This is a genomic window from Streptomyces sp. HNM0575 (assembly GCF_012726265.1).
Taxonomy (GTDB): domain Bacteria; phylum Actinomycetota; class Actinomycetes; order Streptomycetales; family Streptomycetaceae; genus Streptomyces.
Genome location: NZ_JAASAG010000011.1, coordinates 57,368 through 172,710, shown reverse-complemented (window position 1 = coordinate 172,710; position 115,343 = coordinate 57,368). Strand labels below are relative to the sequence as shown.

Sequence of the window (115,343 nt, the reverse complement as noted above, 5' to 3'; positions counted from 1 at the left end):
AAGGTTCGAATCCTTGCGGGGGAGCTCGAGGTTCGAATCACGGGCCCCGCCCCCATCGAGGTCGGGGCCCGCTCTCGTGTCCGGAAATCAAGCCCTCCGTAACCCACCGGTATCCTGCGGGTGTTCCCCCTGACCCCGTAGCCGAAGGGCATCCCCCGTGAGCGTCAACCGCCCGGCAGCCGTCGTCGTACTCGCAGCGGGTGAGGGCACCCGTATGAAGTCGGCGACGCCCAAGGTTCTGCACGAGATCTGCGGCCGTTCCCTGCTCGGCCATGTCGTCGCGTCGTCCCGCAATCTCTCCCCCGAGCATCTCGTCGTGGTGGTCGGTCACGCCCGTGAGCAGGTGGCTGCGCATCTCGCCGAGGTGGACGCGGAGGTGCGCACGGCGGTGCAGCACGAGCAGAACGGCACCGGGCACGCGGTCCGCATGGCGCTGGAGGAGCTGTCGGGCAGCGGTGTGGCGCTCGACGGCACCGTGGTGGTGACCTGCGGGGACACCCCGCTGCTGACCGGTGAGACGCTCCGGTCGCTCGCGGGGACGCACGCCTCGGACGGCAACGCGGTCACCGTTCTGACCGCCGAGGTGCCGGATTCGGCGGGCTACGGCCGGATCGTGCGCGAGGAGGACAGCGGCGCGGTCACGGCGATCGTGGAGGACAAGGACGCGACGCCGGAGCAGCGGGCGATCACGGAGATCAATTCGGGGGTGTTCGCGTTCGACGCGCAGTTGCTGTCGGACGCTCTCGGCAAGGTGCGTACGGACAACAGTCAGGGCGAGGAGTATCTGACGGACGTGCTCGGCATTCTGCGCAGTGCGGGGCACCGGGTGGGCGCGTCGGTGGCGGGCGATCACCGGGAGATCCTCGGCATCAACAACCGTGTGCAGCTTGCGGAGGCGCGCCGGCTGCTGAACGGCCGGTTGCTGGAGCGGGCGATGCTGGCGGGTGTGACGGTGGTGGATCCGTCGTCGACGCTGCTGGATGTGTCGGTGTCGTACGAGCGGGACGTGACGGTGCTTCCGGGTACGCAGTTGACGGGTTCGACGCATCTGTCGGAGGGCTGCGAGGTGGGCCCCAATTCGCAGTTGGCCGATACGGCCGTGGGGGCGGGTGCGTCGGTGAGCAACACGGTGGCGTCGGGTGCGGAGATCGGTGACGGGGCGAAGGTGGGTCCGTTCACGTATTTGCGGCCGGGGACGAGGCTGGGTGTGAAGGCGAAGGCGGGCGGTTTCGTCGAGCTCAAGAACGCGGAGATCGGCGAGGGTTCGAAGGTGCCGCATCTTTCGTATGTGGGGGACGCGTCGGTGGGCGATCACACCAACATCGGTGCGGCGACGGTGTTCGTGAATTACGACGGTGAGAACAAGCACCGCACGGCGATCGGTTCGCACTGCAAGACGGGCGCGGACAACATGTTCGTGGCGCCGGTCACGGTCGGGGACGGTGCGTATACGGCGGCGGGTTCGGTGATCACGAAGGATGTGCCGTCGGGTTCGCTGGCCGTGGCGCGTGGCCAACAGCGCAATATCGCGGGGTGGGTGGCGCGTAAGCGGCCCGGGAGTGCGTCGGCGCGGGCGGCGGATAGCGCGTCCGCGTCGGGGGGTCCGGGTGCCCCGGAGACGCCGGGCGCGGAGGGCGCCGAGGGCGCGCAGGGTGGCTGACGAGCGAGGACGGTTGCTGCCGGGTGCGCGTGGCCGTGGGGCGGGGCGTACGGTTGAGAGGCACGCACGCCCCGCGGAACTCAAGGAGACTGTGCAGTGACCGGGATCAAAACGACCGGCGAGAAGAAGTTGATGCTCTTCTCCGGCCGCGCCCACCCCGAGCTTGCGGAGGAGGTCGCGGATGAGCTGGCTATCGAGGTGGTCCCGACCAAGACTTTCGACTTCGCGAACGGCGAGATCTACGTCCGCTTCCGGGAGTCCGCTCGTGGGGCCGACTGTTTTCTGATGCAGAGCCACACGGCTCCGATCAATAAGTCGATCATGGAGCAGCTGATCATGATCGATGCTTTGAAGCGTGCTTCGGCCCGCAGCATCACGGTGATCGTGCCGTTCTACGGCTATGCGCGTCAGGACAAGAAGCACCGTGGGCGGGAGCCGATTTCGGCGCGGTTGATGGCGGATCTGTTCAAGACGGCCGGTGCGGACCGGATTCTCACGGTGGATCTGCACACGGATCAGATTCAGGGTTTCTTCGACGGCCCGGTGGATCATCTTTTCGCGTTGCCGGTGCTGGCGGATTACGTGGGCGGTCAGGTCGCCCGGGACAAGCTGACGGTGGTGTCGCCGGACGCGGGGCGTGTCCGGGTGGCGGACCGGTGGGCGGACCGGCTGGGTGCGCCGCTGGCGATCGTGCACAAGCGGCGCGATCCGGAGGTGGCGAATCAGGTCACGGTGCACGAGGTGGTCGGTGATGTCGAGGGCCGGGTGTGTGTCCTGGTGGACGACATGATCGATACGGGTGGCACGATCTGCGCCGCGGCGGACGCGCTGTTCGCGAACGGCGCGGAGGATGTGATCGTCACGGCGACGCACGGCGTGCTGTCGGGTCCGGCGGCGGACCGTCTGAAGAACTCGAAGGTGAGCGAGTTCGTCTTCACGAATACGCTGCCGACGCCGGGAGAGCAGGATCTGGACAAGGTCACGGTGCTGTCGATGGCTCCGACGATCGCCCGCGCGGTGCGGGAGGTCTTCGAGGACGGCTCGGTGACCAGTCTCTTCGACGAGCAGGCTTGAGCGGGCGGGCGCTTGTGCGTCCCGTCCGCTGATCGATTTCCGCACGGCCTTCCCCGCCCCGTAGACTCCTGTTGTCGCTCGGCGAGGGAGGCCGTGTTCGTGCGCTGGTCGTACGGCCCGGCTCATCCGTTATCGACGCGCGCTCTTCGCCAGGGTCCCCACGGCGTTCCCGTCCGTGGCCGGCTCTGCGGCGTGGCCGGTCTGTCGTGGACGGACCGAGTGACACCACAGATGCGGATCCGTTTTCGACTGCGAGGAGCGCAGCATGGCTGACGTCAATCTTTCCGCGAGCATCCGTTCCGAGTTCGGCAAGGGCGCTGCTCGTCGTCTGCGCCGCGAGGAGAAGATCCCCGCAGTGATCTACGGTCACGGCGAGGACCCGGTCCACGTGGCGCTGCCCAGCTACGACATGATGATGGCGCTGAAGACGCCGAACGTCCTGATCCACCTGGACGTCGATGGCAAGAAGCAGCTGGTGATCCCGAAGGCCGTGCAGCGCGAGGCGATCCGCGGCTTCCTGGTCCACGCTGACCTGCTGGTGGTGCGCCGCGGCGAGAAGGTCAACGTGGACATCCCGATCCACGTCGAGGGCGATCTGGCTCCGGGGCAGAACCTGCTGGAGCACGTGCTGGTGGCGCTGCCGGTCGAGGCTGAGGCCACGCACATTCCGGAGTCGGTCACGGTGTCGGTCGAGGGTCTGGACGCGGGCGACTCGGTCACGGCCGGGCAGATCAAGCTGCCGCGGGGCACGTCGCTGGCCGTCGAGGAGGACGACGTGGTGATCCAGGTGCTGGCGGCTCAGGCCGAGGAGCCGGAGCCCGAGGAGGAGACCGAGGGCGAGGCGGAGGCCCCGAGCGAGGTCGCCCCCGAGTGACCCCCTGGTCCCGGTGACGCTTGGTCCCGGTGACGCTTGGTCCCGGTGACGCTTGGTCCCGGTGACGCTTGGTCCCGGGGATTCCCGGCCCCTGTGACTGGGCGGCCCCGGCGCCCCGTTGACCCGTCGGCCCGGGTGAGCCCGTCGAGCCGGTGACCGAACCGGCTCCGCGGGCCGCCCGTTCCGGGTGTTGCGGGGGCCCGGGTTTCCGGGTCTTCCGGGTGCCGTTCTCCGACTGCCGCCGCGTTCCCTGGCTGCACGGCCGGGCCGAGCGCGGCGGCGGTCGTTGCGCCGGTGCCGTTGTTGTCCGTACGTACGAGGCTGGACGCCTGATCCTGAAGGGCCGCTGTGATGACGACTGTTGCCGGTACGGGTGGGGCCGGTGCCGCTGGCGGCCCGGCGGGGCCTTCGGGGCCCTGGCTCGTCGTGGGGCTGGGCAACCCGGGTCCTGGCTATGCGGGGAACCGGCACAACGTCGGGTTCGTGGTCACGGACCTGCTCGCCTCCCGTATCGGGGGGAAGTTCAAGGCGCACAAGTCGCGTGCGCGTGTGCTGGAGGGCCGGTTCGGGGCGCCGGGTTCGGCGTCGGGCTGCCGGGTGGTGCTCGCGCAGCCGATGTCGTACATGAATCTCTCGGGCGGTCCGGTGACGGCGCTCCGGGACTTCTACAAGGTGCCGGTGGAGCGGATCGTGGTGGTCCACGACGAGCTGGACATCGACTTCGGTGTGCTGCGGCTGAAGAAGGGCGGCGGCGACAACGGCCACAACGGGCTGAAGTCCCTCACGAAGTCGCTGGGTCCGGGCTACTTCCGGGTGCGGTTCGGGGTCGGCCGGCCGCCCGGGCGCATGCCGGTCGCGGACTATGTGCTGAAGGACTTCTCCGCGGTGGAACGCAAGGAGCTGGACTACTTCACCGACCGTGCGGCCGACGCGGTGGAGTCGCTGGTGCTGGACGGCCTGGAGCGCGCGCAGACCACGTACAACTCCTAGCCGCCGTACGGCGCCAACTCGCAGGTACCGTACGGTGGTTGGCGCCGTCCGCCCGGCTTCCGGCGGGGTCACGGGCGCCGGTAGGCGCGTACGGACCGCACAGCACGGACGTGCACAGTACGGAAGGACCGGGACGCATCCGTCTTTAGGACGCAAGCAGGATGCGGAGGTTGACCCTCCGGACGGTTTGCCCAAGGATCCCGGCCATGTCCTCCTCGACGCCTTCCTCGACGGGCACCGTCAGATCCAAGCGGCGCAGCCGTACTCGCCGGGCCGGGGAGAGCATGTTCGGCGTGCTGCTGCTGACGCGGAACATCGTCCTGACACTCGTGGCGGTGCTGCTGCTCGTCGCCGGCGGCTGGACGTCGTGGCAGACGGCGGGGCCGGCGCTGACGGGCGATGTGCGCGGCACGGTACGCATCGCGAAGTGCACCGAAGAGGAGTGTGCCGGAACGTTCGTGCCCGCCACGGGCGGGGGAAGTCCGAGCAGTTCGGGCGGTTCGCAGCCGAAGAAGGTGAAGGTCGCGGAGTCCGCCTCGGGCACGGTGGGCGAGCGGCTGGAGGTCGCGGTCGAGCCCGGGACCGACCGGGCCGTGCGCACGGGCGCCTCAGGTGCTCTGTACGGCGCCGTGCCGCTCGGGGGTTCGCTGGTGCTGGCGGCGCTCGTCTTCGTGGGCGGGATGCGGATGAAGCGCACGGCGCTGGTGCTGGGCCTGCTGGGGGTGGCGTTGATGGGCGCCTCGTGGGCGGTGCTGACGTTCTGAGACCGCTGGGCCCGTTCTGAGACCGCTGGGCCCTCTGAGCGCTCCGGTCCCAGCCCTGCCCCCGCGCCGTACAACGCGCGCCCGTACCACCTGCCCGTACGACGACGAGGCGCCGCCGCCGCGGGTGAACTCCTGAACTCCCCGCCGCGACGGCGCCGTTCGCGCCCTGTCCGCTCTCTCAGCCCGTGTTGCGCAGCCCCGCCGCGACGCCGTTGACGGTCAGCAGCAGCGCGCGGCCGAGCATCGGGTCGGGCTCCTCCCCGCGTTCCGCGGCGTCGCGCTGGCGGTGCAGCAGCGTCACCTGGAGGTAGGACAGCGGGTCGAGGTAGGCGTCGCGGATCGCGAAGGTCTGCTTCAGCACGGGGCTGGCGTCGAGCAGTTCGCGTTCGCCGGTAATGGCCAGCACTTCCCGCACGGTCAGGTCGTGCTCGGCCGTGATGTCCTCGAAGACGTGCTTCAGCTCGTCGGGCACGAGGGTGTCGACGTAGTGCTGTGCGATGCGCAGGTCGGTCTTGGCGAGGGTCATCTCGACGTTGGCGAGGAAGTTGCGGAAGAAGTGCCAGTGCTCGTGGGCCTCTTGGAGCACTCCGTCGAGTCCGGCCTCGCGCGCGGCCTTCAGCCCGGTGCCGACGCCGTACCAGCCGGGCACGATCTGCCGCGACTGGGTCCAGCCGAACACCCAGGGGATGGCGCGCAGTCCGTCGAGTCCGGCGCCGCTGTCGGGCCGGCGGGAGGGCCGGGAGCCGAGGTGGAGTTCGGCGAGCTGGTCGACGGGCGTGGAGGCGAAGAAGTACGCGGGCAGGTCGGGATCGTCGACGAGCCTGCGGTACGCGCCGTGCGCCGCGTCGGAGACGGTGTCCATGGCGGCGTCCCAGCGGGCGAGCGCCTCGTCGGACTGGCGGGGCGCCGTGTGCAGCGCGGACGCCTGGAGGGTGGCGGCGACGGTGAGTTCGAGGTTCTCCCTGGCCAGCGACGGCACGAGGTACTTGTCGGAGATGACCTCGCCCTGCTCGGTGACCTTGATCTCGCCCTCCAGGGTGCCCCAGGGCTGGGCGAGGATCGCGTCGTGCGTGGGGCCGCCGCCGCGGCCGACGGTGCCGCCGCGGCCGTGGAAGAGCCGCAGCCGTACGCCGTGCCGGTGCGCGACGTCGCGCAGCCGCCGCTGCGCGCGGTGGATCTCCCACTGGGACGTGGTGATGCCGCCGAACTTGGAGGAGTCGGAGTAGCCGAGCATGACCTCCTGGAGGTCGCCGCGGAGCGAGACGAGCTTGCGGTAGGAGGGGTCGGAGAGCATCGCGTCGAGGAGCTCGTCGGCGATGCGCAGCTCGTCGGTGGTCTCCAGCAGCGGGACGATGCCGATCTTCGCCCAGCCGGCGTGCAGGTCGACCAGTCCGGCCTCGCGGGCGAGCACGGCGGCCGCGAACACGTCGTCCGCTCCCTGGCACATGGAGATGATGTACGACTCGACGACCTCGGGCCCGAAGGTCTCCAGCGCCTCGCGGACGGTGGTGAAGACGCCGAGGGTTTTCGCGCCGGCCGCGTCCAGCGGCGCCGGCGAGGGCGACAGGGGACGGCGGGAGCGCAGCTCCTTGGCGAGGAGGCGCTGCCGGTAGTCGCGGGGCATGTCGATGTAGCGCCAGGACTCCTCACCGAGGCGGTCGAAGAGCTGCCCGAGCGCGTGGTGATGGGCGTCGGCGTGCTCCCGTACGTCCATGGTGGCCAGCTGGAGGCCGAAGGCGGCGAGGGTGCGCAGCACGCGCTCCAGGCGGCCGTCGGCGACGAGTTCGCCGCGGTGTGCGCGCAGCGACGTCTGCAACAGCGTGAGGTCGTCGACGAGTTCGGCGGTGCCCAGGTAGTCGCGTCCGTCCACGTGCGGTGCGCCCGACGCGAGCCGGTCGCGGGTGTTGAGGAGCTTCTGCCGTACGCAGGTGGCCTTGAGCCGGTAGGGCTCCTCGGCGTTGAGCCGCTTGTAGCGGGGGCTGATCTCGGGCAGCCGCTCCAGGTCGCGGCTGAGGGAGTCGAGCAGCTCGGTGGTGGCGCCGCTGTTGCGGATGGAGTTGGACAGGGCGCCGCGCAGCTCGTCGATGTGCTCCAGGGCGTCGGTGATGCCGTGCTCGTGCTGGAGGAGCAGCACCTCCCAGGTCACTTCGGGAGTGACGTTGGGGTTGCCGTCGCGGTCGCCGCCGATCCACGTGCCGAAGGTGAGGGGGCGGGTGCCGGCGGGCAGGGGCGCGCCGGCCCGCTCCAGCTCGGCGGCGAGGTCCTCCAGCACGTCGCCGACGGCGCCGCGGTGCAGCTCGTCGAGGTAGTAGACGGCGTTACGGGCCTCGTCGGCGGGCTCGGGGCGCGCGACGCGCAGCTCGTCGGTCTGCCACACGAGGTCGACGTTCTCGGCGAGGCGCAGGTCGGTGCGGCCGCTGTCGAGGGGGTCGGTGTGCTCCAGCAGTTCGGCGATCTTGCGGAGCTTGGTGAGCACGGAGCGGCGCGCGGCCTCGGTGGGGTGCGCGGTGAAGACGGGCCGCACGCCGAGGTTCCGCACGGTCTCGGCGAGGTGCGCGGGGTCGGCGTCCTTGAGCATGCCGGCGGTGCGGGAGAGGTTGCCGCCTTCCGCGGCGCGGCGGGCGCGCAGCTCCCGGCCGCGGTGCACCTGCTCGGTGACGTTCGCCAGGTGGAAGTACGTGGAGAAGGCCCGCACCAGCTTGGTGGCTGTCTCCAGGTCGGTCCGGCCCAGCAGGGCCGCGGCGGCCTCGCCGTCGCTGCGGGTCAGCGCCCGCACGCGCTCGACGAGGTCGAGCAGCTCCTTGCCGTCCTGGCGCACGAGGGTCTCGCCCAGCAGGTCGCCGAGGCGGCGGATGTCGGCGCGCAGCGCGCTGGTCGACTCGGTTTCGGCGGGGGTGCCGGAGGCGGATTCCGCGGCGTCCGACGCGGCGTCGGCGGCGGTCTTCTGTGCGCCCTCCGCGGCGGTCCCGTCGGCGGCTTCGGAGTCGGTCGCGGCGTCGGTCCCGTGGCCCGCTCCGGGCCCGTCTCCGCCCTGCCGGCGGCGGGTCTCGGCACGGCTCACTTCGGCACTGCTCACAGGTTGGGCTCCTTGCGGCATTTGCTTCGGGCAGGTCACGGACCGCGCTGTCCGGCGCTTCCCAGGATATGCGCGGGCGGTCGCCGTACCGGTCCGCCGTCCGATGGGTGAGCACGCACTCGTCTGCCCCACGCCCCCCTTGCTACGCCTGTGAGGCCTGCCATACTTACGAAGCCGTAGGTTACGGTTCCGTAGGACTTGCGTGGGCACGAGACGCGAAAAGTGCACGACGTTGAAGCCCCTTACCGCTCTGACAAGGGACATCTATGACCACCAGCCCCCCGGACGTACTCGACAGCTCCCCCGACGCCCGTAAGAAATCCGCCTCCGAAGCCCAGAACTCCCCCGTCGCCGTCTCCGCGACGCTGGGCGGCGAGAAGCGCCGCTCGGTGGAGCAGATCGCGCTGCTGGCCTTCATCGTGGTCCCCTTCCTGGCGCTGCTCGCTGCGGTGCCCCTGATGTGGGGATGGGGAGTGAGCTGGCTGGATCTGGGCCTGCTCACGGCGATGTACTTCATCGGCTGCCACGGCATCACGATCGGCTTCCACCGCTACTTCACGCACGGCTCGTTCAAGGCGAAGCGCCCGCTGCGCATCGCGCTTGCCGTGCTCGGCTCGCTGGCCGTCGAGGGCCCGGTGGTGCGCTGGGTCGCCGACCACCGCAAGCACCACAAGTTCTCCGACGCCGAGGGCGACCCGCATTCGCCGTGGCGTTTCGGCGAGACCGTCCCCGCCCTGATGAAGGGCCTGTGGTGGGCGCACGTCGGCTGGATGTTCGACGAGGAGCAGACACCGCAGCACAAGTACGCACCGGATCTGATCAAGGACTCGACGGTGCGCGCCATTTCGCGGCAGTTCGTGCTGTGGACGACGGTGTCGCTGCTGCTGCCCGCCGCGGTCGGCGGTCTGGTGACGATGTCCTGGCAGGGCGCGCTGACGGCGTTCTTCTGGGGCTCGCTGGTACGCGTGGCGCTGCTGCACCACGTCACCTGGTCCATCAACTCCATCTGCCACGCGGTGGGCAAGCGGCCGTTCAAGTCCCGCGACAAGTCGGGCAACGTGTGGTGGCTGGCGATCCTTTCCTGCGGCGAGTCCTGGCACAACCTGCACCACGCGGACCCCACGAGCGCCCGCCACGGCGTGGAGAAGGGCCAACTCGACTCCAGCGCCCGCATCATCCGCTGGCTGGAGCTGGCGGGCTGGGCGTACGACGTGCGCTGGCCGGCCCGTTCGCGTATCGACTCCCGCCGTAAGGAGCCGTCCCGTCAAGCGGCATGATGGAGCCTGTGCCGACGGATGACAGCACCGCCAAGCCCGCAAGAGGAACGGCCAGAGCCGCCAAGAAGGAGAAACGCGCGGCCCGTCGCCGGATGACCGGCAAGGAGCGGCGCGAGCAGCTTCTCGACATCGGACGTGCCCTCTTCGCCGAACGCGGCTTCGAGGGCACGTCCGTCGAGGAGATCGCGGCGAAGGCCGGGGTCTCCAAGCCGGTCGTGTACGAGCACTTCGGCGGCAAGGAAGGTCTCTACGCGGTCGTCATCGACCGCGAGATGCGGCAGCTCCTGGACATGGTGACGGGTGCCCTCACCGGGGGGCACCCGCGGGAGCTGCTGGAGCAGGCCGCGTTCGCGTTGCTGGACTACATCGACGACTACACGGACGGCTTCCGCATCCTCGTCCGCGATTCGCCCGTCGCCCAGTCGACGGGCAATTTCGCGTCGTTGATCAGCGACATCGCCACGCAGGTCGAGGACATCCTGGGCCGGGAGTTCAAGTCGCGCGGCTTCGATCCGAAGCTGTCGCCGCTGTATGCGCAGGCGCTGGTCGGCATGGTGGCGCTCACGGGCCAGTGGTGGCTGAACGTACAGAAGCCGAAGAAGGCCGAAGTGGCCGCGCACCTGGTCAACTTGGCCTGGCACGGCCTGGACGGGCTGGAGGCCAGGCCGCGCCTCATAGGCCACCGGCGCAGCTGAGCGGCGGGTGCGGGGGCGGGGCGGGGGTTCCGCTCGCCGTCCGGCCCCGGCACGTACCGGCCTTCACGCTTCGGCCCTGACTGCCCTGACCGCCCCGGTGGCGTCAGCGCGCGGCGAACTCGTCGAGCGCCGTGCGTATTTCGGCGCTCGTGGTGTCGCCGCCCAGATGGCCGGCGTCCTCGACGACGACGAGGCGGGCGCCGGGCCAGGCCCGCGCGAGCTCCCAAGCCGTGCTGAGCGGGCCGCCCATGTCGAAGCGTCCGTGTATGAGGACCCCGGGGATGCCTTCGAGGCGTCCCGCGTCCCGTATGAGCGCCCCCTCCTCCAGCCACGCGCCGTTGGAGAAGTAGTGCGCGGCGATGCGGACGAGGGCGTGCCGCGCGGCGTCGGGCCGGTCCGAGTACGGCTTGGGCGCGTCGCCCGGCGTCTCCATGGACAGCACGGTGTCCTCCCAGCGGCACCATTCGTCGGCCGCCTCGGCCCGTACGTCCGGGTCCAGGTCCGCCATGCGGCTCGCGTAGGCCGCGAGTACGTCGGGGAGCGTCGCGTCGCGGCCCGCCTCGGGCACGGCGTGCCGGAAGCGGTGCCACTCCTCGGGGAAGAAGAGCCGGGCGCCGCGGTAGAGCCAGTCGATCTCGGAGCGCCGGGTGGTGGTGACGGCGGGGATCACGATCTCGGAGACGCGGTGGGGGTGCCGCTCGGCGTAGGCGAGTATCAGCGTCGATCCCCAGGACCCCCCGAAGAGCAACCACCGCTCTATGCCCAGGTGTTCGCGCAGCAGCTCCATGTCGGCGACGAGGTGGCCGGTGGTGTTGTGTGTCAGGTCCGTGGACGGGTCGGCGGCGTGCGGGGTGCTGCGTCCGCAGCCGCGCTGGTCGAAGAGGACGATCCGGTAGCGGTCGGGATCGAAGCGCCGCCGTGAGAGCGTGCCGCAGCCCGATCCGGGGCCTCCGTGCACGACGAGTGCGGGCTTGCCGTCGGGGTTGCCGCACACCTCCCAGTGGATGCTGTTGCCGTCGCCGACGTCCAGCGTTCCCTGGTCGTACGGCTCGATGTGCGGGTGGAGCGTGTTCATGGCGGTCGCTTTCTGCGTGATGGAGAGAGCCGCACCATGCCCACCCTGGGCGCCCGCCGCAACTCGTATACGGAACCTCGTCTTCGGGCCCGTGCGCGGCACCGGCGCACGGGTCCGGAACCGCTACTCGCCGGGCTCGCTCTCCAGGAACTCCAGGCGGTTGCCGACGGGGTCGCAGGAGTAGAACCGGCGGTGGCCCGGGAGTTCGCGATCCCAGGTGACGGCGGCGCCCGCGGCGGTGAGCCGGGCCGCGAACGCGTCGATGCCGCGGACACGGAGACCGGGGTGGGCCTTTCTCGCGGGCCGGAAGTCCTCCTCGGCACCGAGGTGCAGCACGGCGGAGCCCGCCGCGAACCAGCAGCCGCCGCGCGCGGCGAGCACGGGCGGCTTGGGGATCTCCGTCATGCCGAGGACGCCGGAGTAGTACGCGCGCAGCGCGTCCTCGGAGCTCGGCGGTGCGGCGAGCTGGACATGGTCGAGGGAGTCGATCACGCCGTGCGCCGGGCCCGGCGGGAGATGGCCGGGGGCGGGTGAGGCGGCGGGATCCGTCATCGCTTCACCGCCACGACGAAGATCCGGCGGAAGGGGAAGACCGTCCCCCGCGCGGGGTCGCCGCCCAGCGGCGGATAGGCCTCGCGCAGCAGCCGCCCGTACTCGTCGAGGAACTCCGCCCGCGCCGCCGGGTCGTCCGCGAGGAGCGTCAGCACGGGACGCAGCCCCGTGCCCATCACCCAGTCCAGTACGGCGCCCTCGCCGTGCAGCACGTGCGCGTACGTCGTCTCCCAGGCGTCGACCTCGCAGCCCTGCGAATCCAGTACGTCGAGGTACTCCGCGGGGTCGAGCACGACGGCGGCGCGGGAGGCCGTGCCCAGACGACCGCGCCAGCGCGGGGAGTTGCGCAGCTCCAGCAGCAGCGCGTGGCTGGGGGCGTCGAAGTTGCCCGGGACCTGGAAGGCGAGGACGCCGCCGGGCGGCAGCGCGCGCAGCCAGTGAGGGAAGAGTTCGGCGTGGGTGCCGGCGTCGGCCGTGCCTCCGGGATTGCCACCGTCGGGAGCGGCCCCGCCTTCGTCGGGGAGAACCCGTCCCTTGACTTCGTCAGGGATAACCCATTGCAGTGCCGCGTTGGAGAAGAGGAGGTCGAAGGGGGTGTCCGGGGTGGGGTGCCAGGTGGAGAGGTCGGTGTGGACGAAGTCGAGGCTGCCGCCGCCGGGGGTCCTCCCCGCGTGGGCGCGCGCCTCCTCCAGCATGGCCGGTGAGTTGTCGTATCCGGTGATACGCGCACGGGGCCATCGCTCGGCGAGCAGCAGCGAGGGGCCGCCCGGTCCGCAGCCCAGGTCGGCGATGCGCGGGGCGTCCTCGTCGGGCAGCGCGGGCACGTGGGCCAGCAGGTCCTCCGAGGGGCGGTTGCGGTGCGCGGAGTGGCGCTCGTACTGATGCGGATCCCACACGGGTGACGTCATGACAGCAGCCTCCGTCCGGACTATCTCGATGTCAAGAGACTTCATGTCGACACAACTACTACACTGATCACATGGAGGACGAGGTCGACCGACTGGTGGCAGCCTGGCGCCGCGAACGCCCGGATCTGGACGTGGAACCGCTGGAGGTCCTCAGCCGGGTCAGCAGACTCGCGCGGCACCTCGACCGCGCGCGCCGTATCGCATTCTCCGAACACAACCTGGAGCCATGGGAGTTCGACGTGCTCACCGCGCTGCGCCGCGCGGGCACGCCGTATCAGCTCTCGCCCGGACAGCTGCTCACCCAGACCCTGGTCACCTCGGGGACGATGACGAACCGTATCGACCGGCTCGCCAAGAAGGGCCTCGTCGAGCGGCTGCCCGACCCCAGCGACCGCCGGGGCGTGCTGGTGCGGCTCACGGTCGAGGGCCGCGACCGCGCTGACAGCGCCCTGGCGGGGCTACTCGCACAGGAGCGCGCGATCCTCGGGGAGCTTTCCACCGCGCAGCGGGCCGAACTCGCCTCGCTGCTACGGCAGTTGACGGCGCCGTTCGACAACGTGCCGGGCTGACGGGCCGGTACGGCGCCGGAGCAGGCCGCGAACGCATCGGCAGCGCTCGGAGGCCCGCAGTACATCGCGTGCACCAACTCACCGCCGGGCGGCGGTCGTTGCTCGCTGCGGCCATTGCCCGCGCGGGGGCGGCTGCTTTCGCGACGGGCTTCCGCCGCCGGGGTGCCCCGCTGCGGCGCACGGCTCGCAGCCCGTAGCATCCGTGCATGGGCGGACGTCATTCGGATCGATTCGCGGGACGTACCGTCCTGATCACAGGCGGCGGCGCGGGCATCGGAGCCGCCACGGCTCACAGGCTCGCCGACGAGGGCGCAGCGGTGATCGTCCTCGACAACGACGAGAGCGACGGCCACCGTACGGCCCGCGAGATCACGGCCGCCGGGGGCCGTGCCGCCTTCGTGCTGGGCGACGTCACCGACGAACCGGCCTGGTCCAGGGCCGTACGCACCGCACACGACGGCTTCGGGCCGCTCGACGGTCTCGTGAGCAACGCCGGGCTGATGCTGCCGGGCGCGGCCGGCGAGCTGTCCCTGTCCGACTGGCAGTGGCAGCTGGGCGTCAATCTGACCGGGGCGTTCCTCGGTCTGCGGGCCTGCCTGGACGATCTGCGTGCCCGCGGCGGCTCGGTCGTTCTGACGTCTTCGGTGCAGGCACTGGTCGGCCTGCGGGAGCGCCCGGCGTACGCGGCGGCGAAGGCCGGGCTGACGGGCCTGGGACGGCAGCTCGCCGTCGACTACGGGCCACGGATCCGCGTCAACAGCGTGCTGCCGGGGCCGATCGTCACCGGCGCGTGGGACGGCACGAACGAGGAGGACGCGCGGCTCACGGCCGGGCAGACCGTCGCGGGCCGCTACGGCCGTCCCGACGAGGTGGCGTCGGTCATCGCGTTCCTGCTCTCGGACGACGCTTCGTACGTGACGGGCACCAGCCTCGTCGTGGACGGCGGCTGGAGCGTGTACAAGACCTCGCTGTGACGAGGGACCGCTGTGACGAGGGACCGCTGTGACGCGGGACGGGCCCGGGGGAACCCGGGCGGGGCGCTCAACGGGCGGCGCTGGGCTCCAGATCGACCGGGCCGACGCCCGCGCGGCGCGCCAGAGCAACCGCCGCGAGCGTGGAGTGGACACCGAGCTTGCCCAGCACGTTCTGCATGTGCGTACGGACGGTGTGCGGGGAGAGATACAGCCGCTCGGCGACGGCCTTGCGGCCCAGCCCCGCGACCATGCAGCGCAGCACCTCCCGCTCCCGCGGCGTCAGCGACTCCACGAGGCGTTCGCTCTCGGTGCGGTGCTTGCGCGACGCGGTCAGCTCTCTCAGCACGCCCGTGAGCAGCGCGGGCGGCAGATGCGTCTCGTCCTTCAGCACCCCGCGGATGACCTGGAGCAGCCGGGAGAGGGAACAGTCCTTGGCGACCCAGCCGCCGGCTCCGGCCTGGAGGGCGGAGGCGGCCTGGCGCGGATCGTCGCGCTCGGCGAGAACGACCGTGCGCACCGCGGGGTGTTCGCTGCGTACGCGCCCTACGAGCGGGATGCCGCCGGGATCGCCGTCGGACGACGGGGACTTGGCGGACGATGCGGGCTTGGCGCCGCCGGACGCGGCCTGACCGCCCGAAGGGCCCTGGCCGCCCGGGGCGCGGGCCAGGCCGCCGGAGTTGCCCTGGGCCGCGGCCGGGCCCGAACCGGCCGCCGGCACGGGCCTGTTGGGGGCTCCGTCCCGTGAAACGACTGACGACAGCGTCCAGTTGCTGCCGTTCGCGGGGCCCTGTGCCGCACCGGCGACGCCGCCCGCGCCGGCACCGCCACCGCCCGTGCCCGTACCCCCCGGCGGTGGCGACAGATCCGCGTCGACCAGCAGCACGTCGAACCTGCGCCCGTCCGCGGCGCCCCGTTCGAGGCAGCGCAGCGCGGCCTGGGCGCTGCCCGCCGCGGCCACCTCGACGTCCTGCTCGGCCGCGAGCGCAGCGGCCAGGGACTCGGCGAAGATGCGGTGGTCGTCGACCACCAGCACACGGATACGTTGCATGGCGCCCCCTGGCAGTGCGGGTACGTCGCCCCCGGCGAAGGGAAAGTGATGCGCGTGCTGGGGGAATCCCCTCGTCGGCCGGGCCCCCCTCCCCACACCGAAGGTCGTGGGGAGGACAACGCCGCGCCCTTGCCGGCCCGCCCGGGCGTCCCTGCCCGGCGTGGCCTGCCCGGCCGCCCGCCCCCTGACTGGCACCGGCCCCCACCGGTGCGATGCGTACGACTCAGGGTAAGGCCGGGAGATGACAACGGAAACCGATTGACGAAACTGCTTGTGCGTCGCGTGAACTCGGGGACGCGGTCCGAATCGGGAAGCGCGCCGACGAGTGAAGACGGCACCGGGCTCGCAGGCGGCTACGGAAGACCGGCTCCCGCAGCTCATCCGTGATCCGCGAGCTGCGCGGAACACCTGCGGATTCCGAAGTTCCCGTCGAGGCCCGCCCGTCCGGCCGTCCGGCCGTCCGCACGGGCATCGCCGAGCCGTATCCCCCGCACGGCGTCGTCAGGCCTCTGTGACCCGGCGCGCGCCCGGTCCCGGCACCGTCTCGAAGACCCGCGGCTCCCGGTGCCCGGCGGACGCGAAGGCCTCCGTGACCGCCTTCGCCACGGATTCCGCGGTCTCCGCCCGTACGAGGACGATCGCCGAGCCGCCGAAGCCGCCGCCCGTCATCCGGGCCCCCAGGGCGCCGCTCGCGTTCGACGCCTCGACGACGAGGTCGAGTTCGGAGCAGGAGACGCGGAAGTCGTCGCGGAGCGAGGCGTGCCCCTCGGTCAGCACGGGGCCCACGGAGTGCGTCTCACCGGCGTCGAGCAGGCGGATGGTGCGCTCGACGCGTTCGTTCTCCGTGACGACGTGCCGCACCAGGGGGCGCAGCGCCTCGTCTTCGAGGCGCCGGAGCGCCGACGGCAGCTCCCCGTACGGGACTTCGCGCAGGCTGGGCACTCCCAGCCGCGCGGCGGCACGCTCGCAGCCCGAGCGGCGCTCCGCGTATGCGCCGTCGCCCAGCGCGTGCTTGACGCGGGTGTCGACGACGAGCAGCCGCAGGCCCTGCGCCGCCAGGTCGAGGGGCACCTGTCTGCGGGCGAGGTCGCGGGTGTCGAGATACAGGGCGTGACCGGCGGTGCAGCACGCCGACGCCATCTGGTCCATGACGCCGCACGGGACGCCCGCGAAGTCGTTCTCCGCGCGCGTGCACAGCCCGGCGATCCGGTGCCGCTCCAGGCCCAGCCCGTAGAGCCCGTTCAGGGCGACGGCCGTGGCGACCTCCAGCGCGGCGGATGAGGAGAGCCCCGCGCCGGTGGGCACGCTGCTCTCGAAGTGCAGGTCGGCGCCGCCCACTTGGAGACCGGCGGCGCGCAGCGCCCACACCACGCCCGCCGGGTAGGCGGCCCAGCCGCCGCGGTCGCCGCCCGTGCCCGGCGTCGCCGGGCTGAGGACGTCCACGTGCAGCTCGATGACTCCCCCGTGCGCGTCGGACGAGTGCAGCCGCAGCACTCCGTCGTCGCGGCGGGCGGCCTCCACGCGGCAGGTCTGCGGGAGGGCGAGCGGCATGACCAGACCGTCGTTGTAGTCGGTGTGCTCGCCGATCAGATTGACCCGGCCCGGCGCCTCCCACACTCCGTCGGGTGCCGTGCCGTACACCGCGCGGAAGCCGTCCGTCACGGGCGGCCCGCCTGCTCCTGCCGAGCGCGGGCGCGGGCGAAGTCCCAGGCGTCCTGCACGATTCCGGCCAGGTCCGTACGGGAGGGGCGCCAGCCGAGCTGCCGTACGGCCCGTTCCGCGGACGCCACGAGCTGCGCGGGGTCGCCGTCCCGGCGGGGAGCGGCGGCCTCGGGCACCGGATGGCCGGTGACCTTGCGGACGGTCTCGACGACTTCGCGTACGGAGAAGCCGTTGCCGTTGCCCAGGTTGCACACCAGGTGCGTGCCGGAGGGCACCCGACCCTCGTCCTCGGTCATGGCGGTCATGGCCAGCAGATGGGCCTCGGCGAGGTCCGCGACGTGGATGTAGTCGCGCACGCAGGTGCCGTCGGGCGTGGGGTAGTCGTCGCCGAAGACGGAGACCGATTCGCGACGGCCCTGCGCGACCTGGAGCACGATGGGGATCAGATGCGACTCGGGGTCGTGCCGCTCGCCGTAACTCCCGTACGCGCCCGCGACGTTGAAGTAGCGCAGGGAGACGGCGGCCAGCCCGTGCGCCCGGCACTCCCCGCTGATCATGTGGTCGACGGCCAGCTTGGAGGCGCCGTAGGGGTTGGTGGGGGCCTCGGCCGCGTCCTCGTGGATGGGTGTGTCCGCGGGCTCCCCGTATGTCGCCGCCGTGGAGGAGAAGACGAGCCGGCGCACGCCCGCCTCGCGCATGGCGCTCAGCAGCTCGATGCTGCCGCCGACGTTGTTGCGCCAGTACTTGCCGGGGTCCTGGACGGACTCGCCGACCTGCGAGTGGGCCGCGAAGTGCAGCACGCCGTCGTACGAGGCGTCCAGTACGCGTGCGGCGTCCTGCACACGCCCCTCGGTGAACACGGCGCCCGCGGGGACCGCGTCCCGGAAGCCCGTGGAGAGGTCGTCGAGCACGGTGACGGAGTGCCCGGCCTCCAGCAGGTGCGCGGCGACGACGCTTCCGACGTATCCCGCACCGCCTGTGACCAGGTACTTACCGGGGTGTGCTGCGGGGGTCGCCCCCCGTGGGCTCGCTGTCACTCGCTACCTCTCGCAGTCGCTCGGCCGCCTTCTCCGGCGGCACATCGTTGATGAACACGCTCATCCCGGATTCGGAACCCGCGAGGAACTTCAGTTTGCCGGAAGTCCGTCGGACGGTGAAAAGCTCAAGGTGCAGGGCGAAGTCCTCGCGGGCGGCGGACACCGCGCCACCGGCGCCATGACCCGCTCCATGACCCGCTCCCGGTCCCGCTTCCGGACCGCCCTCCGGCCGCCCGCGCGCGGGCAGCGAGAACGGCGCCTGGTGCCACGCTGATATGTACGGGGTGGGCGGCTCATCCGGGCCGAAGACGCGGTCGAAGCGGCGCAGCACCTCCAGATACACCGCTGGGAAGTCGGCCCTCGCCTCCTCGCTCAGCGCCGTCAGGTCCGGCACCCGGCTCCTGGGATACAGATGCACCTCGTACGGCCAGTGCGCCGCGTGCGGCACGAACGCGACCCAGTGCTCGCTCTCGCACACCACGCGCCGCGCGTCCGAAAGTTCCGCCGCGAGCACGTCGTCGAAGAGGTTCCGCCCGCCGGTGCGGGCGGCGTGCCGGGCGACGGAGTCGAGCATGCGCGCGGTGCGGGGCGTGATGAACGGATAGGCGTAGATCTGGCCGTGCGGATGCTGGAGGGTCACGCCGATCTCCGCGCCGCGGTTCTCGAAGCAGAAGACCTGCTCGACGCCGGGGAGCTGGGAGAGTTCCGCGGTGCGGTCGGTCCAGACGTCCAGCACCAGCCGGGCCTGTCCGTCCGTGAGGGACGCGAACGAGGCGTGGTGGTCGGGCGTGAAGCACACGACCTCGCAGCGGCCGGCGCCGGGGCGGTGGGTCAGCAGGCCGGGCGGACAGGCGGCCGCGGTCCCGTGGCCGGCGCCCGGCACCGGTCCGGGACCGACGCCCGGGCCGGGGCCCCCGGCGAAGGAGGGGAAGCGGTTCTCGAACACCACGACGTCGTAGTCGGGTTCGGGGATCTCGCTGAGGTGCCCCTGGTCGCCGGTCGGGCAGAGCGGGCAGGCGTCGGCGGGCGGATGGTAGGTGCGCTGCTGCCGGTGTGCGGTGACGGCGGTCCACTCCGCGAGCAACGGGTCGTAGCGGATCTCGGAGGCCGTCGTGGTGTGCCCGAGCGGACGGCGGTCGATGCGGTCGCGCACCTTGTCGTCGCTCAGGTCGTAGTAGATGATCTCGCGGCCGTCGGCCAGCCGGTTCGAGGTCTTCTTCAACGGTGTTCGCTCCTCGCCCATGCGGCCCGGCCCATAGTCAACATAATCGCACACGATGAATCAGAGCCCAACAGGCCGTCGCGGCAAGGCAGTCGGGCATCCGATGAGATTCAGGACTCACCGTATATACGCGGCATTCAGGACTCAGCGGTACGACACCGGACAGGACACCGCTTGCCATCTCCCCGCGAACTCCCGCCCGCACAGGGGCAGTTCAGGCTCGGGCAGCGCCCGGCGTCCCGCGCCCGGCGCCCCGGACATCCGGCGCCCCGGCGACCGCCCGGATCCGGCCCGGCCCTTCCCGGTCCGGTCCGCTCCGCCCTCGCCGCGTCACTCCTCCAGGGCGGAGCCCGGCTCGTACGCCCTGTCCAGCAGTCCCGTGCGGGCCGCCAGCGCCGCCGCCTCCAGCCGGGACCCCACGCCCAGCTTCATCAGCACCCGCTGCACGTGCGTACGCGCGGTACTCGGCGCGATGCGCATCCCCGTCGCGATCAGCCGGGTGTCCTCGCCCTCCGCGACCCGCGTGAGGACCTCCACCTCGCGGGGCGTGAGGAGCTGGAGGAGCCGTGCGCCCTCGTCGTCGGGCTCGGGCGCCGGGTTGAGCAGGTCGGCGAAGGACTCCTGTAGCAGTTGCGGCGACACCGCCGCGTCCCCAGCACGCGCTTTCATCATGGCGCGCTCGACGCCCTCTATGCGCTCGTCGTGCCGTACGTAGCCGGAGGCCCCGGCGGCGAAGGCCGAGGCGACACCGCGCGGACTGGGCACCGGCCCCAGCACCACGACCGCTATCTGCGGCTTCTCCCGTTTGATCCTGGTGACCGGGTCGAAGACCCCCGACTCCGCGGGAACCGCCGTACCCAGCAGACACACCTCGGGCGCCCTGCTCAGCACCAGATCCGCCGCGCCCGCGCTGGGCGCCGCGGCGGCCAGCACCCGGTGGCCGCGCAGCTTCAACGCCGAGGCGAGCGCCTCGGCGAGCAGTCTGTGATCGTCCACCACCATGAGCCGGACGCTCATGCGCAACAACCCCCACCCGCCGCTCCCTGTGGGCGCCCCCTCCTTGCCCCTGGGGCCCGGGCGGCCCGGGGGCCCGCGGGGAAGCGGCCCCTCCTGTGCCCACGGAAGCTACACGTTCGCCCGCCGTTCCGGGCCACTTCGGGGGGAGAAGTGGGAGGAACGGCGGACGAACGGTGATCAGGCGGGACCGCCCCGGCGTACCGGCGGGGCCGGTCCCGTCGGTACGCGGCGGCCGCCCCCGTCATCCGTTCACTTGGCCCCGAAGCCGATGCCCAGGTACTTGCCGTAACTGCCGGTGCTCCGCTTCGACAGCAGCGTCTGGTGGAGGAAGAGCCTCCCGTTCACATACAGGGGAGGCTCGCGCAGGGTGACGCCGGCGAAGTTGTTCTCGACCTGGGCGCTGTCGTCCGGGTTGCGCATGTAGAGCTCCTGCTTGCCCTGCGCGGCCGGGTCGACGGCGACGATCTGACCGCCCGCGTCGTACGTCGGCTTCTTGTACGCGATGAGCTTGTCGCCGTCCATCCGCACGGGGACGATGGTGCGCTGCTCGCCCGCGTCGGACTTCCACTTGGGGCGCCCGGTGTCGATGTCGAAGGCGATGATCTCGTTCGTGGACGAGGAGTCGCCCTGGTGCCGCGCCGAGGGCAGATAGACGTAGTCGTCGTCCACGACGGCGCTCGCGCACGACTCGACATCGGTGCCGCACCCCGGGTCGTACTTGCGGTCGCCCAGGGAGATCTTGGCCTTGAGCTTCTCGTCGTCGCCGACCGTCATCACGTCGGTGGTGGAGCTGGTGCCCGCACTGACGCCGATCACCACCGGGTCGGTGGAGATGATGCGGGCGCTCTGCACGCCCTTGGGCACGTCGAACTCCCAACTCGCCTCGCCCGTCTTCGGGTCCAGCTTCTGCACCTTCAGCTTCGGTTCGCTGTAGCTGCCGCACTGCACGACCGCCATCAGCTCCTCGCCGCCCGCGAAGCCCTCGTCCTCGCAGCCGCCCGTGCCGCCGCTGCCCTCGGACTTCCACAGCGGGCCGCCGCCGGTCAGCTTGTACGCGACGGAGCCGCCGATCCACTTGGCCGCGACGACGTTCTTGCTGATGCTCATGTTCATGCCCAGCGTGGTGGCGCGCTCGCTGTTGGGCATCTTCTCCTGCCAGAGCTTCTTGCCCTCGTTCAGGTCGATGACGACCATCTGGTTGCACTCCGCGCGGGAGGAACGGGTCTCGGCGACGACCACCGCGGTCTTCCCGTCGTCCGTCGAGTGCCGGGACGCGGCGCACACCTGGCCGTCGAGGGGGATCTTCCAGGCCTGCTTCCCGCGGGCGGCGTCGATGCCGACGATGCCGTCGAGCGTGCTCTTGGCGAAGATCCGGTCGGTGGCCCAGGCGCCGGTGACGCTCGCCGTCTCCTCGTCCGTGAGCTTCGGCGAGGCGATCTTGAACAGCTCCTTGCCCTCGGTGCTGGCCGGCTTGCCGCCTCCGCCGTCGGTGGTGCCGGTCTTCTTGTCGCCCTCGGCCTCGGTCTTGCCGTTCTCGTGCACGAGGAAGAAGCCGATGGTGACGACGGCCAGCACGGCGGCGACCGCCGCGGCGACGATCGCGATCACCTTGCCGTTGCCGCTGCCGCCGCCGGGGGCGCCGGGTCCGTACGGGCCTCCGGGGGGCGCCGTCGGGTACATGCCCGGGCCCTGCCCGAACGGCTGGCCCTGCCCGAACGGCTGGCCGGGCTGGCCCGGCTGCTGCGGGTATCCGTAGCCGTATCCGCCGCCCTGGGGCGGCTGTTGGGGATAGCCGTAGCCGCCGCCCGCGGGAGGCTGCGGCGGTGCGCCGAACCCGCCGCCGGGCGGGGGCTGTTGGGGATAGCCGTAGCCGCCGCCGGCCGGAGGCTGCGGCGGCGCGCCGAACCCGCCGCCCGGCGGAGCCTGCGGCGGCTGGGGTGGCTGCGGCGGCTGGGCGGGCTCCTGCTGACCGGGAGCGCCGGCGCCCCCTGCGGACTTGTCCGGTTCGGGCGAACTCCCTGCCGGGGGCTGGCTTGGCGGCGGAGGCGGCTGCGACATGAGCGATTCCCTCGTTGACGTTGAGACCGGACGTCCGCCCCTCAATCCCCCGCAGGACGGAGCGAATCGGACATCAGGCCCGCCTTCGGCTGGCTTGTACGCGGATGTCTTTCTATCACCGGACACACCGAACCGACGGTCCGGTTCCAGCCGGGTCATGACGTAAGAGACGCGGCCGAAACGGAGCCGTTGCCGGCCCGTTAGCGGGCTCCGCTTCCGCGCACGTGCGCGGCCGGGGCGCGCGCCGCCGGGCGCGCATGCCGCGCAGAGCGGCAGGGGCTCAGCCGTCCTCCGCCAGTTCGAGCCAGCGCGTCTCCAAGTCCTCGCGCTGGGAGTCCAGTTCGCGCAGCTCGGCGTCGAGCCCCGCGACGCGCTCGAAGTCGGTGGCGTGTTCCGCCAGGGCCTCGTGCAGCTGCGACTGCTTCTCCCCGATGCGGTCCAGCTGACGTTCGATGCGCTGCATCTCCTTCTGCCCGGCGCGCGCGACCGCCGCGGGCTTACGGGCCTGCTGCCCCTGCGGAGCCGCGGACGATGCCGCGGCGGAGGCCGGCGCGGCGGCGGAGGACGGCGAGCCCGCCGAGGACGAGCGCGGCGAACCGCCCCCGCCCGCGCGGGCGTTCGCGTTCGGCTGCGCCGACTCCCGCTGCCGCGCGCGCCGTTCCAGGTACTCGTCGATGCCGCGCGGCAGCATCCGCAGCGCGCCGTCGCCCAGCAGCGCGTACACCCGGTCCGTCGTACGCTCGACGAAGAACCGGTCGTGGGAGATGACGACGAGCGAGCCCGCCCAGCCGTCGAGCAGGTCCTCCAGCTGCGTCAGGGTCTCGATGTCGAGGTCGTTGGTCGGCTCGTCCAGGAACAGCACATTGGGCTCGCCCATCAGCAGCCGCAGGATCTGGAGCCTGCGCCGCTCCCCGCCGGAGAGATCGCCCACCGGCGTCCACTGCTTCTCCTTCACGAAGCCGAAGCGCTCGCACAGCTGCGAGGCCGTCATCTCCCGCCCCTTGCCGAGGTCCACGCGGGAGCGGATCTGCTCCACGGCCTCCAGCACCCGCAGCTTCGGATCCAACTCGGCGACCTCCTGCGAGAGATACGCCAGCTTCACCGTCTTGCCGACCTTGACACGGCCGCCGGTGACCAGCTCCGACTGGTGCTCGCCGCCGGTGCGCGCGGCGTCCGCGAGCGACTTCAGCAGCGACGTCTTGCCGGAGCCGTTGACGCCGACGAGACCGATGCGGTCGCCCGGCCCGAGCTGCCAGGTCTGGTGCTTCAGCAGCACCTTGGGCCCGGCCTGCACCGTGACGTCCTCCAGGTCGAAGACGGTCTTGCCGAGGCGGGAGTCGGCGAAGCGCATCAGCTCCGCCTCGTCGCGGGGCGGCGGCTCGCCGTCGATCAGCGCGTTGGCGGCCTCGATGCGGAAGCGTGGCTTGCTCGTACGGGCGGGAGCGCCGCGGCGCAGCCACGCCAGCTCCTTGCGCATCAGGTTCTTGCGCTTGGCCTCCTCCTGCGCGGCGATGCGCTCACGCTCGGCGCGTGCGAACACGTAGTCGGAGTAGCCGCCTTCGTACTCGTGCACCGCACCGCGCTGCACGTCCCACATCCGCGTGCACACCTGGTCGAGGAACCAGCGGTCGTGGGTCACGCAGACCAGCGCCGAGCGGCGTGCGCGCAGGTGCGCCGCGAGCCAGGCGATGCCCTCGACGTCCAGGTGGTTGGTGGGCTCGTCGAGGACGATCAAGTCCTGTTCGGCGATGAGGAGTTGCGCGAGCGCGATGCGGCGCCGCTCGCCGCCGGAGAGCGGCCCGATGACGGTGTCGAGTCCCTGCGGGAAGCCGGGCAGCCCGAGGCCGCCGAAGAGGCCCGTCAGCACGTCGCGGATGCGGGCGTCGCCGGCCCACTCGTGGTCGGCCATGTCGCCGACCACCTCGTGCCGTACGGTCGCCGCCGGGTCGAGCGAGTCGTGCTGCGTCAGCACGCCCAGACGCAGGCCGCCGGAGTGGGTGACGCGCCCGTCGTCGGCGGGTTCCAGCTTCGACAGCAGCCTGATCAGCGTGGTCTTGCCGTCCCCGTTCCTCCCGACGACGCCGATGCGGTCGCCCTCGCTCACGCCGAGCGAGACGCCGTCGAGCAGCGCCCGGGTGCCGTAGACCTTGCCCACGGCTTCCAGATTGACGAGGTTGACGGCCATCTCACTCCTGTCGCGCACTGTCCTGGGGCCCCGGCGGACTCCCCCGGCGAAGCGCGGGAGAGGCCAGGGAGGATCAGCCCTCCAGGGTACGCACGTCGCCGCGGCACCCATGAGGCCACCGGCCGGTGACCGCCGGGGCCGCCGCGAGCGTGCGCGCTCCGCGCACTCCCGTGCGCTCCCGTGCTCAACCGCCGTGCAGCATCAGGGCGATGCCGCCGACCATCAGCGCGGAGGCGGCCACGCGCGGGGCGCCGAAGCGCTCCTTGAAGAACACGGCGCCTATGGCGGCGCCCGCGATGATCGAGGACTCGCGCAGCGCCGCGACGGGGGCCAGGGGCGCGCGGGTCTGCGCCCACAGGACGAGCCCGTAGGCCACGAGGGACAGCGCGCCGGCGATCACGCCGCGTACCGCGAGGGGCCGCAGCTGGGCCAGGAGCACGCCCCGGCGGGTGGCCATCGCGTACGCCGGGATGGCGAAGCTCTGGAGCATCATCAGCCAGGCCAGATAGCCGCCCGCGGAGCCCGAGGCACGTACGCCCGCGCCGTCGACGACGGTGTAGGAGGCGATGGCGAGGCCCGTGGCGACGGCGGCGATCAGCGCGGGCCGGCGGGAGGACGCCGTGGGCACGGGGCGGACGGCGGCCTCGCCGGCGCACTCGCCGCTGCCCTCCCCGATGCCGTCGCCTGTGCCGTCCGCCGAGCCGGCCCTGTTGCGCCGTATCCCCCACAGGGCGACGCCGAGCAGCCCCGCCGAGGCGACCGCCACTCCCGTCAACTGCCATACGTCCGGCAGCTCTTGGAGGAAAAGCGCCGCGAGCACCGTCACCACCAAGGGCGCGGTGCCGCGCGCTATGGGATACATCTGGCCGAAGTCGCCGAGCCCGAACGACCGCATCAGCAGCACCTGGTAGACCACGTGCAGCACCGCGGAGACCGCCAGCGCCGGCCACGCACCGCGTGCGGGCAGCGGCACGAAGCACGCGAGCGCCACCCCGCACAGCGCGCCCCCCGCGCCGACGAGCGTGAAGGCGAGCAGCTGGTCCTTGATGTGGTGCGCCAGGGCGTTCCAGGAGGCGTGGGTGACCGCGGCGACCAGCACGGCCGCGACGACGAGGGGCGTCACGGAACGCCGGCGGTCTGTTCGCGCACGTCCGCGAGCGAGCCGCGCGCGTGCGCGATCAGCTCCCCGGGGGCGAGTGCGAAGACGGTGTGCGGCGTGCCGGCGGCGGCCCACACCTCCTGGTGCGCGAGCAGGCCCCGGTCGGCGAGTACACGCATCTCCCGGAGGTGCCCGAAGGGCGGCACACCGCCGATGGCGTATCCGGTCGCCTCGCGCACCAGAGCCGCGTCCGCCCTGCGCACGGTCTCGGCGCCCAACTCGGCCCGTACGAGCGGGACATCGACGCGCGAGGCGCCGTCCATCAGCACGAGTACGGGCTCGCCGTCGGCGTCGAAGACCAGCGACTTGACGATCTGGCTCAGCTCGCAGCCGACCGCCTCGGCGGCCTGCGCCGCGGTGCGGGTGGCGTCGGGGAAGCCGCGGACGACGGGGTCGAGGCCGAGAGCCGAGAGGGCTTCGGCGAAACGGGGGTGTGCGGTAGGCGCCTTGCTCATGGAGCGGACGCTACCCGGCGCGGTGTCCGGCACGCGAAGCGGTTTCCACCAGGCGGGATCCGGGAGTCCGCGCACGGGGCCCGGTCACACGCAGAGCGGTGCCCCGCCGGGAGGTCCCGGCGGGGCACCGCTCACTGCGTTCGTGGCCCGGGCGACGCGCGCCGCGCTGCGCCGGGCCTCAGCCCGCCGCCGCGTCGAGCATCTTCCGTACGACCGGACCGGCGTTCTCGTTGCCGTGCCCGGACGCGGGGACGACCGCCGCCGCCGCCATGTCGCCGTTGTACGCCGTGAACCAGGCGTTCGGCTTCTTCTGCCCGTCGACCTCCGCGGACCCGGTCTTGGCGCCGACGTCACCGTCGAGCCCGGCCATCGGCTTCGCGGCCGTGCCGCTGTTGGCCGTCAGCTTCATCAGGCCCTTCAGGTCGCTGTTGACCTGCGGCTTCATGCTGCGCCCGGCCTTCGCGATCTTACGGTCGTCCAGGTCGGGCGAGACGATCACCGGCTGCTTGAAGGTGCCGTTCTGCACGGTCGCCGCGACCGACGCCATGTTGAGCGGGTTCATCCGCACGCTGCCCTGACCGATCAGCGACGCGGCCATCTGCGCGTCCGACTGGACGGGCACGCTGCCGTCGAACGTGCCGGTGCCCACCTGCCAGTCCTGGCCGATGCCGAAGACCTCGCGGGCCTCCTTGCTCAGGTCGCCGTCCTGGAGCTCCTTGGCCTGGCTGATGAAGGCCGTGTTGCAGGAGCGGGCGAAGCTCTCCGCAAAAGTCCCGTTCTTGATCTCGAACTTGTCGTCGTTGTGGAACTTCCAGCCGCCGTACTCCACGTACTTGGGGCACGGGTGCGGCTTGTCCGGCGCCGCCAGCCCCTTGTCCATCAGCATCGCGGCACTGATGACCTTCATCGTGGAGCCCGGTGCGAAGGAGCCGCGGATGGCGTTGTTGTAGCTGTCCGCGGGCGAGTTGGCGACCGCGCGCACCTCGCCGGTGCTCGGCTGCACGGCCACGGCGGACGCCTTCGGCTTGCCCTTCACCGACTGCTCGGCGGCCACCTGCACGTCCTTGTCGAGGGTGGTCTTCAGCTCGCCGGGCGTGCCCTTGGACAGGGTGCGCAGCGTGGTGCCGGTGTCCTCGCCCTTGGCGTCGACGATGCGGGTCTCGATGCCGGGGGTGCCGTCGGTCTTGTCGCCGTACCGCTTGCGCAGGTCGTCGAGGATGCTCCCGAGCATCGGGTGCTCCTGCTTCGTCAGCACCGCGCCGTTGCGGTCGACGGCCTTGATCGGCGGCGTGCCCGCCTTGCCCGTCTTGACGGACTGACCTTCCTTCAGCTTCGGATACACCACCGACGGCTTCCAGTCGACGACCGGGTCTCCCGTCTTCTTGTCCCGCACGACCTCCAGCGAGGAGGGGTAGGACCATGCGGAACTCTGCTGCCCGTAAGCGATCTGCGCCGTCACGCCGAACGGGACCTCGGCACCGGAAGCGGAATCCTGCGAAAGCTTCACCTTGGCGATGTGGGCGTCGTCGTGGAAGCCCTTCAACGCCTGTGCGGCCTCGGCCTTGTCGTCGGTGAGCGCGGCGGCCTTCGCGGCGTCGCCGCTCGACCACGCGGCCAGAAACCGCTTCGCGGTCGTACGGACCTCCGAAGCGCTCGGCGGTCCCTGCTCGGCCTTCTTCTGGCCCTTTCCGTCATCGGACGAGGCGACGCTGTCGTTGCCGCCTTCCTTGCCGTCACCTCCGACGAGTGCGTACACGCCGAAGCCGGTCGCACCGACGACGACTGCCGCGGCGCCTCCGATCAGCGCCATCTTCTGAGTGTCACGCATCTGAGAATCTGCCCCTCCACCCCGCCCCGACCACGCGGCCGGGGACCTGTCCGAGGCACCCTAGAGCACGCGTGCAACATCACGTGCTTCCGGTATCCCCGTTAGGCAGCATATGGACGGGATGCCGATTCGAATAATCACCGGTTCAGGGGGCGTAACGCGTAGCGGAACCTTACGGGAAGCACTTCCGTGTCCAGTTGCGTACGGCCCAAATCCCCTGTTTCCGGCCGTGGTTGGCGGGTTTTCGGCTCCTCCGCGGACCCGCGTCGCACGTATCACGGCTTCACTTCGGAGTCACTGCGGTTTCGTCGAGGATTCACCGGGCGCGGTCGCCGAGGGGCGGCCGGGATACGGCCCGGCGGCCCCTCGGGCCTCCCGGGTCCCTCGGCTTTCTCGGAGCCCTCGGGCCTCCCGGGACTCCCGAACCTCCCGGGCCCCTGGAGTCGCTCAGGTCACAGGGGGTCTCGGGTCACCGGGGTCTCAGAACCCCCGGAGGCTCTGCCTTCAAATCCATGTCTCGAACCACATCCGCCCCCGCCACGCGTCCATGGGAATCGGCTGCCCCGTGTAGATCGGCCAGAAATAGACGAAGTTCCACACGATGAGCAGCACCAGCACGCCCGACGCGACGATGCCCGCGGTGCGTCTGCGCTCCCCCACGCCCGGCGGTCCGGCGAGGGCGCCGATCATCATCGCGAGGGCGAGACAGAGGAACGGCACGAAGACGACCGCGTAGAAGAGGAAGATCGTGCGCTCCTGGTACATGAACCACGGCAGGTAGCCCGCCGCCACACCGCACAGCACGGCGCCCGCGCGCCAGTCGCGGCGCAGCAGCCAGCGGTAGAGCGCGTACAGCACCGCGAAGCAGGCCGCCCACCACAGCAACGGCGTGCCCAGCGCGAGCACTTCGCGTGCGCAGCCCTCCCCGTGCGCGGTGCAGCCGTCGTGTCCCGCCTTCGGCGACTCGTAGAAGTACGAGACGGGGCGGCCCAGGATCAGCCAGCTCCACGGGTTCGACTCGTAGGTGTGGCCGGAGGTCAGGCCGACGTGGAAGTCGTAGACCTCCGCCTCGTAGTGCCACAGGCTGCGCAGCGGTCCGGGCAGCCAGCCCCACGGGCCGCCGGCGCCGTCCTTCTCCGCCCAGTCGCGGAAGTAGCCGCCGGAGGTGGCGAACCAGCCCGTCCACGAGACGAGATACGTGCCGACCGCGACGACGACCGTGGAGGCGAACGCCGGGAGGGCGTCGCGGCGGAGCATCGCCGCGAAGGGACGGGGCGCTCCGGCGGTACGGCGGGCGCCCATGTCCCACAGGACGGTCAGCAGGCCGAAGGCGGCGAGGATGTAGAGGCCGTTCCACTTGGTGGCGCAGCCGATGCCGAGGCAGAGGCCGGCGGCCAGCCGCCAGGGGCGCAGGCCGAAGCGGAAGCGGGCGCCGGTCGCGGGGTCGGGCCGTACGGGGTCGGGCGTCACGGGGGGGCGGGGCGTGGCGGAACGGGCGTTGCCGGTGCCGTTGCTTGTGCCGTTGCTGGTGCTTGTGCCGTTGCTTGTGCCGGTGTTCGCGCCGGTGAGGCCCAGCGTGGGCGGGCGGACGCCGGCGGCGTCGGGGGGCGGGCCGCCCGGGGGCGAACCGTCGGGCGGCAGCCCGTCCGCGAGCTTCGCCCTCGTACGGTCCCGGTCCAGCAGCAGGCACCCGAAGGCTGCCAGCACCCAGAACATCAGCACCACGTCGAGCAGCGCCGTGCGGCTCATCACGAAGTGCAGCCCGTCGACCGCCAGCAGCGCACCGGCGAGGCAGCCCAGCGCCGTCGAGCGGAACAGCCGCCTGCCGATGCGGCACAGCATCAGCACCGACAGCGTGCCGAGCAGGGCCGTCATGAAACGCCAGCCGAAGGGATGGAGCCCGAACATCGACTCCCCGAGCCCGATGATCCACTTCCCGGCGGGCGGGTGTACGACGTAGGCGCCGTCCGGGGAGAGCGGGATCTTCGGGTGGGGAGCGAGGATCTGGTCGTTGGCCTTGTCGGGCCAGCTGCCCTCGTAGCCGTACTGGAAGAGGGACCAGGCGTCCTTCGCGTAGTACGTCTCGTCGAATATCACGGCGTGCGGCGACCCCAGCTGCCAGAAGCGGAGCACGCCCGCGACGAGCGCGACCAGCAGCGGCCCCGCCCACGCGGACCAGCGGGCCAGCCGGAGGGCGGCCAGCGGCGAGAGGCCGAAGGCGGCGCCGAAGCGCAGGTCGGGGCCCGGAAAGGGCGGCACCAGGCGCTCACGCGTGCCGACGCGGGGGCGTCCCACGTAGCCGAAGCGGCGCAGTCGGGCCTGCCATGAGGGCAGGGTCTCGTGGGGCTGCGCGGGACGGCTCGGGCTCTCCGCCTTGGTGTCGCTGGTCGTCACCGGGCCCATGGTAGGGAACCGGCCGGTGCGCGAGTGCGACCACGCGAAGTCCGCGCAAACCCGCGTGGAGATCGGCGGGCCGGGGGAGCGGGTGTGGGGCGGCGCGGTTCGGACGGGCGGTGCGGGAGGGCCGGGCTCTCGGCAGCCGGGGCCGGGAGCGGGGCGCCGAGCGTTCGGGAGCCGGGGCCGGAGAAGTCGTGAGCGTCACACCCCCTGCGAGGATGGGCCCGTGACAGGGACGCTCGTACTGGCCGGAACACCCATCGGCGACGTCGCGGACGCGCCGCCACGCCTCGCACGCGAACTGGAGGGCGCCGACATCGTCGCCGCCGAGGACACCCGGCGGCTGCGGCGGCTCACGCAGTCGCTGGGCGTGCGCACGGCGGGCCGGGTCGTGTCGTACTTCGAGGGCAACGAGGCGGCGCGCACGGCCGAGTTGGCCGACGCGCTGGACGCGGGATCGCGGGTGCTGCTCGTGACGGACGCGGGCATGCCCTCTGTCTCCGACCCCGGCTACCGGCTCGTGGCGGCGGCCGTGGAACGGGGCGCCAGGGTCACGGCCGTGCCCGGGCCGTCCGCGGTGCTGACGGCGCTGGCGCTGTCGGGGCTGCCCGTCGACAGGTTCTGCTTCGAGGGCTTCCTACCGCGCAAGCCCGGGGAACGCCGTACGCGGCTGCGCGAGGCGGCCGACGAGCGGCGCACGCTGGTCTACTTCGAGTCGCCGCGCCGACTGCCGGACACCCTGCGGGAGATGGCGGAGGCGTTCGGCGCCGAACGGCCGGCGGCGGTGTGCCGGGAGCTGACCAAGACGTACGAGGAGGTCAGACGCGGTCCGCTGGCGGAGCTGGCCGACTGGGCGGCCGAAGGGGTACGCGGCGAGATCACCGTCGTCGTCGCGGGCGCGCCCGCGGGAGGCGGCGAGAACCTCGATGCGACGGAACTGGCGCGCAGGGTCGCGGTGCGCGAGGAGGCCGGAGAACGCCGCAAGGAGGCGATCGCCGCGGTCGCGCGGCAGGCGGACGTACCGAAGCGCGAGGTCTTCGACGCGGTGGTCGCGGCGAAGACGGCGGGGGGCGGCGGGTAGCCCCCACAGGGCCCCACGGAACGGCAGGCCTGCCTCTCATGCGGCCGCGCACTCCGCCTGCCGCGGCGAACAATCCCCGCGCCCCCAGGCGGACTTGAGCCGCCGCTCGCCGCGGGCTCGTTGGGCCGCCGCCAGGTGCGGGACGGTCCCCGCGGCGGCCCCCGGGCACCCCGCGCGACGCACTCCCCGCGGCCGACGCGCGCCTCGCGGCCCCGAGTCCGGCCAGCCCCGAACCGGACAACTCCCGGACGAGCGGGCCAAGTCCAGGCACGCGCCCGCAGGCGCGCGAACAGGCGCCTCCGCGGACCCGTTCCGGACACAGCTCCCGCGGACACCTCGACCCACCCGACACGCCCCTGCCCGGGGCTCGTTGGGCCGCAGCCACCAGGCCCGGCACGGTCCGCGGCCGCTACCCGCAACCCACGCGCCCCGACCCACCGCCCGGGGACAAACCCCCTGCCCACAGGCCGACTTGAGCCACCGCCCGCCTCGCGGCCCCGGTCCCGACACCCGCGAATCGGACAACTCCCGGACGAGCGCGCCGAGTCCAGGCGCTCCCGCAGGCGCCCGAGCAGGCGCCTCCGCGGACCCGCTCCGGACACAGCTCCCGCCGGACACCTCGACCCACCCGACACGCCCCTGCCCGGGGCTCGTTGCGACGCCGCCAGGCCCGGGGCACCCCGCGCGACGCGCTCCCCGCAACCCACGCGCCTCACCCCGCCGCTCGCGGCAACCCTCCCGCCCACAGGCCGACTTGGGCGTCGGGACCCCGCGCGAACGCGCGCATAGGCGGCGGAGCCCGGGCTTGAGGTCGTGGCTCGGCCCCCCCCGGCCAGAGGGGTCCGCTCCGCGGGGTCCCGACGGGCGCCCCTAGGATCGGCCGCATGCCGAGTCCCACGCAGCCCGCGCCGCCGCTGCCCGAACCGCTTCGCGTGGCCGTCGCCGATTCGCACACGCATCTCGACATGCAGGAGCCGTCCGTCGAGGAGGCGCTGTCGGCGGCGGCAGCGGTCGGGGTCGGCACGCTCGTGCAGGTGGGCTGCGATCTGGAGCGTTCACGGTGGGCGGCGGAGACGGCCGCCCGGCACCCGGAGGTGCACGCCGCCGTGGCCCTGCACCCCAATGAGGCGCCGCGCGCGGCCGAGCGCGGCGAACTGGACTCGTCCCTCGCGGAGATCGAGCGGCTCGCCGGGCTGCCGCAGGTGCTCGCCGTCGGGGAGACCGGGCTCGACTACTTCCGTACGGGAGAGGACGGGATCGGCTCGCAGCAGCACTCGTTCCGCGCGCACATCGCGATCGCCAAGCGGACGGAGCGCGCGCTCGTCATCCACGACCGCGACGCGCACGCCGACGTGCTGCGCATCCTGGACGAGGAGGGCGCACCGGAGCGCACCGTCTTCCACTGCTTCTCGGGCGACGCGGAGATGGCCCGACTCTGCGCGTCCAAGGGCTGGTTCATGTCCTTCGCGGGGAACGTCACCTTCAAGAACGCACAGCCGCTGCGCGACGCGCTCGCCGTCGCCCCTCCCGAACTCGTCCTCGTGGAGACCGATGCACCGTTCCTGACGCCCGCTCCGTACCGCGGACGGACGAACGCGCCGTACCTCGTTCCGGTCACGCTGCGGGCGATGGCCGCGACGAAGGGGATGTCCGAAGATTCCCTGGCAGAGCACGTGGCCGCCAACACCGCGCGCGCCTTCGGTTATTGAGCAACCCCCGCACGGCTCCCGTACGGGCCGCGTGACGGCCTCAGATGACAACTCTTCGTGGTCGACCGGCTTTGGAGAGTGACGGCTGCTCCGGTTACAGTCCGCGACATCCCGCCGGACCTTGGAGCGCGTGTTGAGCCAGACGCAGGGAAGTCATCGCGCGGTGCGCCGTGCCGGACGCGGCCCGCACGGGGGGCGGGCCGAACCGTCGCAGCCAACGCAGCCGCCGCAGGCGCCGCGCCTGCCGGGGCGGGGATACGACGGCCGCGGGGGCCTCACCGTCCGTCCGGGGCTTCCGAGTTCGAGTCCGTACGTGCCGTACGCGCCGTCAGCGCCCTACGCGCAGCCCGCGTACGGAGCGGGCGCGGGCCGCGGCCGGCACCGGGCCTACGGGCCGCCGCGGGTACCCGCCCCGCAGACTCCGCCGGGCGGTACGCAGACTTCGCCTGGCCCGCGGGCCCCGACGAGCGCGCAGGCCTCGCCCAGCCCGCAAGCCCTGCTCGGGCCGCGGGTCCCGAAGAGCCGCCCGCAGCCACAGCCACAACCGCAGCCACAACCGCAGCCGGTGCATCAACCGCCCCACCGGCCGCCGTTGATGCACCCCGTGCCCGTACCCGTACCCGGGAAGCCACGCGTGCCCGTGGCTCCCGCACCCGCTCCCCCGCCGGTTCCCCCGCGCGTACCGCAGCCGCGCCACGCGCGCAGCCCGTACGCGCCGCCGCGCCCTGCCCCCGCGCCGCCTACCCCCGCACCTCCCGAACCGCCGCAACCCCGACCCGAGGGAGGCCGGGCCGCCGCCCGCCGTGCGGAACGTGCCCGCACCCGTGCCCGCAAGGCCGCCCAACGCCCGGAAGCGCTGCGGAGGTTGGTGCCGCAGGCGCTCGTCGTGGCGTTCCTGGCGGGCGGTACCTCCGCCTTCGTCGCCTGCGACAAGGAGGTCCGGCTGACCGTCGACGGCCGGTCCCGCACGCTGCACACCTTCGCCGACGACGTCGGCGAACTGCTGGCCGAGGAGGGCCTGGAGCCCGGCGCGCACGACAGGGTCGGCCCGGCCCCGGGCCGGCCGCTCGCCGACGGCGACGAGATCGGCTTCCACCACGGCCGGCCCCTCGATCTCACCCTCGACGGCACACGCCACCGCGTGTGGACCACGGCTCGCACCGTGCAGGACGCGCTGCGGCGCATGGGGGTGCGGACCCGGGGCGCGGCGCTGTCGCTCGCGCCGAGCGCGGACATTCCCAGGACGGGGCTCAAGCTGGAGGTCCGTACGCAGCGCACCGTCACGTTCCTCGCCGACGGGCACGAGCGGACCGTACGCACGAACGCCGGCTCGGTCATCGAAGCGCTCACGGAGGCCGGCATCGAACTGGACGGCCTGGACACCACCTCCGCGCCGATCGACAGCTTCCCGCACGACGGGCAGACCGTGACGGTGATGCGGATCACGGGCAGCGAGCGGGTGCGGGAGGAGCGCATGCCCTTCAAGACGGTACGGCGCGCGGATCCCGGGCTGCCGCAGGGCACCGAGGTCCTGGAGCGTGCGGGCAGGGCGGGTCTTCGGCGGGTGACCTACCGGCTGCGCACGGTCAACGGCGTGCGGGAGAAGCCGCGCCGTATCGACGTGGAGGTGCTGCGGCGGCCGAGGAAGGAGATCGTCCGCGTGGGCACGCTTCCGCTGCCGCAGTCCGTGCCGGGTGCCGACCATCTCGACTGGGCCGCTCTGGCGCGCTGCGAGTCCGGTGCACGGCCCGCCGCGGTCGACGCCTCGGGGTATCACGGCGGGCTCTACCAGCTGGACGCCGCGACCTGGCACCAGCTGGGCGGCAGCGGCCGTCCGCAGGACGCGGCGGCGCCGGAGCAGACGTACCGCGCGAAGAAGCTCTACGTCTCCAAGGGGGCGAGTCCCTGGCCGTACTGCGGCCGTAAACTGTCGCGGTGACCGCAGCGTACGAGCCCCGACGAGAGCCCGGCCGTCGCCATGAGCGCGACGGCATGCGCCCTCAGGGGCGCGACTACGCCGCGGGCGCTCCGCGGTCCGGCGCCGGCCGCGAGCGCGACTCCGGGCACGATGCCGAGCGTGATGCCGGGCACGATGCCGGGCAGGAGCACGGCACGGACGCGCTGCTGGGCGCCGCCGACGTCCGCGAGCTGGCCGGGGCGCTGGGCGTGCGGCCGACCAAGCAGCGCGGGCAGAACTTCGTCATCGACGCGAACACGGTGCGCAGGATCGTGCGGACCGCCGGTGTGCGGGGCGACGACGTCGTGCTGGAGATCGGGCCCGGGCTCGGCTCGCTGACTCTCGCGCTCCTCCAGACCGCGGACCGCGTCGTCGCCGTCGAGGTGGACGACGCGCTGGCCGGCGGGCTGACCGCCACCGTCGAGGCCCGACTGCCGCACCGCGCGGGGGACTTCGCGCTCGTGCACGCGGACGCGATGCAGGTGACGCGGCTGCCGGGTCCGCCGCCGACCGCGCTGGTCGCGAACCTCCCCTACAACGTGGCCGTTCCGGTGCTGCTGCACATGCTGGCGTCGTTCCCGACGCTGCGGCGCGGCCTGGTCATGGTGCAGTCGGAGGTGGCGGACAGGCTTGCCGCCGCGCCCGGTTCGCGGGTCTACGGTGTGCCGTCGGTCAAGGCGTCCTGGTACTGCGAGGTGAAGCGGGCGGGCGCGATCGGACGGAACGTCTTCTGGCCGGCGCCGAACGTCGACTCGGGTCTCGTCTCGCTCGTACGGCGTGATCCGCCGCGTACCGGTGCCACCCGCGAGGAGGTGTTCGCCGTCGTGGACGCGGCGTTCGCGCAGCGCCGCAAGACGCTGCGGTCGGCGCTCGCCCGCTGGGCGGGCTCGGCGGCGGCGGCCGAGGAGGCGCTGACGGGCGCCGGGGTGTCGCCGCGTGCGCGCGGGGAGGAGCTGACGGTCGAGGAGTTCGCGGCGATCGCGGAGCAGGGCACGAAGCACAAGGAGAACGCCGCGTGAGGGACGGGCGCGTGAGGGACGAGGACGTCGACGACGGGCGGGCGGCCGGGAGTTCGGGCGGCACGGCGGAGAGTGCGGAGGCCGCTGCCACCGTGGACGCCGCCGCCGACACCGAGACCGACACCGCCGGCGCCGGTTCCACCGCGCGTACCGCCGCCGGAGTGACCGCGCGGGTGCCCGCGAAGGTCAACGTCCAGCTAACGGTGGGCGGTCTGCGCCCGGACGGCTTCCACGGCCTGGCCAACGTCTTCCTCGCCGTCGGCCTCTACGACGAGGTCACCGCGAGCCCGGCCGGCGCGCCGGGCGTGAAGCTCACCGTCTCCGGCCGCGACACCCGCCACGTACCGCTGGACGAGGGCAACCTCGCGGCACGCGCGGCACGGCTGCTCGCCGAGCGGCACGGACGCGAGCCCGACGTGGCGCTGCACATCGCGAAGGACATTCCCGTCGCGGGCGGCATGGCGGGCGGCAGCGCCGACGCGGCGGGCGCGCTGCTCGCGTGCGACGCGCTGTGGGGCACGCGGACCCCGCACAGCGAACTGCGCGCGCTCGCCGCCGAGTTGGGCTCGGACGTGCCGTTCGCCCTGGTGGGCGGCGCCGCGCTGGGCCAGGGGCGGGGCGAGCTGCTGACGCCGCTGGAGGTCGGCGGCACCTTCCACTGGGTCTTCGCCGTCGCGGACGGCGGCCTGTCCACACCGTCCGTCTACCGCGAGTGCGACAGGCTGCGGGAGTCCGCCGGTACGGGCGCGAGCGTCGACTCCGTGCCGGAGCCGCGGCCCTCGCCGCAGCTGCTGGACGCGCTGCGCACCGGCGACGCGGCGGCGCTCGCGGACTCGCTGACCAACGACCTTCAGGCGGCGGCCGTTTCACTGCGCCCGTCGCTCACCGACACGCTCAAGACCGGCAGTTCGGCGGGCGCGCTCGCCGCGCTGGTCTCCGGCTCGGGCCCGACCTGCGCCTTTCTCACGGCGGACGCAGAGTCCGCACAGACGGTCGCCGCCGCACTCAACGCCTCCGGCCACTGCCGCACGGCCCGCACGACGACGGCTCCGGCGCCGGGCGCGACACTGCTCTGATCCGCCAACCGGCCCCGGCGGGCGCCGGGTTGACCGGCGGTGTCCCGGATGGTTGACCGGCGGTGTCCCGGATGGTGGAGAACGGCCCGGAGCATCGCGGTGCCCTGCGCGCTCCATCAAGGTCGAGGGCCAGGACCACATCGGGGCCCTGGCCACGACGGATGTGATCGCCCCTGAGCCGTCCGCCGTGCTGGACAAGGCCAGTTGGCAGGCGGTCGGCAGACCGGCCCCGGCGTCGGGGTTCCGGAAGGCGTTCCGCGAAGCGAGCCTGCCGCCTCGGGCGGCAGTCGGCGGGCTGTCCGTCCGGCGACGTGAGCGGGGGAGCCGCCCTGCTAAGGTGCGCCGGTGCCAGCGACCAAGAAGTTCCAAGTCACCTTTGACTGCGCGGAGCCTGAGCGCCTCGCCCGTTTCTGGTGCGAGGTGCTGGGGTACGTCGTACCGCCGCCGCAGGGGTTCGCCACGTGGGACGACTTCCAGCGTGCGCAGCCGCCTGAGCAGCGGGATTCCTGGTCCGCCTGCGTAGATCCCTCAGGAGAGGGCCCGCGGCTGTTCTTCCAGCGCGTCCCCGAGGGGAAGGCCGTGAAGAACCGGGTGCATCTCGATGTGCGGGTCGGCAGCGGTCTCGTGGGTGAGGCGCGCCTCGCCGCGCTTGAGGCCGAATGTGCGCGGCTGGTCCCGCTCGGTGCGGTACACGTGCAGACGCTGTACGCCGATGAGGAGAACGAGTCGTGCATCCCGATGCTGGACATCGAGGGCAACGAGTTCTGCATCGACTGAGCTTTCTCGGACGGCAGTCGCGAAGAAGTCGCCGACCCGCGCGTCTCAACTCCTGCGCCCGTCCCGGAGTCGCCGCAGTGCGCGGGCTGCCGCGTGGGCGCCGCACATGCCGTGTGCGCCCGGGCCCGGCGGGGTGGCCGCCGAGCACAGGTAGTGCCCGGGCAGGCCGGTGTCGTAGGGCTGGAGCGTGGTGCGCGGCCCGAACACCAGCTGCCGGACGTCCTTCGCCCCGGTGAGGATGTCGCCGCCGGTGAAGTTCGGGTTCGCGCCGCCGAACCCCTCGGGCGAGCACGCCGATCTGCCGACCACCCGCTCGCGGAAGCCGGGGGCGAACCGCTCGATCTGCGCGGTGACCGCCTCGGTGACGTCGCCCTCGTAGCCGTTCGGGACGTGGGCGTAGGCCCAGACCGGGTGCACGTCACCGGCCGACCGGGTCGGGTCGGCGAGGTACTGCTGCCCGACCAGGACGAACGGCCGCTCCGGCAGGCGCCCTTCGTGCACGTCCCGCTCGGCCGCCGCGATCTCCCGTCCCGTACCGGCGAGATGGACGGTCCCCGCGCGACGGGCCGCCTCCGCCCGCCAGGGCACGCCGCCCGCCACGGCGAAGTCGACCTTGAAGGCGGCCGGTCCGCGGCGGAAGCGGCGGAAGGCACGCGCGGCACGCGGCGGCAGCCGGTCGCCGAGGACGCCGGCCAGGGCGGTCGGCGAAACGTCCCAGATCACGGTGTCCGAGGGCGGCACCTGCGAGGCCGACCGCACATGCACCCCCGTCTCGATCTTGCCGCCGAGGTCGAGCAGCGCCGCCGCCAGCGCGTCGCTGATCGCCCGCGAGCCGCCCTCGGCGACCGCCCAGCCGTGCCGGTGTCCCGCGGTGAGGATGCCGAGCCCGATCGCCGAGGACAGCGGCCGGTTCAGCGGCCGGAAGGCGTGCGCGGCCACCCCCAGCCACAGTGCACGCGCCTGCTCGGTACGGAACGAGCGGGCCAGGGCCGTCGCGGGCAGTGCCGCCGGGACGCCGAAGCGCGCCAGCTTCAGCGGGTGCCGCGGCAGCCGCAGCAGCGGGCCGAGGATGTCCTCGCCGAGGGTGTCGTAGTCCCGTGCGGGCTGCTCGAACAGCGACCGCCAGCGCCTGCCGTCCGGACCGAGCCCCGCGGCGGTCCCGGTCACGGAGCGGTGCAGGACGCCGGCGGTGCCGTCGTCGAGCGGATGCGCACAGTCGATCTCCGGCAGCCGCCAGCGCAGCCCGTACCGGTCCAGCGCGAGGTCGCCCAGGACCGGCGAGCCGACGGCCATGGGGTGCACCGCCGAGCAGTGGTCGTGCAGCAGTCCGGGGACGATCGCCTCGACGGTGCGGGTGCCGCCGCCGATGGTGTCGGCGGCCTCCAGCACCGTGACGTCGACGCCGGAACGGGCCAGGACGACGGCCGCGGTGAGCCCGTTGGGACCGCTGCCGACCACTGTCGCGGTGGTCATGGCCGCTTCTCCCTCCCGGGCTGCTCCCCCATGACCTGCTCCCTTCCGCACCGATCCCCCATCATCTTCTCCGTCCCGCCGTGGCCGCCGCTCACGCGGGCGCCTCCAGACCGGCGCCGGCGCCGTCCTGACCGTCGGGGTGGCCGTCGCGGTGACCGGCAGCCGAGTCCGTCTGCCGCTGCGGCTGTCCGCGGCGGAACGTGACGGTCAGCGGTATCGGCCCGTTGGGGAGCCACGGCTGCTCGTTCACGGCGTCCGCCACCCTCCAGTAGCCGCGCTCGACGACTCCGAGGGCGGCGTCGATCACCTTGTAGTGCTGCACCGGGGAGTGGATGGCCTGCGATTCGACCCACACCACGATCCACTCGCCGGGGGCGAAGCCGACGCGTTCCTGTACGGCGCGGACGAGGTCCTCGTCGTGCAGATGCCCGTCGCCGAAGTTGAACCCGATGAGGGAGTTGCAGCCGAACTCGGCCTCCCGCACCGTACGCGAGTCCAGGTCGGGAAGGTTCGCCGCCAGCACGGAGAACAGGCCCCGGCCCTGGCTGTGCATCGACCGCCAGGCGATCGTCTGCTGAAGGGTGATCTCGGCGATCTTCGGCTCGTACCCCATCGCTTGCAGCTGGTCGATCTGGTTCTGCGTGGGCCGGGGCGCCAGGGAGTTGAGCTTGGCCTCCGCCCCGGGTGCGAACGCCCACAGCGCAGACGCCCAGTTGCCCGCGTACTGCCGCATCGACGGCAGGAAGGAGACCAGGTCGGGGCGCAGGTTGCCCAGTACGGGGAAGAACAGCAGAGCGGCGGTGACGGCGAGCGCCAGCCACGGCGGCGACATGTCCGTCACGCCGTAGCCGTCCGAGGCCGGGAAGCCCAGGAACAGAAACACCGTCAGATAGCCGAAGAGGATGTTCCACTCAAGCGGCACCGCCAGCGGGAACGTCGAGGTGATGAACAGGTGGAAGACCACCATCAGCACCACTCCGGCCAGGGTCAGCCAGTAGTTGGTGGAGAACAGCAGCACCAGAGGGGTGACGACCTCCACCGTCGTGCCGCCGACGTGTCCCATGAAGCTCGCCAGCCTCGACGGGCGGATGTCGCCCGGGAAGTCGCGGTAGTGCGCGCGCTTGACCCAACGGCTGGGCACGCTCGGGCTGTTGGAGACCATCGGCGCGACGACGGGGGTGAAGTGGCGGCCGAGCTTGGAGACTCCCGCACCGACCCAGATGGTGACGATCAGCAGCTTCGCCGCGACGATCACGTTCACGAACGGCAGGAACGCGAAGAACACCAGCGCGGGCAGGTACTGCTCGCCTCGGGCGGCGAGGAAGACCGTCTTGTCCCGCAGGCCGTTCAGCACGTACAGCGCGATCACTGCGTACAGCACCCCCGGTGCCACCAGCCCCGTGGTGTTCTCCGGCAGGGCCGCCGACAGCGAGTCGCTGTGCACCCCGGGCAGCACGACGGCGGCCGACAGGGCGGCCAGGAAGGCGAGATAGAGCAGCACGTCGCCCACGGTGCGGGTGTTGCCGTCGGTGAACGGCACCCGTTTCCACGGCCGCAGCCGTATGGTGCCGGGCCGCGCCCAGAACAGGATCCCGCCCGTCATCGGCTTGAACTTGCCGGCCAACGGCCCCCAGGAGCCCGCCAGTCCGGCGGTCTCGAGCAGGACGGTCCACAGCACGAGCTTCTGGTAGACGACCGGCTCGTCCCACCACCCGGCGACGTCCCAGAACGGGCCCGCGCCGGAGGTGGCCGTCGCCACCAGGACGCCGCCGAACGCGTACAGGACCAGCAGCTTCACCATGTAGACGGTGTGGATCATCTTCGGCGAGCCGAAGCCGAACTCCACCCAGTGCAGGGCGAGTTGCTTCGTCCGCTCGAACAGCGGCCTGTCGAGGAAGGTCTCCGGATCGACCGGTGGGAAGTCTGCCGTCTTGAAGCCCATGTGTCGTCGTCCCTTCGATGTGATGCGGGCAGGGCGGATCGCCGCGCGACGACGTCACGTCAGTGACGACGTCACGGCGCGGAGTGGAGTGGAGTGGATGTACGGCAGCGGGTACGGCGGAGTGAAGCGGTGTACGGAAGCGGGTACGGCGGAGTCGGTGTGCGGGTGACGGCTCGGGCGCCGAACTGTCAGCCGGCCGGGGCCGGTTGGCCGCGCAGCGCGGGCTTGTCGATCTTCCCGACCGGGTTCTTCGGGAGCGCGTCGACGAGGGTGATACGGGCGGGGATCTTGACCTTCGCGAGCCGTTCGCGGCAGTGCGCGGCCAACTCCTCGGCGGTGGCCCGCGCTTCGGGATACAGCGCGACCACGGCGACCGGCACCTCGCCCAGCACCGGGTCGGGTGCGCCGACCACGGCGGCTTCGAGGACCGCCGGGTGTGCGTGCAGCGCGTTCTCGATCTCCTTCGGGTAGAGGTTCTCCCCGCCCCGGATGATCAAGTCCTTGATGCGGTCGACGAGGACGAGGTAGCCGTCGTCGTCGAACCGTCCGACGTCACCGGTGTGCAGCCAGCCGTCGGTGATCGTGGCCGCGGTCTCCTCCGCCCGTCCCAGATAGCCGCGCATCACGTTCGGTCCCTTGATGACGACTTCGCCCGGCCCGTCGGTCATCAACTGGCCCTGCGGGTCCATGAGTTCGACCCGCTGGCCGGGCAGCGGACGGCCGACCGTGCCGGGCTTGCGCGGACCGGCCACCGGGTTGAGCGTGGACGCGCAGGTGCCCTCCGACAGCCCGTAGCCCTCGACGACCGGCACGCCGTAGCGCTGCTCGAACCGGCCGATGAGTTCGGCGGGCATGGGCGCCGCGCCGCAGACGACGAGGCGCAGCGACGAGGTGTCCGGACGGCGGGCGCCGTCCGGGAGCCCGGTGAGTCTCGCGTAGATCGCGGGCACGGCCGAGAAGTACGTGGGCCGCACCCGCTCGATCACGTCGAAGAAGGTCTCCGGCCGGAACCGCCCGGCGACGGTCGCCCGTCCGCCCGCGAGCAGCGGTGAGAGGACGCTCACCACGATCCCGTTGACGTGGAACAGCGGAAGGATCAGCAGGCTGTGGTCGCGGGTGCCGAGGCCGAGCCCGGTGACGATCATGTCCACCATCGCCCGGACGTTGGCGTGGTCGAGCATGACGCCCTTCGGCCGCCCGGTGGTGCCGCTGGTGTAGATCAGCAGCGCCAGCGCGGCGTCGTCAACTCCGGTTTCGCTCAAGCCGGTTGGACCTGACGCTGCACCGCCCGAACCGCCGTCCACAGGCTCCGCGAGCGCCGCCACGTCCAGCGTGACCAGTTCCGCACCGGCGTCCCCGACCACCACCCGCGCGCCCGCGTCGCGGATCTGGAAGCCGGCCTCTCCGGCGGTCAGCGCCGGATTGACGGGTGTGACCGCCGCGCCCAGCCGCCAGGCGGCGAACAGGGTGACGACCAGCTCGACCCGGTTGGGCAGCACGACGGCGACGACGTCACCGGGGCCGGTCCCCCGCGCCCGCAGCACGGCCGCGGCACTGCGCACCCGGGCGGCGAACGCGGCGTTGTCCAGCATCACGGCGTCGTCGGCGATGCAGGGCCCGTGCGGATCGCGGCGGGCGCGTTCATCGGGCAGTACGGCGAGGTGCATGCAGGTCGTCCTCTCGTGTGCGGCTCCGGCACGTTGTGCGTCACGACGAGATGTGCGCCACGTCACTGTGAGGACCGTAGAAAAGCGGGGTCGATCTGGACCATGGGCCGGCGGACCGAAGCCTCCGCCCGTCGTTGTGCCGCCGTCACAACGAGTCGCAGCGAGGTGACTCCCCGGCCGCGACCCGCCGGCGACGGTCGCGACGGCGGCGCGGAAAGGCGGCCTGCGACCCCTCCCGCCCTGGTGAGGGCCTTGCTACGGTGCGCGCCATGTCCGCAGACGTCGACGCCCTCGTCGCCGAGGTCGCCCACGCTCTCGACGCCGATCTGCCCGCCCTCACCGACGAGATGACGACGTGGTTCGTCGAGGTCATCCCGGAGTTCCGGCACGACGAGGCGGTACGCGAACTCATGGTGGCGAGCACGTCGTCCAACCTGGTGGCGATCGTCGACCTGCTACGGCACTCCATTCCGGTCGAGCAGATCTCCGTACCGGCCGCCGCGGCGGAGTACGCCCGCCGGTTCGCCCAGCACTCGCTGTCCCTGGAGGCGCTGCTGCGGGCGTACCGGCTCGGTGAGAACCGGTTCACGCAGTGGGGGATCACGGCGCTGGACCGGCTCGGCGACGTACCGACGCACCTGGCGCTCGCCGCCATCGCGGAGTTGTCCCGGCGCACCAACAGCTATATCGACCGGGTCATCGAAGGTCTCATCGACATCTACGAGACGGAACGGCGGCTCTGGAACAGCCGCGTCGGAGCCGCCCATGCCGCCCGGATCCGTCTCGTCCTGGCGTCGGAGGGCATGTCCGAGGTGGAGGCCCACCATCTCCTCGGCATCCCCGTCACCGGCTGGCACACGGCCGCCGTCGCCTGGCTGCCCGCGGAGGCGCCGAGCGAGACGGGGGCCCTCGACGCCGCCGCCCGCGCGGTCCAGCGGGCCTTCGGCCCCGGCACACCCCTGACGCTGCTCAACGACGCCCGCACGATGTGGATCTGGGTGCAGCATCGGGACCCGCACGCCCTGGACGTGGACCTGCTGCACGAGGGCATGGCGAGCGTCGCCGCCGAGGCGCGGGTCGCGCTGGGCGCTCAGGCACCGGGGCTCGCCGGGTTCCGCGGCTCGCTGCGCGAGGCCATCCGGACCCAGGCGGTCGCCGGGACCGCGCAGAACAGCGATCTCAGGGTCCTGGCGTTCGACGACGTCGCGGTCGCCGCGCTGCTCACCGAGAAGTCCGAGGATCTCGCGCACTGGATCGCCCGCACGCTCGGCGGCCTCGCGGCCGACGACCCGGGACACCCTCAACTGCGCGGCACCGTACGGGTGTTCCTGGAGTCGGGATGCAGCTACACGCAGGCGGCGGCGCGGCTGCACCTGCACAAGAACACCGTGCACTACCGCGTGCGCAAGGCCGAGGAGCTGATCGGCCGCCCGCTCACCGAGGACCGGCTGAACCTCGAAGTGGCCCTCATGGCACGGGCGTTGCTGTGGCGGCGGCTGCCCCGCCCGACGGCCGCCGCGGACGGCGCTCCCGGTGTGTAGCCGTCAGCCTTGGGGCCGCGGCGGCGCCATCGCCTGCTGGAAACCGGAGTTGACGGCGGTGAGGCCGCCGTCGACGGGCAGCGTGACCCCCGTGATCCACTCCGCGTCGGCGGAGGCGAGGAAGGCGACGGCCGCCGCGATGTCGCCGGGGCGGCCCACCCGTCCCATCGGGTAGAGCGCCGCCGCCCGTTCCAGCGCTGCCTCACGTCCCGCCCAGGCGTCGGTGTGCACCGTGCCGGGCGCGACGAGGTTGACGCGTACGCCACGCGGCCCGCCGTCTCCGGCGAGGGTGCGGGTGAGGGAGGAGAGACCGGCCTTGGCGGCGCTGTACGCGTGGTTGCTGAAGTCCTGAATGCCGTTCACGGAACCGATGTTGACGATCGCTCCGCGCCCCCCGGCCGCCGCGAGATGCGGCATCGCGGCGCGGGCGCAGCGGAAGGCGCCGGTGAGGGAGATGTCCAGGTCCCGTTCCCAGACCTCGTCGGGCTCGTCCTCGAACAGCGCCGCGTCCGGAGTGCATGAGCAGGCGTTGTTGACGAGTACGTCGAGACGGCCGAAGTGCCGGACGGCGTCCGCCACCGCCGTCTCCACGGCCTGCCGGTCGCCGACGTCGCAGGCCGCGGCACGTGCTTCGCCGCCGTCGGCGCGGATCGCCTCCGCCATGCGTTCGGCGCGCGCACCGTCCAGATCGGTCACCGTCACGCGCGCGCCCTCGGCCGCGAACCGCCGGGAGACGGCCGCGCCTATCCCCTGCCCCGCGCCCGTGACGAGCGCCGCATACCCCTCGAATCGCCTCATCGCCCGAGACTAACTCCGGGGCGCGGGGCCGGACACCGGTCCGGCCCCGGGCAACGGGCAGCCTCAGTGGCCGTCGGCGTCCCCGCCGCCGGAACCGCCGGAGCGGCGTCCGCGCGCACGCGACAGCGGGATCACGTCGGCGAACTCCCCGGCGCCGCCGGTGTCCTGGCCGTCCGAGCCCTCCCGGCCGTCCCGGCCCGCCGGGGCTGCCGGACCCGGCGGGCCGGACGTGACGAGGGGCCCGGCGACGGACGGCGCACCGGCACCACCACCGGCACCGGCTGCCGCGTCCGCGGCGCCCGCGGCGTCCACGGCCGCCTCCCCGTACCGGCCCCCGCCGAGGAACACCGACAGCACACGCGCGACCGACTCGCCCGTCATGCGGGCCCGTTCGTGCGCCAGCCGCAGCTGGTGCTCGGTCGGCCGCGGGCCGCCCGCGGCGGCAACGGGCCGCGCTCCCAGTGGGACGCTCATGGCTTCCTCCCGACTCCCGCGTACAGGGCGGCGCTGCGCAGCAGGTCGGCCTCCTCGCCGGTGGCCTCGACGGGTGCGTCGGGGCGCCAGTCGTGTGCCGCGGTCACCTGCGGGTCGATCAGCTCCAGGCCGTCGAAGAAGCTCTCGACCTCCTCCTTGGCGCGCCACTGCACCGTGGTGCCGCCCGCGTCGTACACCTTCTTCACGCCCTGCCACGCGACCTGGTCGAAGTCGTACGTGCAGTGGCTGAGCACGAGGAAGCTGCCGGACGCCAGCTTGTCGACCAGTCCGGAGACGATCTCGTACGGCTTGCAGTCGTCCGGCACGAAGTGGAGGAGCGCGACGAGCGAGAGCGCGACCGGCTTGTCCAGGTCGATGACCTCGCGCAGCTGGGGCGAGTCGAGTATGGGGTCCTCGCGCACGTCGGCGTTGATGTAGGCGGTGCGGCCCTCGGGGGTGCTGCGCATCAGTACGTGCGCGTACTCCAGGACCGTCGCGTCGTGGTCGGCGTAGACGACTCGGGCGTCGGGCGCCGCCTCCTGTGCGACCTGGTGGAGGTTGGGCGGGGTGGGGATGCCGGTGCCGATGTCCACGAACTGGCGGACGCCGTACTCGGTGGCCAGCGCGCGCGTCGCACGGTGCATGAACGACCGGTTGGTCTCCGCGGTGAGCCGGATCTGGGGGCACACCTTGATCACTTTCTCGGCGGCCACCTCGTCGACCGGATACCAGTCCTTGCCGCCCAGGTAGTAGTCGTACATCCGGGCCGAGTGCGGCCTGCTGGTGTCGATCTCAGGCTTTCCGGACGTGGTCATCAGTCATCCCATTCCTGCCGTATGAGGGCTGTTGCCGTATGAGGGCTGCTGCGTATGGAGCTTCCGGCGATGAGGCCGGCGGGGAGAGCACACGGCGAAAGTGCTTCCCCGCCGGCCGGCCGGATGGTCTTCGGTCGGGGGGTCACGGTCGGTGGTGCGGGGTGATGCGGATGGTGCGGGGTGGTGCAGGGGGGCCGGCCGTGCGTGGTCTGTGCGGGCGGCCCGGTCCCGGTCAGCTCTTGAGGAAGTCGGCGCCGCCCGACTTGGCGGCCTCGATGAACGCCCTCATCCCGTGGGCCGAGTAGAGCAGGGCCGGGCTGTCCGGATCGGTGGACTGGCGCAGCGCCACGCAGCCGTCGGGCAGCCTCTTGGCCTCGACGCAGGCACCGCCGTTCTGGCCGCTCCACGGCTTGTGCCAGCCCTCGGTGCCCAGTTCACGCGCGGGCATGCCGTTGCGGACCTCGTGACCGACGCGAGCTTCAAGGGTCATTTGTCGTACTCCTTACGCAGGTTACTCAGATACGTCCGGGGATCCGGCACGTGCTCGGCGGCCAGCAGCGAGATGCGCGTGAGCGCCTCCAGGTGCGTGACCACGTCGGGCCGCTGGTCCAGATAGACCGCGCTGGTCAGCCCGACCTCGGTGTAGACGATGTCCTGCAACTCCCGCTCGGCGAACCGGAAGTAGGTCACGTGGCCGCCCGTGCCCGGGTGGGGCCCGGCTGCGAGCGGCACGATCCGCAGGGTGACGTTGGGCAGCTCCGTGGTCTCGAGGAGCCGGTCCAGCTGGCTCCGCATGACCGCCGGGCCGCCCACTTCGCGGCGCAGCGCGGCCTCCTCCAGTACGACCCAGAGCGTCGGGGCGTCGCTGCGCTCCAGCAACTCCTGGCGGCGCACCCGCAGATCGACGCGGTGTTCCAACGACTCCTCGGAGTCGTTGGGGAATCCGGCGCCGATGACGGCACGCGCGTACTGGCGGGTCTGCAACAGCCCCGTCACGTAGTGGGGTTCGTAGACACGGATGACCTCCGCGTCGGTCTCCAGGCTCACGTAGGCGCGGAACCAGTCGGGCAGGGCGTCGCGGAACGGATACCACCAGCCGGGCTCGTTGGCGCGCTCGGCCATGGCTATGAACTCGCCGACCTCCGCCTCGCTCACGTCGTAGAGTCTCAACAGCTCCTTGACATAAGGGACTTTGAGCCCGACCTGGGCGTTCTCCATCCGCCTGATCGTCAGATGGTTCACGCGCAGCGCCTTGGCGGCGGTGTCCAGGCGGAAGCCGGAGCGCTCGCGCAGCTCCTTCAGCCGCTTCCCGAGGATGATGCGCAGCACCGTCGGAGCACTCGAACCGCTCGGAAGTGCATCGGTCACGCCCTCACCTCCCGGGATCCCCCGGTCCGTAGCCGGTCTTCGCAGACGGATTCCGCTTTGACCGTACCGGCTTCGCGGTTGCCGTCATGGCACGCCGGAGCCGGTGCCGATGTGTCAACTCGGGCCGCCTCATTGCGTCTTCACTCTGAAATTATCAGAAGGAAGCTTGCGAGTTGAAGACCGCAGCACTCATAGTGAGGCCGTGCTCCCCTTGAGCGTGCCCCCCACGCACCACCGCCCTCCGCGCCCACCGTCCGGCTCCCGTACGGATTCACACGCGCTCCGGCTCCCGGCCGAGGACGTCAGCGTCCCCCGGGTCCGGCACGCGATGGACCGTTGGCTCGGCCGCCGTGGAGCGTCGTCCGATTTACGCGAGCAAGCTGCCCTGGTGCTCTCGGAGTTGGTGACCAACGCCGTCACCCACACCGACAGCGCCTGGATCGTGTGCGCCGCCTCCTACTGTGAGTACGACGGTGTACGGGTCGAGGTCCACGACGACGACACCAGCAGCCGCTCGCCGCAGCGGCGTGCGCCGACCGCCGAGAAGGAGTGCGGCCGCGGGCTGTACATCGTCGACACCCTCTCGGAGAGCTGGGGCGTGGCGGTCTCGCCCGTCACGCGGGGCAGCGCGGTGTGGGCCCATCTGAAGGACTGACCGGGAGAACCTGGCCGGGAGAACCTGGCCGGGAAGGGCCGCGGGTCTCCGGACCTGGCCTCGTCCCGGCCGTCCCGGGGGCCGCATCACCCGCCACGAGCAGAACTGCCGGTCAGGGGGAGGCCGTTGGGCCCGCGGGGTGGCGGCGCGTGCGTCGCCGGCGGACGGCAGGACGGCACGGGGGGCCGTCGTCCCACACCGCCCGTCTGCTCCGGCGGGCCCGTCGGACGACCGTCACAGGCAGCCGCGCAGCGCCCGTACGAGCGCGTGCGCACGCGGGTCCGAGGTGACGGAGCGCTGCATGGCGGCGGTCACGTATGCGAAGGCCGTACCGGACTCCGGGTCGGCGAACGCCAGCGAGCCGCCGCGTCCCGGGTGGCCGAAGGAGCCCTGCGCGAGCATCGGCGCACCGGGCCCGTGGAGCATGAAGCCCAGCCCGAAGCGGGAGTTGACGATCAGCACGCGGTCCGGCCCGCTCGACTCCTGGGAGCGGGCCTGAGTCAGCGTGGCGGGTGTGAACAGCCGTCCGCCGCCGTGGGGGCGGCGGGCGTGCCGGGGGCCGCGCCCGCCGCCCGCCCCGGCTCCGCCTGATCCACCGGACGCCCCGGACGCCCCGGACGCGGCCGGCTGCGGCTCGACCGGGCCGATGAGCGCCGCGTAGAAGCGGGACAGCGAACGGGCCGTCGCCACGGCACCGGCGCCGGGCAGTCCGGCCGTGAGCCAGACCGGATCGTTCTCGTACGGCCTGGGTCCGGCCGAGTCGAAGGCCCTCCGGGTCAGGGACTCCGGGTCGCCGTACGCCTCCGTCACCGACAGCTTGGGACGCAGCCGCAAGCCCGCCGCGGCGGCCGGCTCGGGGGTGGGCACCTCGGCCAGACGCGCCAAGTCGACGCCGCCGTCCGGGACTTCGGACGTCGCGGGAATGCCGAACCACATGCTCAGACCCAGCGGGCCCGCGATCTCCTCCGCGAACCAGCGCCCGAACGGACGTCCCGTCGCGCGGCGCACCAGCTCGCCGACGAGCCAGCCGAAGGTGTGCGGGTGGTAGCCGTGGTCCGTACCCGGTTCCCACAGCGGTGCCTGCGCCACGAGCGCCGAGGGCCCGCTGACGCCGTCGGCGGCCTGGTCGACGGTGAGCGGGGTGTCGAGCGCCGGGAGGCCCGCACGGTGGGCCAGCACGTGCCGCACCAGTACGCGTTCCTTGCCGTTCGCCTTGAACTCCGGCCAGTACGTGGCGACGGGCGCGTCCAGGTCCAACTGGCCGCGCTGGTGCAGCAGATGGAGCACGGCGGCCGCGGGGCCCTTGGAGGCCGAACGCACGACGGCGGCGGTCTCCCGCTGCCAGAGGTCCACGGTCCCGTCGGCGCCGCGCTCACCGCGGGCATCGGCGGTGCTCTCCCCGCGGCCGTCCTCACCGCCGTCCTGACGGCCGTCCTCACCGCCGTCCTCGCGGGCCGCGGTGGCGGGGTTCCTGGTGCCCGCCCAGAGGTCCGCGACGAGGCGCCCCTCGCGGTGCACGGCGACGGCCGCGCCGGTGTCGCCCCGGTCGGCGAAGTTCGCCGCGAAGGCGTCCCGGACGGCCTCGTAGCCTTCCGCCACCGTGCCGTGGACGTCGACCGCGTTCTCAGCGTTCCGAGCCTTCACGCCTCTGTCCGTCCCACTCGTGCCGTCGTGCCGTCGTTCCTGCACCGTCCATGGTGCTATCGCTGCGGGACGTCCACCGAGCCGGGGTCGAAGCCGAAGGGCAGCTCCAGGCGGTGCGCGGCCAACAGCTTCTCGTCGCACAGGAGTTGCTGCGTACCCCCGTCGGCGACGATCACGCCGTCGCTGAGCACCACCGAACGCGGGCACAACTGGAGGGCGTACGGAAGGTCGTGGGTGACCATCAGCACCGTCACGTCGAGCTGCCGGAGAATGTCCGCCAACTCGCGGCGCGAGGCCGGGTCCAGGTTCGACGACGGCTCGTCGAGCACGAGGATCTCCGGCCGCATGGCCAGCACCGTGGCCACGGCGACGCGCCGTCGCTGCCCGAACGAGAGGTGATGCGGGGGACGTTCGGCGTGCGCCTCCATTCCGACCTGTGCGAGCGCCTCGTCGACGCGCGCGGCCAGCTCCGCGCCGCGCAGTCCGGCGGTGGCGGGCCCGAACGCGACGTCCTCCCGCACGGTCGGCATGAACAGCTGGTCGTCCGGGTCCTGGAAGACGATGCCGACCCGGCGCCGGATCTCCGCGAGATGCTCCGGCCCGACGGGCAGCCCGGCGACGGTGACGGAGCCGGCGCCCGCGGTCAGGATGCCGTTGAGGTGGAGCACGAGCGTGGTCTTGCCAGCGCCGTTGGGCCCGAGCAGGGCGACGCGTTCGCCGCGCGGGACGGTCAAGTCGACGCCGAACAGGGCCTGATGGCCGTCCGGGTAGGCGAAGGCGAGGCGCGAGACGTACAGGGAGGGCGGACTCGGGGACGGGCCGGAGGGCGGATCCGGGGACGGCTCGGGGGGCGGAACCGAGGGCGTCGCGGCGCCGCTCGTGCTGCCGCCGGTACTCGTACTCGTACTCATGCTGTCGCCGGTCACAGGGCCCATCCCATCAGGCAGACCAGGAGCGCCGCGAGCGGGAGGAGCGCGGCGCCCGTCCACTGCGCACGCGTCGCGGTCACCTCGTCGATGACGGGCATCGTGCCCGTGTAGCCGCGGCTGACCATCGCGAGATGGACCCGCTCGCCGCGTTCGTAGGAGCGGATGAAGAGCGCGCCCGCGGACTTCGCCAGCACGCCCCACTGCCGTACGCCGCGCGCACGGAAGCCCCTGGAGAGGCGCGCGATCCGCATCCTGCGCATCTCGTCGCCGATGACGTCGCCGTACCGGATCATGAAGGACGCGATCTGCACGAGCAGCGGAGGAAGCCCCAACCGCTGCATTCCCAGGAGGAGTTCACGCAGCTCGGTCGTGGACGCGAGCAGCACGGAGGCGGCGACGCCGAGCGTGCCCTTGGCCAGGATGTTCCACGCGCTCCACAGCCCGGACGAGGACAGCTGGACGTCCAGCACCTCCACGTACGGACCGCGCGCGACGAACGGCATCAGCACCGCGAACGCCACGAACGGCACCTCGATCAGCATCCGCTTCAGCAGATGCCCGTAGGGAACCCTTCCCCTGCCTTCGGCGTGGAGGCCCCAAGCGGCACCGGCGACCGCGGCGAGCAGCACCGCGTACAGCCCGAAGGCCCACATCGCCTCGCGCGGCGTGGAGACGACGACGAGCACGAAGCAGAAGACGGCCGCGAGCTTGCAGTGCGCCGGAAGCGCGTGCACCGGCGAACCGCCGTGCAGATAGAGCTTGTGGGCGTGGCCCGCTCCCATGTCAGACCGGCTCTTGCCCGGAGTCCGCCGGACCGCCGGGCGCCGGTCCCGCCTCCGCGGCGTACCCGGCCGCACGGCGGCGGCGCACCGCGTAGAAGACGGTGCTGCCGACCGCGAGGGTCGCACCGGCGCCGATGACTCCGGCGAGGCCGCCGGAGAGGCGGGCGTCGGAGACGCTCTCGACCCCGTAGTCGGCGAGCGGGGAGTCCTTCGCGGCGTGGTCCTCGGCCTGCCGGTCGATGCCGTTGTCGGCGGCGACCTTCTCCAGGCCGTCGGGGCTGCCCGACGCGTAGAAGCTGATGACGCCCGCGCAGATAGCTGTCGCGACCAGACCGCCGGTCCACAGGCCCCGGTTGGGGCGACGGGAGGACGAGGCGGCTGCGAGGGCGGGCTCGGGCGCGGGTTCGCGCTCGGACGCGGGTGCTGGTGCGGGGTCCGACGCGGAGTCCGACGCCGGGTCCGACGCGGAGTCCGACGCGGGGTCCGATGCGGGGGCAGGGCCGGATGATGTGGGCGCCGAGGCGGGTTCGCGCTCGGGCACGCTCGCGGAAGCCGTCTCCGGCGCACTCGCGGAGGCGCGCTCCGGCTCGGACGCGTCTTCGTGCACCGGCCCGGACGCGGGCTCGTGCACCTGCCCGGACGGGACCGTGCCGCCGCCCGGCGCCGCCACCACGGCCGTACGCAGCTGAAGCGGCCGTACCGCGAAGTCCCGTGCCCCGTAGACCAGATCGGGACGCACCGCGACGACCGCACCGACCGTGGCCGCAGTGATGGCCGCCTCGCCGATGCCGATCAGCACATGCACGCCCGTCATCGCGACGAACACCTTGCCCAACGCGACGTCGCTGGTGCCGCCGAGCGCGTACATGCCCGTGAAGACGACCGCGGCGGCCGGCACCGAGACCAGCGCGGCGGCGAACGAGGCGCCCGTGACGGCGCCCCTGCCGCGCGGCAGCACTCGCAGCAGCAGCCGGAAGATCCCGTACGCGACCAGAACGGTCACGACGCCCATGTCGAGGATGTTCACCCCGAGCGCGGTGAGCCCGCCGTCCGCGAACAGCACGCCCTGCATGAGGAGTACGACGGAGACGCACAGCAGACCCGTGTACGGGCCGACGAGTATCGCCGCCAGCGCGCCGCCCAGCAGATGGCCGCTCGTGCCCGCGGCCACGGGGAAGTTGAGCATCTGCACGGCGAAGATGAACGCCGCGACGAGCCCTGCGAGCGGCGCAGTGCGCTCACCGCCCGCGGAGGTGCCGGGGGTCGCGGCCACCGGCCTCACCGTCGGGCTGCCGGCCGCGCCGCCCGTGGCCGATTCGCCCCCCGCGCCGCCGAGTTCGCGGCGCGCGCCGCGCAGCGAGACCGCGACCGCGCCCGCCGCGACCACCCCGGCGGCAACGGACACAGGCGCGTCGATGAATCCGTCGGGCACATGCATGACGCCACTCCGCTTCTCGGTTCGGCCGGTCCGCCGGGGCGGCCGGTGGGCAGTTCGGCCGGTCTTGCGGCCACTTCACAACCGTTCGATGATAGGGCCTTACTGCAAAGGTGTTGCAAGAGCGCCCATGTCGCTCGAAATGCCCGATGGCCTCCGGGTGTTCACGAAGGCCCGGGACGGGGCAGCCTGTGGCACACCTCACCCTGTTTTTCCGGTGACTCCAGCCCCTCCCCGTGCGTCTGTCATGGGGAAAGGGCAACACGGAGTTGAGCGGCCGGGGCCGCCCCGACGACATAGGAGCAGAGGATGTCCGCAGTCTTCGACCACACCGTGCAGGCCCGCCTCATCGCCGAACCGCACACGACAAGGGAACTGAGCGCAGCACTCCGTTACGACGACGCGGATCCGCTCGCCGTCCGCATCGTCTTCCCCGCCGACGCGTCCCTCGACGGGGCGGAGGTCGCGTGGGCCTTCGCCCGCGAACTGCTCGACGACGGCCTGCACGGCCCCGCGGGCGAGGGCGACGTGCACGTATGGCCGCGGGACGGCTCCCACACCGTGATCGAGCTGCTCTCCGAAGAGGGCGTCGCCGTCGTCGAGTTCGACAGCGCGGACCTGCGCCGCTTCCTGCTCCGTACGTACGACGTGGTCGCGGCCGGGCAGGAGCACGGGGACGCGGACGTGGAGACGGGCCTGGCGGCGCTGCTGCGCGGGGTCTGACCGAGCGGGGGCAGCCCGGAAGCCGGGCAGGGGCAGGGGGCAGGGGCAGGGGCAGGACAGAGGTTCTGATCAGGGGGGCTGGTCAGGGGGCTGAAAGGGCGGTGCGGACGGCACGACCCGTCCCGTACGACGACCGGGCCGCGGGCTCTGCCTCGTACCGTCGCCGCCCACGAGTTGCCGCCGGACGGACCTGATCGAAACATGGCATTCATGGCCATGCGTCACGAACCGGCGGCCGTCGGCGGCCCGCTTCCGCACGGGCGCCGCGAGCGCCGGGCAGGGGTCCGCCGTGGCTGAGCGTTCCATGGCAGGGACGGCCGGGATGGCCGGGATGGCCGGGATGGCAGGGACGGCCGGGACGGCCGAGCGGCCGGTGACCGGGGCGGTCGGCGGGGCGGCGGCCGGGGACTCCGACCAGCCGCCGTATCTGCGCTTCCCCCACATCAGCGGCGACCTGGTGTGCTTCGTGGCGGAGGACGACGTATGGGTCGCGCCGCTGGGCCCGGGCCGTACGGGCGACGGCGACGGCACCGCGAACGGCGGCGGGATCCGTACCACCGCACGTGCCTGGCGGCTGACCGTCGACCGCACCCGCGTCAGCTGTCCCCGCTTCTCACCGGACGGGGAGCGGATCGCCTTCACGTCATGGCGCAGCCTGGACCCGGAGGTGCATCTCGTCCCCGTGCACGGCGGGACCCCCCGCCGCCTGACGTACTGGGGCGCACCGCAGGCGCGCGTGTGCGGCTGGACGCCGGAGGGAGACGTGCTGGCCGTCTCCTCGCACGAGCAGCCGTTCCACTACCGGACCTGGTCCTACCGGCTCCCCGTCGACGGCGGCCCCGGAAGCCGGCTGCCGTGGGGCCCGGTCGCCGACATCGCCGTCGCCGAACTCGGCGGCGAACGCCGCACCCTGCTGCTGACGGGCAAGCCGCCGCACGACCCCGCGGCCTGGAAGCGCTACCGGGGCGGCGCCACAGGGCGGCTGTGGCTGCACGGCGAGCGGCTGCTGCCGGAGCTGGAGGGGCACCTCGACTCGGTGATGTTCACGGGGAACGGCAACGACGCCCGGATCGCCTTCCTCTCCGACCACGAAGGCGTCGGCAACCTCTACTCCTGCCGCCCCGACGGCACCGCTCTGCGCCGGCACACCGACCACGGCGACTTCTACGCCCGCAACGCCTCGACCGACGGCCACCGCGTCGTCTATCAGTGCGGGGGCGAACTGTGGCTCGTCGACGACTTCTCGCCGTCCGGGAGCCCGCGCCGCCTGGACGTCGCGCTGGGCGGGCCGCGCACCGGGCGGCGCAGCTATCAGGTGCCCGCGGCCGCGAATCTCGACGCCCTCGCCGCGGACACCACCGGGCGTGCCAGCGCCGTGTGCGTACGGGGCAGCCTCTACTGGCTCACGCACCGGGACGGCCCCGCACGCGCCGTCGCGGACACCCCTGGGGTGCGGGTGCGGATGCCGCACATGCTCGGTGACACGGGGAAGGTCGCATACGTCACGGACGCGTCCGGCGATGACGCCGTGGAGATCCGGGACCTGCCGCGCGCCACGCGTACGGGACCGCCGCGGCGGATCGCCGCGGGTCTGCTCGGGCGGGTGAGGGAGCTGGCCGCGTCTCCCGACGGGCGGACCCTCGCGGTCGCGGCTCACGACGGGCGGCTGCTGCTGCTCGACGTGGGCGGGCTGGTGGAGCCGGGGGCGGGGGCGGGACCGGGGACCGCGGCGGGACCGGACCCAGGGGAGAACCCGGGGACCGGGGCGGAGGTCGTCGCCGAGCTGATCCGGTCGGACAACGGCCCGGTGCACGATCTGTCCTTCTCCCCCGACTCGCGCTGGCTGACCTGGGCGCATCCCGGAGTGGGGCGTTCACTGAGCCAGATCAAGATCGCCAGGCTCGACGGGCAGCGGACCCTCATCGACGTCACCGACGGCCGGTTCGAGGACGAGCAGCCCGTCTTCACCAGGGACGGCCGCTATCTCGCGTTCCTCTCCTGGCGCGGCTTCGACCCCGTATACGACGTGCACACCGGCGACCTGTCGTTCCCGCTGGGCTGCCGTCCCCATCTCGTACCGCTGTCGTCGGCGACCCCCTCGCCCTTCGCTCTCTCCCCCGAGGGCCGCCCGGCCGCCGGGGGGCTCGACCCCGCGCCCGACGGCGAGACCTCGTACTCGGGCGGCGAGGACAGCCCCGTACTGGTGGAGGCCGAGGGGCTGGCGAGCAGGGTGACCCCCTTCCCGGTCACGGCGTCGAAGTACTCGGCGCTCGCGGCCGTCAGCGGCGGCGGACTGATCTGGCTGCGCTACCCGATCTCCGGCGCGCTCGGCGAGACGTTCGCCAACCCCGCCGACACCTCCGGCCGCCCCACCCTCGAACACTTCGACCTCGCAACCGCGAAACGCACCGAACTCAGCGACGACGTCGACTGGTTCTCCCTCAGCGGCGACGGCACGAGGCTCGTCGTCAACGACGACGGCCAACTGCGCGCCGTCCCCGCCGCCGAGGTCGCCGAGGACGCGACGACCACCTGGATCGATCTGCGCCGCGTACTGCACGACGTCGACCCCGCCGCGGAGTGGCGGCAGGCGTACGAGGAGGCGGGCCGGATCGTGCGGGCGTACTTCTGGGAGCCGCGGATGTGCGGCGTCGACTGGACGGCGGTGCTCGACCAGTACCGGCCGCTGGTGCGGCGCGTGGCGTCGCCGGACGAGTTCGCCGACCTGCTGCGCGAGATCCTCGGCGAACTGGGCACCTCGCACGCCGAGGTGGTCCCCGCGCGGCGCGACGAAGGCCCGTCCCACTACCAGCGGCCCATCGGGCTGCTCGGCGCCGAGTTCGCGCGCACGCCTACCGGCGAGTGGCACGTCCGGCGCATCCTGCCGGGCGACTCCTCGGACTCCAAGGCGCGTTCGCCGCTCGCGGGCACCGGCGTACGGGAAGGGGCGGTGCTCACACACGTCGACGGGCGGAAGGTCGACCCGCTGGCCGGGCCGTGGCCGCTGCTCGCGGCGGCGGGCGGCACCACCGTCGAACTCGGCTTCGCACAGCCCGAATCGGAAGCGGAAGCGGAAGCGGACGGCGCCGGCGAGCGGCCCGCCCGCCGGGTGGCCGTCCTCCCCCTCGTCGACGACCGCGCCCTGCGCTACCAGGACTGGGTCGCGAGGCGGCGTGCGGTCGTGCGGGAGCTGAGCGACGGCCGCTGCGGCTATCTGCACATCCCCGACATGGGCGGCTCGGGCTGGGCGCAGTTCAACCGCGACCTGCGGATGGAGGTGTCGCGGGCGGCCCTGCTCATCGACGTACGGGGCAACGCGGGCGGGCACATCAGCGAACTCGTCGTCGAGACGCTGACCCGCACCATCCTCGGCTGGGACCTCACGCGCGACGCCCAGCCCGTCAGCTACGCGGGCAACGCGCCGCGCGGCCCGATCGTCGCGCTCGCCGACGAGATGACCTCCTCCGACGGCGACATGATCACCGCGGCCTTCCGGCTGCTGGGCCTCGGGCCGGTGGTGGGCGCCCGTACGTGGGGCGGCGTGGTCGGCGTGACGGGGCGGCACCGGCTCGTCGACGGGACGACGATCACGGTGCCGATGCACGCGGCCTGGTTCGACGCGTACGGATGGTCGGTGGAGAACCACGGCATCGCACCGGACATCGAGGCGGTGCGTTCGCCGCTGGAGTGGGCGGAGGGGCGGCCCTCGGTGCTGGAGAAGGCCGTACGCACGGCACTCGCACTCCTGGAGCGACACCCGGCCGCCGTCCCGCCGGACTACGCACGCGTCCCGGACCTGAGCCGCCCGCCACTGCCGCCGAGGGGGTGAACGGGGGTGTGGGGCGGGCGAGTTGGGGGCGGACAGCCGGCCCGGCCGGGGTCTTGTCCGGGCCCGTCCAGAGTTTCCGGTCTTTCGTGATCGGTCGGGCCGGTGACGGAGATCGAGAACAGGGCAAGGGCCTTGCCGTCGAGGACCAAGCAAGCCAAGGGAGACCGGCGAACCGGGCAACTGCTGCCGTCCGGTGCACAGCTACCGAGTGCCGGGAACGGGGAGCGTTCTGAGGAGTCACCACGCCAACGGGAGTTCCCGACCATGGATCTGCCTCATGTGCCGCCGCAGCTTCACCCGCGCATCGACCTCGGCACTCCGGTCGTACTCACCGACCGCCTTGTCCACCTGCTTGAGCAGAGCCGCGCACACCCCGCATCCCCCTGCCTTCTCTTCGTCTGCCATGTCCCTCATGCTCGGCCTGTCGGCCGACCTGTACGACGACATGGCGGACGTCGAAGAGACACCTTTCACGGGGCGTCATACAGGCGTCACAGAACGGCATTTCGGGACAGTATGGAGTCATGACCACTGCATCTGACGCCGCCTCCGTGACCCCCAACGACACACTGCGCGCAGTGCGTATCGGCCTGCGCTTAAGCCAGGACGACCTGGCCAGAGCCCTACAGCGGGCAGGACACGCAGCAGGAGACCCCAACGGCGCGTCCAAACGGCTCGTACAGCGCTGGGAATCAGGCAGGATCCGCCGTCCACGCCCCCTGTACACGCGTGCGCTGGAGAGCGTTACGGGGCTTCCCGTCGAGTCGCTAGGCTTCCAAGTGCCCGTCCCCATGGCACGGGTGACAAGTGACGGCAGAGGCGGGCACGACATGGACCACAGCACAGACGGCGTCACAGCCGCCGTCGGCGCGCCGCGCTCCGCGCCGAGCACAGCCGCGGAGAACTACTCGGGTATCTGGCTCAGCCGGTACGAGTTCTTCTCGTCGGGCCGTGAAGCGACCTTCAAGGGCGCCCACTTCGTGGTGCTCCTCCAGCACGGCAGCCAGTTGAAGGGGCACTCCTTGGAGGGCGCTTCGCTGAATCCGGACTCGCCCCTGTCACTGGACCTCAGGATCGACCGCAACGTGGTCACTGGGACGTGGGCCGAGCAGACAGCGACGGACGGCTACTACCGGGGCGCCCGCTATCACGGGGCGATTCAGCTCCTCGTCGAGCCCACGGGACGGCGCATGGTCGGCAAGTGGGTCGGCTTCGGCAAGGACATGGACGTCAACACGGGTCCGTGGGAGCTGGTCTTCCAGGACGCCTCGACGGCGAAGGAGACGCTGGAGGCGTACAGCCGGGCACCGGAATAGGTCCCCGGGAAGTGAACCCCAGCGGATCAGCCACGTAACGGGCGCCGCCGGGCCCGTCGTTGACACCCGAGCGGCGTCGGGTGGGCGCCGGGCCGGATTCGGACGGTTCGGATCCGAACAGGCCGGGGCGGAACGCGCCCGGGGCGGGCAAGGGCCCGCGTCCGGGGCGCGTCCCGCGTGACGATTGCCGGGGCCCGGCCGCGCGACGGCTGTCAGAGGCGGGCCGCGCGCTCGCCCTCGTCCGCCGCTCCGCCCGCGCCCACCAGGCCCGTGCGGGTGCCGCTCTCCGCGAGGCGCGGCTCGAAGCGGCGCATCTCGCGCTGGCCCACCGTGCCGATGACGGGCGGCAGATAACCGCGGATCCCCTGCATGCCGCGCAGCCACCACTGCCCGTACACGTGGCGGGAGCGGCGCTCGATGCCCGCCACGAGCCGGTCGACGGACGGCCCCAGCGGATATGTGCGGTTCGCCGGCCACGGCAGCCGTTTACGCAGGTCGCGCATGACGTCGTCCTCGTCCGCGCCGCGCACCATGTCGGTGTCGGTCCAGGAGAGGTAGCCGACGCCGACGCGTACGCCCTTGTGTCCGACCTCCGCGCTCAAGCAGTGAGCGAAGGCCTCGACGCCCGACTTGGACGCGCAGTACGCGCTCATCATCGGAGCGGGAGTGATCGCGGCGAGCGAGGCGATCTGGAGGAAGTAGCCGCGGGAGGCGATCAGCCGGGGCAGGAAGGCGCGGGCGGTCGCCGCACCGCCGAGGAGGTTGACCTCTATGACGCGCCGCCACGACTCCGCGTCGGAGTCGGTGAACGGACCGCCGCTGGCGACGCCCGCGTTGGCCACCGCCACGTCGACCTTGCCGAAGCGCTCACCGACCTCGTCCGCGATGCGCCTCATCGCGTCGTCGTCGGTGACGTCGCCGTGCCAGTACGCGGACTCCGTACGCAGCGACTCGCTCACCTTCTTCAACTCGTCCGGCTCCAGGCCGATCAGCGCGATCTTCGCGCCGCGCGCGGAGAGTTTCCGCGCCAGCAGCTCGCCCACGCCGCGGGCGGCTCCGGTGACGACCGCGACCTGGCCCTCCAGGCTCCGACGACGGCTCACGGCGTCTCCTCCCTCTCGGTCATGCTCTGCGTTTGCTGTGTTCGCTGCGTTTGCTGTGTTCGCTGGGACTTCTGCGTTCGCTGGGACTTCTGCGTTCGCTGGGACTTCTGCGTTGGCCGGGGCTTCCCTGACTGCTGGGCCTGCCGGGTCCCCGGGCTCTTCCGGCTCGGGGTGGCCGCGGTCTCCATGAGGTGCTCCCGTACGAGCCGGCGCAGCACCTCGCTCACCTCCGACGACGTCTCCACCGGCGCCATGTGCCCGCGCCGCGGCAGCTCGTGCAGGCCGGTGCAGCGGGGCAGCGCGTCGGCGATCTCGCGGGCGAGGGCGGGCGGAGTCAGCCGGTCGGAGGTGCCCGCGATCACCTCGGTCGGCGGGGTGAGGGCGCGGACCCGGCCCGAGATGTCGAGCTTCGAGAGCACCGCGCCCCACGCCCCGCGTTCGCGCGGCCGGCAGGCGTGCACGATGCGGGCCATGGCGTCGACCTGCTCGGGCGGCGAATCCGGGCCCATCGTCCCGTACTTGAGCGCCTTCCTCGTCAGTGGCGACACCGGCCCGAGCGGCAGCCTGGACAGCAGCAGCAAGCGGTGCGCCCGTACGCGGGCCGGTTCGGACCGCAGGGGGATCACGCGCGCCGAGGCCATCAGCCGGCGGGCGCCCGTGTTGCACAGCAGCACAGCCGCGGCCCGCGCTTCGAGGGCGGGGCGTCCGGCGGCGGCTATCAGCGTCATCGCGCCCATGGAGTGCCCGCACAGCACTGCTCGTTCGCCCGGTTCGAGCGCCGCCTCCAGCACGGCGCACAGGTCGTCGGCGAGCGAGTCGGGCCCGTAGGTGCGCGCGCCGGTGCCGGGCGAACGGCCGTGGCCGCGCTGGTCGTACGCGATCACCCGGTGACCGCTGGCCGTCAGCTCCCGTATCACCGCCGCCCAGAAGGCCGTCGAACAGGTCCAGCCGTGTATCAGCACCACCGCCGGGTCCTTCGCGTCCCCGTGCACCTCCACGTGGAGCCTGGCGCCGTCGGCGGAGGTGGCCGTCAACTCCCTTGCGGGCGGCGGCGGATCGTACGGTCCCGGTGTCCTGCCCCAGGACGCGGTCAGGCGCGCCATCAGGCCTCCTCAGCCGAGTGGAAGGCGGACGTGGCGGTGCTGCGCCCGGACTTGCCGCGAGCGGCGCGGGTGGCGCGGGTCGCGCCGGGCGAAGCCGTACGGGATCCCGCGGCACGGGACCCCGGGGTGCCGGAAGCCCCGGTATCGGAAGCCTCGGCACCGGAGCCCTCGGCACCGGAGCCCGCCGTACCGCGCGCCGCCGGCCGGCGCAGCACCTCGTACTCCTCCAGCCGCACCTCCCTGGTGACCTTGCGGAACTCGGCGGTGGTGCCCGGCCACACCGTCGTGTTCCGGCCGTTGGCGTCGAGGTACCAGCTGTCGCAGCCCGTGTTCCACACGCTGCGCCGCATGCGGTCCTGGATGTGGCCGTTCCAGGCCGTGACCGCCTCGGGCCGGGCGTCGAAGGCGACCTTGCCCGCGTCGCCGCCCAGCGTCTCCAGCTTCTTGACGTAGTCGACCATGTAGTTCAGCTGCGCCTCGATGATGAGGATCATCGAGCTGTTGCCCAGGCCGGTGTTGGGCCCGATGACGGTCATGAAGTTGGGGAAGCCGCTGGCCGAACAGCCGCGCAGCGCCTCCATCCCCTCCGACCAGGACTCGGCCAGCGTGGTGCCGTCGGCGCCCTTGACGCGCTGCGCGATCGGCATGTCCGTGACGTGGAAGCCCGTACCGAAGACGATCGCGTCGACCTCGGCCTCCGAACCGTCCGACGCCACGAGGGTGTTGCCCCGGACCTCCTTCAGACCGGACGCCACCAGCTCGGTGTTGGGCCGGGCGAGCGCCGGATAGTAGTCGTTGGACAGCAGGATGCGCTTGCAGCCGATTCGGTACTGCGGTGTGAGCTTGCGCCGCATCACGGGGTCCTTCACGGCGCGCTTCATGTGGCTGGTCGCGAGCCCCTCGATGAGGCCCAGCATCTTCGGGTGCTTGGCGAACGCCGAGACCTGCAACTCCCTTATGCCCCAGAGGATCTGACGCCTCAGATAGCCCGTCGCGGGCACCTTGGCGTGCAGCCTGCGCTCCAGCGTGCTGATCTCGCGGTCGGCCCTGGGCATCACCCATGCCGGGGTGCGCTGGAAGAGGGTGAGCCGTTCGACCTCCGGCTGGATCGCGGGTACGACCTGGATCGCGGAGGCGCCCGTGCCGATGACGGCGACGCGCTTGCCGCGCAGGTCGTAGTCGTGATCCCAGCGGGCGGTGTGGAAGACCTTGCCGCCGAAGCCCTCCAGGCCCGGGATGTCGGGGATCTTCGCGTCGGAGAGCGGACCGGTGGCGTTGACGACGAAGTCCGCGCTGAGACGGTCCCCTCGGGCGGTGGTGATGCTCCAGTGCAGCTCCTCCGGGTCCCAGCTCATCAGCTCCACCTCGGAGCTGAACCGGATGTGCTGCCGCAGCCCGAAGTTGTCGGCCACGTCCTCCAGATAGGCGCGGATGTGCTTCTGCCCCGAAAAGGCCCGCGGCCAGTCGGGGTTGGGCGCGAAGGAGAAGGAGTACAGGTGCGACGGGACGTCGCACGCGCATCCCGGATAGGTGTTGTCGTGCCAGGTGCCTCCGACCGCCTCCCGGCGTTCGAGGACGACGAAGTCGGTGACTCCGGCGCGGCGCAGCCGCACGGCGGCCCCCAGGCCGCCGAATCCGGATCCGATCACCGCCACCCTTACGTGCTCGTGCTCGCGCTCGGCTGCCATCCGCCGCCTCCCGGGGTCTGCTTCGCCAGCTGCTCTTCGCCAGGCACCGCGCAGTCACCTGGCCGGACACCGCGCCGGCCGACCACGTCGGCCGCTGCGACGGTCACCGCGCCGGTTACTGCGCCAGTGATTACTGGCACGGTTGGGAGCGTAAGGCAGACCGATACCGATGGGTAGGGGTCGCGCAACGGAAGTTACCGGCGGTTGCACGACGCGGTCGGTGGGACGCGGTCGGTGGGACGCGGTCGCGCGACGCGTTCCGGCGGCAGGCGGGCGCGGGCGGCGCCGGGCGGTGCGGGCGACTGCGGGCGGGCGCGGTCGACGGCGGGCGGCGCCGGGCGACTGCGGTGCGGACGGGGACCGAGGGGGCGGGGGCCGAGGGGCGGAGGAGGGGACGGGGACGGGACGTACGTAAGCGTGACGCCCCTGGTTAAGCTGCCACGGTGACCGAGGACAGAGAGCGAGCGCGGGGCGCGGGGCCCGATGGTCCGGGCGGCGCCGGTCACGCCGAGGCCGACGGCAGCGCGGGTGCAGGCGGGGGCACGGGTCCGAGTACGGGTGCAGGCACGGGCTCAAGTACGGGTCCGAGCACGGGTGCAGATGCGGGCCGTGCTCAGGCGCCGCAGGCCCGGGCACAGGACGCGGAGCAGCCGGCCGCACCGGACGCAGCCCCCGCACCCGCGGCGCCCGCCGTGCGCGAGTTCCGTGCCGCCGAACTGGCCGAGCTGGCCGGGATCACCACCCGCACCCTGCGCTTCTACCGCGAGCGGAAGCTGCTGCCGCCGCCCCGCCGTGAGGGCCGTATCGCCTGGTACGACGAGCATCACCTGGCGCGGCTGCACACCATCGCCGGGCTGCTGAACCGCGGGCACACCCTCGGCGGAATCGTCGATCTGCTCGGCGCCTTCGAGAGCGGACGCGACTCGCAGAGGACCGCCGAACTGCTCGGCCTCGAAAGCTCGATGATCACCTCGCTGTTCGCCGAGGAGACGCCGATCCGGCTGACTCCCGAGGAACTGGCCGACTACTACCAGGGCGAGGTCACCGTCGAGAACCTGGCCGCCGCGCTCGACATCGGCTACATCGCCGTCGACGGCGACGAGTTCGTACACGTCAGCCGCCGCCTGCTGGACGCGTCGTCGGAACTGGTGAAGAAGGGCATCCCGCTCGCCGCCGTACTCGCCTCCGGACGTGAACTGCGCAAGCAGAGCGAGGGGATCGCCGACGTCTTCGTGCACCTCTTCCGTACGCATCTGCTGCCGAAGGAGCAGGCGGACGCCGCTCCCGAAGGGCTCGACGCGGAGTGCCTCGACGATCTGCTGAGGCAACTGCGCCCGCTCGCCAAGCAGGTCTTCGAGGCGGAGCTGGGGCTCGCCCTGGACCGGCGGGTACGGGCGGAGGTCGAGCAGTGGATCGCCCAGCGCGAGCCCGGCCCACCGACGACAGCCGACCCCCCGGGCACGGGCACGGGCACGGCCGCCGCTGACGGCTGACCGATGGCCGATGACCGATGACCGATGACCGATGACAGCTGACGCGTATCAGCGGTCAGATATCAGCGGTCAGATGACGTCTGACAGATGACAGACGACGGATGACAGATGACAGAGATCCGCATCTGTCAGCTGTCAGGCGTCAGCAACCGGCTACCCGCGCGTACGGGCAATTACGGTCATGCCGCCTCCGTTTGCGGGCAGCGGCCGCGCGCCCGAACCGCCCCTCACGCGCCCGCCTGCGCCGCTCAGCAGGAAATGCGCGAGGCCCGTCCGTATGCCCGCGGGACCCCGATACGGGCGCAACGCGCGGAGACTCCGGGACCCGATAAGGGAATTGCGCGAAGGAAGTCCCATGCCTGGTCCGAAGGGGCACCAACTGACGTTGGACGGTGACCCGTTCAGGGGTCAGAATCAGGATCCCCCTTCGCGGCGCCCCACGCGCAGGCACCCGGCGGAATTGTTCCGAGGACTCTCTGCGGATTGGACGGAAATGGACGAAGAAGACGGCTGGAACAGAATGCAGCCGGTTATCGGTTCTGCTCCCGTCCTGCACCAGATGTCGCTGAACGAGACGTTCTTCCCACCGAGTCCGGGCGTTCTGCGGGCGGTTCACGAGGCCGCCGCCGACTCGCACCGTACGAACGACGCACTCGCCACGGGTCTGACGGGCCGCATCGCCGAACGGCTGGGCGTGCCCGCCGCCGACGTCCTCGTCGGCCCCGGCTCCGCCGCCCTGCTGCAACAGCTCTTCAGCGCGCTGACCGGACCGGGTGCGGCCGGTGCGGCCGGTCCGGCGGGTTCCGCGGATTCGACCGGTTCCGCCGGTTCCGCCGGTTCCCCGGGTTCGGCTGCCGGAGCGGGCTCCGCGACGGTGCACGCGTGGCCGTCGTGGGAGGCGTATCCGATGCTCGCGGCCAACGCGGGCTCCGCCACGGTCCGGGTGCCGCTGCGCGACGACGACTCCCACGACCTCGACGCGATGGCCGACGCCGTCACCGACCAGACCCGCATGGTCGTGCTGTGCCACCCCAACAACCCCACCGGCACCGCCCTGAGGCACTCCGACGCCGAACGCTTCCTGGCCCGGCTGCCGTCCCACGTGACGGTGGTCGTCGACGAGGCGTACCGGGATTTCGTACGCGACGACTTCGCCGCCGACGGCATCACGCTCTACCGGGACGACGAACGGGTGTGTGTGGTCCGTACGTTCTCCAAGTCGTACGGCCTGCTCGGGCTGCGCGTCGGCTACGTCGTCGGGCATCCGCGGACGCTGGGACCGCTGCGCGGCCTCCAGCCGTTCATCAGGGTGAGCAACACCGCGCAGGCCGCGGCGCAGGCGGCGCTCGCGGAGGAGAAGGAGTTCAGGCGCCGCTGCGAGGTGACCGTCGGCGAGCGTGAACGGCTCTACGGCAGGCTGCTGGAGCTGGGCTGGGAGGTGCGGCCGAGCCAGGCCAACTTCCTGTGGCTGCCGATGACGGAGGGCGTGGAGCACTTCACCCAGTTCTGCGCGGACCACGGTGTGCTGGTGTGCGGAAAGCCCGGCGAGGGCGTGCGGGTGACCGTCGCCGAGCGGGAGGCGAACGACGCGTTCGCGGAGCTTGCGGGCAAGTTCGGCGGCGAACGCCCCCATGACGAGGGCGGTTCGGGCGGCGACCGTACGAGCGGCGGCACGCACGGCACGGACGGCGACGGCGGTGACGTGCCGTGAACACGCGGCCGTCCACGGACAGGGACTCATGACGGCACACGAAGTCGAGCACATACCGGCGACCGCGGCCCGTGAAGGGCGCGCGCCGGGAGACCTGCCGGTGGAGCGCGCGCTACGGGCCTGCGCCCGCACCGGCAAGGCGCACATCGAGACCTGGCGCCCCTACACCCTCGCCTATCCCGGGCTGGTCGGCCTCGCGGGCGCGGCGCTGAACAGCACGGAGGGCACCGCCGCGGACGGGTATCCGGACGCCGGGCGGCTGCTCGTGGCATGGGCCGCCCCCACCCTGGGCTGGGTCAGCGGGCACTACATCGGCGACTGGTTCGACCGCGCTCTGGATGCGATCAGCAAGCCCCAACGTCCGCTGCCGTCCGGCCGGTTGGGGCCGCGTGCGGCGCTGACGTGCGGCATCGGATGCGCGGCGGCGGCCGCGGTGGCCGCCGCGACCGTCAACTGGCGGACCGTGGTGCTCTTCGCCGTGGCCATGCTCGGAATCGTCGCCTACAGCAGGCTGCTGAAGGGCCGCGGGCTGACGGGCAACGCCGTACGGGGAGCGCTGACCGCGACCACCGTGATCTTCGGCGCGATGACCGTGGCCGAGCTGCCGTCGTGGCAAGTCCTGCTGTTCGCGGGGGTGTTCTGCGCTCAGGACACCGCGTCGAACCTGGTGGGCACGTTGCGCGACGTGGAGGGCGACCGCCGGGGCGGCTGCCGCACCGTACCGGTGCGGCACGGGGTGCGCGCCGCGGTCCGTACGGCCACGGCGCTCCACACGGCCGCCCTCGTGACGGCCGTGCCCGCGCTCCTTCTCGTCAAGGGCGGCCCGGGGAGCGGTGCGCTGGCGCTGCTGCTGTGCGCCGCGGCCTGCGGCGTGGCGGCCTTCGTGCCGCTGCTGCGTCACGGCATGGGCGAGCGTACGAGCGAGGGCCGGGACGTGGGCGAGCGTACCGGCGCGGACGTGCGCCGGGACGGTGGCGAGACCGTGGGCGAGGGCGCCGCCGGTGGGGAGCCGGGCGCACCGGCCGCCGCGCCTGCCGTTCTCGATCCCCGGCGCGCCCTGCGTGCGCACGAGGTCCTGGTGGCCGAACGGATGCTGCTGGCGGGGGCGTTGCTCGCCGTCGGCTGGGGGCCGGTGCCCGCGCTGGCGGTCGTGGTGCCGCTGCTGGCCGTGAGCCTGGTCGCGCAGTCGCGGATGCGCTCGCGCCACGAGTTCCCCGATCCGGACCCGGACGCGGACGCGGCGAAGGCGGCGGATCCCGGGGCCCGCGCCGGCGGAGCCCCCGGCACGTCCCCGGACGGAGCGCCGCAGGCCCCGCACGCGGCGGCAACCGAGCACCAGTCCCTGCGAGGTGACGTCACATCATGCTGAGCCGCGAACTCGCCGGGGCGGTACGCACATCGGTCGACGCGGGCTGCGAGGCGCTGTTCGCCCTGCAACGCCCGGACGGCGTCTTCGCCCCGGGCGGCGACCGCTTCTCCCCCGCCAACACGGCCGCCGCCCTCATCTCGCTGCACCACGCCGAAGGCACTGACCGGACCGGCGGCACCGGCGGCACCGATCGCACCGGCGAGACCGACGACGCCCAAGGCCCCGACGGCACCGGCGCCCCCGACGACGCCTCCCCTACCGCCCGCGGCGACGCGGACGAGCTCGGCGCCGCCGCCGTGACCCGCCTGCTCAACTCCCAGCGTCCCGACGGCGGTTGGGCGATGGCCGGTGTCCCCACCGAGCTGCTGGCCACCGCCGCAGCCACCGCCGCGCTACGGCTGACCGCCCCCGAGCGCGCGGAGGGGGCGATACGTGCGGGCGCGGACTTCGTCGACCGGCTCGGCGGTCCCGGGGCACTCCCGGAGCCGACGATGGCCGGTCTCGTCCGGCAGTTCGACGCGCTTTCGGGCGCGGGGGACCTGGCGTCGCTGCCGAGGCTGCCGCTGGAAATCCTGCTGCTGCGCGGCCCGGCCCGCCGGCTGCTCAGTCTCCGCCTGCCGATCTTCGCGAGCATGGCGCTCGCGCAGTCCGCCCACCGCGCGCCGCCCCCACTGCTCGCTCCCTTCAACGCCCGTGCGCGGGCCGAGGCGCTCCGTGTCGTGCGTGACGCGTACGAACGCGAGGGCAGCACGGGCGAGTTCAGCACCGACCCGTGGCTGACCGGCCTGATCTCGCTCGGCGTCACCCGCTCCGGGCTGGCGCCCGACATCACCCGCGCGTCGGCACGGCGGTTGCGCGCGATGGCGCGGCCGGAGGACGGCGGCTGGGACCTGATGCCGCTCGACGTGACCTGGTCCAGCTTCGCTGCGGCCGCGCTGCTGGAGGCCGGTCGCGCCGCGGACCCGCGGCTGGCCGCGACCCGCGCCATGTTCCATGAACGGCAGCAGAAGGAGCCGTTCGCGGCGCTCGGCTGCCCGCCCGGCTACTGGGGCTTCTCCAGCGCGTACAGCTGGCCCATGGCGCTGGAGACCGCGGAGGTCTCCTCCGCGCTGCTGAGCATGCCGGGCGGAGCGGGCGACGAGCACGCGCGGCGGGGCGTCGAGTGGCTGACGGCGATGCAGGACCCGTCCGGTTCGTGGAGCCTGGCCGTACGGGGCAGCAAGCCGGGCGGGTTCGGGCCGTGCCCGCACATGACGGCCAAGGCGGTACGGACGCTGCTCGACCACGGCGCGCGGCCCCAGGACCGCCGTGTCGTGAGGGCGTTGCGCTGGCTGAGCCGTGTGCAGCACGAGGACGGTTCGTTCGAGGCGATGTGGTACCGCGGGCGGACCGCGGGCACGGCCGTGGTGCTGGAGACCTTCTGCCGCGCGGGACTCGGCGACGGCGAGACGGCGAGGCGGGCGCGGGAACGGCTGCTGCGTACGCAGTCCGAGGACGGTTCGTGGGGGACGCCGGACGCCGAGGACCCGGCCGGCGCCCGGGGGAACGGCGGCCACGGCGACGACGGCGGCACCGTCGAGGACACCGCCTGGGCGCTGCACGCCCTGCTCACCGCGGGCGCCGACCCGCACGGCGAACCGGTCGCGGGGGCCGCCCGCCGGCTCACCGAATGGCAGCGGGACGACGGCAGTTGGCCGGGAGCGCCCGTCAACGAGTACGTCCGCCACTGCTCGCGCTACGCCGACGACGGCATCGCCTCGGGCCTGGCGCTGCGTGCCCTCGCCCGCCTCCGCTCCGCGCTCGACGCCGAGGGCCATGACGACGGCCCCGGCGACGGCGACCGAGTCGACGGCGACCAAGTCGATACCGAGGCCGATACCGAGGCCGATACCGAGGCCGATACCGAGGCTACGACCAAGACTGCGACCGCGACCAAGACCGGGAACCAGGGCGACGGGGACGGTGCCAGGGCCCGGACCAGGTCCGGGACCGGGACCGGCGGCCGGAACGCCGCGGCCTCCGGCCGTACGAAGGGGGCCGGTGCGTCATGAGCGACGGCTACGGCGAGTACGACGTGGTGGTGTGCGGAGCCGGGGCCGGTGGCCTCGCCTCCGCACGCGCCCTGGACGCGATCGGGCTCCGTGTCCTGGTCGTCGACAAGCAGCGAAGCCCACGCCACGTCGCGAAAGGAGAGGTGCTGCAACCGGGCGCGCTGCGTGCGCTGCGCCGCTGGGGCACCGACCGGCTCCTGACCCGCGACGGGGCGCTGCGTCTGGGACGGCTGGTGGTACGCGACCCCGCGGGCGCGCCCGTGATGACCCTCGACTACGGCCGACTGCCGCCCGCCGACAGCTCGTTGCTCGCACACGATCACCTGGCAGTCCTCGAAGCGCTGACGGCGGGGCTGGGGCCCGGCGTCGAGATACGGCGCGGCGTACGCGTCGTGGAAGCGCTGCGCGACGACTCGGGACGGGTCGTCGGCGTACGCCTCGACGGCGGGCGGCACCGGGACGAGGACGTAAACGGCAACGGGGACGGCAACGGGGACGGGGACGCCGACGGAGACCGCGACCGGGGCGAGGACGGAAACAGCGACGCCGACGGGGACGCCGACGGGACAAGCAGCGGCGACGGGACGCAGGACGTGTACGCCCCGCTCGTCGTCGCCGCCGACGGCATCGGCTCCCGCCTGCGCCGCGCCGTGGGCATCGGCGGCAGCCGCAGCGACTATCCGCACCGGCTGGTCTCGTTCGAACTGGACGGCCCGCCGCTGCGCCCGGAGGACTTCTCGGCGTACCTCACCGACCGCGGCCTGCGGCTGGTCTATCCGCTGCCCGGCGGGCGCGTACGCCTGTATGTGCAGGCACGGCCGGACGAGCTGCGCGGACTGGACCGTGCCGGATTCGCGCGCTGGGGCGCCGACGCGGTACGTGAGGTGCCGGCGCTCGCGCCGCTCGCCGAAGCCGTACCGGCAGCGGCGGGCACCCGGCAGCTCTTCCCCGTCGCCCGGTTCCTCGCCGAGCGGCTGACCGCCCCGGGGCTCGCGCTCGTCGGAGAGTCCGCCTACGCGGTGCACCCGATGGCCGCGCAGGGCATGAACTCCGCGATCACGTGCGCCGCCTCGCTGGCCGAACGGCTCGCGGAGCAACTCACGCCCGCCGTAGGGCCGTTGGAGTCGGAGCCGTCGGAAGTATCGGAGGCATCGGACCCGTCGGAGGCATCGGGGTCGCCGGAGCGGTCCGAGGCGCGTGAGCCGCGGACCCGCGGACCCCTCACCCGTGAGCCGCTGACCCGGGACGTCGTGGACGCGGCCCTGCGCGGCTACGAGCTGGAGCGGCTGCCCGTCCTCGCCCACGCCGCCCGCACGAGCGACAACGCCGCCCGCATGGTCACCGACCTCAGCTGGCCCGGGCGCGTGCTGGGCCGCCGCGCGGTGCGCTGCACGGGCGCCAACCCGCGGCTGCTGCACACCATCACGTACAACATGGCCGGTCTGGGACCGCGCCCGCTGACGCTGCTGGACCGGCTGCACCAGATCGGTCTGCTGCCCGATCCCCGCGCCCACCGCGTGCCGCAGGAGTGAGAGGTACCCGAACGCACAGCCACGCACCGGGACTTGGCTCCCGCTGACGGCCCGGCTCCCACCGGCACCCCGACTCGCCCGACTCGTTCCCCCGACTCGTTCCCCGGCTCACCCCCGACTCGCCCCGCAGAACGGAGAATCCGTGAACGCCCCGACCGGCCCGCAGGCCACCGACGACCCGAAGCTCCCGCACGGGATGTCCGTACGCCCCGTCTCCGGCGCGATCGGCGCCGAGCTGCACGGCATCGACCTCACCGAACTCGACGACGAACTCTTCGACAGCATCCACGAGTTGCTGCTGCGCCACCTCGTCCTGTTCATCCCGGGCCAGTCCGGGCTGACCCCCGAGGCGCACGTCGCGCTCGGCCGGCGCTTCGGCGAGGTCGAGGTGCACCCCTTCCTGCCGAAGCTCGACAGCCACCCCGAGGTGACGCTCATCGAGTCGGACAAGGGCGGGAAGGCGGACGAGTGGCACATCGACGTCACCTTCAGCCCCAACCCGCCGGTCGCCTCGATCCTCCACCTCGTCACCTGCCCCGAGTCGGGCGGCGACACGATGTGGAGCAACCAGTACCTCGCGTACGAGACGCTGTCCGAGCCGTTCAAGGAGATGCTGAACGGGCTCACGGCCGTACATGTGCTACAGGCCCCGGAAGTCGGCACGTTCTCCGCCGAGCACCCCGTCGTGCGCGTACATCCGGAGACGGGACGGCGCTCGCTGTACGTGACGCGGATGTGGACCTCGCACATCCCGCAGCTGACCCGCAACGAGAGCGACGCCGTGCTCCAGTACCTCTTCGAGCACTCCGAGTCGCCGCGCTTCAACTGCCGTTACCGCTGGGAGCCGGGCGCGGTCGCCATCTGGGACAACCGGGCGACGCAGCACCTGGCGATCAACGACTACCAGGAGTACCGCAAGGGCCAGCGCGTGACCGTCCTCGGCGACCATCCGACGGGCGACGCGCCACGCTGGAAGGAGTACGAACGGCGGGGCGACGAGCGCTACTACCCGCGGCGGGTCAACGCACGCAGCGGCTACTGACCGTCCGGACCGTCGTGGCGGTCGCGGCGGTCGCCGTGGCCCTCCCGGCGGTCGCCGTGGCCCTCCCGGCCCAGTGCCCGCATGCCGGGCGTACAGCTCTCCCGCAGCCGGGCCAGCTCGTCCGCGGGCAGCGCCTCGGCGGCGCCACGGCGGGCGCCGTCCAGCAGCCCGGCCGCGGCCCGCAGCCAGTCGGTGCGCGGCTCGACCCCGATGTGCCGGGCGAGCGCGGTCAGTTCACGTTCCGGCGCGTCGAGCAGGTCCTCGTACGAGAGCGACGCGAGCAGCGCCCGCGGCACCTTCGCGAGGCGTTCCATGCCGTCGGCGACCATGCCGCTCCACAGCTCGCCGAAGCGCTCGACGGGCACGGGACGCTCCAGCACGCCCCGCAGGTCGAACGAGTCGTCCGCCGTCAACTCGCCCAGGCGGACGGCGAGTTCCTGCTCAGGGCTGCCCGCCTCGGCCTGCGCCGCCGTGCGCAGCAGCCGGAACCCGGCGTGCCGGCTCATGGAGAGCGCGCAGTCGGGCCCGTAGCGGTGCAGGTGGACGAAGCGGGCCTCGGGGAAGGCGGCCCGCAGCCGCGGCACGTACCCGAGCGAGAAGCCCGACCGCTCCACCACGGCGCTCCTGCCGCCCGCCCACCGGGCCAACTCGTCGAACAGCGCCCGGTAGTGCTCCGCGACGGGCGTACGGTCGCGGGCCGCGAGCACCGGCTCCAGGGCGTCGTAGAGGGCGTCCGGGTCGTCGGTCAGATGCGGCAGGGTGGTCAGGCAGAGCGCGGGGATCCCGCCGCCGGCCGCCGAGAACCGGCCTCCCGGCACCCCTGGATAGAGATGCTCCGGCAGCGGCGTGCCCTCGCGCACCATGCGGTCGGCGAAGGGCCTGCCGGTCGAGAGCAGCTGCCAGAACTCCTTGCCCGTCAGGGGCTGTTCGGGCAGCGCGCCCGGCTCGACGGACGCGATGAGCTCGCTGACGCTGAGCACGTCGGGATGGAGTCGCAGCACCCGCGACAGCGCGGTCGAGCCGCACCGCCCCGTGCCGACGACGAAGGTCAGCGTCCTCGCCGTCGCGACGTCCGTGCCCTCCGCGGCATCCGTACTGTCCGCGGCATCCGTGCCTTCCGCGACGTCCGTGCCTTCCGCGACGTCCGCGCCTTCCGCACCCTGCGCGACGTCCGCGCGTTCCGTGCCCGCCCCGCCCATGTCCACCCCGGCCTCCCGATCGCTCTCCCGTACCGCCTACGGCACGAAGTCCACGCTCACCGGCGCGTGATCGCTCCAGCGCTCGTCATGTGAGGCGGCCCGCTCCACATACGCCTTGACCGCGCGTTCCGCAAGCCCGGGCGTCGCCGCGGCGAGATCGATGCGCCAGCCCGAGTCGTTGTCGAAGGCACGCCCGCGGTACGACCACCACGAGTACGGGCCCTCGACGTCCGGGTGCAGCCGGCGTACGACGTCGTGGTAGCCGCCGTCGGAGGCGTCGAAGACCCGCGACAGCCACTCGCGCTCCTCCGGCAGGAAGCCGGAGTTGCGGCGGTTGCCGCGCCAGTTCTTCAGATCCGCCTCCTGGTGCGCGATGTTCCAGTCGCCGCAGACGAGCACCTCGCGCCCGTCCGCCGCGGCGCGCTCGCGCAGCCCGCGCAGATAGGGGAGGAAGGCGGCCATGAAGCGCTCCTTCTGCGCCTGCCGCTCCGTGCCCACGTCCCCGGAGGGCAGATACAGGCTGGCGACGGTCATGCCCGGCAGGTCCACCTCGGCATAGCGGCCGGAGTCCTCGAACTCCTCCGCGCCGAAGCCGATCCGGACCTGGTCCGGTTCACGCCGGGTGAGCAGCGCGACACCGGCGCGGCCCTTCGCCGCCGCCGGGGCGAACACCGTGTGCCAGCCGTCGGGCGCCCGCACGTCGTCGGGGAGTTGGTGCGGCTCGGCACGCACCTCCTGGAGGCAGACCACGTCCGCGTCGGTGGCCGCCAGCCACTCGCGGTAGCCCTTCCTGGCCGCGGCCCGCAGCCCGTTCACGTTGATCGTCGTCACCTTCGGCATTCCGGTCACCCTACGATGCAGGCATGCGAATCGTCCGTGTGCCCTATGACCACCCCGAAGCGAGGAAGCTCAACGACGCCGTGCAGGAGGAGTACGCGGAGCGGTACGGCGACGAGGGCGACATCACGCCGCTGGATCCGGCCATGTTCGAGCCGCCGCACGGGCTGTATCTGATCGCGTACGACGACGAGGGCCGCCCCGTGGCGTCCGGCGGCTGGCGCACACAGCACGCCAACGACGAGGGCTACGCGGACGGCGACGCCGAGATCAAGCGGATGTACGTGGTGCGCGAGGCGCGCGGGCGGGGACTGGCACGGCGCATCCTCAAAGCGCTGGAGGACGACGCGCGCGCCGTGGGACGGACGCGGATGGTGCTGGAGACGGGCATCGTGCAGCCCGAGGCGATCGGCCTGTACGTCTCGTCCGGCTACGAGCCCACGGAGAAGTTCGGTCTCTACCGCTTCGAACCCCGAAGCCGCTGCTACGCCAAGCCGCTCTGACCGAGAGCGGGTCCGGCCCCGGGGCCGGACCCCGGGCCTGAACCGGGAGCGGGCCCGGAGCCGGGACCGTGAACTGAACCGGGCGCGGGGCCCGTTACCGAGCCCGAGCCGGACTCGGAACCCGGCACAGGACCGGGACCTGACCCGGGACGGGAACCCGGAACGGGACCAGGACCCGGAACAGGACCAGGAGCGAGGCTTGTTGCCGAGCCCGAGCCGGACCCGGAACCCGGCACAGGACCAGGACCCGGAACGGGGCCGGGGCCTGACCCGGGACCAGAACTCGGACCCGGAACAGGACTAGGAGCGAGGCCCGTTGCCCAGCCCGAGCCGGACCCGGAACCCGGCACAGGACCAGAACTCGGACCGGGACCGGGGCCTGACCCGGGACCGGCAACTGCACCAGGGGCAAGGCCCGTTGCCGAGCCCGAGCCGGACTCGGAACCCGGCACAGGACCGGGACCTGACCCGGGACGGGAACCCGGAACGGGACCAGCACCCGGAACAGGACCAGGAGCGAGGCTTGTTGCCGAGCCCGGACCGGACTCGGAACCCGGCACAGGACCAGGACCCGGCACGGGACCGGGACCTGACCCGGGACGGGAACCCGGAACGGGACCAGGACCCGGAACAGGACCAGGAGCGAGGCTTGTTGCCGAGCCCGAGCCGGACTCAGATCCCGGCACAGGACCAGGACCAGGACCAGGACCCGGAACAGGACCAGGACCCGGAACGGGGCCGGGGCCTGACCCGGGACCGGAACCCGAAACGGGGCCGGGGCCGGGGGCCGGGCCGCCCGGGGCATCCGGAGGCGCACCCGCACCGCCCGGAAACGCGCCCCCCGGTATGTCACCGTCCGCCGCCGCGCCGTCCGCCGCCGCGTCCTCCGCCCCGTCGCCGCCCGCGCCGCCCCGGCGCATATCCATACCCGCCGCCGACCGTGCCAGGTCCGCCGCCTCCGCGATGCCGTGCTCCTCCACGGACACCGCCTGCATGCCGGGCAGCCGGGCAGCCGCCAGCTGCCCCGTCAGCGCACGCCCCGGCGGCAGTTCGACGCAGCACGCCACCTTCTCCCCCGCCAGCACCGCCGTCACCTGCGGCCAGCGCACGGGACGTGCGGCAGACCACGCGAGGTCGTCGAAGACGGCGTTCGTCTCGCCGAACAGCGACCGCCCCTGCACTCCCCCGACGTAACGCACCGACTGCGGACGCCTCTTGACCGTCGCCAGATGCTGCGCGAGCCGGATCGCGACATCGCTCTCGGGCGCGTTCGCGCGCTCGGCGTCGTGCAGCAGCTCCCCTCTGAGCCGTACGGCCCGCAGCGCCTCCTCGAAGGTGAGCACGTCCGCGAGCACCGCCGCCGCATAGCCGCCCGTGCCGTGACCGGCGACGTACGAGGGCCGCACCTCCTCGTCCTCGATCAGCGCGCGCGCACCCGCGACGCCCGCGATCAGCAGCGCCAAGTGGCATGCGACGGGCGAGCGTTCGAGCGCTTCCTCGGAGTCGAGCCCGACGATGCCGTCCGCGTACTCCCTGCCTCCGCCGTGCCCGGCGTCCTCCGTGCCCGGGCCGCCCGTACGGGCCGCGAGCCGCCGCAACGCCCAGTCCGCCTCGGCCAGTACGGTCGCGGACGCCGCCGTGTCGGGCAGCCTGTGCAGCATGCCGGGACGCTGCGACCCCCGGCCGGGGAAGAGGAACGCGATGCTCATGGGGCCCAGCCTCGCGCGCCCGCCCCCGCGGCGCCAATCCGCCCCCTCCCCGCCGTCGCCCCGCCTCCTCCCCGCCGTCACCGCACTTCCCGCCGGACCGCCGCGCGCCCGTGTGAGGCTGACCCCATGCACACATCCGGGCACCCCCTGCTGCGCCTGTTCCTCGACGCCGCCGACGGACGCTTCCCGCCGTCCGACGGCGGCGTGACCGTGCTGGACCCGCTCCCCCGCGGCCTGGAGTGCTCGGTCGCCTTCACGGGCCACGCCGTGATCGCCACCGCGCTGCCCGCGGAAGAGGTGTACGCGCTGCGGCCCGACGGCTTCGGCGGCTCCCTCGCGCCCGATGTGCTGCGGGCGCTCGCCGGCCCCGAAGGCACCGTCGGCTGCGTCGACGCCGTCCTCACCGCCCGCGGTACGGGCGGACGGCCGAGGCTGCCGGAGGTCGACGGCGTGGAGGACAGCCCCCGCGTCCGGCACGCCCGCGAACTGCGCACGGGCATAAGGACGTTCGGCGACGAACGCGGCCTGGTCGTCCTCGCCGACGGGCTGGCCGGACGCCGCGAGATCAGCTGCGAACTCCACGATCCGCCCCACGCCGCCGGCCGCGGCCTGGGCCGCTCCCTCATCCGTGACGCCCTCACCCTCGCCCCGCCCGGCGAACCCCTCTTCGCCGCGGTCTCCCCCGGCAACGCCCGCTCCCTCCGCGCCTTCCTCGCGGCGGGCTTCACCCCGATCGCGAGCGAATCCATCCTCCGCCCGGCCCGCCGTCAGCCGGCCGCGAAGATCTCCGAACTGGAAGGACCCCCGTGACCGGTGAGCGGCTGCCGATGGATCTGAAGGCGTATGAGGCGAGGGCGCGTTCGGGGGTGTGCTTCGCCTGCGCGTTCGTCTCCGGCGACCCGGAGTTCCATCACGAGACCGTCCACGAGGACGACGAGCACATCGCCTTCCTCGACCGCGCGCGGCTGCGCCGGGCCTGTGCCGTGAGGTTCGGCGGGCGGTAAGGCGCGCCATGGGGAAGGCGGGGCTCCGGAGGCGGTGGCGCCGGGAAGGCTCGTCCGCGTCCCGTGGGCTCATTTGCACCCTGTGGGAAAGCGTTCCGCTGTGATTCCATCATTGGCATGGACCTGAAGCGGCGCCACTTCCTCCGCGGCACGGCCGCAATCCCCCTCGCCGTACTGCTCGGCGGCACCGCAGCCGGCGTCGCGGAGGCGGTGTCCTCCGACGCCGAGACCGCCGGCCCGGAGGCCTGGATGTCCCAGCTTCCGGACGGCGTGCGCCTGCCGGAGCTGACCGTCCCCGGCACCCACAACTCCGGTGCCACGCACGGCGGTCCGTGGACCGAATGCCAGAACACCAGCCTCACGGAACAGCTTTCGGCGGGCATCCGCTTCCTCGACATCCGGTGCCGGCTCTTCGACGGCTCCTTCACCATCCACCACGGCTCCACCTATCAGTATCTCAACTTCGAGGACGTACTGGGCAGTTGCCGCGAGTTCCTCACCGCGCAGCCTTCCGAGACGATCCTGATGCGCCTCAAGCAGGAGTACTCCGAGGAGAGCGCCGAGCAGTTCCGGGTCGTGTTCGAGGACTATCTGGACGGCGACGGCGGCTGGCGCTCCCTCTTCCGGCTCGACCCCGTCCTCCCGGATCTGGGAGACGCCCGCGGCAGGGTCGTGCTGCTGGGCGACTCGGACGGACTCCCCGGGGTGCGCTACGGCGACCCGGAGCTCTTCGACGTCCAGGACGCGTACATGGAGGAGCCGGGCGCCAAGTACCCGCTGATCGAGGATCAGTTCCGCAAGGCCGTCGACCAACCGGGGAAGCTGTACGTGAACTTCGTCAGCACGGCCGCGCTGCTGCCGCTCCGCTCCAACGCCGACCGGCTCAACCCCCGCGTACGGGACCTGGTCCAGGCGGACGAGAACTCGTCCTGGCGCGGCCTGGGCATCGTCCCCATGGACTTCCCGAACGAACACGGCGTCATCGAGGCACTGTTGAAGCACCAGCCGGCAGCCGCCACGTAAGCGGCCACAGCGCGGACATGGACGGCAACGGTGACGCGGCGGCTGGCTGCTCGCCGCGTCTCAGCTCTCCTTGATCTGCTCGCGCTGCACCTCCAGGTTCACGAAGCGCGGCCCCGACGTGCACAGCGCACGCGCCTGGTCGGCGACCTGCTGCGTCTCCGGCAGCTGGCTGTTCTCCATCGCCTTCTGGTACGAGGGGAATTCGACGATGTCCACGAAGTGACCGGGGTCGTCGCGGTCCTGTCCGTGCATCTCGCGCAGCACGGTCCGCTTGCCCTCCGTCACCTTCATCCACTGGGCGAATACGGCGTTCAGTTCGTCCGCGCGATTCGTCTCGTACTCGATGATCTGGACGAATGTCATGGCCTGGCCTCCTGTCGCAGTCTCTGCCGTGGCACCCGCGACATGCGTGCCGCACATCCTTCGCGGAACGCTTCCGGTGGCACGGCGGCCGCACACTGAGCGGCGGCGTTCACACGCTGAGCGGCACCGTGTAGACCTCCTCCACCGAGTTCCCCGCACGCCGGTGTGCGCGCCGTACGGCATCCGCGGAAGGCGCCTCCGACAGACAGAAGACCGTCCCCGTCTCGGGGTCGGCCCACGCGTGCTCGAAGTGCACGCCCTCCGTGTGCTCGGCGGCGAGATCCGCCCGGTGGGCGTTGTCGAGCTGCTCCGCCGTGATGCCCTTCATCCCGTGGTGTACGTCGATGAATCTGGGCACAGCTCTCCACCTCCGTGGTCGCGGTGAGGACCCCGTCGACTCCCATGGTGCTACCGATGGGCGAAAACCCCCAAACCCCCTCATTCAACTCCCATGCGACACCTGCCGGTGAGGCCCGTCCGGAACCCTTCACGCCGATGACAAAGACGGCCGCCCGCCGCGGACTCGACCTAGAGTCGTGGAGCCCTATCCGTCCCAGGGAGCGCTGATGAGAGACCAGTTGCCACCGGCCGAGGCCGACAGCGCCCAGCGGCGCTGCGAAGGGGCACCGCCGAGGTCCCCGTCGCGCGGTGCCGGCAGGTTCGTCCTCCCGGTGGTCGCGGTCGCCTCCGCGGCGCTGCTGCTCGGCGGATGCGGCGGCGACTCGGGCACCGCGAACGTGTCGAAGTCCTCCAAGCCCCCGACGGTTGAGAACCTGGCGTCCGCGCTGAAGTGCAAGGCGGACATCCAGAAGAAGGTCGAGGACTACCGCCTCGGGGTGTGCAAGGTGGACAAGATCCTGTACACGTTCGTCACCTTCAAGGACAACCACGCCAAGCGCGGCTGGCTCGACTACTCCAAGGACTACGGCGGCACCTACCTCGTCGGCTCCCGCTGGATCGTGGTCACCGAGGAGCCCTCGGAGCTGGGCCCGATCCAGGGCAAGTACGGCGGCACCGTCGAACGCGGCAGGAGCCACGGAGGCCACGGCAGCTCCTAGGGCACGCCCGCACAGTTCCGCGCCGGACCGCCGAACCGCCGGACCGCAGGCACCGCACGCATCACCGGAAGCCCCGACTGCCCGCGCCCCGGGGCCGGTTGACCACCCCGGGCGCCGTTCCGCCCGTACGTGAGGGCCCGTACACGTACGCCTGCGGGCGGCGCACACACGTAGCCGCTCAGGCCTCGCTCCCCGACGCGCGCCCATCACCGCGGGCGCTCTCGCCTGCGCGCACCCACCCATGCCGCGCGAGGCCTTGACACCGGAACGACCGCGGCGCAACATCCCCGCAACGGCTAATTAACTATCTAGTGCGTTAACAGTTCGGGTCCGCGCCGCCGATCCCCGGCCGCCCCTACGCTCGGCACGGCCACCCCGTGCGCGACGTGAGTGAACCGTGACGCCCCTCCCGTCCCAGGCCGCCGCACCTTCCCGTCCCCAGGCCGCCGCACCCGCCCAACCGCCCGAAGGAGAACCGTGTCCGCTCACCCGGCCGACGCCCCGGCCCCGTCCCCCGCACCGCGCGGGAAACCCCGTAAGGCCGCGATCGCCGCATGGATCGGCAGCGCGCTGGAGTACTACGACTTCTTCATCTACGGCAGCGCCGCCGCCCTCGTCTTCCCCAAGGTCTTCTTCGACCCCGACGACCCGGCGAGCGCGACCCTGATATCCCTCGCGACGTTCGGCGTCGCCTACGCCGCCCGCCCGGTCGGTGCGCTGGTCCTCGGCCACTTCGGCGACCGCCTGGGCCGCCGGAAGATCATGGTGCTCACCCTGATCCTCATGGGCCTGTCCACCTTCGCGATCGGCTGCCTGCCCACGTACGCACAGGTCGGGACCGCGGCCCCGGTGCTGCTCGTGCTGATGCGGGTGCTCCAGGGGCTCTCCGCGGCGGGCGAGCAGGCGAGTTCTAACTCCATGACGCTGGAGCACGCCCCCGAAGACCGTCGCGGCTACTACGCCAGCTTCACCCTGAACGGCACCCAGGCGGGCCAGATCCTCGCCACCTTGATCTTCATCCCCGTCGCCGCGCTGCCCGACGAACAGCTCTACACCTGGGGCTGGCGCATCCCGTTCCTGCTGAGCGCGCTCGTCGCCGTCGTCGGCTACGTCATACGCAGGAAGCTGGACGAGACCCCCGTCTTCCAGCAGGTGTCCGCGAACAACGAGGTGGCGAGGCTGCCGCTGGTCAGCCTGGTACGCGACCACTGGGCCGACGTCCTGCGCGTGATCGCCGCCTCCCTCGTCGCGACCGTGAGCACGATCTTCACCGTGTGGGCCCTGTCCTTCGCCACGAGCGACGCCGTGGGCATCGAGGACTCCGCGATGCTCTGGGTCGGCGTCGTGTCCAACGCCGTCGCCCTGCTCGCGATCCCGCTGCTCGGCAGGCTCTCGGACAGGATCGGCCGCAAGCCGGTCTTCCTGTGCGGCGCGCTCGGCTCGGCCGTGATGATGTTCGTCTACCTGTGGGCGATCTCGACGGGCAGCGTCCCGCTGGTCTTCGTGACCGGCGTCGTCCTCTTCGGCATGGTCTACAGCGCTTCCAACGGCATCTGGCCCTCGCTGTACGGGGAGATGTTCACGGCCCGGGTCCGGCTCTCGGGCATGGCGGTCGGCACCCAGATCGGCTTCGCCATCGCCGGGTTCGCCGTGGGCTTCGCCCAGCAGATCGCGGGCCCGGGCGGCGACGGCTGGGTCAACGTGGCGGCCTTCACGGCGGCCTTCTGCGTCATCAGCGCCATCGCGGTGGCGACCGGACGAGAGACATACCGGGTGCCGACCGCAGAGCTGGGCCTCAGGACGGTGGAGCGTACGGAGCGTACGGAACCCGCGGAGCGGCGGGCTGCGGACGGGGACGCGGCGTCCACGCCGTCCACGGCCCGCTGAACGGTACGGCGGCGACGCGAGCGGAGGAGAAGTGCACGACCCGGAGACCGACGGCACCCGTGGAGTCCGTGCCACGCACGGAACACACGGGGCCGGCGGCACCCACTCAACCGGCCCTTCCCGGCTGGGAGTTCACGAGCGCGGCGGTGCCGGTACGGGCGGCCGCCACGACCCGGGGGACGACGGCCGTGAGGTCGGGCGGGACAGTCCTCGTAACGGCGAGCGCGACGCCCCTCGTAGCGCCGGGCGTGGCAGTCCTCGTGACTCCGGGCGCGACGCCCGTCGTAACGGCGAGCGCGACGCCCCGCGTAGCGCCGGGCGCGACGCGCATGACGGCGGCGCCCCCACGGCGCACCGGAGCCGCACGGTGACGGCGGCCGCCCCATCGCACCCTCCGCGCCCATCGCACCGTTCGCGCTCGTATCTCACGGGCCTCATCGGATCCGGCATCGGCCCGTCCCTCAGCCCGGCCCTGCACGAGCGCGAAGCCGACCGCCACGGACTGCGGCTGCTCTACCGCACCCTCGACCTCGATGCCCTGCCGACACCGTCCAGGCCCGGCGACGGGGACGCACAGGCCGCCGTCGCCGAGGCCGCCGCGGAGCTGCTGCACGCCGCCCGCGCGGTGGGCTTCGACGGGCTCAACATCACCCACCCCTGCAAGCAGTCGCTGATCGAGCACCTCGACGAGCTGTCGCCGGAGGCCGCCGAGCTCGGCGCGGTCAACACCGTCGTCTTCCGCGCGGGACGGGCCGTCGGGCACAACACCGACATCACCGGCTTCGCGCAGGCCTTCGCCAGGGGGCTGCACGGGGCAGCCCTCGACCACGTCGTACAGCTCGGCGCGGGCGGCGCCGGAGCCGCCGTCGCGCACGCGCTGCTGAGCATGGGCGCCGCCCGTGTCACGCTCGCCGACAAGGACCCCGCCCGTGCGGAATGGCTCGCGGCCGAGCTGAACCACCGCTTCGGGCAAGGGCGCGCGGCCCCTGCCGGTCTTCCCGGTCCGCCGGGCGCGCCCGGTCTTCCCGGTCTGCCCGGTCTTCCCGGTCTTCCCGGTCTGCCGGACGCGCTCGCCCGGGCCGACGGCCTCGTACACGCCACACCCGTCGGCATGGCCGCCGAGCCCGGACTCCCGCTGCCCGCCGAGCTGTTGCACGGCGGGCTGTGGGTGGCCGAGGTCGTCTACCGGCCCCTGGAGACCGAACTGCTGCGCCAGGCCCGGCGGCTCGGCTGCCGCACGCTCGACGGCGGCGGCATGGCCGCCTTCCAGGCCGCCGACGCCTTCCGGCTCTTCACCGGTCTGGAGCCGCACACCGACCGGATGCTCGAAGACCTCGCCGGTCTCGTGGCCGCCCCGGCTCCGTAGGCACGAGAGCCCGCGGGCCGTGGACGGCAGGCCGGACCCGCGGGCGGACCCGCCCCAGCGGGACCTTTCTAGACTGAGCCCCGACGCCCGTCCGTACGCACCGACGAGGAGCCGCATGGCCGCCGCCCCCCAGCCGTCGTCCCGGCCCGCCAAGCGCACCAGAGACGCGGCCCGCACCAAGGCGGAGATCCTCAAGGTCGCGACCCGTGAGTTCGCGCGGCTCGGCTACACCGGCGCCCGCGTCGACGTGATCGCCGAGCAGATACAGACCACCAAGCGGATGATCTACTACTACTTCGGCAACAAGGAGCAGCTCTTCGTAGCCGTACTGGAGCGGGCGTACGCGGGCATCCGCCACCGCGAGCAGGAACTCGACGTCGAGCATCTCGACCCCGTCGCCGCCATCCGCCGGCTGGCCGAGCTGACCTTCGACCACCACGAGGCGCACCCCGACTTCATCCGACTCGTCGCCATCGAGAACATCCACGAGGCCGAGCACATGACCGCCTCGTCGGCGCTCGGCTCCCTCAACTCCCCGGCGATCACGGTCATCAGCCGAATCCTGGAGGCCGGCCGCGCGGAGGGCGTCTTCACCGCGGACGTCGACGCCCTCGACCTGCACGCGATGATCAGCTCGTTCTGCTTCTTCCGCGTCGCCAACCGCCATACGTTCCACGCCCTGTTCGGCCGCGACCTCACGGCTCCGGACCGGCACGAGCACTACCGCACGATGCTCGGCGACATGGTGATCGCCTACCTCACGGGCGCGGGTACGGACACGTGCGCCGGTACGGGCACGAACGCGGGCACGGGCGCCTGAGACCCCGGGCCCCACGGCCCCGAGCGGCGACCGGCGACCGGCGGGCGGCGACCGGCCGCCGCCGACGGCGGGCGAACCGGGACCGGCGGCCGAATGGCAGACGCCGGACATGCGGCGGCCACGGGCCTCGGATAGATCTCGGAAGGCCGATCTTCGAACCGGCCCACGACGCACCCGCCCCCACGACGCAAGGGAAGCCGCATGACTGACACGTTCAGACGCGTGACCCTGCCCGCCGTCACCGGCCTCGGCCTGTGCCTGGCCTTCCTGCCCGCCGGACAAGCACAGGCACAGGCGCCGACCCGCGTACCCTGCAACGACATCGCCGCGCTCAAGACGGCCATCGCCGACGCCAACACCGGCGGCGGCAGCATCGTCCTCGCCCCGCGCTGCGTCTACACCCTCACCGCCGCCGACAACGTGGGCGACGGCCTGCCCGAGATCACCGGCAAGGTCCGGATCTCCGGGGACGGCACCACCATCGACCGCAACTCCACCGCCGCGTTCCGCATCTTCCACGTCACGCAGACCGGCAGCCTCAGCCTGAACTCGATCACCGTCCGCAACGGCGCGACCAGCACCGAGGGCGGAGCCCACGGCGGCGGCGTCTTCAACGACCGCGGCAAGCTCGCCCTCACCGACTCGACGGTCCGGAACAACCTCGCCAGCACCGGCGGAGGCATCTGGAACCAGCTGGGAACCCTGACCCTGAAGAACACCACGGTCGCCGGCAACAGAGCGGGTTTCGGGGGCGCGGTGGCCACCAACGGCACGATGACGATGGAGGGCGGCGCCCTGCGCGACAACACCGGCGGGATCTGGGGAGGGGGCCTCGCCAACGCCGGCGGCACCAAGCTGAACCACGTGTCGATCGACGGAAACGACTCCGGCGAGTACGGGGGCGGCATCGTCACCCTGGCCATCAACAACCAGACCGGGCCGCTGCGCATGAACCAGACCAAGATCCGGAACAACATCGCCAGAGCGGACGGCGGCGGCATCCGCACCGGCGCGAACGAGCCCACGACTCTCTACCGCAGCACCGTCAGCCACAACACGTCCAACGGCGGACCCACCACCGGCGGCGGCATCCAGAACAACGGGCTGCTCCTCGGCCTGCACATCGGCACGACCGGCAGCCCGCAGCACAAGGAGACCAAGGGCGGCGGCAAGAGCGACTCGACCAAGCAGACACCGTTCGAGGTGAACCTCGTCCGCAGCGCCGTCTTCAAGAACCACCCCACGAACTGCGCGCCTCCCGGCAGCGTCCCCCGCTGCGACGCCGCCGCCTCCCGGCCCGGCAAGAACGCCTCGAAGCCCGGCCGCAGTTGACCCCGCGGAACTGACTGCGCGGAACTGACCGCGCGGAACTGACTGCGTGGAACTGACCGCGCGGAACTGACTGCGCGCCAGGCCGAAGCCCCGCAGGACCGGGGCCGCCGGGCGAGCAAGGCCCCCGCCGGCGAGTACCGGCGGGGGCTCCGCATCGCCGTACGGGCCGCCCGCGTACGGCACTTCGAAGGTCAGCCCTGCCGGAGCTGCATGATCGCCACGCGGGCGTCGTGTCCGTCGACGTGCATCGGGACGTGCGCCGTGCGCTTGAGCCGGATCTCCGTACCGTTGCCGCCCGGCAGCCAGGCGATCTGGTCGATGCCGCGGGCGAACGCGCGCTTCTCCTGGCCGGGCACGAGCAGCGGCATGGGGCTGCGGTTCACGTCGCCGGTCCAGATCACCGGGAACCCCTTGGCGTGCCAGTGCTCCAGCACGTCGTCGCGGTGCTTGCGGAAGTGCCGCTGCCACATCTTGTGCCGCCACGCCTCCGCCGGGTCGTTCTTGCCGTTCCAAGCACCGGCGACGTAGTGGGTGTTGGCGAAGACGAACCTCACCCGCGGGTCGGCCGCGAGCTCCAGCACCGCCTCGGTGATCACGCGGTGCGGGGAGACACCGGCCCTGCCTCCGTGGGCATGGGTCACGCGGTGGTCGACGACGTGGAACGCGCCGGGAACGGACATCGGCACCTGGTGGGCGGCCTTGTCGCCGACGAAGAGATTCCGGTAACCGCCGCCGAAATGCTTGCGGATGAACCGGGCCTCCTTGCCGTCGTCGTCCCCCTCGCCGATCTCCTGCCAGCCCACGAGAGGCTGGTCGACCCGTCCCCCGGCAGTCACGGCGTGCCGTACGTCGCGGATGGCGCGTTCGCGCTCGCCGAGCCGGTCACGTCCGATGTTGGCGGTGACGACGACGAGTTGGTGCCATTCGCCCGCGGCCTCGGCGCCGTGTGCTCCGGCAGCATCCTCTTCGGCGAACGCCGCGTTCGCACCGGCGGCGCCCGCCACGACGCCCGCCGTTCCCAGAACGGCGCCGCTGCCGAGTGCGAGCGCGCGTCTCCTGCTGAGCGATTCCATGGATGTCCTCCCGTTGGGCTTCCCCTGCGGACCCCCGTGGCCCGAGTCAGGATCCTGCTTCGCGGAACCCGCGTCCTCAGCGGGACGCCGACGGCCCGTGCAACTGGACGCCGAGCGGCGGGAGTCGGGCCCCCGCGCCCCGCTACGGGGAAGGACCTTACGTCGGTGTCCCCACCCGGCGGGCGGGAACGCGGCATGCTCACGTCACGACCTACAACCCGCCGCCCGAGCCCGCCGCCTCAGGGTCCGATGCAGCCACAGGGCGCGATGCCGCCACAAGCTCATCCGCAACAGCCCTGGGCCGGTCCCGGCGGCCCCGTGCAACCCGCCGGATCCCCTCCGGCGGACCGCCCCCTGGGTGCGGGGCTGGCCGTCGCCACGGTGGTCCTCGGTCTGCCGGCATGCGCATTGCCGCTGCTGCCCGTCAACTTGGACCGCCTGCGCCAGTACGTAGCCTTCCCGCCCACGGTGGGCGGTCTCGTCCTCGCGCCGGCCCTCGTGGCGTTCATGGTCGCCGGCAACGCCACGTGACGGCGAGGCCCGCGAAGAGCACCGGGCAGCTCCCCGCGCGGGCGGCGCATGCGCTCGGACGCCCTCAACTGAGCCGCTGCCAGGCGCACTTCAGACGTCGCGCGTCCCCCAGTCGCCGCTCATAGGTGGCGCCGGCCACCACCAGCAGCAGCCCGGCGAGCGCGGGCATCACCCAGCGCGGCAGCAGCCAGGCGACCTGGGCGACGTACGGGGCGAGTTCGTGTGCGCCGACCGACACGACCGTGGCGGCGCCGAGCAGCAGCGGCGCCTGCGTCCGCCAACGGGCACCCGCGAGGGCCGTGCCCAGGGCACCGGCCCCCAGCAGCAGCGGGCGCAGCCAGTGCGGGTCGTGCCACACCATGACGAGGCTCGGGAGGAAGGTGAAGGCGAGCCCGCCGCCGTACGCCCACCACGACGACACCCGGTTCCGCGCCGCCGCCTCGTCGTCGCCGCCGGTGCGGCGCCTGCGCAGCAGGCCGACGATCAGCAGGGCGGCCGAGACCGGCAGCGTGTACGCCTCGGGGACCGAGACGCCGGACGCGAACAGCCGTACCCACGTGGCGAGTACGAGCAGCGCCGCCGAGCCGTGGCCCGCTCCCCGACGCCGGTCGGCACGCAGGGCGACACCCGCGGCGGAGACGGAGCAGACGGCGAGGGCCGGCCAGAGCGTGCCCGGGTAAGGGACGCACAGCGCCAGCGCGGCCAACGCCGCCGCGTAGCCCGTGAGTTCGACGGCGAGCGAGATCGCCTTGCGCGACGCGGGCGCCGTCGCCGCCGGCCCGATCGCCCGGCCGCGCAGCAAGGCCGCCCCGGGCACGGTGGCCACCGCCACCGCGAGCACCGCGAACGACGCCTGGTGCGCCGGACGGTCCAGTGCGGCGGCCATCGCCCCGGCGAGCGCCGCCGCGTACGCGACCGCCGACGCCGCAAGCGCCGCACGGCGTCCCGGCCCGCCCCTCGGCGACCAGGCCGCGCTCGCGGCGGACGCCACACACAGCAGGGCCAGCACCGTGAGAGTGGCGGCCTGTTGAGCGAGCGCCCAGCCGCTCGCCGTAACGGTCAGGGCGAGCCCCGAGATCAGTGCCGTGACACCGGTCGCCGCGTCCGCCACGGCTACCGAGGAGGCGAGCAGGACGATCGCCGCCGCGGCGACGGCGGTCACCGCGGGCCCGTACGACAGGCCGAGTGCCAGGGGCGCCGTCGCACCGGCTGCGGCGCACAGCGGGGGAAGCAGCGGCAGGGGCGACCGGACGGTCAGCCGGCCCAACACGCCGTCGCCGCCCGGCCGTTGACCGCCCCGCGCGCTCCCGTCGAGCCCGCCGGCGAGCAGCGCCACGGACACCGCAAGCACCAGCAGGACGATCAGGGTGGCGGCGGAGCCGGTCCATTCGTGGTGGGTGCCGACGGCCTGCCGGACCGGGCCGCCGGGCGGCCCCTCCCACGCCCGTGCCGCGAAGAACAACGGTCCCGACACCGCCTGCACCACCGGCACCAGGGCCCACACCAGTGCCCCGCACTGCACCACGACGGCCGCGACCACGAGTCCGTCCGGCCGCCGCAGACGCGCCGCCCGCGCTTCCCCCACCGGCCGCAGCATGAGCACCGCGCCCAACAGGCCCATGGCGCACAGCTGATACGTGGGCACCCTCCAGTCCGGGCCCGCCTCGCCTCCGGCCCCCGCCACGGCCCAAACGAAGCCGCCCAGCGCCGCCGTCAGCACCAGCCCGGCGACCGTGACCAGCGGCGTCGCCACCCGACGGGCCTGGTGCCGCTGCCCCGCCAACAGCAACACCGCTCCCGCCACCGCCTGCACCGCGCCCCAACGCGCCGCCGCGGCGACACCGCCGGGCTGCTGCGACAGCGTCACGCCCATCGTCAGCGCGCCCGCGGGCACAGCCGCCACGGCGGCCGTCAGCCGTACGGCCCGTGCGGTCACCCGGAGGCCCTTACCGTCCCGCTCCCGCGACACCGCCAGCCCGACATCCGCCGCGAAGGTGAGCAGCAGCGCCACGGCCACTCCGTATGCCGTACGTTCCGAAGCCCCGTCCAGGCTCAACGCCCAGAGCGGCAACGGCAGTTGGGCGACGACGACGGCGAAGGGCACCGGCAGCCGCAGTCCCGGCCCGGGCAGCGCCAGCCCGTACCCGGCCTGGAGCACGGCGATCAGTGCCGCACCGGCGGCCGTATAGCCCAGGCCGTCCGCTCGCGGAAAGCAGACCTCGTGCAGCGCGTACGCGTCCAGCGCCATAAGGGCCAGCCCGAAACCGGCGACGGACTCGGCGGTCGCCACCAGCCCGCGGCGCAACAGCAGCAGCGGCACGGCGAAGGTGCCCAGCGTCAGCCCGCCGAGCACGGCGGCACGGCCGCCGACGCCCATGCTCCCCCAGTTCAGCAGCGTGAAAGCGATCGCGGCGACGGTGAGCAGCACACCCCCGAGCACGAGCAGGACGTTTCGTGCGGTGTACGAGGAGGTCTCTGCGCGCACCGCGGCCCACGACCCGGGCACGGGCCCGTGCGCCGGCACCGGCCCGGAGGCGGCGCCCCAAGTCCGGCCCCGGCCGGACACGCCTCGCGCGGCACCCTGCGCCGAGGCCCGAAGTCCGGCGATCAGGGCCTGTCTGCGCCCGTGAAGTGCGGCACGCCGCTGTTCCAGCCCGGCCAGCTCCATGTCGATCCGCCGCAGCTCCGCGTGCTTCTCACCGGTCAACGGCAGTGCGCAGTAAGGGCAGTTCGCGGGCCCCTGTGCCCCGGCGTGCTCCGCCGCCCGCCCCAGCGGTGCTGCGCAGCCGGGGCAGTAGGCGAGCGGCTGGTTGTGCTCCATGCCGGGCAGCCTGACGCCGCGCCCGCACCGACGGCATCCGTAGGGATACTCAGATCAGGCCCGCGGAGTCCTGCGGAGTCCTGCGGAAATCCAAGGGCCCGTGTTGCGAAGCCCGTTATCGACGCGGGCCGAGGATGCAGAACTCGTTGCCCTCGGGGTCTGCCATGACCACCCACGGCTGCTCGCCCTGGCCGATGTCGACGCGCTTCGCGCCATGAGCCTCAAGGCGGGCCACCTCGGCGTCCTGGTCGTCGGGCACGAAGTCGAGATGCAGCCGGCTCTTGGCCTTCCTGCTCTCGTCGAGCCGGACGAACTCCAGCCCCGGCGTGCGATCCGTCTCCGCGCGGATCACGAACTCGTCATCGGAGGTGTGGACCACCACCCAGCCAAGAGCCTCGGCCCACCACTGCCCCAGGGCCGCCGGTTCTGCCGAGTGAACGATTACGTTTCTCCATTCCAAGGCCATCCGCCGAGCCTAGGCTCACCGGAACCTCGAAGACAGACGCGCGAACCCGGAGCACACACAAGCGCCCCCGCTTGCAGGCACGGCGAAGCCCCCGCCGGATCTCTCCGACGGGGGCTTCGATCTGAGGTGGACCTGAGGGGATTTGAACCCCTGACCCTCTCGTTGCGAACGAGATGCGCTACCGGACTGCGCCACAGGCCCTTGCGACGGATGAAACCTTAGCATCCCCGCCGGGCCCGGCGGTAATCGGTTCCCGTGCTGGTCACCGGGCTACCGGAGGCGCTGACCGGCACCGAGCTGGGCCGGTGCCGAGCTGGGCCGGTGCCGGTCACTCGTTGGCTGCTCGCGGGCGGTCCCCGTCCTCGTACTGGTCGAAGAGCGGGGTCTGGCGACGGCCGCGGCCACGGCGAGCGCCCGAGCCGGAGCCGGTACCGGAAGCTGCGCCCGTGCCGGACCCCGAGCCGCCGCCGGAATCGGTTGCGGCCGACTCCTCGTCGTTCTCCTGCCCGGTACGCGCGCTCGACGGCGGCTCGCCGCCCACGCTGCTGGAGCGTGCCGAGCTCCATGTGCCCGGGGCCTCCAGATCGACGCCGCGGGTGCTGCGCGGGGCGACCGGCGCGCTGACGTACGTGGGCAGGGGCACCGGCACCGGGTCCCAGCCCCCGTCGGGTACGCGGTCACCGTCGCGCTGCTGGTCCACCCACTCCGCGTGATCCGTCTGCTCGACGAGGGCGCGGCGGTCGACCGCGGCGGGCTCCTCCTTGGGGGCGGCGGCACGCTCGGCGGCCGGCGGCTGCGCGGCAGGGACGCGGTAGGAGCCGGTCCCGGCACCGGCGGTCCCCTCGGACGGGGCCGCCCCGTCGTCGCCGGTCTGCTCTGCGTGCGGCTCGTCGGCCGTCGCCTTCGCACGCCGCTTGTCCATGGTCGCGGCGAAGCGGCGGCGCTCCTGCACCCGCAGGTGGACGATGTACGCGCTCAGCAGCAGCCCGGGCACCCCGGGCGCCCACAGGAAGGCCAGTCCGCCCACGGCCGCGACGATCGTGCCCGCGGTGAAGGCGAGGAAGAGCACCATCGTGGTGCGGCGCCGGCGGGCCAGCACCTTGGCCCGCTTGCTCTTCTGCCGGGCCTTGTCGCGCTCGGCCTTGCTGCGCTCCGCGCCGCCGTCCCGTGCGCCGTCGTCCGCGCCGCCGGAACGGGCCGCGGAGCCGCCGGTGCCGGACGCCTGGGCCGGTGCGCCGAGGAGCTCCGTGGGAACGCTCGCGGCGTCACCGCCCACCATCGTCTTGGGGTCGGCGAAGGCACGTACGTCGACCGACTCCTCGGCGCCGTCCGCGCCATCGGCGTCGTCCGCGCCGTTCCCGTCGTCCACGTCCGGGTCGTCGGCGCCGTCGGGGACGGTCGCGCGGGCGTGCGGTGCGTCGTCGCGCTCGGCGGCGCGGGTGCCGTCGGGGAGCGGGAGATCGCCGTGCCGCTCCGGTGCTTCGCCGTCGCGGCGCTCTGACTCCCGCGCGTAGCGCCGTTCCATCGCCGCCTTGCCGGACAGCAGACGGATGGCGGTGCTGAAGCGTTCCGTCGGACGGGATTCGTTCAGCTCGTCCTGCCTGCGGAGCCACATCGGCACCAAGTAGGCAGCCCAGGCCCCGACGATGACTGCGTAAATGAGGCCACTGCTGTTCACCCTCACACGGTAGAGGGGTTCAGCCGCAGCCATCTGCCAAATACCGCGGTGTGTCGCACGATCAGGCTGATCTCTCCAGGTTTTTCACCGCCGTTGACCCGGAAAACAGCCGGCGTGCTCAATTCCCGTGCGGGCGTGGGGTGTTCGGACCGAGCACCCCAATATCGAACGTCTATCTTATTTACGTGAGGCGCTCGGGAGCGGTGCGGTGCCAGCGGGACAGCAGCCCTTCCGGTACTTCCTCGCTGGTCAGGGCGAAGACGAGATGGTCGCGCCACGCACCGTCGATATGCAGATATCGCGGCCTCAACCCCTCCTCGCGGAAGCCGAGTTTCTCCACCACGCGACGGCTCGGCGCGTTCTCCGGACGGATGCAGATCTCGATGCGGTGCAGTCCGACCGAACGGAAACAGTGGTCCGTGGCGAGCGCCACCGCCGTCGGCATCACTCCGCGTCCGGCGACCTCACGGTCGATCCAGTAGCCGATATGTCCGGAACACATCGAGCCCCAGGTGATTCCCGCGACCGTCAACTGGCCCACGAGACGCGCCTGATGCTCCACCACGAACGGCAGCATCCTGCCCGCCTGCGCCTCCGCGCGCAGATGCCGGACCATCTGCCGGTACGAGGGACGGCTCGGCGGTGTCAGCCCGGGCGGCGCCGGCGGGATGGTCGCCTCCCAGGGGCGCAGCCACTCGCGGTTGCGCTGGTTCACTTCGCGCCAGGCACGCTGGTCGCGCAGCTTTATGGGACGGAGGGTGGTCGCACCGTCCGTCAGCACGATCGGCCAGGACGCGTTCAGTTGAGGTCCCCTCTGGGATGGTCACCGCCGTGGATCTGGTCGACGGCGTGCATCAACAGCCGTCCCAGCACTGCGAGTCCGTCACGCACACCACCGGACGAACCCGGCAGGTTGACGATCAGCGTGCTCTTCGCGACGCCCGCGGTCCCCCGCGAGAGGGCGGCCGTCGGTACCTTGCCGGCGCCCTCGGCGCGGATCGCCTCGGCGATGCCGGGGATCTCGTAGTCGAGGACGCGGCGCGTCATTTCGGGAGTGAGGTCGGTGGGCGATACGCCGGTGCCGCCGGTGGTCACCACCGCGTCGTAGCCGGCGGCGACCGCGGCGGCGAGCACCTCGGCGACCGGTTCGCCGTCCTGGACGACGCTGGGCCCGTCGACGTCGAAGCCCATGGCGGACAGCCCCTCGACGATCAACGGGCCGCCCTTGTCCTCGTAGACGCCGTCGGCCGCGCGGTTCGACGCCGTGACGGCGAGAGCGCGGTACGAGTGCAGTGCGGGGCTCATACGGCGGACTCCTCCTCATCGGACCGGCCGGACCCGGCGGGCCCGCCCGAACGGCCGTCCCGGCCGCGGCCGGTGCCCCGGACGCCGGACCAACTGCCCGCCGGGCGCGTCCAGTTGCCGGACCGGCCGCCACTCTTCTCCTCAACGCGCACATCGGTGACGACCGCCGACTTGTCGACGGCCTTCACCATGTCGACCACCGTCAGGGCCGCGACCGTGACCGCCGTCAGCGCCTCCATCTCCACGCCCGTACGGTCCGTGGTCCTCACCTGCGCCGTGATCTCGACGGCGTCGTCGGCGACCGACAGATCCACCGTCACGCCCGACACCGCGAGCGGATGGCACAGCGGGATGAGGTCGGGGGTCCGCTTGGCGCCCATGATGCCCGCGATACGGGCCGTGGCCAGGGCGTCCCCCTTCGGCAGGCCCTCGCCGTCCTCGCCGCGCAACAGCGCGACGACACGTGACGAGACCAGTACCCGCCCGGAGGCGCGGGCGGTGCGCGCGGTGACGTCCTTCGCGGAGACGTCGACCATGCGTGCCGCCCCGCCCTCGTCGACGTGGGTGAGGTGCTGCTGCTCTGCGCTGCTCATCGTGCTCCCGAAACCGTCCTTGTGACCGGATACGGTACCGGGCCCGGAGCCGCCGGGCTCCGCCACGGCGGCGCTAGTCGTCGAGCGGCACCACGGTCACTTCCTCGCCGGGTGTGACGCGGGTGGTCTTCTCGGGGACGTCGATCAGGGCGTTCGCCTGTGCCAGGGCCGCGATGAGGTGCGAACCGGCGCCTCCGACGGGACGGACCACTCCGGCCGCCTCCCCCGGTGCCGGCGGTACGTAACTGCCGCGCAGGAACTGGCGTTTGCCCTCGGGCGAGGTCAGCGCCTCGTCGCTCTCCAGCCGCGCCCGCGCCGTCTCGCGCCGCACCGACGCACGGCCCATCAGGGCGCGCACCGCGGGACGCACGAAGAGCTCGAACGAGACGTAGGAACTGACCGGGTTGCCCGGCAGGGCCAGCACGGGGGTGCGGTCCGGGCCGATCAGGCCGAAGCCCTGCGGCTTGCCGGGCTGCATCGCCAGCCGCCGGAACTCCACGCTGCCGCTGCCGCCGTCGATCTGCGACAGCACCTCCTTGACCACGTCGTACGCACCGACGCTGACGCCGCCGCTGGTGACGACGATGTCGGCGCGGATGAGCTGGTCCTCGATCGTCGCGCGCAGGGTGTCGGCGTCGTCGGCGACGGCGCCCACGCGGTACGCGATCGCACCGGCGTCGCGGGCCGCCGCGGTCAGCACGAAGCTGTTGGAGTCGTAGATCTGGCCGGAGCCCAACATCTCGCCGGGCTGCACGAGTTCACTGCCGGTGGAGACCACGACCACCCGGGGGCGCGGGCGCACCCTGACGGTGCCGCGGCCGACCGCCGCGAGCAGACCCACCTGCGGCGGGCCGAGGACCGTGCCCGCGCTGAGGACCACCTCGCCCGCCCGTACGTCGCTGCCGCGCGGCCGCACATGCCGCCCCGGCTCCACGGGCCGGTGGACGCGGACCTCGCCGGCGGCGCCCCTCGGGTCGAGGCTGCGGGCGCTCATCGTCTCCACGGGCCCGCCGCCGAGCCCCCCGTCCGTCCACTCCACCGGGACGACGGCCTCGGCTCCAGGCGGCAGTGCGGCGCCTGTCATGATGCGCACGGCCTGGCCGCGCTCGACGACGGGCAGATCGCCCTCGCCCGCCGCGACGTCCCCTATGACGGCGAGCACGGCGGGGAACTCCTCCGAGGAGCCCTCCACATCGGCCGTACGCACCGCATATCCGTCCATCGAGCTGTTGTCGAAGGGCGGCAGGGCCGTGGGCACCGCGACGTCCTCGACGAGCACGCACCCCTGTGCGTCGAGCAGTTGGAGCTCGATGGGCTCAAGGGGACGGATGCCGCCCAGGATGTCGTCCAGGTGCTCCTCGACCGACCAGGTCTCGCTCAAGCCTCACATCTCCTCGGTGACGAAGCCGCGCAGCCAGTCCCGGAACTCCGGGCCCAGGTCCTCACGTTCGCATGCCAGTCTGACAATGGCGCGCAGGTAGTCCGCACGGTCACCGGTGTCGTAGCGCCGGCCGCGGAAGACGACGCCGTGCACCGGGCCGCCGACGGAGGGTTCGGCGGCGAGGGTCTGAAGGGCGTCGGTGATCTGGATCTCACCGCCGCGGCCCGGCTCGGTCTTGCGCAGCACCTCGAAGACCGCGGGGTCGAGCAGATAGCGCCCGATGATCGCGAGATTGGACGGCGCCTGGTCGGCCGGGGGCTTCTCCACCAGGTCGGAGACCCGCACCACGTCCGTCTCGGCGGTGGGCGCCGCGGCCACGCACCCGTAGAGGTGGATGTTCTCCGGCGGGACCTCCATGAGCGCGATGACGCTGCCGCCGTGCTCCTCACGCACCCGCATCATGTGCGTCAGCAGCGGATCGCGGGGGTCGATCAGGTCGTCTCCCAGGAGCACCACGAAGGCCTCGTCGCCGACGTGCGGCGCCGCGCACAGGATGGCGTGGCCGAGGCCGCGGGGGTCGCCCTGGCGTACGTAGTGCATGGTCGCGAGGTCGCTGGACTCCTCGACCCGGCTGAGCTTGGTGGAGTCGCCCTTGTCCCGGAGCACCTGCTCCAACTCGTAGTTGCGGTCGAAGTGGTCCTCGAGCGGGCGCTTGTTGCGGCCCGTGACCATCAGCACGTCGGAAAGCCCGGCCGTGACGGCTTCCTCGACCACATACTGGATCGCCGGTTTGTCGACGACCGGAAGCATCTCCTTCGGCGTGGCCTTGGTGGCTGGCAGGAAGCGGGTGCCCAGCCCTGCTGCCGGAATGACAGCCTTGGTGATCCGTGCTCGGGAAGTAGTCATGTCCCGCACGATAACCGGTGGCTATGTGGCGAAGGTAAGGGTCTGCGCGGATATGTGAAGGTACGCGCGGCCCCGGCGACGGACACGGCGGCCGGCCACGGTGACCGCTCGCGAAACGGAAGGAGTCGGGAGCAGCGGTGGGCGAAATCCACGTTAGTAAGCACGCGTTGCGGGAGAGCATCCTCGCGGTTAGGGCCCGGTTGACGGCGCGCGACGCACAGGCGACGGCGACCGTGCTCGCCGAACGGGCCCTGGAGCTGCCCGAGCTGGCCGAGGCGCGCACCGTCGCCGCGTATGTCTCGGTGGGACGCGAGCCGGGCACGGGTCCGCTGCTGGAGGCGCTGCGCGCGCAGGGCGTACGGGTGCTGCTGCCGGTGCTGCTGCCCGACAACGACCTGGACTGGGCGGTGTACGAGGGCACGGACAGCCTCGTACGCGCCACGAGGGGCCTGCTGGAACCGGACGGTCCGCGGCTCGGCCCCGAGGCGGTGACGGAGGCGGACGCGGTGCTGTTGCCGGGCCTCGCGGTGGACGGGGAGGGCGTCAGGCTGGGGCGCGGCGGCGGCTCGTACGACCGGGTGCTGGCACGGATCGGGGCCGCGGGCGCGCGTCCGGCGCTGGCGGTCCTGCTGTACGACGCGGAGCTGGTCGGCACGGTGCCTGCGGAGCCGCACGACCTGCCGGTGGCCGTGGCGGTGACGCCGTCGGCGATCCACCGCTTCTCGGCGCCGCCGCCGCACCACGGCTGACGCGCCGGGCCACGCGCCCGCCTGCCTTCCCACCCGCCGCGTACCGAAGGAGAGTTGAGGGCCACCCGCCCGGCGCCTCGCGGCGGCGCACCGCCGTCCAGCGGCGAGCGGTGGCGCGTACACATCCACGGGACAGAGACAGGGACACCGCCCCAAATCCCCGCCACACGGCGGCGGGTGGCGGCGCGACCGGCCACAGCCCTGACCGCAACCGGCCGCAACCGACCGCGAGTACGACGTGCGGCGCCCTCGCCGCAGACGCCGTGCCCCGGCGACGCCCGGGCACCTTCCGCAGACCCGAACTCCCCGCCCCCACAGGCGAATCCGCATCGAGCGCCCGCGCAGCGTGGCGCACCGTTGCTTGGCGGGCGCGGGCTTCGCCGCGCCTCCGGGCCCGAAGGGCCCTACGGCGTGAGGGCCATCTTCTCCTCCGTGCCCTTCTCCACCGCCCGCTGGCTGAACGCCCATGGCAGCAGCGCGCCTTCGGACCACTTGTCCATCTGGTCCACGTAGTGCGGGTTGTACGCGTGCCCCGAGGCGCCCGTGAGGTTTATCCAGCGGGACTTGTCGAAGTCGTCGAGGTTGACGACCATCCGCATCGACGGCGCCCAGATCACGTCGTAACCGCCCGCGGCGTTCCAGCCGGTGGCGTCGACGGCGTCCTTGCCGCCGCCGAGGTCCCAGGGCCCGCGGTTGAGCAGGAACTGCATGAAGCCCGGACCGTCGGTGCCGATGGTCTGGTTCTTCAGCATCAGATGGTGCAGTCGTCCCCAGCTCCAGGAGTCGATGTCCTTGCCGAGCTTGGACGTCAGCTCCCAGCGTGCGTTCTTCATGGCGTGCGCGAGGAGTTCGTCGCGGTTGCGGTCGCCGGCGCGGCCGTTGTTGCCCGGCGTCTTCCACCAGTCGCTGTGCTCGTCCTTGATGAGGTTGCGTACGACCTCGTACCAGCGGTCGCCGCCGTCGGGCTGCGCCGAGGCCGCGTCCCGCATGCCGCACTCGCGCACCAGGCGGGTGTTGCCGTCGAGGTCGTCCACGGGCCCGGACTCGTCGGAGGGCCGCACGTTGAGGCAGTCGCCCTTGACCCGCAGCTCCTTGGGGAGCTTGTTGCCGAAGGCCAGCAGCAGCATGTTGCGCCAGACGGCGTTGAAGTACGCGGCGGGCGCGGAGTCGCGCTCCTGCGTGTAGTCCCAGCCTTCGAGGAGTTGCTGGGCCTCGCGCACGTACCCGTCGTCTATGTTGATCTTCAGCAGGTACGGCACGAGCAGCTTGGCGATCTCGCTGCTGTTGTCCATCTGCATGGTCTGCATGTCGCCCATGGAGATCTTGCCGCCGTCCGCGATCTTCGAGCTGATCAGGTCGTTGATGCGCTGGCTGCGGGTGCCGTAACCCCAGTCCTTGGTCAGCATGTAGGGGTACTTCTTCTCGTCCACGACGGCCTGGTTGGCGGTGACTATGTATCCGCGGTCGGGGTTGTACTCCCAGGGCAGCGCCTTCTGCGGCACGTATCCCTTCCAGCGGTAGCGCGGGTCCCAGCCGGGCGCCGGGTAGCGTCCGTCGCCCTCGCCTCGCACGGGGATGCGTCCGGGCGCCTGGTAGCCGATGTTGCCCTTGGTGTCGGCGTAGATCAGGTTCTGCGAGGGGACCGCGAAGTCGCGGGCGGCGGCGCGGAATTCGCCGAAGTCGGACGCACGGTCCAGCTCGAAGACGGAGTCCATGGTCTTGCTGGGCTTCAGCGCGGTCCAGCGCAGCGAGACGCCGTAGCCGTCGCCGCGGTCGGGGGCGGCGTTGTCCACGGGGGACTCCTCGCCGACCTTGCGCAGTTCCGAGTCGCGGTCGGAGATGACGGGGCCGTTGCCGGTCTCGCGCACCGTTATCCGGCGGTTCTCGCCGCCCGCGACCTTGATGGTCTCCTGGCGGGTCTTGTACGAACGGCGCCTGCCGTCGTACAGGTAGCCGCCGTCCTTGAACTTCTCCAGATACAGGTCGGTGACGTCCGCGCCGAGGTTCGTCATGCCCCAGGAGATGTCCTGGTTGTGGCCGATGACGACGCCGGGCAGCCCCGCGAAGGTGAAGCCGGAGACGTCGTACGGGCAGGACTTGGTGACCGTGCGGCAGTGCAGGCCCATCTGGTACCAGATGGACGGCAACTGGGGCGCGAGATGCGGGTCGTTGGCCAGCAGCGGCTTGCCGGTGGTCGTGTACTTCCCGGAGACCACCCAGGAGTTGGAGCCGATGCCGCTGTTGCTCGGGCCGAGCAGCGAGGGGATCTTGTCCAGTCGCGTGGCGAGGGAACTGAGCTGCGAGCCCGCCTTCCGCACGGCCTGCTGCGCGGCCGTGCCGCCCGGCGAGGAGGCCGAACTGCCCTCCGGATCGAACTTCTTGCTCTTCGGATCCACCGCGCCCTCGGTGACGGGCTTGTTCCGCCCGGCCGGGTAGTCCGGATACAGCTGGGCGATCTGGTCGCTGGTGAGACGGCCGGCCATCAGCGCGCGGTCGATCTCCGACGACATGTTGGCGCGCAGGTCCCACGCCATCGCCTTGAGCCAGGCCACGGAGTCGACCGGGTCCCACTTCTCCGGCTTGTAGTCGCCGGAGATGTCGAGCGCGGCGAATTCGAGGGACGCCGCCGAGCCCGAGTGGTCCTTGAGGTAGGCGTTGACGCCCGCCGTGTACGCCTTGAGGTTGTCCTTGCTCTCCTTGGACAGCCCCGCGTATTCGCGTTCGGCGACCCGGCGCCAGCCGAGGGTGCGCAGGAAGGCGTCGGTCTTCACCTGGCCCGCGCCGAACATCTCCGACAGCCGCCCGGACGTCATGTGCCGGCGTACGTCCATCTCCCAGAAGCGGTCCTGTGCCTGCACGTATCCCTGCGCGGTGAACAGGTCGCTCGAACTGTCGGCGTACACCTGCGGGATGCCCTCTCGGTCCCGCTGCACGGTCACCGGGTCCTCCAGGCCCTTCAGCTTCAGCGAACCGGTGGTCTGCGGGAAGGAGTCGCGGACGGTGCTGATCGTCCAGAAGGTGCCGCCGCCGATACCGGCCACGAGCAGCAGCACGACTGCGATGACGATCAGACGGGCGCGTCGTGAGGTCTTCTTGGCGGGCATCGCTGTCCTTCGAGGGCAGGGTGGACCTTGGGCGTGCGGAACCGGTGACTGAGCTGACGGAGCCACGCCGGACCAACCATAGGCGGAGCCGGAGCGGCACTACACAGGGAGTCATCGCCGATCCGTCCGCGACATTCAAGCAATGGTAAATTGTTAGCCACACGAACGAACTGGCGGATCTGGAACGGACTTCGCGCTTCGACCTAGAGAGAGGATCTGCCCCTGAGTGTCGACCGCCTCAACCACCTGCTCCTACTCAGCACCCTGGTCCTGCTGTTCGCGGTCGCGGCGGTAAGACTCTCCTCCCGCAGCGGGCTGCCGAGTCTGCTCGTCTATCTCGGCATCGGCATCGCGCTCGGACAGGACGGTCTGGGCGTGGAGTTCGACAACGCCGAGCTGACCCGCACCCTCGGCTACGCGGCGCTGGTCGTGATCCTCACCGAGGGCGGGCTGAGCACCAAGTGGCGTGAGATCCGCCCGGCCGTGCCGTCCGCCGCCGTGCTCTCCACCGTCGGCGTCGGGGTCAGCGTGCTGGTCACCGCCTCCGCCGCGCACTTCCTCATCGGTCTCGACTGGCAGGCGGCGCTGCTGATGGGCGCCGTCGTCTCCTCCACCGACGCCGCCGCCGTCTTCTCCGTGCTGCGCAAGGTGCCGCTGCCGAAGCGGCTGGCGGGCGTGCTGGAGGCCGAGTCGGGGTTCAACGACGCACCGGTGGTAATCCTCGTCGTCGCCTTCTCCCGGGTCCCGTTCGCGCCGGAGAACCGGTATCTGCTCGTCGGCGAGATCCTGCTGGAGCTGGCCATCGGGCTGGTCGTGGGGCTGGTGATCGGCAGGCTCGGCGAACTGGGCCTGGGCAGGGTGGCACTGCCCGCCTCCGGTCTCTATCCGATCGCCGTGATGGCGCTGTGCGTGCTGTCGTACGCGGGCGGCGCGATACTGCACGGCTCCGGTTTCCTCGCGGTCTACGTCACGGCGCTGATCCTGGGCAACGCGAGACTCCCGCACCGCCCTGCCGTACGGGGCTTCGCCGACGGGCTGGCGTGGATCGCGCAGATCGGGCTCTTCGTGCTGCTGGGCCTGCTGGCCACGCCGCACGACCTTCTCGACGACTTCTGGCCGGCGATCGGCGTCGGGCTCGCGCTGACCCTCGTGGCCCGCCCGCTGTCGGTGGTGGTCAGCCTGCTCCCCTTCGGGCGGCGACTGCGGGACCAGGCGCTGATCTCCTGGGCGGGGCTGCGCGGTGCGGTCCCCATCGTGCTGGCGACGATTCCGCGGGTCGCCGAAGTCCACGACAGCGAACGCATCTTCAACATCGTCTTCATGCTCGTGATCATCTTCACCGCGGTACAGGGACCGACCCTGCCCTGGGTCGCGCGCAAGCTGAACCTCAGCGACAGCGAGGAACCACTGGACGTGGACATCGAGTCCGCGCCGCTGGAGAGGCTGCGGGGCCATCTGCTGTCCGTGGCGATCCCGAAGCACTCCAAGATGCACGGCGTCGAGGTCACGGAGCTGCGGCTGCCGCCGGGCGCCGCCGTCACGCTGGTCGTGCGGAACGGCAGCAGCTTCGTACCGCTGCCGACGACGATGCTGCGGCACGGCGACGAACTGCTGGTCGTTGCCACGGACGCGGTGCGCGACCAGACCGAGCAGCGGCTGCTGGACGTGGGACGGGGCGGCAAGCTCGCGGGATGGCTGCGGGACACCCCGCGCAGGAAGTAGCCGGGTCGGCAACGGGGGCCCGGGGTGCGGATACGGCCGTTATCCTCCTGCCCGTAAGGGAATTCACCGTTCCCGCCTGACGCAGGGCTGGCGCGCCCGCAGGTGCCGCGCGAGAGGACAGCCTTCGGCGCGGTCGGCGTGCGCTACCAGGCGGCAGAGAGGCTCGGCCGTGGCAACCCCGGCCACAGAGACGGGAGACCGCCGTACGGGCTCCGGCCACGGATACGGCGCCCTGCTGCGCACGCCCGGCGCATGGCGCTTCCTGATACCGGGCTTCCTGGCCCGCCAGCCGATCGCGATGCTCGGCGTCGGCACGGTGCTTCTGGTCGAGCACACCACCGGCTCGTACGGGGCTGCGGGCATCGTCATCGCCCTGTCCGGGGTCTCCATGGCGCTGCTCGCTCCGCAGGGCGGCAAGCTCGCCGACCGGTTCGGGCAGGGGGTGGTGCTGGTCCCCTACGTACTGCTGCACGCGCTGTCGGTCTCGGCGCTGATCGCGCTGGCGCTGGGCGGGGCGCCGCTGTGGACGCTCTTCGCCGCCGCGGTGCCCGCCGGGGCGAGCATTCCGCAGATCAGCCCGATGGTGCGGGCCCGCTGGTCGGCATCCCTGCGCGGCACGGGCGGGGCAGGGGACGACGGGGACGGCGGAGACGACAGGGACGACGGGGACGGCGGGGACGGCGGAGAGACGGGCGCGGGGGACGGGACGGACCGGGACCGGGACGGGGTCGGGGTCGGGGCAGGCCAGGCCGGGGGCGGCGTACGCGCGAAGGGCCGGGCGGAGGGTTCGCGAGGCTCCTCGCTGATGACGACGGCGGCGGCCTTCGAGTCGGTGACGGACGAGTTCAGCTTCGTCGTCGGGCCCGTACTGACGACGGCCCTGTGCACTGCGGTGCACCCGGCGGCCGGACTGGTTGCGGAGGTCGCGCTGATGCTGGGCAGCGGGCTGCTCTTCGCGGCCCAGCGGAGCACCCAGCCCGAGGTGCGCGGCTCCGCGCGGCGCGTGCACGGGGGAAGCGGCAGCCGCGAAGACGGTGGCCGTGGGCTCGATGAACGCGGGAGCGAGGAACGCGGGAGCGAGGAGCGTGCGGCCGGTGAACGCGGGAGCGTAGAGCGCGACGGCGACGGCGCCCGGTCGACGCCCGGTGCCCGGTCGGCGCCCGGCGTCCAGTCGTCGCCCGGTGTCCGGTCAGCACTCGGCGTCCGCGGCGTCCGCGTCCTCATCGCCGTACTGCTCGGCATCGGCACGGTGTTCGGCGGCATGCAGGTGTCGGTCGCGGCGTTCACGGAGGCCGCGGGCGCCCCGGAGCTCAACGGCGTGCTGTACGGCGTCTTCGCGGCGGGCAACATGTCGGCCGCACTCGCCGTGGGGACGGTGCGCTGGCGGCGCAGCGCCGACGTCCGGCTGCTGATCGCCTACCCGTTGCTCGTCCTCGCCGCGCTCACGCTGGCGGTGACGGCCCAACTCGCCCCGTGGCTGTCCCTGTTGGGCGGCCTGGGGCTGTGGCTGGGGCTGTGGGTCGCCCCCTCCATGATCACGGGCTTCACGCTGGTCGAGCTGCTGGTGCCGGCGGCCTTCCGTACGGAGGCGTTCACCTGGCTGACCGGGGCGGTGGCGCTCGGGCAGGCCTCGGGGTCGATGGCGGCGGGCCAGCTGACGGACGCCGCGGGCGCCGGCGCGGGCTTCTTCGTGCCGCTCGCCGGTACGGGGCTCGCGCTTACCGCTCTCGTCCTCTTCCGCCGGCGGCTGGCCGTCGGCGCGGACGAACGGTCCCACGCGGGTGGGGTGGATCACCGTCCAGCGGTCCCAGTGGACTGAGGCGCGGGAATGCTGCACTATGGAGCGTCGTTAGCACTCACCGAGTAAGAGTGCCAGGAGGAGAACGTGCCGACGTACCAGTACCAGTGCACCGAGTGCGGCGAGGGCCTCGAGGTGGTGCAGAAGTTCACCGACGATTCGCTGACCGAGTGCCCCAGCTGTGAGGGCCGCCTGAAGAAGGTGTTCTCGGCGGTCGGCATCGTCTTCAAGGGCTCCGGCTTCTACCGGAACGACAGCCGCAACTCCTCCTCGGGCGGCAGCAAGTCCTCCGCCGGCTCCTCGGACTCCTCGTCCGGCGGCAGCGGCGACTCGTCGTCGGGTTCCGGCTCGTCGTCCTCGTCGTCCTCCGATTCGTCTTCCTCCTCGTCCTCGGACTCCAAGTCCGGATCGGGCTCCTCGGACTCGTCGAAGTCCGGCTCGTCGTCGGGTTCGGGTTCGTCCGGCGGCTCCAAGAGCACGACCAAGGCGGGCACTTCGGCGGCTTGAGCCCCGGGAGAGCCCTGCTGGAACCCTGCTGATCCGAGATGCCGCGGCCCCGCGAGGGCCCGGTCCGGGCGGCCTGAGACGGCTCTTCGCGTGCCCTGGTGGCCGGTCTCGACCGCCCCCGGATTCCGGTCTCTGCCGGCCTCACGTTCCGGCAGCGCACGCAGACCGGCGCCCCGTAGGGTGACCGGCATGAGTGAACAGGCAGAGATCGGCGTCGTCGGGGGTTCCGGCTTCTACTCCTTCCTCGACGACGTGACCGAGGTCACGGTCGACACCCCATACGGCGAACCTAGCGACTCGCTCTTCATCGGCGAGCTGGCCGGACGCCGCGTCGCCTTCCTGCCGCGGCACGGCCGCAAGCACCATCTGCCGCCGCACCGCATCAACTACCGCGCGAACATGTGGGCGTTGAGCTCCGTGGGGGCCCGGCAGGTGCTGGGCCCGTGCGCGGTCGGGGGCCTTCGCCCGGAGTACGGGCCGGGCACGCTGCTCGTGCCGGACCAGCTGGTGGACCGCACCAAGTCGCGGGCGCAGACGTACTTCGACGGCGAGCCGCTGCCCGACGGCACGACGCCGCACGTCGTGCACGTGACCTTCGCCGATCCGTACTGCGAGAGCGGGCGGCAGGCTTCGCTGGCCGCCGCGCGCGAGCACGACTGGGAAGCGGTGGACGGCGGGACGCTGTGCGTGGTCGAGGGCCCGCGCTTCTCCACGCGGGCGGAGTCGCTGTGGCACGCCGCGCAGGGCTGGTCCGTGGTGGGCATGACGGGCCACCCGGAGGCCGTGCTCGCCCGCGAACTCGGGCTCTGCTACTCGTCGTTGACGCTCGTAACGGACCTTGACGCCGGGGCGGAGAGCGGCGAGGGGGTCTCGCACGAAGAGGTGCTGCGCGTGTTCGGGAAGAACGTCGGACGCCTGCGGAACGTGCTCTTCGACGCGGTGGCGAAGCTCCCCGAGAAGCGTGACTGCGGATGCGCGCAGGCGCTAGGCGGCATGGACCCCGGCATCGAACTCCCGGGCCTGCTGGACTAGCCGGTCGGCAGCCGCGCCGCCTTCGGGTGACGGCTTCATCCACAACTGCCTGGTTTTCCACAGAACTGGGCTGATTTCTGCGGCGACTTCACGATGCGTGCAGTCTGGCTCCGGAAGATCGGACGGAATCTCCGGGGCTCTGACGGCAGGCGGTGATCGTGATGGCCCGGCACTTCGGCTCGCACGGCGACAACGACGGCAAGGGCGGCAACAGCCGCAACGGCGACGGCGTGCACGGCGCGGGCGGACGCTGGGGCGGTGACGGTGACGGTGACGGTGGCGGTGACGTCGGCGGCGGTGGCGGCAGCGAGGCGCGCGATCCGCGGTACCAGGGCTTCCGCCATCGCTCCGGATCCGTCCCCGGCCCGCATGCGGTGGCGGATTTCACACCGGTGCGTCCCGGGTCACGCGGAGGACACCGTCTGCGGCGGCTCACGCACGGAAAGCGACGCGTCACGGCCGCGGGGCTCGCCGTCGCCGCGGCGGCCCTGTCGGCTCAGATCGCCCGCGGCGACCGTTCCGGGCCTGCTCACACCGAGGCCGGACGGGCCTCCGCCCGGGTTCCGACTGCCGCCACGTCCCGGGGCGTTGGACGCCCGCCGAGCGCGCGGGAGCATTCGGCCACGGCCTCGGCCGGGGTCTCGGCACCGGTGCGGATCGCCGACGCCGCGACGGTACGGCTGCTGCGCCCGGGAGACCGGGTCGACGTGATCGCCGGCGCGGACGGCACCGAGCCCGCCAGGGTCGTGGCCAGGGGCGCGCGGGTGGATCGATTGCCCGGGTCCGTGGAGACTGGGCCGGTCGGTGCAGAGGACAACGGCGCGCTCGTCGTGCTCAGGGTGCCCCGCAGGACGGCGACCGCGCTCGCGGGCGCGGGGGCCGCGGGCAGGCTGGCGGTGACGCTGTGCTGATCCCCCGCTCCGGCCGCCCCGCGTGCCGCGGTGCGTGCCTCACAACTCCGGACGACGAGAGACAGGTCGTAGAGCGTGTCAGCTGTGGAAAGCGAGAAGAAGGGCCTGCTGACGGGATTCAAGGAATTCCTGATGCGGGGCAACGTGGTCGAGCTGGCGGTCGCGGTCGTCGTCGGCACGGCCTTCAGCAAGATCGTCGACTCCGTCGTCAAAGGCCTGATCAACCCTCTTGTCGGTGCGATAGGCACGAAGGACCTGGAGAAGTACAGCTCCTGCCTGAAGGAGCCCTGCCAGACCAACCCGACGACGGGCGAGGTGACGAGCGGCGTCCCGATCAACTGGGGCCCCGTGCTGAGTGCTTCGCTGACGTTCCTGATCACGGCCGCGGTCGTCTACTTCCTCATGATCCTTCCGATGACCAGGTACAAGGAGCGGCTGGCCGCGCGGAAGGCCACGCCGGAGGCGCCGCCCGAGGTGAGCGAGGTCGATCTGCTGACGGAGATCCGCGATCTGCTGGCCGACCGGCGCGACGGCTCCGGGACCGCGGCAGGCTCGCTCGGGCAGCAGCGCGGCGGGGACGACGGGCGGCAAGGGGTGAGCACGGAGAAGCGGTAGCCGAGCCGGCGGACCGTCGCTCTGCCGGCTGCGATACGGCTCTTGGCGGTGCGGCCGACAGCGATGCGGCCGACAGCGATGCGGCCGACAGCGGCGCGGCGGACGGCCGGGCGACTGACGGCGGTACGGCCGTTGGCAGTGCGGCCGAGGGCCGGGCTCAGAGGTGGTGCGGCGGCTTCTCCTCAAGGAAGCGAGCCAGGTCCGCGTCGGCCTCCCCCTGCCGCGAGCCGCGGGGCCCGCTGCCCGTGGCCGTACCGCCGTCGCCGGACCGGGCCTCGCCCCAGCCGCTGTCGGTGTCGTCCGCCGAGCGCATGCTGAGCGGATCGTCGAACTGGAGCCGTGCGGCGGGGTCGTCGGGATGCTGCGGACCGGTGGTCATGCAAGAAGGGTACGGCGTCCCTGAGCACCTGGTATCCATGCCGTATGACTGCTCCTCAGGACGCTCTGACGGATGTGCCGGGCATGCGGATCGGCCATGCGCAGCGGGCGGCGGACGACCGTCCGGGATGGCTGACCGGCACGACGGTGGTGCTGGCTCCGGAGGGCGGCGCCGTCGCCGGTGTCGACTCCCGTGGCGGCGCCCCCGGCACCCGGGAGACCGACGCCCTGGATCCGCGGAACGTCGTGGAGCGCATCCACGCGGTGGTGCTCACCGGTGGCAGCGCCTTCGGGCTCGACTCGGCCTCGGGCGTGGTGAGTTGGCTGGAGGAGCAGGGGCGCGGCGTACCGGTGGGGCCGGATCCGTCGCAGGTGGTTCCCGTGGTTCCGGCGGCCGTCCTCTTCGACCTCGGCCGTGGCGGCGACTGGCGGGCCCGGCCGGACGCGGCTCTGGGGCGGGAAGCGGTGGAGGACGCGGCGTCCGCGGAGCCGGGAGCGCCCGTGCGGCAGGGCAATGTCGGCGCGGGCACGGGTGCCGTGGTGGGCGGCATGAAGGGCGGGACGGGCACGGCGAGCACCGTGCTGGCCTCGGGAGTCACCGTCGGCGCGGTCACGGCTGTGAACGCGGCGGGCATGGCCGTACATCCGGGCACGGGCGTCCTCTACGGGGAGTTGTGGGACGACCGGCCTCCCCCGGTGCCCGGGGAGAGTACGCACACGGAGGCGCAGCGCCGGCTGGCACAGGCGCGGGAGGAGACGCGACAGCGGTCCGCGGGTGTGCTGCGTCCGCCGCTCAACACGACGCTGGCGGTGATCGCGACGGACGCGGTGCTGACGCGTGCCCAGGCGCGGAAGGCTGCGGGGACGGCCCACGACGGGCTGGCCCGCGCGGTTCGGCCGGTCCACCTCATGCACGACGGCGACACGGTCTTCAGCCTGGCCACGGGCGAACGCGCCCTGGCCGACGGGGAGTTCAACGATCTGCTGGCCGCGGCGGCGGACGCGCTGACCAGGGCGATGGTCAAGGCCGTGCTCGCCGCCGAGGGAGTGGACGGTCCGGGCGGCGTCTTCCCGTCCTACCGGGACCTGTACGGGCGGCCCTAGTCGCCCGACCGCCGTCCGCGTTCGTGCGGCTCATGGCGTACGGACGGAAACGGGTGCCGTACGGGCGGCAGGTGCCGTACGGGCGGCGCCCGCCGGGGCCGGAGCCCGGCGGGCCACGTCCGAGCAGGCGCCGGTCAGGCGGGCACGGCCGTGCCGGCGGTCTCCTCGCGCTGCTCGTCCTGCGACCCGCCGCTCCGTGCGGCAGGGGTCCCGGCGCCGGAACTCCTGCGCTCCCGGGCTCCCTTGAGGAGTACGACGAGACCGGTGGTGACGGCCGTACCGACGGCGATCGCCAGGAGGTACTGCAACGGGGAGCCGATGAGCGGCACGACGAACACACCGCCGTGAGGTGCCCGCAGCGTGCTGCCGAAGGCCATCGTCAGTGCGCCCGTCACGGCACCGCCCGCCATGGACGAGGGGATCACTCGCAGCGGGTCGGCGGCGGCGAAGGGGATGGCGCCCTCCGTGATGAAGGAGGCCCCGAGCACCCAGGCGGCCTTGCCGTTCTCGCGCTCAGCGGTGGTGAAGAGCCTGCCGCGTACGACGGTCGCGAGAGCCATGCCGAGCGGCGGCACCATTCCGGCGGCCATGGCGGCAGCCATCACGGTCAGGCTGCCGTTGCCCGGGTCGGAGGTGGCGATGCCTCCGGTGGCGAAGGTGTAGGCGACCTTGTTGACCGGGCCGCCCAGGTCGAAGCACATCATCAGCCCGATGAGGAGCCCGAGCAGTACGGCGTTGGCGCCGGTGAGGGAGCCGAGCCAGTCGGTCATGGCCTTCTGCGCGGTGGCCACCGGCTTGCCGATGACCACGAACATGAGCGTGCCGACGACGGCCGAGGACAGCAGCGGGATCACCACCACGGGCATGATGCCCCGCAACACGCGTGGTACGTCGATGCGTTGGATGCTCCTCACGAGTGCGCCCGCCAGGAGACCGGCGACCAGTCCGCCGAGGAAGCCGGCTTCGATCTGGACGGCCACGGCGCCGCCGACGAAGCCCGGCACCAGTCCCGGCCGGTCGGCCATGCCGTAGGCGATGTATCCGGCGAGCACCGGCACGAGGAAGCTGAAGGCGAGCTGCCCGACCTGGTTGAACAGGGCCGCCCAGCTGTGGAGTTCGGCCCATGCGAAGTGGTCGGCGACGGACTTGGCGTCGGTGATGTGGTAGCCGCCGACCGCGAAGGAGATGGCGATGAGCAGACCCCCTGCGGCGACGAACGGGACCATGTAACTCACGCCCGTCATCAGCCACTTGCGAAGGCGGGTGCCGTAACCGTCACCCGGTTCTCCCGCGCGGTCCACGGGTGCGTCAGCGCCGCCCCCCGTGCGGGTGGCGGTCCCGGAGACCTCTCCGCGTTCGGCCTTGGCCCGTACCTCGGCGACGAGTTCGGCGGGACGGTTGATCGCGGACTTGACGCCCGCGTCGACAGTGGGCTTGCCCCCGAAGCGTTCCCGTTCGCGGACCTCCACGTCGTGCGCGAAGATCACGCCGTCCGCGGCGGCGATGACGGCCGGGTCCAGGCGCTCGAATCCCGCGGATCCCTGTGTCTCGACGGTGACTTCGGCACCGGCTTCGCGCCCGGCGCGCTCCAGGGACTCGGCGGCCATGTACGTGTGGGCGATCCCGGTGGGGCAGGAGGTCACGGCGACGATGCGGAAGGGGCGGCCCGAGGCGCCGCCTTCGCTCTCCGGCCCGCCCCCGGTGCCCGCCGGTTCCGGGACCGGCTCCGGTGCCGTCCCGGGCTCCGCTTCCCGCTCCGAGGCCGGCTTCGGCTCCGGCGTCGGCTCGGGTGGGGTCTCTTCTGGGGTCTCGTCCCCCGGCGATCCGGCTTCCGGGCTTCCGGCGTCGTCCGCCGTCGCGTCGCCGCGTATGAGGGCCGCGGCCCGTTCGGGGTCGGCGACGGAGCGCAGGACCCGGGCGAAGTCCTCGTCGGCGAGGTGCCTGGCGAGCCGGGAGAGTATGCCGAGGTGGTCGCTGTCGGCCCCGTCGGGTGCGGCGATCAGGAAGATCAGGTCGGCCGGCCCGTCCTCGGCCCCGAAGTCGACGGGTGCCGCCGCGCGGCCGAAGGCCAGCGTGGGTTGGGTCACGTGTGCGCTGCGGCAGTGGGGTATCCCGATCCCACCTTCGAGTCCCGTGGGCATCTGGGCCTCCCTGGCGGCCACGTCCTCCAGGAATCCGTCGAGGTCGGTGATCCGCCCCTCGGCGAGCATCCGCTCCGCGAGCGAACGTGCGGCTTCGTCCTTGGTGTCGGCGGTCAGGTCGAGGTCGACCAGCTCCGCTTTGATCAACTGGCTCATCACACGGCTCCATCGGCGCTGTCGGGCAGGGGACGGCTCAAGGGGTGGTGCACGTCGTGGTCCGGGCCCCGGCCCGGGCCCCGGCCCGGGCCCTGGTCCTGGTTGTGGTCCTCGTTCCGGCCGCGGTGGTCCACGGGGTGGTCCAGCGGCCGGCCGAGGGGATGGTCGAGGGGTGGTTCTGCCGTCACTGTCACCTGGCCGGGACGGAGATCGGCGGGACGTGGCATCTCGCTGCCCGGCAGTTGCACCGCCGCCAGACCGTGTGCCACCGCGGGGGCCAGGGCCCGCGGCCCGGCGCCGCCGGCGCCGAGGAATCCGGCGAGCGAAGCGTCACCGGCGCCCACATCGCTGCGTACGGGGACGGACGGTGCGCTGCCGAAGTACGTTCCGCTCGCGTCGACCAGCAGTTGCCCGGTGGCTCCGAGGCTGGCGAGTACAGCTCCGGCACCGGCGCCGCGCAGTTCCTCCGCGGCCTTCACCGCGTCGCCCACGGTGGCCAGGGGACGGCCGACGGCCTCGGCGAGTTCGCCGGCGTTGGGTTTGATCACGTCCGGCCGCTCCCGCAGGGCGGCGCGTAGGGCGGGCCCGGACGTGTCCAGGGCGATGCGTACGCCGTGCTCGTGCACGCGCGCGACGAGCCCCGCGTACCAGCCGGGAGGCAGCCCGCGGGGAAGGCTGCCGCTGCACACGATCCAGGAGGCCCCCGCACCTGTGGCGCGTTCTCCCGCCGCCTCCAGCAGCGCCTCGGCCTCATCGGCGCTGAGCTGCGGACCGGGCGCGTTGATCTTGGTGAGGCTGCCGTCGGGTTCGGCCAGCGAGATGTTGACACGGGTCGACTCGCGTACGGGCACACCGGCCACCTCGATGCCCCTGCGCCCCAACAGCTGGGCGAGCAGGGCGCCTTCGGGCCCGCCGAGCGGCAGCACGGCGACCGTGCTGCTTCCCGCGGCGGCCAGGGCACGAGAGACGTTGACGCCCTTGCCGCCGGGGTCGACACGGTCCGCTTCGGCACGCAGCACGGCTCCGCGGGCCAGCCCGGCGATCTCGTACGTACGGTCCAGGCTGGGGTTGGGGGTGACGGTGACGACGGCACCGGCAGGACCGGCAGTACCGGCCGGACCGCCGGTCTCCGCAGCGTCCTCCTCGCCGGAGGCGCGGGAGGCCGCGGGCCCCGGGCCGTGCTCTGCCTGGTCGCCGCTCATACCCGCCTCACCTCCGTCCCCTTGCTCTCGATCGCGCGGGCGTCCTCCGCGGCGAGGCCGGTGTCGGTGATGAGCAGGTCGACGTCGTCGAGGCCGCCAAAGCGGGCGAAGTGCTCACGCCCGTACTTGCTGGAATCGGCGAGCAGCACGACCCTGCGCGCTGCCGCCCTCACCGCGCGTTTGACGGCGGCCTCGGCCAGATCGGGGGTGGTGAGGCCGCCTTCCAGGGAGAAGCCGTTGGTGGCGAGGAAGAGGAGGTCGGCGTTGATCTCGCCGTAGGTGCGCAGGGCCCACGCGTCGACGGCGGCGCGGGTGCGGTGACGTACGCGGCCGCCCACGATGTGCAGGTCGATCCCCGGATGGTCGGCCAGCCTGGCGGCCAGCGGGAGGGCGTGGGTGACGACCGTGAGCGCGGCGTCGACGGGGACCGACGCGGCGAGGCGTCCGGTCGTCGACCCGGCGTCGAGGAGGACGCTGCCCTCGGACGGCAGTTCACCGAGGGCGGCCCGCGCGATGCGGTCCTTTTCGTCGGGGGCGGCGGTTTCGCGTTCGTTGAGGTCGGGTTCGAAGTCGAGGCGGCCTGCGGGTATGGCGCCGCCGTGCACACGCCGGATCACGCCGGCCCGGTCGAGGGCCTTCAGATCACGCCGTACGGTCTCGGCCGTGACCTGGAACTCCTGCGCGAGCGCGAGCACTTCGACTCGGCCTCGCTGCTGTGCGAGCCGGAGGATCTCCTGCTGGCGCTCCGGTGCGTACATGTGGCTTCGGTTCCGTTCCATGCCCGGACGTGTCACTTCGCGGGCACGTTACGGCCGCCGAAGCGGAAAGTAAACACATCCGGGCACACCTGGGCGCGAGAACGGACACACACGGACACCGGAGGGAGGCGAAGATCCGGGCAGAGAAGAGTCCCGGCGCTCGGGGGAAGGCACCGGGACCCGTATCTGAAGCGGCTCGGCGGCCGCTGCTCACCGCGCGCTCAGCCGTCCGTACACCGCGCACCTCACCGCGCACCTCACTGTGCACTTCGCCACGCACAGGCCTCCGCGCCGGTCAGACCGCCGCGTCAGACCGCCGCGTCAGGCCGCCGCGTCGAAGCCGGTGTCCGTGGCGAGCTTCTTCAGCTCCAGCAGCGCGTGCTTCTCGATCTGCCGGATGCGCTCACGCGTCAGACCGTGCTGCTTGCCGACCTCGGTCAGCGTGCGCTCACGCCCGTCGACCATGCCGTAGCGCGCCTTGATGATCGAGGCGGTACGGGAGTCGAGGCGGCCGATGAGCCCGTCCAGCTCCTCACGGCGCAGCAGCGTCAGCACCGACTGCTCGGGCGAATCGGCGGAGGTGTCCTCCAGCAGGTCGCCGAACTGCGTCTCGCCCTCGTCGTCGACCGACATGTTCAGGCTGACCGGGTCGCGTGCCCAGTCCAGGACGTCGACGATGCGCTCGGGCGTGGAGCTCAGCTCTGCCGCGACCTCCTCGGGCTCCGGCTCACGCCCGTGCTCCCTGTTGAACTCGCGCTGGACGCGACGGATGCGGCCCAGCTCCTCCACGAGGTGCACGGGAAGCCGGATGGTCCGGGACTGGTCGGCGATGGAACGCGTGATGGCCTGACGGATCCACCACGTCGCGTACGTGGAGAACTTGAAGCCCTTGCGGTAGTCGAACTTCTCGACCGCGCGGACCAGGCCGGCATTGCCCTCCTGGATCAGGTCCAGCAGGGGCAGCCCGCTGCGCGGATAGCGCCTGGCGACGGCGACGACGAGGCGCAGGTTGGAGCGGATGAAGACGTCCTTGGCGCGCTCGCCCTCGGCGACGATCGCTTCCAGCTCCTCGCGGGTCGCGGTCGCGCTCGCCGAGTCGTCGCTCAGCGGCTCCTCCGCCTTGTCCAGTATTCGCCGGGCGTAGACCCCCGCCTCGATGGCGAGCGACAGCTCGACCTCCTTGGCCGCGTCGAGCAGCGGTGTGCGCGCGATCTCGTCGAGATACATGCCGACCAGGTCGCGGTCCGCGACTTCGCTGCCAGCGGCGCGAACACTGCTTGCCGTGTCAGTGGCACCGGTCGTGGTGGCCTGACGACGGGCGACGGCACGGGTTGCCATGCGTGCTCCCTTGCGAGTGGACTCAATCAAACTGGTCGGTGGCTTGCCGGGCACTCATCGGGTGCCCCCATCCGTAGGAATCAACGAGCGGAAACCGGACTTAATTCCCAACCGCCGCGTCATTTTCCTGATCATGCAGTACCCTGTCCGGCCGCCCCGGGGAGGGACAGCGGATACGGCGCTGGAGGCCTGGCCGGAGCGGGTGCCGGGGGGAAGTTCCGAAGGCCCGCGCGGTCCTCGCGGACTCCGCACGGCGAGCCGTCCACCGTCTTCGGCACCGTTCGCCACAGCCGCTGAGCAGCGGCATGACTGACTGCTCTCCCCCTAGAGACGACTCGGAGGGGCCATTGGTTGCACGCCTGCCCCGGCTCGTACGGAAAAACCGGCCCCGCGCACGGCTCGATGCCGGGAGGGATCTTCTCCCCGCGGGCCAACCGGAACCGGTGGGGCCGCATCCGGCCATTCTCCCGCCGGTCCCGTCGCCGGCGGCCGCCCGGTAGATGCCGTACGCCCCTCTTCCGCTTCAGATCTCCGGCGTCTCCCGCGTCTCCTGTGCCACTCGAGAACACTCCTTGTGCCCCGAGTCACAGCGATCCGCCAGTGATTCGCGGCAGGCAGTGGGTAGTTGGGCCTTCAACGGTAGTTGCGTCTTCAACGAACACGCGAACACGGACTCACTCTCCTCGCGAGAGCGTGCGTAAAGACGCGTGTCCGTGGCACCGCAGCACCGCGGAGACAGCGAACACCGAGAGCGCGCGCGAACGCGCGAACTCAGCGAAACAGCAAGTCACTTGGACAGGAGTTCCATGAGCACCCCGACACCGGCCGGCGCCGGCTCCGAGCAGGTCAAGGTCGCCGTCGTCTACTACTCCTCGACCGGCACCGTCGCCGCCCTCGCCAAGGAGATCAGCGAGGCCGCGGAGAAGGCCGGCGCCGAGATCCGGCTGCGCCGCGCACCCGAGCTGGCGCCGCAGTCCGGGATCGACTCCAACCCCGCGTGGGCCGAGAACCAGCGGGCCACGGCGGGCATACCCGAGGCCACGCCCGACGACGTCGACTGGGCCGACGCCGTGCTCTTCGGCACGCCGACCCGCTTCGGCAACGTCTCGTCGCAGCTCAAGCAGGTGCTCGACCAGCTCGGCGGCCTGTGGGGCGAGGGGAGGCTGGCCGACAAGGTCTACAGCGGCTTCGCCTCCTCCGCGACCCTGCACGGCGGCCAGGAGTCGACCCTGCTCGCGCTCTACAACACGATCCACCACTTCGGCGGCCTCATCGTCGCCCCCGGCTACACGGACCCGGCGAAGTTCGCCGACGG

General features: G+C 72.4%; 95 protein-coding genes and 1 tRNA gene (1 of these 96 cut by a window edge). 45 read left to right on the top strand and 51 right to left on the bottom strand.

All coding sequences use genetic code 11. The features are described from left to right. The first annotated feature begins 157 nt into the window (after positions 1 to 157). The 5 genes from glmU to HCC61_RS24670 all read left to right on the top strand — a co-directional run bounded on the left by glmU (position 158) and on the right by HCC61_RS24670 (position 5,362). Complete coding sequence (gene glmU, locus HCC61_RS24690; protein ID WP_169138947.1) at positions 158 to 1,660, top strand: bifunctional UDP-N-acetylglucosamine diphosphorylase/glucosamine-1-phosphate N-acetyltransferase GlmU; 1,503 nt, start codon at positions 158 to 160, stop codon at positions 1,658 to 1,660. A 96-nt stretch (positions 1,661 to 1,756) separates the two neighbouring features. Next, positions 1,757 to 2,734, top strand: a complete 978-nt coding sequence (locus HCC61_RS24685) for a ribose-phosphate diphosphokinase (RefSeq protein ID WP_169138946.1) — start codon at positions 1,757 to 1,759, stop codon at positions 2,732 to 2,734. Positions 2,735 to 2,999: 265 nt separating this feature from the next. Next, positions 3,000 to 3,608, top strand: a complete 609-nt coding sequence (locus tag HCC61_RS24680) for a 50S ribosomal protein L25/general stress protein Ctc (RefSeq protein ID WP_169138945.1) — start codon at positions 3,000 to 3,002, stop codon at positions 3,606 to 3,608. 351 nt (positions 3,609 to 3,959) lie between these two features. Next, positions 3,960 to 4,598: an aminoacyl-tRNA hydrolase gene (pth, locus tag HCC61_RS24675; RefSeq protein WP_169138944.1), complete on the top strand. Its 639-nt coding sequence runs from the start codon at positions 3,960 to 3,962 to the stop codon at positions 4,596 to 4,598. A gap of 206 nt (positions 4,599 to 4,804) precedes the next feature. Further along, positions 4,805 to 5,362, top strand: coding sequence for a hypothetical protein (locus HCC61_RS24670; RefSeq protein WP_169138943.1), 558 nt, complete (start codon positions 4,805 to 4,807; stop codon positions 5,360 to 5,362). Positions 5,363 to 5,540: 178 nt separating this feature from the next. Here the strand turns inward: HCC61_RS24670 and ppc are convergent, their stop codons facing one another. Next, positions 5,541 to 8,228, bottom strand: a complete 2,688-nt coding sequence (gene ppc, locus HCC61_RS24665; RefSeq protein ID WP_169139201.1) for a phosphoenolpyruvate carboxylase — start codon at positions 8,226 to 8,228, stop codon at positions 5,541 to 5,543. Positions 8,229 to 8,704: 476 nt separating this feature from the next. Here ppc and HCC61_RS24660 point away from each other — a divergent pair, with 476 nt between their 5' ends. Continuing rightward, complete coding sequence (locus tag HCC61_RS24660; RefSeq protein ID WP_169138942.1) at positions 8,705 to 9,715, top strand: fatty acid desaturase; 1,011 nt, start codon at positions 8,705 to 8,707, stop codon at positions 9,713 to 9,715. Then, a complete protein-coding gene (locus tag HCC61_RS24655; protein ID WP_169138941.1) occupies positions 9,712 to 10,410 on the top strand; it encodes a TetR/AcrR family transcriptional regulator in 699 nt (232 codons plus the stop codon). Before HCC61_RS24660 ends, HCC61_RS24655 begins: the two co-directional genes overlap by 4 nt. Before the next feature lie 103 nt (positions 10,411 to 10,513). On the opposite strand, the gene pip is transcribed toward HCC61_RS24655, so the two are convergent. The 3 genes from pip to HCC61_RS24640 all read right to left on the bottom strand — a co-directional run bounded on the left by pip (position 10,514) and on the right by HCC61_RS24640 (position 12,945). Continuing rightward, positions 10,514 to 11,485, bottom strand: coding sequence for a prolyl aminopeptidase (gene pip / locus HCC61_RS24650; RefSeq protein WP_169138940.1), 972 nt, complete (start codon positions 11,483 to 11,485; stop codon positions 10,514 to 10,516). A gap of 123 nt (positions 11,486 to 11,608) precedes the next feature. Next, complete coding sequence (locus HCC61_RS24645) at positions 11,609 to 11,977, bottom strand: VOC family protein (protein WP_169139199.1); 369 nt, start codon at positions 11,975 to 11,977, stop codon at positions 11,609 to 11,611. 56 nt (positions 11,978 to 12,033) lie between these two features. Beyond that, positions 12,034 to 12,945, bottom strand: coding sequence for a methyltransferase domain-containing protein (locus HCC61_RS24640; protein WP_169138939.1), 912 nt, complete (start codon positions 12,943 to 12,945; stop codon positions 12,034 to 12,036). Positions 12,946 to 13,016: 71 nt separating this feature from the next. Between HCC61_RS24640 and tamR the strand changes: the two genes are divergently transcribed. Next, positions 13,017 to 13,514 carry a MarR family transcriptional regulator TamR gene (gene tamR, locus HCC61_RS24635; RefSeq protein WP_169138938.1) on the top strand — a complete coding sequence of 166 codons (498 nt, stop codon included), beginning with the start codon at positions 13,017 to 13,019 and terminating at the stop codon, positions 13,512 to 13,514. A 206-nt stretch (positions 13,515 to 13,720) separates the two neighbouring features. Continuing rightward, positions 13,721 to 14,488: an SDR family NAD(P)-dependent oxidoreductase gene (locus tag HCC61_RS24630; protein ID WP_169138936.1), complete on the top strand. Its 768-nt coding sequence runs from the start codon at positions 13,721 to 13,723 to the stop codon at positions 14,486 to 14,488. Positions 14,489 to 14,555: 67 nt separating this feature from the next. Here HCC61_RS24630 and HCC61_RS24625 read toward each other — a convergent pair whose 3' ends face one another. The 11 genes from HCC61_RS24625 to HCC61_RS30930 all read right to left on the bottom strand — a co-directional run bounded on the left by HCC61_RS24625 (position 14,556) and on the right by HCC61_RS30930 (position 30,562). After that, positions 14,556 to 15,536 carry a response regulator transcription factor gene (locus tag HCC61_RS24625; protein ID WP_206322965.1) on the bottom strand — a complete coding sequence of 327 codons (981 nt, stop codon included), beginning with the start codon at positions 15,534 to 15,536 and terminating at the stop codon, positions 14,556 to 14,558. A 501-nt stretch (positions 15,537 to 16,037) separates the two neighbouring features. Then, a complete protein-coding gene (galK, locus tag HCC61_RS24615; RefSeq protein ID WP_346777371.1) occupies positions 16,038 to 17,198 on the bottom strand; it encodes a galactokinase in 1,161 nt (386 codons plus the stop codon). After that, positions 17,195 to 18,235 (bottom strand): UDP-glucose 4-epimerase GalE, encoded by a 1,041-nt coding sequence (galE, locus tag HCC61_RS24610; protein ID WP_169138934.1) that lies wholly within the window; start codon positions 18,233 to 18,235, stop codon positions 17,195 to 17,197. The genes galK and galE overlap by 4 nt, the downstream gene beginning before the upstream one ends. Further along, positions 18,189 to 19,457: a galactose-1-phosphate uridylyltransferase gene (gene galT, locus HCC61_RS24605; RefSeq protein ID WP_169138932.1), complete on the bottom strand. Its 1,269-nt coding sequence runs from the start codon at positions 19,455 to 19,457 to the stop codon at positions 18,189 to 18,191. The genes galE and galT overlap by 47 nt, the downstream gene beginning before the upstream one ends. A gap of 330 nt (positions 19,458 to 19,787) precedes the next feature. Continuing rightward, a complete protein-coding gene (locus HCC61_RS24600) occupies positions 19,788 to 20,474 on the bottom strand; it encodes a LuxR C-terminal-related transcriptional regulator (RefSeq protein WP_169138930.1) in 687 nt (228 codons plus the stop codon). A gap of 249 nt (positions 20,475 to 20,723) precedes the next feature. After that, positions 20,724 to 22,532 (bottom strand): PQQ-binding-like beta-propeller repeat protein, encoded by a 1,809-nt coding sequence (locus HCC61_RS24595; RefSeq protein ID WP_169138928.1) that lies wholly within the window; start codon positions 22,530 to 22,532, stop codon positions 20,724 to 20,726. Positions 22,533 to 22,812: 280 nt separating this feature from the next. Further along, complete coding sequence (locus tag HCC61_RS24590) at positions 22,813 to 24,717, bottom strand: ABC-F family ATP-binding cassette domain-containing protein (protein WP_169138926.1); 1,905 nt, start codon at positions 24,715 to 24,717, stop codon at positions 22,813 to 22,815. 184 nt (positions 24,718 to 24,901) lie between these two features. Next, on the bottom strand, positions 24,902 to 25,840 hold the full coding sequence (locus HCC61_RS24585) for a DMT family transporter (RefSeq protein WP_169138924.1): 939 nt from the start codon (positions 25,838 to 25,840) through the stop codon (positions 24,902 to 24,904). Continuing rightward, positions 25,837 to 26,331 carry a YbaK/EbsC family protein gene (locus HCC61_RS24580; RefSeq protein ID WP_169138922.1) on the bottom strand — a complete coding sequence of 165 codons (495 nt, stop codon included), beginning with the start codon at positions 26,329 to 26,331 and terminating at the stop codon, positions 25,837 to 25,839. The genes HCC61_RS24585 and HCC61_RS24580 overlap by 4 nt, the downstream gene beginning before the upstream one ends. Positions 26,332 to 26,509: 178 nt before the next feature. Next, positions 26,510 to 28,159 (bottom strand): penicillin-binding transpeptidase domain-containing protein, encoded by a 1,650-nt coding sequence (locus HCC61_RS24575; RefSeq protein WP_206322964.1) that lies wholly within the window; start codon positions 28,157 to 28,159, stop codon positions 26,510 to 26,512. Between the two features lie 504 nt (positions 28,160 to 28,663). Continuing rightward, on the bottom strand, positions 28,664 to 30,562 hold the full coding sequence (locus HCC61_RS30930) for a phospholipid carrier-dependent glycosyltransferase (protein WP_240969260.1): 1,899 nt from the start codon (positions 30,560 to 30,562) through the stop codon (positions 28,664 to 28,666). A gap of 220 nt (positions 30,563 to 30,782) precedes the next feature. On the opposite strand from HCC61_RS30930, the gene rsmI reads away from it, so the two are divergent. The 6 genes from rsmI to HCC61_RS24535 all read left to right on the top strand — a co-directional run bounded on the left by rsmI (position 30,783) and on the right by HCC61_RS24535 (position 38,175). Then, entirely contained in the window at positions 30,783 to 31,637 is an 855-nt protein-coding gene (rsmI, locus tag HCC61_RS24560; protein ID WP_169138920.1) for a 16S rRNA (cytidine(1402)-2'-O)-methyltransferase, read from the top strand. Positions 31,638 to 32,521: 884 nt separating this feature from the next. Further along, entirely contained in the window at positions 32,522 to 33,346 is an 825-nt protein-coding gene (locus HCC61_RS24555) for a TatD family hydrolase (protein WP_169138918.1), read from the top strand. A 595-nt stretch (positions 33,347 to 33,941) separates the two neighbouring features. Beyond that, positions 33,942 to 35,285 carry a resuscitation-promoting factor gene (locus HCC61_RS24550; protein ID WP_169139191.1) on the top strand — a complete coding sequence of 448 codons (1,344 nt, stop codon included), beginning with the start codon at positions 33,942 to 33,944 and terminating at the stop codon, positions 35,283 to 35,285. Next, a complete protein-coding gene (rsmA, locus tag HCC61_RS24545) occupies positions 35,282 to 36,322 on the top strand; it encodes a 16S rRNA (adenine(1518)-N(6)/adenine(1519)-N(6))-dimethyltransferase RsmA (RefSeq protein ID WP_346777370.1) in 1,041 nt (346 codons plus the stop codon). Before HCC61_RS24550 ends, rsmA begins: the two co-directional genes overlap by 4 nt. Positions 36,323 to 36,414: 92 nt before the next feature. Beyond that, positions 36,415 to 37,398 carry a 4-(cytidine 5'-diphospho)-2-C-methyl-D-erythritol kinase gene (locus HCC61_RS24540; RefSeq protein ID WP_169139178.1) on the top strand — a complete coding sequence of 328 codons (984 nt, stop codon included), beginning with the start codon at positions 36,415 to 36,417 and terminating at the stop codon, positions 37,396 to 37,398. A 345-nt stretch (positions 37,399 to 37,743) separates the two neighbouring features. Beyond that, on the top strand, positions 37,744 to 38,175 hold the full coding sequence (locus tag HCC61_RS24535; protein WP_169138916.1) for a VOC family protein: 432 nt from the start codon (positions 37,744 to 37,746) through the stop codon (positions 38,173 to 38,175). A 45-nt stretch (positions 38,176 to 38,220) separates the two neighbouring features. Here the strand turns inward: HCC61_RS24535 and HCC61_RS24530 are convergent, their stop codons facing one another. From HCC61_RS24530 to HCC61_RS24520, 3 genes are all read right to left on the bottom strand, one after another. Beyond that, the gene (locus HCC61_RS24530; RefSeq protein WP_169138914.1) at positions 38,221 to 39,648 is read right to left on the bottom strand and encodes an NAD(P)/FAD-dependent oxidoreductase; all 1,428 of its coding nucleotides are present in this window, start codon (positions 39,646 to 39,648) and stop codon (positions 38,221 to 38,223) included. Between the two features lie 91 nt (positions 39,649 to 39,739). Continuing rightward, a complete protein-coding gene (locus tag HCC61_RS24525) occupies positions 39,740 to 41,590 on the bottom strand; it encodes a DUF3556 domain-containing protein (RefSeq protein WP_169138912.1) in 1,851 nt (616 codons plus the stop codon). Between the two features lie 188 nt (positions 41,591 to 41,778). Next, positions 41,779 to 43,257, bottom strand: a complete 1,479-nt coding sequence (locus tag HCC61_RS24520; RefSeq protein WP_169138910.1) for an AMP-binding protein — start codon at positions 43,255 to 43,257, stop codon at positions 41,779 to 41,781. Between the two features lie 269 nt (positions 43,258 to 43,526). Between HCC61_RS24520 and HCC61_RS24515 the strand changes: the two genes are divergently transcribed. Beyond that, positions 43,527 to 44,798, top strand: a complete 1,272-nt coding sequence (locus HCC61_RS24515; RefSeq protein ID WP_169138908.1) for a helix-turn-helix domain-containing protein — start codon at positions 43,527 to 43,529, stop codon at positions 44,796 to 44,798. 3 nt (positions 44,799 to 44,801) lie between these two features. Here the strand turns inward: HCC61_RS24515 and HCC61_RS24510 are convergent, their stop codons facing one another. From HCC61_RS24510 to HCC61_RS24490, 5 genes are all read right to left on the bottom strand, one after another. After that, entirely contained in the window at positions 44,802 to 45,596 is a 795-nt protein-coding gene (locus HCC61_RS24510) for an SDR family NAD(P)-dependent oxidoreductase (protein WP_169138906.1), read from the bottom strand. 63 nt (positions 45,597 to 45,659) lie between these two features. Then, positions 45,660 to 46,070, bottom strand: a complete 411-nt coding sequence (locus HCC61_RS24505) for a hypothetical protein (RefSeq protein ID WP_169138904.1) — start codon at positions 46,068 to 46,070, stop codon at positions 45,660 to 45,662. Continuing rightward, positions 46,067 to 46,885, bottom strand: a complete 819-nt coding sequence (locus tag HCC61_RS24500) for an SAM-dependent methyltransferase (protein WP_169138902.1) — start codon at positions 46,883 to 46,885, stop codon at positions 46,067 to 46,069. The genes HCC61_RS24505 and HCC61_RS24500 overlap by 4 nt, the downstream gene beginning before the upstream one ends. Before the next feature lie 232 nt (positions 46,886 to 47,117). After that, positions 47,118 to 47,375: a DUF397 domain-containing protein gene (locus HCC61_RS24495; RefSeq protein WP_169138900.1), complete on the bottom strand. Its 258-nt coding sequence runs from the start codon at positions 47,373 to 47,375 to the stop codon at positions 47,118 to 47,120. Next, positions 47,372 to 48,253, bottom strand: coding sequence for a Scr1 family TA system antitoxin-like transcriptional regulator (locus HCC61_RS24490; RefSeq protein WP_169138898.1), 882 nt, complete (start codon positions 48,251 to 48,253; stop codon positions 47,372 to 47,374). Before HCC61_RS24490 ends, HCC61_RS24495 begins: the two co-directional genes overlap by 4 nt. A 109-nt stretch (positions 48,254 to 48,362) precedes the next feature. On the opposite strand from HCC61_RS24490, the gene HCC61_RS31320 reads away from it, so the two are divergent. Continuing rightward, positions 48,363 to 48,908 carry an ATP-binding protein gene (locus HCC61_RS31320; RefSeq protein ID WP_277349090.1) on the top strand — a complete coding sequence of 182 codons (546 nt, stop codon included), beginning with the start codon at positions 48,363 to 48,365 and terminating at the stop codon, positions 48,906 to 48,908. A 234-nt stretch (positions 48,909 to 49,142) separates the two neighbouring features. On the opposite strand, the gene HCC61_RS24480 is transcribed toward HCC61_RS31320, so the two are convergent. From HCC61_RS24480 to HCC61_RS24465, 4 genes are read right to left on the bottom strand one after another with little or no spacing between them, the layout of a single operon-like run. After that, the gene (locus HCC61_RS24480; protein ID WP_346777369.1) at positions 49,143 to 50,552 is read right to left on the bottom strand and encodes a serine hydrolase domain-containing protein; all 1,410 of its coding nucleotides are present in this window, start codon (positions 50,550 to 50,552) and stop codon (positions 49,143 to 49,145) included. 56 nt (positions 50,553 to 50,608) lie between these two features. Then, a complete protein-coding gene (locus HCC61_RS24475) occupies positions 50,609 to 51,463 on the bottom strand; it encodes an ABC transporter ATP-binding protein (RefSeq protein WP_169138894.1) in 855 nt (284 codons plus the stop codon). Between the two features lie 11 nt (positions 51,464 to 51,474). Beyond that, positions 51,475 to 52,263: a cobalt ECF transporter T component CbiQ gene (gene cbiQ / locus HCC61_RS24470; protein WP_169138892.1), complete on the bottom strand. Its 789-nt coding sequence runs from the start codon at positions 52,261 to 52,263 to the stop codon at positions 51,475 to 51,477. A 1-nt stretch (position 52,264) separates the two neighbouring features. Further along, entirely contained in the window at positions 52,265 to 53,701 is a 1,437-nt protein-coding gene (locus HCC61_RS24465; protein WP_169138890.1) for an energy-coupling factor ABC transporter permease, read from the bottom strand. 306 nt (positions 53,702 to 54,007) lie between these two features. On the opposite strand from HCC61_RS24465, the gene HCC61_RS24460 reads away from it, so the two are divergent. Both HCC61_RS24460 and HCC61_RS24455 read left to right on the top strand, forming a co-directional pair. After that, a complete protein-coding gene (locus HCC61_RS24460) occupies positions 54,008 to 54,421 on the top strand; it encodes an SsgA family sporulation/cell division regulator (protein WP_169138888.1) in 414 nt (137 codons plus the stop codon). A 289-nt stretch (positions 54,422 to 54,710) separates the two neighbouring features. Then, complete coding sequence (locus HCC61_RS24455) at positions 54,711 to 58,250, top strand: S41 family peptidase (RefSeq protein ID WP_346777368.1); 3,540 nt, start codon at positions 54,711 to 54,713, stop codon at positions 58,248 to 58,250. Between the two features lie 237 nt (positions 58,251 to 58,487). Here HCC61_RS24455 and HCC61_RS24450 read toward each other — a convergent pair whose 3' ends face one another. Next, entirely contained in the window at positions 58,488 to 58,655 is a 168-nt protein-coding gene (locus HCC61_RS24450; protein ID WP_169138886.1) for a hypothetical protein, read from the bottom strand. A 119-nt stretch (positions 58,656 to 58,774) separates the two neighbouring features. Here HCC61_RS24450 and HCC61_RS24445 point away from each other — a divergent pair, with 119 nt between their 5' ends. Continuing rightward, complete coding sequence (locus HCC61_RS24445) at positions 58,775 to 59,566, top strand: helix-turn-helix domain-containing protein (RefSeq protein ID WP_169138884.1); 792 nt, start codon at positions 58,775 to 58,777, stop codon at positions 59,564 to 59,566. A 212-nt stretch (positions 59,567 to 59,778) separates the two neighbouring features. Here HCC61_RS24445 and HCC61_RS24440 read toward each other — a convergent pair whose 3' ends face one another. Genes HCC61_RS24440 through HCC61_RS24430 form a run of 3 tightly spaced genes read right to left on the bottom strand, consistent with a single transcriptional unit; the run spans position 59,779 to position 63,460 of the window. Next, positions 59,779 to 60,669: an SDR family oxidoreductase gene (locus tag HCC61_RS24440; RefSeq protein WP_169138882.1), complete on the bottom strand. Its 891-nt coding sequence runs from the start codon at positions 60,667 to 60,669 to the stop codon at positions 59,779 to 59,781. Continuing rightward, positions 60,666 to 61,772: an alpha/beta hydrolase gene (locus tag HCC61_RS24435; RefSeq protein ID WP_169138880.1), complete on the bottom strand. Its 1,107-nt coding sequence runs from the start codon at positions 61,770 to 61,772 to the stop codon at positions 60,666 to 60,668. Before HCC61_RS24435 ends, HCC61_RS24440 begins: the two co-directional genes overlap by 4 nt. Then, on the bottom strand, positions 61,772 to 63,460 hold the full coding sequence (locus HCC61_RS24430) for an NAD(P)/FAD-dependent oxidoreductase (RefSeq protein WP_169138878.1): 1,689 nt from the start codon (positions 63,458 to 63,460) through the stop codon (positions 61,772 to 61,774). Before HCC61_RS24430 ends, HCC61_RS24435 begins: the two co-directional genes overlap by 1 nt. Positions 63,461 to 64,152: 692 nt before the next feature. On the opposite strand from HCC61_RS24430, the gene HCC61_RS24425 reads away from it, so the two are divergent. The 6 genes from HCC61_RS24425 (at position 64,153) to HCC61_RS24400 (ending at position 72,658) form a co-directional block, all read left to right on the top strand. Beyond that, on the top strand, positions 64,153 to 64,953 hold the full coding sequence (locus HCC61_RS24425; RefSeq protein WP_346777379.1) for a MerR family transcriptional regulator: 801 nt from the start codon (positions 64,153 to 64,155) through the stop codon (positions 64,951 to 64,953). 520 nt (positions 64,954 to 65,473) lie between these two features. Then, positions 65,474 to 66,664 carry an aminotransferase class I/II-fold pyridoxal phosphate-dependent enzyme gene (locus HCC61_RS24420; protein WP_240969259.1) on the top strand — a complete coding sequence of 397 codons (1,191 nt, stop codon included), beginning with the start codon at positions 65,474 to 65,476 and terminating at the stop codon, positions 66,662 to 66,664. A 28-nt stretch (positions 66,665 to 66,692) separates the two neighbouring features. Next, entirely contained in the window at positions 66,693 to 68,033 is a 1,341-nt protein-coding gene (locus tag HCC61_RS24415; RefSeq protein WP_169138872.1) for a UbiA family prenyltransferase, read from the top strand. Then, positions 68,027 to 70,084, top strand: a complete 2,058-nt coding sequence (locus HCC61_RS24410; protein ID WP_240969258.1) for a prenyltransferase/squalene oxidase repeat-containing protein — start codon at positions 68,027 to 68,029, stop codon at positions 70,082 to 70,084. The genes HCC61_RS24415 and HCC61_RS24410 overlap by 7 nt, the downstream gene beginning before the upstream one ends. After that, complete coding sequence (locus tag HCC61_RS24405) at positions 70,081 to 71,616, top strand: NAD(P)/FAD-dependent oxidoreductase (protein WP_240969257.1); 1,536 nt, start codon at positions 70,081 to 70,083, stop codon at positions 71,614 to 71,616. The genes HCC61_RS24410 and HCC61_RS24405 overlap by 4 nt, the downstream gene beginning before the upstream one ends. 142 nt (positions 71,617 to 71,758) lie before the next feature. After that, entirely contained in the window at positions 71,759 to 72,658 is a 900-nt protein-coding gene (locus HCC61_RS24400; RefSeq protein WP_346777367.1) for a TauD/TfdA family dioxygenase, read from the top strand. Here HCC61_RS24400 and HCC61_RS24395 read toward each other — a convergent pair. Then, the gene (locus HCC61_RS24395) at positions 72,652 to 73,857 is read right to left on the bottom strand and encodes a sulfotransferase (RefSeq protein WP_206322980.1); all 1,206 of its coding nucleotides are present in this window, start codon (positions 73,855 to 73,857) and stop codon (positions 72,652 to 72,654) included. The genes HCC61_RS24400 and HCC61_RS24395 overlap by 7 nt on opposite strands. Positions 73,858 to 73,893: 36 nt before the next feature. Continuing rightward, a complete protein-coding gene (locus HCC61_RS24390) occupies positions 73,894 to 74,697 on the bottom strand; it encodes an exodeoxyribonuclease III (protein WP_169138870.1) in 804 nt (267 codons plus the stop codon). A gap of 23 nt (positions 74,698 to 74,720) precedes the next feature. Here HCC61_RS24390 and HCC61_RS24385 point away from each other — a divergent pair, with 23 nt between their 5' ends. The 4 genes from HCC61_RS24385 (at position 74,721) to HCC61_RS24370 (ending at position 78,933) form a co-directional block, all read left to right on the top strand. After that, positions 74,721 to 75,197, top strand: a complete 477-nt coding sequence (locus HCC61_RS24385) for a GNAT family N-acetyltransferase (protein WP_169138868.1) — start codon at positions 74,721 to 74,723, stop codon at positions 75,195 to 75,197. Positions 75,198 to 77,032: 1,835 nt separating this feature from the next. Then, positions 77,033 to 77,716: a hypothetical protein gene (locus HCC61_RS24380; protein WP_169138866.1), complete on the top strand. Its 684-nt coding sequence runs from the start codon at positions 77,033 to 77,035 to the stop codon at positions 77,714 to 77,716. Further along, positions 77,713 to 77,910, top strand: coding sequence for a hypothetical protein (locus HCC61_RS24375; RefSeq protein ID WP_240969256.1), 198 nt, complete (start codon positions 77,713 to 77,715; stop codon positions 77,908 to 77,910). The genes HCC61_RS24380 and HCC61_RS24375 overlap by 4 nt, the downstream gene beginning before the upstream one ends. Before the next feature lie 117 nt (positions 77,911 to 78,027). Then, on the top strand, positions 78,028 to 78,933 hold the full coding sequence (locus HCC61_RS24370) for a phosphatidylinositol-specific phospholipase C domain-containing protein (protein ID WP_169138864.1): 906 nt from the start codon (positions 78,028 to 78,030) through the stop codon (positions 78,931 to 78,933). A 60-nt stretch (positions 78,934 to 78,993) separates the two neighbouring features. Here HCC61_RS24370 and HCC61_RS24365 read toward each other — a convergent pair whose 3' ends face one another. Then, positions 78,994 to 79,296, bottom strand: coding sequence for a hypothetical protein (locus HCC61_RS24365; RefSeq protein ID WP_169138862.1), 303 nt, complete (start codon positions 79,294 to 79,296; stop codon positions 78,994 to 78,996). Between the two features lie 109 nt (positions 79,297 to 79,405). Beyond that, on the bottom strand, positions 79,406 to 79,654 hold the full coding sequence (locus HCC61_RS24360; RefSeq protein WP_169138860.1) for an SCO4226 family nickel-binding protein: 249 nt from the start codon (positions 79,652 to 79,654) through the stop codon (positions 79,406 to 79,408). Positions 79,655 to 79,862: 208 nt separating this feature from the next. On the opposite strand from HCC61_RS24360, the gene HCC61_RS24355 reads away from it, so the two are divergent. From HCC61_RS24355 to HCC61_RS24335, 5 genes are all read left to right on the top strand, one after another. Then, the gene (locus tag HCC61_RS24355) at positions 79,863 to 80,354 is read left to right on the top strand and encodes a hypothetical protein (RefSeq protein WP_169138858.1); all 492 of its coding nucleotides are present in this window, start codon (positions 79,863 to 79,865) and stop codon (positions 80,352 to 80,354) included. A gap of 477 nt (positions 80,355 to 80,831) precedes the next feature. After that, on the top strand, positions 80,832 to 82,241 hold the full coding sequence (locus HCC61_RS24350) for an MFS transporter (RefSeq protein WP_169138856.1): 1,410 nt from the start codon (positions 80,832 to 80,834) through the stop codon (positions 82,239 to 82,241). A gap of 367 nt (positions 82,242 to 82,608) precedes the next feature. Beyond that, positions 82,609 to 83,607, top strand: a complete 999-nt coding sequence (locus HCC61_RS24345; RefSeq protein WP_169138854.1) for a shikimate dehydrogenase — start codon at positions 82,609 to 82,611, stop codon at positions 83,605 to 83,607. Between the two features lie 115 nt (positions 83,608 to 83,722). After that, complete coding sequence (locus HCC61_RS24340; RefSeq protein ID WP_169138852.1) at positions 83,723 to 84,427, top strand: TetR family transcriptional regulator; 705 nt, start codon at positions 83,723 to 83,725, stop codon at positions 84,425 to 84,427. A 201-nt stretch (positions 84,428 to 84,628) separates the two neighbouring features. Further along, positions 84,629 to 85,759: a hypothetical protein gene (locus HCC61_RS24335; protein ID WP_169138850.1), complete on the top strand. Its 1,131-nt coding sequence runs from the start codon at positions 84,629 to 84,631 to the stop codon at positions 85,757 to 85,759. Positions 85,760 to 85,950: 191 nt separating this feature from the next. Here the strand turns inward: HCC61_RS24335 and HCC61_RS24330 are convergent, their stop codons facing one another. Further along, a complete protein-coding gene (locus HCC61_RS24330; protein ID WP_169138848.1) occupies positions 85,951 to 86,832 on the bottom strand; it encodes a hypothetical protein in 882 nt (293 codons plus the stop codon). A 318-nt stretch (positions 86,833 to 87,150) separates the two neighbouring features. Here HCC61_RS24330 and HCC61_RS24325 point away from each other — a divergent pair, with 318 nt between their 5' ends. Continuing rightward, the gene (locus HCC61_RS24325) at positions 87,151 to 87,363 is read left to right on the top strand and encodes a hypothetical protein (RefSeq protein WP_169138846.1); all 213 of its coding nucleotides are present in this window, start codon (positions 87,151 to 87,153) and stop codon (positions 87,361 to 87,363) included. A 64-nt stretch (positions 87,364 to 87,427) separates the two neighbouring features. On the opposite strand, the gene HCC61_RS24320 is transcribed toward HCC61_RS24325, so the two are convergent. The 9 genes from HCC61_RS24320 to galU form a co-directional block, all read right to left on the bottom strand. Further along, positions 87,428 to 90,184 (bottom strand): hypothetical protein, encoded by a 2,757-nt coding sequence (locus HCC61_RS24320; RefSeq protein ID WP_169138844.1) that lies wholly within the window; start codon positions 90,182 to 90,184, stop codon positions 87,428 to 87,430. 115 nt (positions 90,185 to 90,299) lie between these two features. Next, entirely contained in the window at positions 90,300 to 90,650 is a 351-nt protein-coding gene (locus HCC61_RS24315) for a VOC family protein (protein WP_169138842.1), read from the bottom strand. Positions 90,651 to 90,777: 127 nt separating this feature from the next. Beyond that, positions 90,778 to 90,851 (bottom strand) — tRNA-Ala (locus HCC61_RS24310). Between the two features lie 127 nt (positions 90,852 to 90,978). After that, positions 90,979 to 92,328 carry a gephyrin-like molybdotransferase receptor GlpR gene (gene glpR, locus HCC61_RS24305; RefSeq protein WP_169138840.1) on the bottom strand — a complete coding sequence of 450 codons (1,350 nt, stop codon included), beginning with the start codon at positions 92,326 to 92,328 and terminating at the stop codon, positions 90,979 to 90,981. 181 nt (positions 92,329 to 92,509) lie between these two features. Next, complete coding sequence (locus HCC61_RS24300; RefSeq protein WP_346777378.1) at positions 92,510 to 93,112, bottom strand: GNAT family protein; 603 nt, start codon at positions 93,110 to 93,112, stop codon at positions 92,510 to 92,512. A 14-nt stretch (positions 93,113 to 93,126) separates the two neighbouring features. Continuing rightward, on the bottom strand, positions 93,127 to 93,633 hold the full coding sequence (locus HCC61_RS24295; RefSeq protein WP_169138838.1) for a MogA/MoaB family molybdenum cofactor biosynthesis protein: 507 nt from the start codon (positions 93,631 to 93,633) through the stop codon (positions 93,127 to 93,129). Further along, entirely contained in the window at positions 93,630 to 94,226 is a 597-nt protein-coding gene (moaC, locus tag HCC61_RS24290; protein WP_169138836.1) for a cyclic pyranopterin monophosphate synthase MoaC, read from the bottom strand. The genes HCC61_RS24295 and moaC overlap by 4 nt, the downstream gene beginning before the upstream one ends. A gap of 73 nt (positions 94,227 to 94,299) precedes the next feature. Then, a complete protein-coding gene (gene glp / locus HCC61_RS24285) occupies positions 94,300 to 95,607 on the bottom strand; it encodes a gephyrin-like molybdotransferase Glp (protein WP_169138834.1) in 1,308 nt (435 codons plus the stop codon). Between the two features lie 3 nt (positions 95,608 to 95,610). Continuing rightward, the gene (galU, locus tag HCC61_RS24280; RefSeq protein WP_169138832.1) at positions 95,611 to 96,513 is read right to left on the bottom strand and encodes a UTP--glucose-1-phosphate uridylyltransferase GalU; all 903 of its coding nucleotides are present in this window, start codon (positions 96,511 to 96,513) and stop codon (positions 95,611 to 95,613) included. A 146-nt stretch (positions 96,514 to 96,659) separates the two neighbouring features. Here galU and HCC61_RS24275 point away from each other — a divergent pair, with 146 nt between their 5' ends. After that, positions 96,660 to 97,262, top strand: a complete 603-nt coding sequence (locus HCC61_RS24275; RefSeq protein ID WP_169139164.1) for a 5-formyltetrahydrofolate cyclo-ligase — start codon at positions 96,660 to 96,662, stop codon at positions 97,260 to 97,262. Positions 97,263 to 97,666: 404 nt separating this feature from the next. Here the strand turns inward: HCC61_RS24275 and HCC61_RS24270 are convergent, their stop codons facing one another. After that, entirely contained in the window at positions 97,667 to 100,366 is a 2,700-nt protein-coding gene (locus HCC61_RS24270) for a penicillin acylase family protein (RefSeq protein ID WP_169138830.1), read from the bottom strand. A gap of 216 nt (positions 100,367 to 100,582) precedes the next feature. On the opposite strand from HCC61_RS24270, the gene HCC61_RS24265 reads away from it, so the two are divergent. The 6 genes from HCC61_RS24265 (at position 100,583) to mscL (ending at position 106,951) form a co-directional block, all read left to right on the top strand. Continuing rightward, positions 100,583 to 102,088, top strand: a complete 1,506-nt coding sequence (locus tag HCC61_RS24265; protein WP_169139162.1) for a potassium/proton antiporter — start codon at positions 100,583 to 100,585, stop codon at positions 102,086 to 102,088. 169 nt (positions 102,089 to 102,257) lie between these two features. Further along, a complete protein-coding gene (locus tag HCC61_RS30925; RefSeq protein WP_346777366.1) occupies positions 102,258 to 103,907 on the top strand; it encodes an MFS transporter in 1,650 nt (549 codons plus the stop codon). Between the two features lie 66 nt (positions 103,908 to 103,973). Then, positions 103,974 to 104,393 (top strand): FmdB family zinc ribbon protein, encoded by a 420-nt coding sequence (locus HCC61_RS24250; RefSeq protein ID WP_169138828.1) that lies wholly within the window; start codon positions 103,974 to 103,976, stop codon positions 104,391 to 104,393. A 189-nt stretch (positions 104,394 to 104,582) separates the two neighbouring features. Further along, on the top strand, positions 104,583 to 105,425 hold the full coding sequence (locus tag HCC61_RS24245) for an S-methyl-5'-thioadenosine phosphorylase (protein WP_169138826.1): 843 nt from the start codon (positions 104,583 to 104,585) through the stop codon (positions 105,423 to 105,425). A gap of 161 nt (positions 105,426 to 105,586) precedes the next feature. Beyond that, positions 105,587 to 106,336 (top strand): hypothetical protein, encoded by a 750-nt coding sequence (locus tag HCC61_RS24240; RefSeq protein WP_240969255.1) that lies wholly within the window; start codon positions 105,587 to 105,589, stop codon positions 106,334 to 106,336. Between the two features lie 84 nt (positions 106,337 to 106,420). Next, positions 106,421 to 106,951 (top strand): large conductance mechanosensitive channel protein MscL, encoded by a 531-nt coding sequence (gene mscL / locus HCC61_RS24235; RefSeq protein WP_169139158.1) that lies wholly within the window; start codon positions 106,421 to 106,423, stop codon positions 106,949 to 106,951. A gap of 157 nt (positions 106,952 to 107,108) precedes the next feature. On the opposite strand, the gene HCC61_RS24230 is transcribed toward mscL, so the two are convergent. Further along, positions 107,109 to 107,330, bottom strand: a complete 222-nt coding sequence (locus tag HCC61_RS24230; protein ID WP_169138824.1) for a hypothetical protein — start codon at positions 107,328 to 107,330, stop codon at positions 107,109 to 107,111. A 44-nt stretch (positions 107,331 to 107,374) separates the two neighbouring features. Here HCC61_RS24230 and HCC61_RS24225 point away from each other — a divergent pair, with 44 nt between their 5' ends. Next, positions 107,375 to 108,433 (top strand): P1 family peptidase, encoded by a 1,059-nt coding sequence (locus HCC61_RS24225; protein WP_169138822.1) that lies wholly within the window; start codon positions 107,375 to 107,377, stop codon positions 108,431 to 108,433. A gap of 134 nt (positions 108,434 to 108,567) precedes the next feature. Here HCC61_RS24225 and HCC61_RS24220 read toward each other — a convergent pair whose 3' ends face one another. The 4 genes from HCC61_RS24220 to HCC61_RS24205 all read right to left on the bottom strand — a co-directional run bounded on the left by HCC61_RS24220 (position 108,568) and on the right by HCC61_RS24205 (position 114,028). Next, a complete protein-coding gene (locus tag HCC61_RS24220; RefSeq protein WP_169138820.1) occupies positions 108,568 to 110,730 on the bottom strand; it encodes a fructose-specific PTS transporter subunit EIIC in 2,163 nt (720 codons plus the stop codon). Next, positions 110,730 to 111,932, bottom strand: coding sequence for a 1-phosphofructokinase (pfkB, locus tag HCC61_RS24215; RefSeq protein ID WP_169138818.1), 1,203 nt, complete (start codon positions 111,930 to 111,932; stop codon positions 110,730 to 110,732). Before pfkB ends, HCC61_RS24220 begins: the two co-directional genes overlap by 1 nt. Beyond that, complete coding sequence (locus HCC61_RS24210; protein WP_169139156.1) at positions 111,929 to 112,690, bottom strand: DeoR/GlpR family DNA-binding transcription regulator; 762 nt, start codon at positions 112,688 to 112,690, stop codon at positions 111,929 to 111,931. The genes pfkB and HCC61_RS24210 overlap by 4 nt, the downstream gene beginning before the upstream one ends. A 321-nt stretch (positions 112,691 to 113,011) precedes the next feature. Then, entirely contained in the window at positions 113,012 to 114,028 is a 1,017-nt protein-coding gene (locus HCC61_RS24205) for a sigma-70 family RNA polymerase sigma factor (RefSeq protein ID WP_169138816.1), read from the bottom strand. An 806-nt stretch (positions 114,029 to 114,834) separates the two neighbouring features. Here HCC61_RS24205 and wrbA point away from each other — a divergent pair. Beyond that, positions 114,835 to 115,343, top strand: the 5' portion of a protein-coding gene (gene wrbA, locus HCC61_RS24200) for an NAD(P)H:quinone oxidoreductase (protein ID WP_169138814.1). 136 nt of this gene lie beyond the right edge of the window; the window shows 509 of its 645 coding nt (coding positions 1-509); the start codon lies at positions 114,835 to 114,837; its stop codon lies beyond the right edge, outside the window.

Excerpts from the sequence above, each read along its gene's own strand:
- HCC61_RS24680 (WP_169138945.1), top strand. The coding sequence starts at position 3,000 with ATGGCTGACGTCAATCTTTCCGCGAGCATCCGTTCCGAGTTCGGCAAG.
- pth (WP_169138944.1), top strand. The coding sequence starts at position 3,960 with ATGACGACTGTTGCCGGTACGGGTGGGGCCGGTGCCGCTGGCGGCCCG.
- HCC61_RS24670 (WP_169138943.1), top strand. The coding sequence starts at position 4,805 with ATGTCCTCCTCGACGCCTTCCTCGACGGGCACCGTCAGATCCAAGCGG.
- HCC61_RS24660 (WP_169138942.1), top strand. The coding sequence starts at position 8,705 with ATGACCACCAGCCCCCCGGACGTACTCGACAGCTCCCCCGACGCCCGT.
- HCC61_RS24655 (WP_169138941.1), top strand. The coding sequence starts at position 9,712 with ATGATGGAGCCTGTGCCGACGGATGACAGCACCGCCAAGCCCGCAAGA.
- pip (WP_169138940.1), bottom strand. The coding sequence starts at position 11,485 with ATGAACACGCTCCACCCGCACATCGAGCCGTACGACCAGGGAACGCTG.
- HCC61_RS24640 (WP_169138939.1), bottom strand. The coding sequence starts at position 12,945 with ATGACGTCACCCGTGTGGGATCCGCATCAGTACGAGCGCCACTCCGCG.
- tamR (WP_169138938.1), top strand. The coding sequence starts at position 13,017 with ATGGAGGACGAGGTCGACCGACTGGTGGCAGCCTGGCGCCGCGAACGC.
- HCC61_RS24630 (WP_169138936.1), top strand. The coding sequence starts at position 13,721 with ATGGGCGGACGTCATTCGGATCGATTCGCGGGACGTACCGTCCTGATC.
- HCC61_RS24625 (WP_206322965.1), bottom strand. The coding sequence starts at position 15,536 with ATGCAACGTATCCGTGTGCTGGTGGTCGACGACCACCGCATCTTCGCC.
- HCC61_RS24600 (WP_169138930.1), bottom strand. The coding sequence starts at position 20,474 with ATGAGCGTCCGGCTCATGGTGGTGGACGATCACAGACTGCTCGCCGAG.
- HCC61_RS24595 (WP_169138928.1), bottom strand. The coding sequence starts at position 22,532 with ATGTCGCAGCCGCCTCCGCCGCCAAGCCAGCCCCCGGCAGGGAGTTCG.
- HCC61_RS24590 (WP_169138926.1), bottom strand. The coding sequence starts at position 24,717 with ATGGCCGTCAACCTCGTCAATCTGGAAGCCGTGGGCAAGGTCTACGGC.
- HCC61_RS24580 (WP_169138922.1), bottom strand. The coding sequence starts at position 26,331 with ATGAGCAAGGCGCCTACCGCACACCCCCGTTTCGCCGAAGCCCTCTCG.
- HCC61_RS24575 (WP_206322964.1), bottom strand. The coding sequence starts at position 28,159 with ATGCGTGACACTCAGAAGATGGCGCTGATCGGAGGCGCCGCGGCAGTC.
- HCC61_RS30930 (WP_240969260.1), bottom strand. The coding sequence starts at position 30,562 with ATGGGCCCGGTGACGACCAGCGACACCAAGGCGGAGAGCCCGAGCCGT.
- HCC61_RS24555 (WP_169138918.1), top strand. The coding sequence starts at position 32,522 with ATGCCGAGTCCCACGCAGCCCGCGCCGCCGCTGCCCGAACCGCTTCGC.
- HCC61_RS24550 (WP_169139191.1), top strand. The coding sequence starts at position 33,942 with ATGCACCCCGTGCCCGTACCCGTACCCGGGAAGCCACGCGTGCCCGTG.
- HCC61_RS24530 (WP_169138914.1), bottom strand. The coding sequence starts at position 39,648 with ATGACCACCGCGACAGTGGTCGGCAGCGGTCCCAACGGGCTCACCGCG.
- HCC61_RS24525 (WP_169138912.1), bottom strand. The coding sequence starts at position 41,590 with ATGGGCTTCAAGACGGCAGACTTCCCACCGGTCGATCCGGAGACCTTC.
- HCC61_RS24520 (WP_169138910.1), bottom strand. The coding sequence starts at position 43,257 with ATGCACCTCGCCGTACTGCCCGATGAACGCGCCCGCCGCGATCCGCAC.
- HCC61_RS24515 (WP_169138908.1), top strand. The coding sequence starts at position 43,527 with ATGTCCGCAGACGTCGACGCCCTCGTCGCCGAGGTCGCCCACGCTCTC.
- HCC61_RS24510 (WP_169138906.1), bottom strand. The coding sequence starts at position 45,596 with ATGAGGCGATTCGAGGGGTATGCGGCGCTCGTCACGGGCGCGGGGCAG.
- HCC61_RS24505 (WP_169138904.1), bottom strand. The coding sequence starts at position 46,070 with ATGAGCGTCCCACTGGGAGCGCGGCCCGTTGCCGCCGCGGGCGGCCCG.
- HCC61_RS24500 (WP_169138902.1), bottom strand. The coding sequence starts at position 46,885 with ATGACCACGTCCGGAAAGCCTGAGATCGACACCAGCAGGCCGCACTCG.
- HCC61_RS24495 (WP_169138900.1), bottom strand. The coding sequence starts at position 47,375 with ATGACCCTTGAAGCTCGCGTCGGTCACGAGGTCCGCAACGGCATGCCC.
- HCC61_RS31320 (WP_277349090.1), top strand. The coding sequence starts at position 48,363 with ATGTGTCAACTCGGGCCGCCTCATTGCGTCTTCACTCTGAAATTATCA.
- HCC61_RS24475 (WP_169138894.1), bottom strand. The coding sequence starts at position 51,463 with ATGAGTACGAGTACGAGTACCGGCGGCAGCACGAGCGGCGCCGCGACG.
- cbiQ (WP_169138892.1), bottom strand. The coding sequence starts at position 52,263 with ATGGGAGCGGGCCACGCCCACAAGCTCTATCTGCACGGCGGTTCGCCG.
- HCC61_RS24465 (WP_169138890.1), bottom strand. The coding sequence starts at position 53,701 with ATGCATGTGCCCGACGGATTCATCGACGCGCCTGTGTCCGTTGCCGCC.
- HCC61_RS24460 (WP_169138888.1), top strand. The coding sequence starts at position 54,008 with ATGTCCGCAGTCTTCGACCACACCGTGCAGGCCCGCCTCATCGCCGAA.
- HCC61_RS24450 (WP_169138886.1), bottom strand. The coding sequence starts at position 58,655 with ATGGCAGACGAAGAGAAGGCAGGGGGATGCGGGGTGTGCGCGGCTCTG.
- HCC61_RS24445 (WP_169138884.1), top strand. The coding sequence starts at position 58,775 with ATGACCACTGCATCTGACGCCGCCTCCGTGACCCCCAACGACACACTG.
- HCC61_RS24435 (WP_169138880.1), bottom strand. The coding sequence starts at position 61,772 with ATGGCGCGCCTGACCGCGTCCTGGGGCAGGACACCGGGACCGTACGAT.
- HCC61_RS24430 (WP_169138878.1), bottom strand. The coding sequence starts at position 63,460 with ATGGCAGCCGAGCGCGAGCACGAGCACGTAAGGGTGGCGGTGATCGGA.
- HCC61_RS24420 (WP_240969259.1), top strand. The coding sequence starts at position 65,474 with ATGCAGCCGGTTATCGGTTCTGCTCCCGTCCTGCACCAGATGTCGCTG.
- HCC61_RS24415 (WP_169138872.1), top strand. The coding sequence starts at position 66,693 with ATGACGGCACACGAAGTCGAGCACATACCGGCGACCGCGGCCCGTGAA.
- HCC61_RS24410 (WP_240969258.1), top strand. The coding sequence starts at position 68,027 with ATGCTGAGCCGCGAACTCGCCGGGGCGGTACGCACATCGGTCGACGCG.
- HCC61_RS24405 (WP_240969257.1), top strand. The coding sequence starts at position 70,081 with ATGAGCGACGGCTACGGCGAGTACGACGTGGTGGTGTGCGGAGCCGGG.
- HCC61_RS24395 (WP_206322980.1), bottom strand. The coding sequence starts at position 73,857 with ATGGGCGGGGCGGGCACGGAACGCGCGGACGTCGCGCAGGGTGCGGAA.
- HCC61_RS24390 (WP_169138870.1), bottom strand. The coding sequence starts at position 74,697 with ATGCCGAAGGTGACGACGATCAACGTGAACGGGCTGCGGGCCGCGGCC.
- HCC61_RS24385 (WP_169138868.1), top strand. The coding sequence starts at position 74,721 with ATGCGAATCGTCCGTGTGCCCTATGACCACCCCGAAGCGAGGAAGCTC.
- HCC61_RS24380 (WP_169138866.1), top strand. The coding sequence starts at position 77,033 with ATGCACACATCCGGGCACCCCCTGCTGCGCCTGTTCCTCGACGCCGCC.
- HCC61_RS24370 (WP_169138864.1), top strand. The coding sequence starts at position 78,028 with ATGGACCTGAAGCGGCGCCACTTCCTCCGCGGCACGGCCGCAATCCCC.
- HCC61_RS24365 (WP_169138862.1), bottom strand. The coding sequence starts at position 79,296 with ATGACATTCGTCCAGATCATCGAGTACGAGACGAATCGCGCGGACGAA.
- HCC61_RS24355 (WP_169138858.1), top strand. The coding sequence starts at position 79,863 with ATGAGAGACCAGTTGCCACCGGCCGAGGCCGACAGCGCCCAGCGGCGC.
- HCC61_RS24340 (WP_169138852.1), top strand. The coding sequence starts at position 83,723 with ATGGCCGCCGCCCCCCAGCCGTCGTCCCGGCCCGCCAAGCGCACCAGA.
- HCC61_RS24335 (WP_169138850.1), top strand. The coding sequence starts at position 84,629 with ATGACTGACACGTTCAGACGCGTGACCCTGCCCGCCGTCACCGGCCTC.
- HCC61_RS24330 (WP_169138848.1), bottom strand. The coding sequence starts at position 86,832 with ATGGAATCGCTCAGCAGGAGACGCGCGCTCGCACTCGGCAGCGGCGCC.
- HCC61_RS24320 (WP_169138844.1), bottom strand. The coding sequence starts at position 90,184 with ATGGAGCACAACCAGCCGCTCGCCTACTGCCCCGGCTGCGCAGCACCG.
- HCC61_RS24315 (WP_169138842.1), bottom strand. The coding sequence starts at position 90,650 with ATGGCCTTGGAATGGAGAAACGTAATCGTTCACTCGGCAGAACCGGCG.
- HCC61_RS24295 (WP_169138838.1), bottom strand. The coding sequence starts at position 93,633 with ATGAGCCCCGCACTGCACTCGTACCGCGCTCTCGCCGTCACGGCGTCG.
- moaC (WP_169138836.1), bottom strand. The coding sequence starts at position 94,226 with ATGAGCAGCGCAGAGCAGCAGCACCTCACCCACGTCGACGAGGGCGGG.
- galU (WP_169138832.1), bottom strand. The coding sequence starts at position 96,513 with ATGACTACTTCCCGAGCACGGATCACCAAGGCTGTCATTCCGGCAGCA.
- HCC61_RS24270 (WP_169138830.1), bottom strand. The coding sequence starts at position 100,366 with ATGCCCGCCAAGAAGACCTCACGACGCGCCCGTCTGATCGTCATCGCA.
- HCC61_RS24245 (WP_169138826.1), top strand. The coding sequence starts at position 104,583 with ATGAGTGAACAGGCAGAGATCGGCGTCGTCGGGGGTTCCGGCTTCTAC.
- HCC61_RS24240 (WP_240969255.1), top strand. The coding sequence starts at position 105,587 with ATGGCCCGGCACTTCGGCTCGCACGGCGACAACGACGGCAAGGGCGGC.
- HCC61_RS24230 (WP_169138824.1), bottom strand. The coding sequence starts at position 107,330 with ATGACCACCGGTCCGCAGCATCCCGACGACCCCGCCGCACGGCTCCAG.
- HCC61_RS24225 (WP_169138822.1), top strand. The coding sequence starts at position 107,375 with ATGACTGCTCCTCAGGACGCTCTGACGGATGTGCCGGGCATGCGGATC.
- HCC61_RS24220 (WP_169138820.1), bottom strand. The coding sequence starts at position 110,730 with ATGAGCCAGTTGATCAAAGCGGAGCTGGTCGACCTCGACCTGACCGCC.
- pfkB (WP_169138818.1), bottom strand. The coding sequence starts at position 111,932 with ATGAGCGGCGACCAGGCAGAGCACGGCCCGGGGCCCGCGGCCTCCCGC.
- HCC61_RS24210 (WP_169139156.1), bottom strand. The coding sequence starts at position 112,690 with ATGTACGCACCGGAGCGCCAGCAGGAGATCCTCCGGCTCGCACAGCAG.
- HCC61_RS24205 (WP_169138816.1), bottom strand. The coding sequence starts at position 114,028 with ATGGCAACCCGTGCCGTCGCCCGTCGTCAGGCCACCACGACCGGTGCC.